The sequence below is a fragment of the Cohaesibacter celericrescens genome, from assembly GCF_002866925.1.
Classification (GTDB): Bacteria; Pseudomonadota; Alphaproteobacteria; order Rhizobiales; family Cohaesibacteraceae; genus Cohaesibacter; species Cohaesibacter celericrescens.
In genome coordinates this window covers 173,015-288,357 of record NZ_PKUQ01000055.1, presented here as the reverse complement: position 1 = coordinate 288,357, position 115,343 = coordinate 173,015, and the positions used below count along the sequence as shown (strand labels likewise).

Here is a 115,343-nt window from a genome sequence, read left to right as displayed (position 1 = left end):
GGAACTGGCGCGCCTCATCGCAGGCGTTTTTGCTGACTATGATCATTGCTTTTTTGACGATGATGAATTCCCCGAGTTGAAGCATCCCGCCAGCTATTATGCGGCGATGGGTGGTCAAATGTGGGTCGCAGAACAAGATGGCAATATTGTCGGCTCTCTTGCTATTGGCGAAACGCTGGACTCTGGTATTTTCGAACTGCACAAGGTTTATGTGGCAAAGGAAGCTCGTGGACAGGGCCTTGCCTGGTCTATGTATAATCTGGCCACGGATCTGGTTGACAGTCGGCAGGGTACATGTATCAAACTCTGGACTGACACACGCTTTGTAGAAGGTCATCAATTTTACGACAAAATCGGCTTTGAAAAAGTGCCCGTGATCCGGTATCTCGGCGACATCTCCCATACATGGGAATATTGTTATCGACTAGAGGCGCATTAGCGTACCCCTTGTGCTCTATCGGGCATTTGGTGGAGGCGCGCCTTGCCTTGCCCCGCATTTACCCACATCAGGCGCCAAACCAGTGTGCAGGCGATGATCCAATTTTGTCATCGACCTGAATAGGCAGGCCATTGATATTGGCCTCACACAAAAAGACCCCGCCGCCAAGAACTGACGACGGGGCTCTGCGGGGAGAGACTTAAAAGACTATTCGCTATTATGAGTTTGGCGCTTCTTCAGGCTCGGCCTGTGGAGCCGGTGCTGGTTGCTGCTGCATGTAACGACCACCCCGATTGCCTTGGCGGTTGCCCATACGACGCTTCATATCTGCTTGATCGACTTTGTCGTCGTTGTTGCGATCCATGCGTTCGAACATATTGACAGCTGGTGCTGTAATTTCTTCGGTAGTTACAGTGCCGCTGCCGTCACGATCCATTTTCTGGAAGGCGCGAACCATGCGCTGTTGGGTCATTTTGGCCCATTCCGCTTTGAATTCTTCCAGAGAAACAGCACCATCACCATCTTTGTCATTGTCGGTAATTTTCTTGGCAAGGCCAGTGGTCAGCTCTTCTTTGGTCAGTGCCTGATCTTTATTGGTGTCGAACTGCTGCATCATCATCATGCCGCCATTGCGTCCACCGTGACGCGCGCCTTTTTTCATATGACGATCACCACGCTGGCCACGCCAGCCTTGGTTTTGATCTTGATCTTGGCTATTGCCCCAACCGCGTGCAGATGCGTTGTCAACGGTCAATGCCGTTGCGGATACGCCGGTTACCAATGCGAGAGCCACTGCGATTTTGGTTACGTTTTTCATGACTATTTTCCTTTTGATATAATTTGCCAATTCCTCATTGGCTCGGGATCAAATTACCGGTTGCTCTTATGAGCCAAACAGAAGGACATACCCTGATCTGCCGGCGGTTCCTGTGACGGCTACGCTTGATTGCGCTCCGTCGATAAGTTGAATATAGGCGGTGAATGTCGCTGAAGTTTGATGAAAAAGAGTGATTTTGTCGCCCTCTGTATCAAGCAGTAGGCCTGATACATTCGGTTACAAAACTCTGGATTTTTTCGTCATAATTTTTGTTTTTGTTCTTCGGGTTGGCGATGCTTGTTTCCTGAATCCCGGAATGCAAGCAACCCCGCCGCCAAAAATTTGGCGACAGGGTTGAGGTCTGCGAGCGGTAAAATATGCCTGCTTCAATGATTAGCGAAGCTGCGCCACAGGCGGGACCGGATGACCGAATGGTGCGTCTGAATCATCTAGATCATATGAAGCCTGGATGGGCTGTGGACCTTGTGGGGGCTGACCATCAAAATCGGGGCCTGCATCGGCTGGGTCAAATTGGCTGGGTTGGAAATTGCCGCCCCGCTGTCCATTATCAGGGCTATTCTGAGAGCCGTTCCGGGCTCCGTCCTGCGCACCTTTCTGAGGACCAAATTCGCCGCGCATGCCTTTGCCGTTCCGGCCTTGGCGATCCGCACGATCTGAACGATTTGGGCGATCCGCTTTATCGAATATGCCGTCATCATTGCGGTCCATACGATCAAACATGGCTGTCGCAGGTTCGCTGAGTTCTTCCAGAGTTACCGAACCATTGCCGTCTCTATCCATTTTCTGATAGGCGCGAACCATACGGTCCTGGGTCAGTTTGGCCCATTCGGCTTTGAACTCTTCCAATGACACGGCGCCATCGCCATTTGTATCATTGTCTGTAATTTTTGCCGCCAGTCCAGTGGTCAGCTCCTCTTTGGTCAGCGTGCCGTCTTTGTCGGCGTCCAGCATTTTTATAATATCGCCGCCGCGTGCGCCACGGTCTCCATGACGGTCCGCTCCTTGGCGACCTTTGAACTGCTGGCCTTTCTCTGAGCCACTACCATTCCAACCGCGTGCTGACGCGCTATCAACGACCAAAGCCGTAGCTGATACGCCACCGATCAAAGCAACTGCCAGTGCAATTTTGGAAAAGTTTTTCATGTCTTCATTCCTCTATAGTGTGCCAATTCCTCATTGGCGGAGTGCCCGTCATGGGCTGATATGCTGAGATGCTCTCAGCCACCTCAAAGTCTTTGAGGTGGCTCGGTCAGAGGAGAGTGTTTGGATTCTCGTCCCTGCCGATGAGGTGAAGATAGGAACGAATTGTCGCTGTTCTATCGCGGAAAATTGCGATTTTGTCGCACTGTGTAACCTGCGCCAGCGTTGTTACACAAAGATACAATTTCCTTGCCTTGTCTTTGAAAATACGCGCTATTCTTGCTTTGCAACGTTGGATTTGTGGTGTTAATTGCACAATGACACGACACGGCAAAGTCTGGTGACCCTGACAAAACAATCGAATCCATCCATATAGAGGTGGACACTGGACTGACAACAGGAGAGAGCGACAATGGAACATTCTGCACATATTCTGGTGGTGGACGACCACCAAGATATTCGCGAACTGCTGTCGAAATATCTCTCACGCAATGGATATCGCGTTAGCGATGCAGATGGCGGCATCAAAATGCGGCAAGCATTGAAGACCTCGGCGATTGATTTGATCGTGCTTGATGTGATGATGCCGGGAGAGGATGGCTTGACCCTGTGTCGCTATGTTCGGGAAAATGAGAATATCCCGGTGATCCTGCTAACGGCGCTGGGGGAAGAAACAGATCGTATCGTCGGTCTGGAGATCGGGGCTGATGATTATGTTACCAAGCCTTTTAATCCCCGTGAACTGCTGGCCCGGATTAAGTCCGTGCTGCGCCGCAGTCAGTCTTTGCCGCCCGAGATACAAAAAACCGATGAGCCGGAATCCCTGAAATTCGATGATTGGGTCTTGCAAGTGCATCAACGCGAACTGCTCAGCCCGGACGGCGTAACCGTTCCGTTGAGCGCCGCTGATTATCGCCTGCTCGTCACCTTTCTCAAACGCCCAACTATGGTGTTGTCACGCGACCAATTGCTGGACCTGACATCCGGTAGGACGGCTCAGATTTTTGATCGTTCTATTGACAATCAGGTCTCGCGTTTGCGTAAGAAGATAGAGGAAGACCCCAAGAACCCTAAATTAATCAAAACCGTACGCGGTGGGGGCTATGTGTTCACTTGTAAGGTAACCGGCAAGGTTTCAGATGCGATGCTGGATGCTGCGGGTGATGAGGATGATCTTTGACCATGCCCAAGACAAACACCAACACATCCGGTACAGGCTCCCATTCGGACAAACCGTCTTTGTGGAGCAGGCTGCGTCTGTGGCCGCGGTCGCTTGCTGGCCAGCTTTTGGCTGCGCTGTTTCTGGCACTGTTGGTGGCACAGGGCATTACGATCCTATTGTTTGCCAGCGAACGCTCCAATATTGCGGTCAACACCACACGCGGGCAAGTGATGGAACGCATGGCGTCGGTGGTTCGTGTCCTCAACCAGACAGATGAAAGCCTGCATGATCGCGTCATCCGCGCGGCAGAAGGGCCAAGCATTCTCTATCGTCTTCAGGATAGAACCACTCTGCTGGTGCCAAGGGATGGCACACCGGAATCCTTTTTTACGCACAGGTTGGAGCGACGGGCTGGCCTTGAAAACGGCACCGTTCGTATTAGCAATCTTGACCGTAGCCTCTTTGGCCTAGGCCGATATTATGAGAAAAAATCCTCTGAAGCTCTCGACAACGATGGAGACTCAAACCGGGCACGCATTCGAATGAGTGATGCGCCACCGCACTTAAGCGAGAGCGAAAAAAGACACTGGGTTCGTCGTCAGCGTGAGAAGGATGAGGATGGTCAGCTACCGAGATTTTCCAATAAGAAGCGTCACAATCTGGCTGCGCTTGATATGACCATTGCCGTGCCTCTGGATAATGGAAAATGGCTACAGGTGCGCACCGGCGTGCCCTCCCCACCAGAGCAATGGGGCAGACCTTTCCTGATTTCCATGGGTGTTATGGCCACGTTGATCGCCTTGGTTGTCATCTTGGCTGTGCGTAAACTCACAGCGCCATTGCGTGAACTGGAAGGAGCGTCGCGCAAACTTGGACGGGGAGACACGGTTGAGCCCCTCCAAGAACAAGGCCCTGCAGAGGTGCGCAATACCATTGCTGCCTTTAATGCGATGCAAGATCGACTGATGCGTTTTGTGCAGGATCGAACGCGCATGCTCGCCGCTGTCAGCCACGATTTGCGCACGCCGATCACCACGCTACGCTTGCGCGTCGAATTCATTGACGATGATGAAATGCGGGATAAAATTCTGGCGACACTGGAAGAAATGCAGTCAATGACCGACGCCGTTCTGGCTTTCGCGCGGGAAGATGCCGCCAAGGAGGAAACCAAGAATGTCGATGTGGCCGCTCTGCTGTCCGCCACTGCGGAAGATTATGCCGATGTTGGCAAAGATGTTCGCTTTGATGGCCCGGACAGCCTGATCTATTCTTGCCGCGCAGTCAGCCTCAAGCGGGCTATTCGGAATTTGACAGACAATGCCCTGCGCTACGCAGGCAATGCCGCGATACACTTGCGTACCACGGCCAAGACGCTAGAAATTGAAATATCCGACACCGGCCCCGGCATCCCGCCTGATAAGCTTGATGATGTATTTGCTCCCTTCTTTCGCGTAGAGGGATCGCGCAATCTGGAAACAGGCGGAGTTGGTCTTGGCTTGTCCATCACTCGCACCATTGTGCGCGGTCATGGCGGCGACATCTTTCTGACCAACCGGCCAGAAGGCGGTCTGATGGCGACCATTTCTCTTCCCCGCTAGAGAAATGGTCTACTTGCACACAGTTTCTGCAAGACCCAGCAGCCTCCATCTGCGTTTGTCACAATCCTGTCACTGATTGGGTCGCATAACCGCGCCTGAACAGATGATTCAAAAAGACCGGCCATTGCCATGTCGGCCCGAATAAGCGGTGCCGAGTTTGATGGTAACTGGATGCATGAGCCGGTGTTGACAAGGATTTGACCATGACAGTCACCTTTCGCTTGGCTAAAGCCGAGCAATTGAGCGATATTCGTTCGCTTTTTCTATCTGCAATGGCACCCATCGCAAAACGTATGGGCTTTGACCAACCAGCAGATGCTTATTCCGATCTCGGTGCTTTTCTGGAAACCCGTAATCTTTACATCGCTCAAGAGGACGGTGTTTTGCTGGCGTCTGCTGCAATGCATGAGGTGGATAATTGCCTTTATCTTGATACCATTGCCGTCCTACCACAGCATCAAAACAAGGGGCTGGGTTCTCGCCTGCTGGCTGAGGTGGAACTGATTGCAGAATCGCGGGAGTTGCCTTGCTTGCGTTTGCACACGCCGGAAGTGATGCATGAATTGTTGGCCTATTATACCAAGCGCGGCTTTGGCGAGACCCATCGCAGCCTGCCCGCACACGAACGGGATCTGATCCTTCGTGTCACGTTTGAAAAGGCCATAGCCGGCAATGGCTTTCATATGGACCCATTCGACGAGCATGACCGGCAGTTTGCGTAGCAAAAACGTCAATTCCGTACCGAATGCGCATGAGTGCACTCAATTTGGCATGGAAGCTGTGTTCAATGCAGGGCTTGAGATGGCTATGCAGAGGGCGTATTGAGGGTTTTTATCTCAACAGTTTCAGATATATCCCATGCGCAAACCAAAATTACTTACCACAAGCCTAACCTACAGCTGGCCGCTGTTTCTCGCTGACATGATGGCTGGCGTCACTGTTGCCATGGTGGCACTGCCCCTTAGCATCGCCATTGCCATCGCTTCCGGGGCTGACCCGGCCAAGGGCCTCGTAACTGCCATCATCGGCGGTTTTTTTATATCGGCTCTTGGCGGAAGCCGCGTTCAGATTGGCGGTCCCACCGGCGCTTTCATCGTCGTGGTATTCGGCGTCATTGCCACTTATGGCTATGACGGTTTGGTCATGGCCACCTTTATGGCAGGCCTCATATTGATGTTGGCTGGCTATTTCCGTTTGGGTCGTTTGATTGCCTTTGTCCCAGATGCTGTGGTCAACGGGTTCACCATTGGTATCGGCATCATCATCGCCACCAGTCAGCTCAAAGATTTTTTCGGTCTCGAACTTGCCTCGGTTCCGGCAGATTTCATCGAAATACTCCCTGCTCTTTGGAACGCACGCGAGGGGCTCAACCTAGAGGCTTTTGGTATTGCGCTCGCGACACTGGTTATGATCGTTATTTTGCGGCGCAGCTTCCCCAAGTTTCCCGGCCTAGTCGTCGCCATTGGCGTCACCTCGGCAATGGTATTTTTGTTTACGCTGGATGTTGCGACACTGGGATCCAGATTTGGCGCCCTTCCGCATTCACTACCAACACCGCAATGGCCTGATTTTTCATGGTCTCGGTTTGTCGAGCTGTTCCCTTCCGCTTTGGTCATTGCCTTTCTGGCGGGTGTCGAGTCCCTTTTGTCGGCAATGGTGGCAGACCGAATGATCGATGGGCATCATCGCCCCAACGCAGAATTGACGGCGCAAGGGGTCGCAAACGTGGCCTCGGCGCTGTTCACTGGCCTGCCTGTCACCGGAGCGATCGCGCGGACTGCGACCAATGTCAAAGCGGGTGGCAAAACCCCTGTTGCCGGATTGGTCCATGCCGTGGTGATTTTAATCGTCATGCTGGTCGCTGCGCCTCTTGCGGATCATTTGGCGATGCCCGCACTGGCAGCTTTGTTGATGTTAACCGCGTGGAATATGACCGAGCCCCATAAATGGGCTGAGTATGCCCGTGGTCGTCACAGCGATGTGGCATTGCTGGTTTTGACGCTGGTTCTGACTGTTCTTGTGGATTTAACCGTAGCAATTGGAGTTGGTGTCTCGGTCGGACTTGCATTGCGGCTGTCACGTCGTAAATCGGTAGACAGTGATTGGCATACACCGGAGCACTGAACCCATTATGATTGCATCGGCTTTGCCGCGCCTTGTTTTGACCGGCCCTGAAAGCACGGGGAAGTCAGCTCTTGCCAATGCGCTGGTCGAGCATATGGACGGTATATTAGCACCGGAGTATCTGCGGGACTATTTTGCTCTTCATGGCAGTTTATCGCTTGAAGATGCCATTCCCATCGCACAGGGCCAATGGGCGCAGGAAGAACGAGCCGCTGCGCTGGCAGCAAAAGAAAACAAGCAACTTGTTTGTGACACCGATCTTATATCGTCTCTGGTCTATAGCGCGCATTATTATGCCAACGCAATAAACACGCCCCTGTGGGCACATTGGGAACGATGGTCAGAACGCCATAAAAAGAACCTATTGAAACGACCGCACGCACCACGCCTCTACATTTTGTGTGGCGTTGATTGGCCATGGGTGGATGATGGACAGCGCGATGCGCCTGATTTGCGAGAAATGTTCCACGCTCAATTCGAAGCTGAATTGAAGGCGCTCACATGCGATTATATATGCGTTTCGGGGCCTCTGGGTGAACGGCTAAACGCCATACTGACGCATCTGAAGTAAGCTGTTCTAGAAACGACCGAGTGGCTTGGTAGTTACACTGGCCAAAATACCCAAGACACCCGTTACCAATCCCCCCTCAAGCAATCTGAAATCAAAACCGCGATCTCCCCCACTCCCCAAGACAGGCCCAAGACAGGCCCAAGACGGCCTCTAGACTAAGCAGAAGCAATCATGCTATGCAACGGCACCCAAACCACACCCCTGCGTTGAACCGATCACTTCAGCGCACAGACGTAAGACATTGGTCTGTATTTGACCTTTATTTCGCATAAAGTCAGATTTTTTTTGGGGCACTTTCTTGACATCTCATGCGCGCCTGCCTAAATGAATGATCGTTGTTAGCACTCACCAAGCGAGAGTGCTAATGCACTTGTTTAACGAGGAGCAGACCGCTCGGATGCCGCTAATGATGGGGGCATTTGGTGCCCCACTTTGGGTCCGGGGGCTGCGTAACAGATTAGGGAACGCTTCAGAGATGAAATTCCGTCCTCTGCATGACCGCGTCGTTGTACGTCGCGTAGAATCCGAAGAGAAAACCGCTGGTGGCATCATTATTCCTGATACCGCCAAAGAAAAGCCAAGCGAAGGCGAAATCGTTGCTGTTGGCAACGGCGTTCGTGATGACGCTGGCAACTTGGTCGCGCTGGAAGTTAAAGCGGGCGACCGTGTTCTGTTCGGCAAATGGTCCGGTACCGAAGTCAAGATCGACGGTGAAGACCTGCTGATCATGAAAGAGTCCGACATCATGGGCATCTTGGGCTAAGGCATAGTCAAGGACAGTCGTTTTAACGGCTCCTTATATTGCTGCCCAGATTGGCCTGTCCCGGACAGACGATCGAACGGGACGATGGCGAACTGCCTCTTATTTACAAGTAATACAGATTTCAGGAAGAGCTAACATGGCTGCTAAAGAAGTCAAATTCGGTGCTGATGCACGCGAAAAAATGCTGCGTGGCGTTGATATTCTCGCAAACGCTGTAAAAACCACCCTTGGTCCTAAAGGCCGTAACGTGGTTATCGAAAAATCTTTTGGCGCTCCACGCATCACCAAAGATGGTGTGACCGTTGCCAAGGAAATCGAACTGGAAGATAAGTTCGAAAATATGGGCGCGCAGATGGTGCGTGAAGTGGCTTCCAAAACCAACGATATCGCTGGCGATGGCACCACCACAGCAACCGTTCTGGCTCAGTCCATCGTTCGTGAAGGCTGCAAATTCGTTGCTGCTGGCATGAACCCAATGGACCTGAAGCGCGGCATCGATATGGCCGTTGTTGAAGCCCATAAAGCATTGGAAGCTGCTTCCAAACCAATCAATTCTTCTGAAGAAGTTGCACAGGTTGGCACCATCTCCGCCAACGGCGAAGTTGAAATCGGCAAAATGATCGCCGATGCCATGCAGAAAGTCGGCAACGAAGGTGTGATCACCGTCGAAGAAGCCAAAACTGCAGAAACTGAGCTGGAAGTCGTTGAAGGCATGCAGTTCGACCGTGGTTACCTGTCTCCTTACTTCGTGACCAACACCGAAAAAATGATTGCAGATCTGGAAGATCCATACATCCTTCTGCATGAGAAAAAACTGACCAACCTGCAGCCAATGCTGCCGATCTTGGAAAGCGTTGTTCAGTCTTCCCGTCCTCTGCTCATCATTGCAGAAGACATCGAAGGCGAAGCACTGGCTACTTTGGTTGTCAACAAACTGCGCGGTGGCCTGAAAATTGCTGCTGTTAAAGCCCCTGGCTTCGGTGATCGTCGTAAAGCAATGCTTGAAGACATCGCAGTTCTGACCGGTGGTACCGTGATTTCTGAAGACGTTGGCATCAAACTCGAGTCCGTTACACTCGAAATGCTTGGCACTGCCAAGAAAGTCAACATTTCCAAAGAAACCACAACGGTTGTTGACGGTGCTGGCGAAAAATCCGGCATTGAAGCACGCGTTGCTCAGATCAAAGCTCAGATCGAAGAAACATCTTCTGACTATGACCGTGAAAAACTGCAAGAACGTCTGGCCAAATTGGCTGGTGGTGTTGCTGTTATCCGCGTCGGTGGTTCCACTGAAGTTGAAGTGAAAGAACGCAAAGACCGCGTTGACGATGCTTTGAACGCAACCCGCGCTGCTGTTGAAGCCGGTATCGTTCCTGGTGGTGGCACCGCGCTGCTGCGTGCTTCTAAAGCTGTCGAAAAAATTGTTTCCGACAATGTCGACATCGAAGCTGGCATCAAGATCGTTCTGCGCGCGCTGCAGGCTCCGATCCGTCAGATCGCTGAAAACGCTGGTGTTGAAGGCTCCATCGTGGTCAACAAAGTTCTGGAAGGCAACGATACTCTTGGTTTCGATGCTCAGACCGAACAGTATGTTGACATGATCGAAGCTGGCATCATCGACCCAACCAAAGTGGTTCGTACTGCACTGCAGGACGCTGCTTCCGTTGCTGGTCTGATGATCACCACTGAAGCAATGGTTGCTGATGCTCCTGCCAAAGATGGCGCTGCCGGTGGCGGTATGCCTGATATGGGCGGCATGGGCGGCATGGGTGGCATGGGCGGCATGATGTAATCATGACGCTTGGCACATCTTGCTAAGTTCTATGAGAAAGGCGCTCTTCGGAGCGCCTTTTTTATTGTCACATACCCTTCCTTTACCCATCCTTTTTTGCTCTGTGCGTATCGGGACATTTTTCATATTTGCGTGCATCCACGCATGCAAGCGGCATGATGGAAACATCCCTCACCAAACGCGCAGGGTCAGGCACGGCCTTTCCATAAAAAAAGCCGGATCATAGATCCGGCCTGTTGTTTGCTCTCCCATGAGAGCTGCATTCCCGCCTCACCGTGTCATGGCTTGTACGGCAAGGCAAGAAGAGAGGATGCAGCATGTGGCACACATCCTCTCTGGAACACTATTCTGACAAAGTGATTTTGGTGGCAAGTTTGTCTTCGCCAACTGTGTCATACTCAACGGTCACGACTGTGCCGGCTTGCAATTCAGGCATATCAACGTCTTCAGGCACAACAATTTCGATGTCCTGATCTAGGATGAGAATACCGGTTTCCATGTCAACCGTATCAACAACGCCGGTGTAAGTTTCGGCATACGCAGGCAGGGCAATCAGCATCATAGCTGCGGCCCAAAATGGCATCAAAACCTTACGCATAGTGAGTTTCTCCAAAAAAACAAACAGGCTATCGATGGTCGCCTTTGCGCCGATCGATCTGTTCCAACAACGGCATTTACACCTAATTTTCGAGGTCGCCAATCGGAAATTTCCGGCATTATAAAATGCCATGTATATGCCACAAATTCGGACGGATTTTGCCACACTGCATACGCTTTGGCAGGGATCCAAGATGAAATTCCAATGCTCAATTTTTGTTTTGATTTTGATTGCGATAGCCTTGTTCTGAGCGACGGTTATCGCCTTAGTTGCCATTCAACGTTATGCAGATTTATCAACGCTATTTTTTCAAATATTTATTCCAAGCAAGTTTTCAGAAAGACAAACCATATTCAGTTAGGTAAAACTCCGTATTTCTTTAACTTATTCTAAGCGAAAGCTGTGTATACTCTCTGAATTGGAGGCGATATGCGGCTGTATAAATACCTATTTACCATGACCAAATATCCGCGCACTTTTGTGTTTGGACTGTTCTCCAGCTTGTTCTTGGTAACATTGGTTATTGCAAGCTCAATCTCGATTTTTCAGGTGTTTCAAAGCCTGGAAACACAGCTATCTGAAGAGATCAAAGCTGCTGACCAATTGGACCCATCGTTCGACGCCACGATGGAAGCACTCACTCACAACATCGCTGCCCCTGCTTGTTCTTCAGACTATCTTTTTTGGTTGCGTAAAGTAGCCTTTCTGCCTGATGGCATCCACGAAATCCTTTATGCGGACGAGCATCAAAGCTGCTCTGTCAGTCGCGGCAAATTGTCTGATGGCTTTGAACTGGGGAAAGCAGACCTCGAACGCCTAGATATGGGCTATACATTTTGGTTTGACCGCGATCTTGCAGCCATCGGATACCCTGGCCTGAAGGGAACCTTCTTGCAAAAAGGCAACCTGACACTGGTTTTGCCGCCCATGAATGCTCAAGCCAGTTGGGTGCCTTGGCAAAATCAAGAATTCGTCTCTAAAAATGGTCTGGGAGACTGGGTCCATAGAACGGGGAAACTCGGGCTTAAAAAATCCTATCCCAATGTCAAAAACCAACAGGTGGGGTATTCCGTATCGCGATGGGCTTTTTGGGGCTTTCAATGCGACCCGTCCAATTTGGTATGCCTGTTTATAGAAGCACCTGTCACAGCTTTGATAGCCGCCAACAAGCTCTTTATCACCGTTGGTCTGATCCTGATGCTGGCGACTTCTCTGGTCCTAACCGAGGCCGCTCGGAACAAATTCTTGCGCATGATGTCCCTGTCATCTCGTTTTGCGCACACCATGTGCAAGGACAGTCTCGTTTGTCATTATCAACCGATATTACGTCTAGAGACCGGCGAGATAGAGGGTGTCGAGGTGCTTGTACGCTGGCGAGACCTTGATGGCAGCCTTGTCTATCCAAACGCATTTTTACCGGTTGTCGAAGCTCGCAATATGTCGCGTCTCCTGACCGAGCTAATCGTTAACAACACAGTGAAAGATCTCGCTGGTGTGCAGTTTGGGACCGAACGGCCAAAGGTCAATATCAACGTCTTCCCGCAAGATCTCGATGCCGATTGGCTGATTAGAATTTTATCTCCATTGCAAATTGCCCCGTGCGCATTCAGACCAGTTGTTGAAATTGTTGAGACTTCAGATCTTCCCCTGGAATCGACTCGCGAGGCCATCGCCTTGATGAGGGCCAACGGCATAGAAACCTACATTGATGATTTCGGGGTGGGATATTCCAGCATCCATTACCTCAGCGGCCTTGGTGCAGATGGGGTTAAGCTCGATCGCTTTTTTGCTATGGCACCAGAGGATACCCTGTCCTCCAAATTGCTCTTTAGTGCCATCGAAATGGTCAGCAAAACGGGGCAAATATTGGTGGTTGAGGGTGTTGAAACGCAGACAAAATTAATGAGCTTGCGCGCAACCAATAAAGTAGACCTCGTGCAAGGGTATTACATATCCCCTCCCCTGCCTGCTGCACGTTTAGCAACGTTCCTCAAGGGTTTCCAACAAAAAAGAGAACACACAGCGGAGGCCTACCCCAAAGCAGTCAGAGACAATATCATTGGCCTCTAACCCCTTTTTGTGGTTCACTTTCTGTCCATAGCTGGAATAACGCACCCATAGGACTTGCGCCTTTTCTGTTGCAACAGGATGCCGCAGGGCGGGAAAATGACCAGACCCTCAAGGCACCCCTAAATTCCCCTTACTTACCTTAAGGACAGCACAGGCCAAACGGACAGGGCCTCAGTGCTAAAAGCGCTGGCTTGCCTCTATCAAACCACCCTAGAGCCCCCCTGCTCAATGAGCTGAGCAGCACAAGCTTGTTGCAAGTACAGGATCTGATTTGTGGCAAGCAACGCCGGCCCTTCCCAGTATTGCTTGTTGTGTTTGGCTTTTACCTTTTGCACCCGTCGTTAAAGCGATTAGACATAAAAAAGGCCGGATCTAACAGACCCGACCTTACAGTATGCACCAATTGGCGTGGGAGGATTACGCCACCAGTACACGCTTGAGGAAAGCATCGACTTCACTTTGCAGCGAATGGCTTTGCTGGTTCATGTTTGTAATCATCGACTGCATGGCAGACGACATATCGCCAGTCTTACGAGCGCTGGCAGACATGGTAACCATAGCTTCGGTTACGCCCTGTGTGCTCACAGCTGCACCTGTGACATTTGATGCAATCTCTGACGTGGCCGCGTTTTGTTGATCGGCTGCAACCGCCATTTCAGCAACTTGCTCACTGATAACACGGACTTTCTGTGTGACAGACTGCGTCGCAGAAATGGAGCTTTTGGCAGCACTTTGCATGTTGACCACCTGGGTTTCAATCTGCTCGGTTGCTTTAGAGGTCTGACTGGCCAATTCTTTCACTTCAGCGGCGACAACCGCGAAACCGCGTCCAGCTTCACCGGCTCGCGCCGCTTCGATGGTTGCGTTCAGTGCGAGCAGATTGGTTTGCTCCGCGATGTCATTGATTAGGCGCGTTACGCTCCCGATCTCTTCCAGAACATTTTGCAAAGTCTCAACGGATTCACTGGCGCGTTCCCCTTCGCTCGATGCTTCACCGGACAGAGTGGCCGAGCTGGCGACTTGGTTCGAGATATGACTGATTGAGGCGGATAGTTCTTCGGTCGCCGACGCAACAGCCTGAACATTACCATTCACAACTTCTGCAGAACTGGAGACTGTTTCGGACTGCGCCACTGTATCTGTCGCAATGCCTGTCAGATCGTCAAAATTCACTTCCAACTCATTGCAGGATTCCACCAACATTGCCACGATCGTGCCGACAGTCTTTTCAAATCCATCAGCCAGCTTTTGCATTTCAGCTTGCTTTTCGGCTTGGTTGCGCAAGCGTTGTTCTTCGGTTCCCGCTTCCAACTCTTTAGTACGGATAAGGTTGTCACGGAACACGGCCAAAGCTTCATACATGTGGCCGATTTCGTCTCTGCGACCATTGCTGTTGATTTCGATATCAACAGAGCCTTCAGACAGACGCTGCGTCACATCAACCATACGGCTTAGAGGCTTGGAGACCATAAATTGGTTGAAGACACCAAGAAGCACCGTCGCAATCACAAGCAATATGACACCAATGAAGGCAGATGATCGCACCAGATCCATTTTCTCATTCTGCTGCTGGGTCAATTGACCTGAAAGCACATTCATTTCGCCGATCAGAGCTTTCATCGAAGCATTGATTCCATCAAGCTTGAGATTATTCTGCCCCGCAACTTCAATGGCACGTGCCATGTCGACACTCATAGGATCTCGCATCAAGGTAATCTGGCGCTGTGCATATTGGCTATACCAATCTTGCCACTCTTGCTTGAGAGCTGAAACACCGTCGAGAGACGCCAATGCGTCAAATTCCTGTGCAATTTTGGTCTCGGCCTTTTGAACCTGATCGCGCCATTTGAGATCACCAGTCAGCAAAAAGGTTTTTAAGGCAAGCGCTTGGCCATTAATGCCTGTATCCAGGTCCATTAGCTCAACTATGTGGTGTTCGATTTTCGAGCTTTCAAGAATCGCCTGGCTTGCCTTGCCCGATTGATTGAAACCGACGATACCAACCCCGATGCCAATGATGGCCAATAGAGCAAAGGATATAAGACTCTTATAGGTGAGTGAAAGGTTATTCAGCATGGGAGGAACCTCTTTTACTTACTATTGTGCCTGACGGCGTGCCAGTTCGGTGAGGTTAACCTCAATGGTGGCGGCCCCGATAAGCTGTTTATTCTGGGGATTGATCAGGCTTTTGTTGATCTGAACGCGCCAAATCTTGAGATCTGCATCCCATTCCGGCTCATCTACAAAAATGGCAGTCGGTCCAACCTGATAGGTTTTTTGATATTTGCCTTCGTCACCCTGCCAAAAATCAGAGGTGATCGAGGACTGACCCACGTTGAGGCCCTTGTCGTCCATTACAAAAACTTCAACAAACAATCCATAGGATTGCCCTTGCATCCGTGTCAGGTAAATCGATAGAGGACTGGACAAGGTGGCGGCAATCATCGGCTTGTCATCGCTCTCACGTTCAGCCCGCCATTTTTCATCCAGATTGATTATTTTCTCTTCGGACAATTTGCCATATTTGGCGTTCTGGCTTTCAACACTGAGGGTCACAATATCCCTATTCAACCACGTGTCGATTTGCTCATATAGCTTCTTGGTGTCCATATCTGCAAATCTTGGCACCGTTGATGCCGCGCCGGTCTGACATGATGCGAACAGGATGGAAGCCGAAAGTAGGAGTGTTTTTTTCATTTTTTTACCGCCCATAAGTATTTCGAAGATTGTCTCTGACTTCGGTAAATAAATGCTTAAATTACTATTCTTTCTAAGGATTTACGTTAAGAACCAGAGTAAATCTCAAAATATACAGGAGAATTCCCCGGCAAAAACATCAGTTTAAAACAGACATAACAAGCTCATCCTGAATTTCTTAAGGCATAAACAAACTAATATTAGACAGCAACAAGCAACCCCTAAAAACACAATCATTGATTGCAAATTTTATCCATCACGTTGTTTATTTTTCGCTTCATCATCGCTTTTAGAATCAAACTTGCAAATCAATGCCGGCACCCTAAATGCCCAGAGTTGTCTCAAACCCGAGCAACGATAAAACGGCTGCCTTTTTTCGCGGGATAGCTTGTCACCTCGACGATTTCAAAGCCTGCAGATTTGATTGCGTCCTCTAGCTGAGCGTCTGTCATCAGGTTCACAAAAGGTGCTTTTCCAAGCCAGCGCATGACCATGATCAAGGGGCCAAACACCCATTTGCGCCGGCCCAGACAGGCTGTTTTGGACACAAACACTCCTCCTGCTTTCAATCTCTGACGAATTTTTGCCAGTTCAGCAGGAAGATCATTCACCAAGTGAAGATAGTTGAACGCAAGCACCGCATCAAAGCTGTCGTCTGGATGCTGTTGTTCAAACACTTCGATCTGTTGGAAGGACAGATTACCATGTTCTTCAGCAACGGCCTTTTCCTTGGCTATCTCAATCATGCGTGTTGAGATGTCCGTTGCGGTCATATGTCCAACCGCGTCGATGAGCAACAAAGCAGTAGAGCCCGTTCCACAGCCCAGTTCCAGAACATGCCCCGTGTTGGACAAGTAACGCCGTGTATGGTCAAGCGTCCGGCGATAGGAGTCTTGGTCTTTGATGGAGCTTTTGGCATATTTATCGGCGGCTTTATTCCAGAATTCACAATCAGTTGGCATTGGCTGTTCCCATCTCTGCTTTAAAAACGTGGCACTTATAACAGTTAGTCCTTCATAGGTAGGAATAACTATCCAAGATAACAGAGGGAGCAATTAATAGTGTACGCAATTGAACGGAGATACTTGCCTTTCATGCTGGCACAGGGTCAAACTGAACCAAACAACGCCCTTCACGATTGGAGCCGATTATGCCTCTTTCCTTCTTGACTTCTGCCCACTGGTACAACGAACCGGACGACTGGTCTCTGAATGAAACCGCCCTTTCTGTGACGAGCAAAGATGCGACCGACTTTTGGCAACAGACCTACTATGGCTTTCATCCAGACAATGGTCATTTTCTGGGTGCCAGCGTGGATGGGGATTTTAGCGCAGAAGTGTTGTTCAGTGGCGACTATACCACTCAATATGATCAGGCCGGGCTGATGCTGCGCTTGGACGCGCAGCACTGGATCAAATGTGGTATTGAATATTCAGACGGAGTGACAAACTTTTCTTGCGTTGTCACAAAAGGACGGTCGGACTGGTCGATCATTCAGAAACCATTGGTCACCGGTCCGCACTCCGTGCGTTTAACGCGGGTTGGTGGAGCAATTCTGTTGCATTATCTGGATGAGCATAGCCACTGGCAGTTGATGCGTTTGGTCGATTTCTCTGTTGACGGCCCACTCCTGCTCGGCCCAATGGTCTGCTCGCCAAAGAGAGCCGGCTTTCGTACAATCTTTCATAAATTCAAACTTGGTGCTGTTACAAGCGACCCGCTTCATGGCGGATAACACGACCGCAGGGAGCTTACCCAAAAGGCAGACTGGCTAATGCTCGACCTGATGGGGCCAGTAAAAGGAACGTTTATTTCCTTATATGGCCAATTCCTGCGATTTGGTGTATAAATATGGCAACATTTTTCGGAAACCAATTTTCGACAAATGTTGCAGAGAATTTCAGTACCAGTTGATATTCAACTTCGAGCGCACCCGTGACAATTGTGCAATTGTCGGGCGCGCTCTTCTCTTGCTGAGCACGGCCATAGCGAGACTCTTTGCAGCCACGCCTCAGCCCTTCAATGCTTTTCGTTGTCCATACAGGTTCATTAGCCGGTCAATAATGCGGCGGCTTCTGATTGGCAGGAGGAGCCGCTGTGTCTTGGGGCTCGGCCAATGTGTCTTTCATGAGCTTCACCTGACGAGACAATCGATCGATGGTATCCCATTGGCGAGACACCATTTCAGAGAGATCCTCGATTGTAGTGGATTGGTGCGTGACCTGAATTTCCAGGTCAACGACACGTTCTTCAAGTTCTTGACTCACTTTGTAACTCCATTATCTCTTGGCTTGCGTGAGGATATAAAAAGCCGCTCAAACGCAATTCAATACCTAATATACAAGCTCAAGAGGAAATATCATACCAATGATGCTGTCGATTGACGCAGCTCAAAGCATTCCAGCCCGTAAATCAACAGGAATGCTCCGTCAACAGTGCGAGGACTGCGGAATGAGATTAGCCAAGGGCACGGATTATGCCTACCGAATTTTGATGATGGTGGCGATGAATGAAGACCGCAGCCTTACGGTGGAAACGGTTGCCACCAACTTGCGACTGTCCCGAACCCACTGCATGAAAATTATTGCCAACCTGTCCAGCCATGGATTCTTGGAAACCACCCGTGGACGTGGTGGCGGATTGAAACTGGGCAAGGATGCCCATGCCATTCGTATGGGCGATGTTGCCAAAGTCACCGAGTCCGATTTTGGTTTTGTCGAATGCCTATGCCCTCGCTGCGACAACGAACCCCAGCCGGACTGCCCGATGTTCGGCGGCTGTGAAATGTCCCGCGTCATGTCACGGGCGGTCAAGTCATTCATCGCAACTCTGAATGAAAACTCACTCGCAGATGTGGTTGCCAAGTCAAAGAATTCCGGCAATCTGGTTTTGCATGACCGCTCCTCAGATTAACGCGCAACCATAAAACCGATATGCCCCGCTTGGGGGTGTGATTTTCTCAAACCTATCGCCTCTCCCGTTAAGGTGTGATTTCATACCTATTTCCCCTTTCCCTATTTCACAGCCTTGTTATGGTTGCAGTGCAATGACAACTTCACGCAACCAATGCGACAAAGGCACGGCATGATCGACAATATTGCGACAAAGGATCGAGGCAAACATTTTTCGTTTCTTGTCAGGCAAGCGATTACAAACAGCGAGCGGCATCAAATTGCCACTGTCGCAGCAGGAACCGGCATGAGTTATCATGCTTTTTATCAAAGACTAGAAGGCAAAACACCCTTTTCTGCTGACGAGATTCGCCGGATTATCGCCTGTTTCCCGGAGCCCTCTTTGGTCAGCTATCTTCTCAAAGACACCGCCTATGTTGCTGCGGAGCGGATAGATGCAGAAAGATCGGACGAAGAAGAAGCGATCTATCAAGCCGCCCATCGCATTGTTTTTGAAGCGTCCGACGTTTTGAAAGTGGTCGATATCGCGCTGCGGGATCATCGCATAGATCACCGAGATATCACCTCGATCACCAAAGAAATAGAAGATGCAGAACGTAGCCTAATATCCCTGCGTGAATATGTCTCGACGTTAAAATAGCTATTAAAATTCAGGCTGTCAGCGCGGCAAACATTTTGCGCCCACGTAAGCAACGGCCCCTCCTCCTTAAAAATCCATAGGTGATTTTGATCGACAAAATCCCACCGCATCGCCATCTATTGTTTATCAAATCAACCATAGATGGAATAGTTTCGGGGTTCCATCCCAACTTGGAGATGCACCATGTTGACCAATCCTTTGTATAATGACAAGGCTTTGAACCGTCGCCCGCCGGTTTACCTAACAGCACCACCGATCGCACCGTCTGGTGTGGAATTGCAACATTTGATCAGCGCCCCTGAAACAGAATGCGATCTGGAAGCGCTTGCACGGGCCATTACCATTCAGGACATCATTTTTGAATGCGAGGGCGATGGACCAATGGCGCAACACCCGGGCTTTCCTGGCGCGATCAGGCAAGTGATCGGGTCAGAGTTGATGAAAACAGCATCGAAAGAAGCGCTGGGTGGTGTAGCTTGTCCATGGGGGCCCGCTTGCGGCTTGCATGTGTTTTTCAACGGCCAACGCAGCGGCAAGGGGCTAGATATCCCCCCCCCATGGATCATTCGCAGTGAAACAACCGGAGCGAACAGTTTGCGCATAACCTTGCGTTTGTTTGGTCTGGGCCTGCTTTGGAGCAGCGAACTGTCTGAAGCCTGCCACAGGGCAATTGAACGCGGCATTAGCCTTGCTGGCAAGGCACCGATCTGCCAATCGGTTTTGATCCGCTCGGTTGAGACGGTCTGGACTGGTTTGCAAGATGACGCCCCCACAGGCAGTCTCGCGCTGGTCTTCTTTGTTACTCCCTATGAGTCGGAAAGCAACACCACTCAAGCAGAGACAGGGGAGGATTTTATCAAAGGCCTCTTTGGTCGATGCGAAGCCGTCGCCCGTTGGCATGGCCTATCATTGGCTGAAGACTGGGCAACAATAGAAAACACTATGGATCACATCCGGTTTGAAGAAAAAGGCCTCGGAGAGATTGAGTGGAATCGCTGTCTGAGCCAGTCAGGCGGCGCCAATATGATGATGAAGGGACAGATGGGCCTGCTGCAAATTCATCCGGGCCAAGAAAACACATCCTACCTTGTCCGACTTCTACAAATCGGAGAGCTGCTTCATGCAGGCCAAAAGATCGCCTTTGGTCAAGGCCGCTATGATCTGTTTTTAACACCCCTAGCAGGTGACGCATAATCAGCAGCGTCACCTATTGCCCAGCAGGAAAAGATCAGGCTTCTTTATTGCTGTTTGGTCAAGTGTGCCTCAAGAGCGGCGACCACAAGAGCATGGTCGTCTTCTTCGGCTAAACCAGAGACAGTGACCACGCCGATGACACCGCCATCTCGCAACAAGATGGGGAAGCCACCACCTTGGGAGGCATAGGTACAAGGTGGCAGGTAGTATTTTTGGTCCAACTCCATGCCAATGGATTTGCAATAAGTGCCCATATACAAGGAGCTATGAGAAAATCGCAGCACCGTTCTACGCTTGCGCGCAACCCATTCGCCATTGTCAGCTTGTGACCGCGGCAGGGCGGCATGGAACAATTGTTGCCCATAGGCGAAGACATCAACGACCACAGGCAACTTGTCCAAACGAGCCCTGTCTAAAAGATCCAGACCGACTGAGACACCATCTTCGAATGAAAAACTCGAAAATTGCAGTTTGCTTTCCTGTGCCAGCAGCATATCGACTTGTGCGTCCAGAGCATCCATATGTGTCATCCTCCACGTTTATTGGCGACCATGGCAGCGTTCGCAACGCCTGTCCATAAACACCAAATCTACAGACAATACAGGCCATTTGAAAAGGCCATTTGCCTATCAAAAAACAAACGCGGACAGTTTCACACAGAGGTTGCAACCAAGCAGACGCGATGCAAAGAATTTTGGTGGAATCCAGCATCAATGGTTGGGTAGAGCACGCAAAGTCTGCCTGCCTAAGCAGGGCGGAAGGTTAGACTAACGCCATTCAAACAGTGGCGCTTGCCCGTTGGCTGAGGACCATCATCAAAAATATGACCGAGATGACTGCCACACCGACGGCAATGCACCTCTGTTCGTGTGCTAAACCAGCTGTTGTCCAGCTTCGTTCCGACTGCATTAGGCAGAGACTGATAGAAACTGGGCCAGCCGGTGCCGCTATCATATTTGGTCGCTGCATCATATAGGGGTAATTCACATCCCTTACAGTCATATATGCCAGCGCGTTTTTCCATGTTCAACGGGCTGGAGCCTGCTCTTTCGGTCTCCTCTTGCCGCATCACCTTAAACTCAAAGTCACTCAGCAAGCTTTGCCATTCGGCATCAGTGCGCGTGATTTCAAAGGCCCCTTCGTCGGCGAAGGCAGGTTTGGCCAACAATGCGGCTGCACCGGACATCAAAAACATACGACGGTTCATGGATCATCTCCCAAATTACAAAATATCTGTGCGGCCTCGCCTCAAAGCGATGAGCGCAGAGAAGAGACAATGATGATATTACCAGAACAGGTCTGCCTTCAAAGTCACAATACGGTGTGACCAAGAGAGCGGCGGCATTCCCCACGATGCTCTGATCTGAACATTTGTGTACTTATACGTTATTGGATTTTTTGATTAAATGGCTGTCAGCAAGCGCCTATTCAACAGTGAAGCAATGGGTAAAGGCCCCTCACGGGCACAACACAAAAAGTTTTCTGAAGCCGGAAAGAAAACAAAGAAAATGCATATCTGATGCCAAAATCACTAAGGATCACCTGATTATGCACACAAGGCGAGCCAATATGGATGGTGTGTTTATGGATCCGTGGTTAAAGCAAGGTGAGGCGGGCCGCTAGTCCCCCGAAAAGCAGCCCGCCTTATCGCATGCACAAGATTGCTCCGGCTGCGATATGTTCCTAAAGAGTGTTGTCAGTATAACTCAAAAACATTGCAAATGCATGTAAACACTCTCGTTAAGCTTAAACTCTCATTCTTTTCGCAACAGCGAAATAAATTCTGTCGTCATGACGCCATGCTCAAAAGCGTCGGCTGGGGCGATATGTCCTTGCAAGAAAACGGCCATTTGTAAACTTTTAGCAACCGTTTCAGCTCGATTGATATAAAGAGCAGCGGCATTTGGAGGGCAGATTTCCAATGCAGTTTGCCGAAACAGCCCCAACCAATGCCCGAAATCTTCTGGCTGCAGGTCCGCCATTTTCATATGGGCAGGAACCGGGCGACCGTCATATTCTCTTGTCTGCATCAACAAGGAGCGCCAAAAGCCCTTCATACGATCTAGATGATCGGGCCATTCTTGGCTCATGCCATCTGCAAACAAGACGGATAATCGAGGGTGTTTTTGCACTTTGGCATAAAAAGCGTCCACCAAATCCGAAACCTGAGCCTCAGTAATGGATGGATCAAGCGGCTTGCCAGCCCGTTCTCTGCGCACGAGCGGACGCCCAACCAAAGGCTCCGTAGGCTGAGCCTTGGCTTCAGCTTGCGCCTCTGTTAAGAGCCGCTCTTTTTCATCCCTCCCCAGGGATTTGTCCGCACCGAACGCAGATACCACCAGATTACCCCATAGACTATCAATTGCACGCAAAGATAGCGTTTTCTAGTCGGAACACAAGTATAATATGTTCCCCTATTGCATGAAACGCACGAACAGATTGCCTCCAAAGTGGTGGCTTTTATAAGAATGACGAGAATAGACAAACCATCTCAAGGTGCAGCAAACCAACCCAATTGCTCCGTGCGCCTCTCGGGATCTTGGTCAAAACGCGCCAACCTTTCATCATCATAAGCGGGACGGACCGCAGACCAACTTTGTCCATCAAGACGCCAACTGGCCTGCGGCGGCAACTGCTTCACGCTCTGCGGTTCAACCAATTGTCGGCGCTGCCATGGCTTGGACAAATGACATTGCGAACCCCAAAGCCATTTTTGTTTGACACGTTCAATCCAGCCGCGCGGTTTCGGCACAACAGGGCAGAGAAGGATCATGTCCTGAAACCCGAATTTTGCTAAGGTTGCAGATAGCGCTTTGGCAGCAGCTCCGAACAACAGCATTGTTTCGTCTAACACTATAAACTGTGGGCCATAGCCAGCATGCGCCGTAAAACGGCGCAATTGCGCGCGACATTCAGCCTCAATCAACTTGTCGTTCAATGCAAACCCACGCGCCGCCCTGGCAAAATCGTCCAAGTCAGGGAGGCTTCCAGTCCTTAGTGCATTCTCAGGCGCGAATCCGGCTGTTAGGGGAGAAAAAGCGCCAGTCAACCTTATGGACAGGCCTATTTTGAGGTCAGGAGGTCCTGATGATCGCAATTGTGACAGCATAGGTGCGGTTTGTGGCCATATGTCAGAAATCGTAAGACAAGAGACGGCCCCGACAACGCCCCTCTGCACCAGTTCTGCCGTGGCTCGGTTTACGCCGTCTGTCAAACCCAAATCCAGCGCACATAACAATGTGTCATCCTTAAAACTAAAGCCGACTATTCAAATATAGCCATACTACAGCGCCCTGCATGCACCCTTGACCGACGAATAGCAAGTGCCCTCCGATATTCTCGCATCGCGTGTCAGGACCACCGCTTTGGTGGATAAGAATCAAAAGAAATTGGACAACAAATATCTGCCAATTTGGACCCTCGTATTGCTTCTATTTAGAAGCAATAGAACCTTGTTCACACAGTGAATAATGGGTCTCATTGTTTACAATCGCACCTATTCACTCAGCTCACAAAATCTGCATTTTATGTTTTCGCAATAGTTTCCACAGAATTCTAATAAAATACAGTCTAGAGTAAACAAGATAATCACCATCAAATTATTGTATTATTATTTCAATAATCACCAAAACATTGAAATATAAATTTGGATAGGTATATTTACATCACCCCCTTCCTAACAACATAAGGAAGACTTGGAATGTTTTATTCAATAACCCAGATATATTTCCAACTATTGTCTAATTAGCTATAGCAATTTTTATTTCTCCTAATTATACTATTCAACAGGGCAAACACGGTTTGCTGCTTTGGTATTTGTCCCCCAAATTAATACCAGAGCGTTCGGTGACCATAGTGTTTTCCCAAACAGACGGTCCCCACAAATACCGTCTTTAGAGGTCGTCTGTGATGGCGACCTCTTCCTTTCATCAGGACATCCAAGTGCCCTTTCTTCATGTTGATTTCGATCGTCTCTGACCTATTGTTAACGAGACTACGGCGACCGCTATTCAAAACACTTGATATGAACATAAAATCGCCCTAACATACGCCCATCATCAAGAGAAGGGCTGGCGCCCTCGCCAACCTGCCAACCGCGGCAAGGTGGCTCCAATACGGGATGTGGCGGCATTTGCGTTTTGAACGTTGTGCCTGCAACCAAGCGGAGATTTTCTTCACCCGTTTTAGCCAGCCTTCCAAACCGTGATTCGGCTTGCCGGCCAACCCCGTGGCTTTGGCAATCCGGACATGAAGGAAGGATATATTATGTTTGATTCTATCGATCCGGGTCGTGACCGCCTCGTAGACGAGAGTTCCATCTCCCCGCGCAAGGGTAGAAAAACAAGCCGGCCGAGCCACCACCAGGCAAGTGAAGACGTTCTCGTGATATTGGAGACAGGCTTTCGCGCGCGCGTGATGTCTTGGCGTTCAGCCTATGAGCTGGGAGCCCGCAATGGTCTGCCCCTTGGCGCGTTGCGTCAACGCACAGAGCAATGCGCCCATTTGATCAGGGCAGGATTGGGCTGTGCTGTTGATGAGACTCTTTTTGCGGCATTGGTCTATCATTATGCAGATCTGGCCAAGGATCTGTCCCGAATTGACAGATAGCAAACAAACAGCAGTCTGGGTAAGATCGAATAGAGATCCGGCAGACTCTTGGCAACCTTTTCGGGAACGATCAGGCTGAGCGTGATCGTTGCACCCGCTCGGCTGACTGAAATATCTGGTTTTCCCGGATTCGTCCTTCCTGAATAGCAGACCGTATCCAGCCAATTGCTTCAGCTGGCAGATCTGGGTTAGGTTTGAGGCTATTAGACAGCAGCAAAATATCATAACCGGCCTCTACCGCACGCAGTACCGCCTCACGAGGCTCGGCCATTTTGCGGACAGCACCCATATCCAGATCATCCGTCATGGTGAGGCCACGAAACTGTAAGCCACCGCGCAAGACATCCTGAACGAGCGTGCGCGAGAAGGTGGTTAGTTCGCCATTGTCTCGCTCTGTGATGCGAACAAAGAGATGCCCGGTCATGACGATGTCTGCCAATCCCTGACGGATCAACATTGAGAAAGGTTGCAGTTCCTCGGGATCCCAGCTTTCACGAATATCAACAAATCCGTTGTGGCTATCCTTGTTGGACAGACCATGGCCGGGGAAATGCTTAAGTGATGTCTGAAGGCCATAGCGCCGGTGCGCCCGCACAAACGCCCCCGCATAAGCAACGACAGTGGTCGCATCCGCTGCATAGGCACGGCGATTTTTGCCAATCACAGGATTGAAACTACGGTGCAAATCTGCGACCGGCCCCAGATTCAGCGTAAACCCCGCATTGGCCAGTTCTTTGGCTGCGACTGCATACACTTTCTCAACACCGGCGACATCTTTGCTTTGCGCCAGCTCCAATGCAGAGGGAATTCTGGTGTATCCCTGTTTTTGTTTGAGGCGCTGTACAGCTCCACCTTCGTGGTCGATGGCTATATGCTTGATACCAGCGCCATGGAACAATTTATTAAGTCCCAAGACATCCCGGCCCGAACCGATATTGGAGCCCAGATAGACCACGGATGCAGCACGTCCTTTGGCAACATGGGCCGCAATTGTGCGCACGAAACGCCCTTGGGCACTTTTGCCAGAGAAGCCGACCATAATCAGTTGACCAATGGCGCGCTCAAGATCTGCCGCATTTGCAATGGTTGACTTGATCAAGACAGGAGCAGCCAATGCACCGGCTGCACATTTCATTGCGCTACGGCGTGACAAGAAGGGCGTTTGACTCATCGGGACATCCGCATGCAAGAGGAAACTAGGTGATTCTATATATCATAGATGCTCTGGTCTGAGACACCAGAGCAATGAGTCCAAATCATGACCTCTTGTTTTTGCTTATGCCTTATTGAGGCGAGCAATCATATGATCAAACAACGGATTGGATGCTTCGAAAACATAGTCAAGCCGGCCAACAGACACCGATGGAGCCCCCAGCTCACGCAGGCGGCTGGCGATGGCATAAACCCGTTTTTCCGATGCGTGCAACCGCAAAATATGATCTGTATGACCAAAGGGAGCATAAACGCCAAAGCCTTCAAATTCATCGCACATCTGCTGGCTGATGGCCGCCGCATCAAAATGGGTTGCGGTAATTTCACGGCGCGTGCGGGCCGCTTCTTCAGCCTGCACCCGATCTAAAATTTCCCCCAATGCTGTCTTGGCATTCTCGGACCAGTCTGCCGTAAGGGACGCCACCAAATTGGCCTGTGATCGCAGCATCACCCCGTCATCAATAATTTTGAGATTGTTGGCTTCCAGTGTTGAGCCCGTTGAGGTGATATCGACCACCACATCAGCCGAACCCGCAGCGGGGGCACCTTCTGTCGCCCCAAGGCTTTCGACAATCTTATAGTCAATGATGCCATGACCAGCAAAGAAGGCACGGGTTAAATTGATATATTTGGTTGCAACACGAAGGTGGTGACCATAACGAGCAGGCATGTCCATGGCGACATCGCCCAGGTCTTCCATGCTGCGCACATCAATCCAGGCTTTGGGCACGGCGATCACCACGTTGGCATGGCCGAAGCCCAACTGGATCAACAGTTCAATATAGGCGTCTGGTGTGGTCAGATGCTCGCGAATGAGATCTTCGCCAGTCACACCCAAATGCACCGACCCGGCTTTGAGCTCCTTGGCGATCTCTGACGCAGAAAGAAAGGCGATTTCGACATTGTCGACCCCTTCCAGATGTCCGCGATAATTGCGAGCTCCGCCCGGGCGTGCGATTTTCAAACCAGCGCGCGCAAAAAAATCATTGGTGTTGTCTTGCAAGCGGCCCTTGGAAGGAACCGCGATGATCAGAGGATTATTGCTCATTCTGGTCACTCCCTTTACGCGTTGGTCAGGCGATCAAGCCAAATTACAAACCCGATGGCTGGCACCGCTTGAATGTCGGCACCAAGGTCGGTTTTGGCTCTTGGGGCCAACAGGCCGAGCAATCGATCATAGCGCCCTCCTCCGGCAACAGGTTTGTCTTGACCGTCAAAATTGAGCTCGAAGTTAAAGCCCGAATAATAGTCGAGGCGTCGTCCAAAATCGGCTTTGAACTGCAGGGGTGTTCCTTGCGGTACTGCGTTGCGAATGGCCACGATACGGTCCGAGAATTGTTGCAAAGCGGCACCAAGAGGCCCGCCCTCCTGCGCGTTGAAAGCTGTCAAACGCTCCAAGCTGTCGTCTAGAGAACCGGAAATAGACAAATAGCGCGAAATCACGTCCAGCTTGTCTGCGTCCCAACCGGCTTTGGCAGCCAGCTCGGCCTTTTCCATATATCGTTCGGCGATATCGCCGACAGAGCGGCCGCCTACGGTGGTTAGACCGGCTATGGACAGCATTTCTTCGACGGCATCGCGCACATCGCTGGTCGCTTTGCCATCGAGTATTTTGGCCAGCCCTGCCGAAGCACCATGGTTTTCAGAACCGCCTTTTTCCAGACGGGCCAGCATGCGGTCGAGTACCTTGCGGTCACCAAAGGCGCCCTCTAGACGACGCTGCCACACGGCAGGCGCATCCAATGCAGTTAACAGAGACGAAAACAGCGCGAGATCTCCGATGGTGACGACCGGTTTTTGCGCCGAAAGACTTTCAACCAACAACACCGCACGGGCGACACTGTTGGCGTCAAACTCAACGCCGCCATCGGGATCAATTTGCTCGATACCGGCCTGATAAAATTCCCCCGGCGCGCCATCTTCACGCTGACGGAAAACAGGCCCGATGCAGGCATAACTGGCTGGTCTGTCTGCCGCACCGCCCGACAGGTGGTGTAGACATGCAGGAATGGTGAATTCGGGCCGCAGTGCCATGGCCTCACCATTGGAACCGGGGGCAACATAGAGTCGACGACGGATATCTTCACCGATCAAATCTACAAACAGATCCGCATGATAGAGAACCGGCAAATCAATCGGGCAGGCTCCTGCCTCGCTGAGCAGGAGGTCCAAACGCTTGCGCATTTCGTCGGTCAGATAGGTCATACCTTCTCCTCTCACCCTGATGGTCACATCGGGTGATCTTCACTGACAAGCTGCTCAGTTGGCCGCACGGTCAGTGGCCTGATCGGCCAGCATTTTTATTACGGTCGCGACCATCTCAGTGAGTGGCACTTCCACTTGTGCAGGGCGGCTTTCACGCCAAGCGGCATTGTCTTCAATCTCGGCGGACAGGCGTTTTCCCTCGATCAGATCCTTGATCTGAACGATGCCAGCTTCTTTCTCATCTGAGCCCTGAATGATGGCCAGCGGACAGCCGCGCTTGTCTGCATATTTCAGCTGATTGCCGAATTTCTTCCAGTTGCCCTGATAAAGCTCCGCACGAACACCAGCTGTGCGCAGCTCTTGTACCATTTTTTGATAATGGCCCAAGCTGTCTACATCGCCGTCCATCACAGTGACCAACACCGGGGCGACTACCGTTTCATTGCCCAACTTGCCGAGGTTTTTGAGTGCAGTCATCAGACGCGACACACCCATGGAAAAACCGGTTGCTGGCACTTCTCGGCCCACGTAACGCTTGACCAAACCGTCATAGCGGCCGCCACCACCGACCGAGCCGAACTGGACAACTTCCCCTTTTTCGTTGGTAACATCGAACAGCAATTCAGCTTCATAGACAGGGCCGGTGTAATATTCCAAACCACGCACAACAGACGGATCGATCTTGATGCGATCTGCGCCATACCCACACGCGTCAAAGATTGCCTGCATGGTGTCCAACTCGCGTTGACCATCATGGTCGAGATCCAGCTTCCCCTCGGTAAACGCAAGCACTTTTTGCGCATTTTCATCCGACAGGCCTGCGCCTTTGGTAAAATCGCCAGACTCATCCTTGCGGCCAGCACCGAGCAGCAATTTGACGCCTTCGGGGCCGAATTTATCGAGCTTGTCGACCGCGCGCAGCACCGTCAGCCGATCCTCCGCATGCTCGTCGCCACCAAAGCCAATTTCCTCCATGACACCGTCGAGCAGTTTGCGATTGTTGACGCGGATCACATAGTCGCCGCGCGCAATGCCCAAGGCTTCCATGGTATCGGCCATCATCATGCACATCTCGGCATCGGCCTGCACACCTGGCGCGCCGACCGTGTCTGCGTCGAACTGCATAAACTGACGAAAACGACCCGGTCCGGGTTTTTCATTGCGATAAACATAGCCCGCACGATAGGTCCGGAACGGCATTTGCACTTCGTTGATATTCTCGGCGACATGGCGGGCGAGCGGCGCGGTCAGATCATAGCGCAGGCTCATCCATTGCTCATCGTCATCCTGCAGAGAAAACACGCCAGCATTTGGCCGGTCTGTATCTGGCAGGAACTTACCAAGGCAATCGGTATATTCAAAAGCGGGTGTCTCAATCGGGTCAAAGCCATGATGCTCATAAACGGCCTTGATTTTGGCGATCATGTCATCAACTGCACGAATATCGTCGGCAGTCCGGTCTACAAATCCACGCGGCAGGCGGGCTTTGAGCTTTTGGGGCTTTTTCACTTTTGCCATGATTAGACGTCACTTCACTTTGGTAAAAACGGAATAGCCACCTCATGTGTGGCTTTGGCCTCTTCCCTACCCCATCAGGGCCTTATCGACAAGCTTGTAGCTTGGGTGTTTTGTGCCCCACCGCCACTTTTTCGCCAATGGATAACAATTTAGGGTTTAAACGCAAGAAGGCGACCAAACTGGTTGGTCGCCTCCTCTCAATAGATGTGCACACAGAAAAAGCGCCACCAAGAACCATTTTGGCATTAGCTCTGACGCTGGATCTCCACCTGATGGGGATAAGGGATCGAAATGCCCTTGGCATCAAAGGTTTCTTTCACTGCTTTAAGAAAAGCAAATTTCAGATCCCAATAGTCTTCACTGGCACACCACAGACGGACAGAGAGATCGACTGAAGAGTCGCCCAAATTGGTCACGCGGGTCCATGGTTCCGGATCTTTCATAACGCGGTCATCTGCATTGGCAAGGTCGAGAATAATGCCCATGGCTTTATCCATATCATCACCATAATCAATGCCAAAAACAAGATCGACTCGACGTGTCGCGTGGGCTGAATAGTTGGAGACGGTGGAGCCCCATGCCTTGGAGTTCGGCATGATGATCTGGACATTATCCGGCGTTGCCAATTCAGTTACAAACAAGTCGATATTCTTGACCGTACCTGCTGTGCCGGACACGTCAATATAATCTCCAAGCTTATAGGGCCGGAAGATGATCAACATAACACCGGAGGCAACATCACTGAGCGTGCCTTGCAAGGCAAGGCCAATGGCGAGGGAAGCTGCACCAAGAACGGCGACCAAACTGGTCGCTTGGAAACCAAACAATTGCAAAACGGCGATAAAGACAAAAACAAGGATCAACCAACGGGCAAGGGACGCGAAAAAATTGCCGATCGTCGGATCAACAGATTTGATGCGTGCCAAGCGTTTGCGCACGATACTTGACACCAAACCGGCTAGAATGTAGCCAACAACCAGAAAAATGACTGCCTTTACAACATTGATTATCAGAGGGGCATAAACGCCCAACTGTTCGATCATTGCATTCATAGAAAACTCTCTCATTTTGACAGTGGGCCAGTCGCATTCTCACCCGCTTATTGAAGCGGGAGCATTACCCATCTCCGTTCCAGATAGCAAGAGCTCAACCTGCACTCTTTAATGGGCGTATAAACGCCGCCCTTGCCTCTTCTATTTTTTCGCGACAAATGCAGCCCTCGACATGATCGTTGACCATGCCCATCGCCTGCATGAAAGCGTAAACAGTGGTTGGGCCGACAAAAGACCAACCACGCTTTTTGAGGTCCTTGGAAACACGGGTGGAAATCTCTGTCTTGCCTAAGACGCGCAAATCTTCAAAGGTGAAATTGGTTGGGCGATCTTCCGATTTGGGTTCATGCGCCCAGAAATAGGCTGCGAGCGATCCAAACTCGGAACGCATTTCTTGTGCTCGCTTGGCGTTGTTAATCGTGCTTTCGATTTTCTTTCGATGCCGCACAATGCCTTCATCAAGCAGACAGCGTTCAACGTCAGCCTCGGTAAAGGCTGCGACTTTATCGATGTCAAAATTAGCAAAAGCGGCACGGAAATTCTCACGTTTGCGCAGAATCGTGTACCAACTCAGACCGGATTGGAAACCTTCAAGACAGATTTTTTGAAACAAGATCTGGTCATCGGATATGGGGGTGCCCCACTCATTGTCGTGATAGGCCAAATAATCGGGTTTACCGCCATGCCACCAGCAGCGACTTTTGCCATCGTCACCGACAAGCAGTCCGTCTTTGGCTTCCTGATCTGGCATCTTTCTTCCCTCATAAATTTGTTCTATTTTTGTTCTTACTGCATTTTGCTAAGAAGAGTCAATCTAGCGCCGGTTTAACGAACAAAAAGCCCCGCTGTTATCCAGCAGGGCTTTAAAATTTGTTTTGAACTTCGACGGCTTTTGCCAAGCAAAAAGCCTAGCCAAACAATGCGTCGATGTCGTCTTGGCTTGCCACACCCTCTTCATCTTCAAGAGACGGGCCGTTGAGCAAGGCTGCATCGCCTGTTTTTTCCAACGGATTATCGACTTCAATTTCTTGGAAGTGATCGATGCCACCCCAAATATCCATCATTGAGACAATGCGCTCTTCGATGAACCGCAAAACATTGACAACTTTGGTAATGCGCTGTCCGGTCAGATCCTGAAAGTTACAGGCTTCGAACATCGATGTTACGCTTTCCTGTATCTCATGGGTCCACTGATCTTCTTCACCGGTCAAAACTTTTGACAGTTTCGTGGCATTTTCGTCCACTTTCTCGGCCGCAGCCAAGATTTGTTCCGTCGCCTGCTCAGTGCCATAAACGATAGCATCCAGCTCGTCGGTGACTCGGTTCATATCGGCCGAGTGTAGTCCATTGACGTGCAGGGTCGCGATCTCGCGCTTGGTCTCTGCGATGGCCTCGTATATTTCATCCATCTCTTTTTTCAGCAGCAGCGCTTCGTTCATCTCGGTGCGATAGTTTTCCACCAGAGTGGTGTTTAACTCTTGCGCGGGTTCAATCAAGCGACGCAAGGACGCCAGCTCGCTCATGATTTCCTTGTGCTGATCACCCGATATGGAGGTGTTGGCAACAGATGAATGCTGCGTTTGGGCGTTGCCCAAAATTTGCTCAATTCGAAATGGTTTGGTTGCCAGCGCCATTTCATCAATACTCCCGCACTTCAGATTTTTTTGGCCGATTCCCACGCCGACGTGCTTTGCACACAAAAAGTGCCATCGCATGCCGGAGAGTCGACTGATCTTGATTGAGAAAGATTATGCTCGCGTTCGTTAAGATTGAGTTGTTGAATTGATAAAAATCCTATTTTTCATCTATTTGGATTGATTACTATAAGAATAGACACAAGAATTTGTCGGGGGACCTTAGCTGGATACCCAAACGTGGAGCTCAAACGCAAGTCTTCAAAATGGTGTGAAGAGACACGAGGTGATTGACCTTGTCTTTGCAAATGCGCATTGTGTCGTCACGCTCAAAATCGGACGGCTCTCAGGGAAAGCCTTTATCGGTTTTAACAGCCAACGTGCAGGTATGGTAAAACTGACAAAGGTAACGGCGTCAACACCCTGCCCTGCTTAAGATAAGAGATCGAATGACACGCGTAGTTCAGCCTTTGTGGAAGGCTCTCGGTTCTTCCTTCAGCGCCCTTTTTGTGGCGTTCTTTGTATTGGCATCGAGTTGCCTTGCGCAGGCGGCCACCTATCGTGATGCGGATGTTGCAGAAGGGTTCTACAAAACAGTCTTCGGCGCCGAGATCAAAGCCCTGAGTTGGGGGTCACAAACCAATCGGGTGAAAAAGTATGTCACACCGGTTAAAGTGTGGATCGACAACAGAGCGCGCCTGAATCGGCTCAAAACCGTGCGTCAGTTTGTAAGTGATCTGCCGCGTTTCATACCCGGCCTTGAAATACGCATGGCACGAAATTCCAAAGACGCCAACTTTCGCATCTATATTGTCGACGCAGAAGATTATGCGACCACGGTTCAGACCGAAGTCTTCAACAACCAAAAAATGCGTGTCCCCGGTCAGTGCATCGTAAGAGTATTGTCTCGCCGCTCAGGTATTATGCGCTCGGACGCCGTTATTGTATCGGACCAAGGTTTGTCGCTGTTTCGCCGTTGCATGGTGGAAGAAATCCTTCAGGGCCTAGGTCCTGTCAATGACAACGAGAGCCTCACCTTCTCGGTATTCAACGACTTGACCACCTATGACCATTTTACCAAATATGACCGAATGATTCTGAATATGCTCTACAATCCATCGGTCAAACCGGGCATGACCCTGCGGCAAGTTAAGCCCCTGACGCCGGATTTGTTGCAATATGCTAGACAAATCATCGGCGAGAAATAGGCCCGAGCCTGATACAAAAGAGCATTTCTGTACACCAAACCAAAATTTCTCTAAAAATTAAGCATAACAAAAGTGCCAGTTACGTTTTTTTAACGCTGACTCCAATCAGTCGCGTTCGCAAGTTTTTATTAACCTTTCTTATTTGTTTAACACCTAGTATTGAAGTCGAGTTCAAGAGGATCTTCCTTTGCGATTAGAAGGCGATTTTCTTTTGTAATATAATTCTTCATTTTCAGGCCGTTTTGCCTGGATTGTCGTCGATTTTTTGTTGTGAGTATTTCGATGAAACGCCTTTTTCTTTCAGCCTGTGCCGTTGCACTGGGCCTGTCAGGGCTGACGATTGCCCCGGCAGACGCCAATTCTCTGCGCTACGCACCACCTCCGCCTGTTATGCTTAGCCCAGATCAGATTGACCCATGGGTTATGCAAGTTCGCCCCGGCAGCTTTCGCATCGAGCCACGGGATGCACGTCCACGCGTCACGTCTCGTCGAGTGGCGCCAGCACCGCAGCGCACGCGTCAAGCATCCATTGCTAAGACCAAGCAACGCGTCCGCTCGATTGATCCTCGCTTCCTGCCGACCGTCGTCGACTATGATGGCCCTCATAAACCGGGCACTATTATCGTGAACACCAATGAACGGTATCTCTATTTGATCAATAATGATGGTACCGCTCGCCGCTATGGTGTCGGCGTTGGTCGCCCCGGCTTCGAATGGGCAGGCCGCCACAAAGTCACGCGCAAGGCAGAATGGCCGTCTTGGCGTCCGCCAGCAGAGATGCGTCAGCGTCAACCGGGCTTGCCCGCATTTATGGAAGGTGGCCCACGCAATCCGCTTGGCGCGCGTGCTCTTTATCTGGGGTCGACCCTATACCGAATTCATGGCTCGAACGAACCTTGGTCCATTGGTCAAGCCGTTAGTTCTGGTTGCATCCGCATGCGCAATCAGGATGTCCAAGACCTCTACACCCGTGTGCGTGTTGGCACCAACGTGGTTGTAATCTAGATAGCTTCATATGCTATGAGCAGACTCGAGAGAGAGATCCGACATGGGATCGAATAACTTGGGCTCCCCTTTGGGGAGCCTTTTTTGTGTCTGCATGCGGGTCGCCACTCATCCCAATCCCTCAAATCGAATGGTTGGAATTCCCGGAGCAAATGGCCTCAAGCAGGCTGGACGAGAGAAGCCATCTCCAAACCGAACGCCTTATGCTTCGCAAACGCGGTCTCGGCATGTCGATGAAATGTTGATAAGAATGATAGGGAGCGCCCTAAACAAACGCGATGGAGCGCATGCGTTTGTCTTGATACATGCGGGCATCCGCCAACGCCATTAGGGATGCGAAGCTCCCCTCCCCTTCAAAGAAGTGGACCACACCCATGCTCAAACCAATATCATCAAATCCATGACCACTCATTTCGCGTTCAATGATGTTGATATGCTGACGCAAGTCATCGGCTTCAAGGTCACCGGCACGCGGGAAAACCTGCACAAGTTCATCACCACCGATGCGATAAACGCGACTGTCGGAATTGATCTCGCAAAGCGCTTCAGCAACCAGCCGCAATGCCCTGTCGCCCTCGTCGTGCCCTGCCAGATCATTGACACGCTTGAAACCATCAAAATCGATCAGCATCATCAAGGAATTACGCAGAGACTTCGGATCAAACATCGCCTCGACTTCCGACTCTTCCAGCTCATTGCGCATGTCTTCCAAGCATTCATGCATAAAACTCTCAAACGCCCGGCGGTTGCCTTGCCCTGTGACAACATCAGTATGAGCATCCGCAACAGCTTTGCGCGTTTTTTTCTCAGCAGACCCAACTTCAAAATATGGGCCATAGAGAACAGCGAGTTCCTGAAGGAACGTTACCGTTTCTTTGAGATTTTCCGGCTCATGATCATCTGCAATGAGGGCATAGCCGATACATTCATTTCGATGGTTTTTAAGGGCCAAACCGACAATGTGTGCCACCCCCATATCTGTATGAGGCTCGGTTTGATTGAAGAACCCGGTCAGATTTTTTGTGACCACCATTGATCCGCACATATTGAAGCCAACATTGCGATAAAGCGGTGGAATGCCGTCTTGGCGCAGGCGGTCGTGATCATAACAAAGGTCAAATATGATGCGTTCGTTTGGCCAGTCCATGCGACCAATGGTGATCCATCGGGATGCTATCCTATCACGCAAGACTTGCATTGCAGCGATAGAAGGAAGAATGCCACTGGCAATTTGCTTGGCAAAATCGTCCCTTAGGGATTGGATGCGTTCGCCCAGATAATCGTCATATTTGACGATTATCAGTCTATTCTCACCGAGAGCATAGCAAGATACGCCCCATCCTTCCATCATTGCTCGTTCAACCAACTGCAGGTCATCGTCAGCCCCACAGCAGCAGTGCTGAGTAGCACAGAGCGACAGAACTCTCTCTTCTAAATGCGTTGGAAACCCTTCGAGTGCTGCATTACGGTATAGGATCTCCGCCGCCGGACTCACAATTAGAATCCCGTCGCTGATATTCTCAAAAACCGAACAAAGATCCCGTTGAGGGATGCTCCAAGTCGCAGCCATTGTGCTGGTCCTATCCTGCAATTCATCTTTAAGTATCGCAATAAATTGATAAAATCTCCTTAAGCCACCTAAAGAACATGAAATTCTCAGTCACAACCCAAGCCGAATTCGTGCTTTCGACAATGATTGACTCGCCTTGAACTCCCCAAATATGCAACTTTTACCGAATAGCATTATTCACAAGGCAGGATGTGGATAACTACCTAGGCATACACATAACCGCATGCACTTCCGTCCCAAGAAAGCCTCTGAAAGATCGCAATTTTGTGATTTTTGGACAGGAAAAACTTTGGAATTACGATGGCCTGCGACCATTTGGCTCAGCAATTCTATCAAAAACTTGTCCAAATAATAGGCAAAATCCGGTAAGTGTTTTTAAAGTTCACGATGAAATTCAACTTTAAAGATGCTTGTCATTAACTGGATGGCTGTTATCTTGGCCCATGGAAGCAGTGCGGCTGGCGAGGACCTGTTTAAGCTTGCGCTGCAAATTTTGAGAAGGACCGCAAATATGAAACGTTTTGTTGCTGTTGCTGGAATGGTAATTTTGGCGTCTGCTGGTGCAGCCCTGGCTGAAGGCGATGCTGAAAAAGGCGAAAAAGTTTTTAAAAAATGCAAAGCCTGCCATCAGGTTGGTGATAAAGCCAAAAACAAGGTCGGCCCTGAGCTGAATGAAATCGTAGGCCGCAAAATTGCTTCCGTTGAAGGTTTTAAATACTCGAAAGCCTTCATTGCAAAAGCCGAAGAAGAGCCTGATTTTGTTTGGGATGAAGCCAACATTGACACTTATCTGACAAAACCAAAGGATTTCATCAAGAAAAATAAGATGGCATTTGCTGGTCTGAAGAAAGAAAAAGACCGTGAAAATGTGATTGCTTATTTGAAAACCTTCTCAAAACCTGCCGAATAAGTAAGCAAGTTTGCAGAACAGCAATTGTCCTGCGTTTGAAAATCGCTACACCCCGTCAGCGCCGCTGTTGGGGTGTTTTGCTGTTTGCCCTTCTTATACAGTCCGAAGCGTCAAACGCGCCTGCACTTGTTTGAGGTCACGCCAGCACCAGGCCTTCTCGCGGTATGCTATACGGCCATTGCGTATGTCCACGCGCTTCCCCACTTCCAAGCCTCCCATCTTTTCAAAAAAATGCTCGGCCTTGTGATTGCCACCCATCATCCATGATCCAGCGGATTGATAGTACGCACCAACCAGCCGTTCTACCATGGCCATGAACAGATGACGCCCATGCCCTTGCCGTTGATAAGCGGGATGAATATAGAGCGCATAGAGCTCAGAGTCGGCTTGAATTTCATTGTCCGGCCTGTCACCCAAACGCATGGGGCCGGCCAAACCGTAACCGATTAGGCCCTCTGCATTCTCCAAAAGACATGCAATGAGCCCCGCTTTTTCATCGGCCAGCCATGACCGCCAATGCGGCGTCTCGCTTGTTGCATCAAGGGCGTCGAGTGTCGCTTTGGACATCAAACCTTGATAGGCATGATGCCAACACAACAGCTTGAGCTTTGCCAGTTCGGATGCATCTTGGGGACTAGCAGACCGCAGTCGGCAGGATAGGGGATTTGATTGGGTCATTGGCTTCACATGATTCAGAATGATCGGTAATGGCCTCAAAAGCCTTGCCCGAATGCTCGACTTTTGGCTCTGCTCATGGAGTATGTTAGCCGATGAGCAGAGAAGGCAACCAGAGCACCACCTGAGGCACAATAATCGCAGCTGTCAAACCAATCAATTGAAGTAAGACAAATAGGCCCATACTTATTCGATTATCCAACGACGCCCCTTTTCCATAAACAAGGGTTTTGGCAACAATTTCACCGCTTTGCCGACTGTAGGTCACCAAGGCGGTGATGAGTGCCAACCAGACGAGGGCCGCCAACCATAGCTTTGATTGCATTATGAGCCCCTGTATTTCGAGTATCTTGGCGGCCTCAATCGACGCAAGCTGACTAGTCACCCCCGCCCAAATAGGAACCAAAAGACTGTTGAAATTCATATTGGAAAAGACGGGCATAAGCATTGGGAGTACTACAAGAGTAAGAATGATCCAGTCAAAAAACAATCCCAAAAAGGCGAGACCGATGAGAAGCAGGATCAATGGTAGCCAAGGCAAATGATTGGAAGGCATCACCAAATTGCTAAATTGATCCATCACGGCTACGCCGCCAAGGGCAAGGAAGACAGAATGGAAACAAAAGGCAGCAAGCAACATCGCGCCTAAATTGGCAGTTGCGACGGCGGCCCGATTGGCAACCCCTAGAAACCGCATTGGCCTCAATTGGCCTTGCAAAAGAGCCAAACAGCACAACGCCAAAGACAATGCTGCCAATGTCGCAAAGAGGGAAACCTTGTAGTGCAGCACCATTGTCAGCGCCAAAACTACCAGCAACACCGGCGGAAACAGGTATCTCAAAAATCGACCCCAATTGCGCGAAAGCGGTGGCGGCTGCCCCTGACCCGGCCAATCTGCATATCTTTGGGCCTGACGTCGATTAGCAAGCACCCACAACTCCAACAGCCAGTTGATCATATAAAAAGAAAACAAAACGGTCGTTGGTACAAAAAGTGCGACGGAAAGATATTCAGGCGGCAAATCAAATAGCCGCGCGACAAAAATCGAGACAACGGCACCCGGCAAAAATATGGACATAAAAATAGACCGCTCACCGCACACCTCTCGGTTACCTGCACGGGACTTGATCTGGATGCCGACTTTGCGCTTCTTGGTCGCTTCACGCTCGGGTTTAAGCGGGTCCATTATGCCTTTAATGGCAAAAGACGCCCGTTCCATTTGACCGCTTTCGACCAATAACTCGGTGAAGAACAAAAGCAAAGGCAAGCAAAGCAAAGCCGGATCAAACAAAATATGCGAGAAGATGCCATCCGGAATGGAGGATAAAACGGTGGTTTCAATGAGGCCTGTTTCTAGGCCTGCCCAGCCAAAAAGCAATGACAAAGCACCAAGAGAAAACGCAATAGGATATCCCGTCACAAACAGAAACAAGAATGCAACGAGCAACCACAGTGGCGCATTATCAAACCACAAAACAGGCAGAATATCGGACCAGTTTGTCATGCCTGTATCTGATCCCCCCAATTGCGCTGTAGGTTTTCAGATCTCGATGTGTGTTGTTCCGTTGCCAAATCCAAATGTGTGGCAGCGCGTTTTCGCAAATAATTTGGACCAAACAAATAGACCAGCGAACGCAAAATCACGCTGATGGCGGCGCAGGCAAGCAAGGCAAAGGCAAAAGGCAAGACAGCATAAAGCCCCCAAGCAGGAACGTGCCCGGCGGCCATCAGCTGTTTGATATGGACGCTGGCTGCAGGATGGAACTGGATCTGGTGACTATAGGCCCATCCCAAATCCATCATTATCCAGCAAACGGGCAAAAGCAGGACAGCCGCGCCCATAAGTTCCAACACCGCTCGGGGGCCAGAGCCAGCTTTTGCCCGCCAGCCCAAATACCGATGGTGCGCATTGCGCATATAGGCCGACGCCAGTCCGCCTAGCATAAGAAGAATAAACAGCCAGCTGAATATCTGTATTTGGGGATGCTCTACCAGAGCGGCTTGTCTGCTCCACGATAGTAAATCCAGATCATTTGTCCCCACCTGTGATGACTGAGTGAAAGCCAAATAGAGAGGCAAACAAAATAGGGGAATATAAAGGAGGCCTGTTGCCCGCCCGACAAAGCACACAAGTTTTTCCAGATCTTCACTCGCTTCTTGCGCACTCAAGGGCACGCCACCGCTTTGTCGCCGACAACTAAGGGCAAATAGGATCCCAACAAAAGCCGTGCCGGTCAGAACAATCGTGATTTGATGCTGTATAGTAAACTGGCTGGGATCAATATCATTCAAGCGCAGGAGGGCATAAAGTCCTTGCGGCAAGCTGGCGAAGGACACCATTGACAGAATATATGCGGCAAGTAGCAAGACGGGACGTCCACGCCGCCACGCTGCATAGAGCGCCAGAAGAAAGGCTGCTACCATAGCAAAAGCTACAGTCGGTTCCTGAACAAAATAGCATGCAATGGAAGCCAGACAGCTCACCAATGCCAGAACCGTACCTTTCATATGTGCGTTCCCCTATCGCGCAAACATCCCGTTAACTCAGTGCCCCAAACAAACAATAACCGTCATTGTGTAGCGAGCCGAAAAGAACCCCACTTTTCGGTGACAGCTCCCACCTCACGCCCTGATAGAGGACCATTGATGGGCTATTGCTTTAAAGGTGATCTTAGACATGCCACACTCTAAGCAAACATGCATAGGGTTTCGATGTATTTGATCGCTTAGCTCAGCATTTTATTCATATATTGTTAACATAAAACAGATTGCATGGAATCTATAAATACTCTTTTTACGTGTATTTATATATTTTTGGGGGTTGGTAAAATTAATTTACCAGCTTAGAGCGATCCCTTTTTGTAATCCGAACACATTGGTGTAATAGTCATTTTATCGCTGAGACAGACAATTTATCAACTTGCACAGCGATCACTTTCGGCTATTGGACCAACCAGCAAATGCGAATTAGAAACGCATGATTTTCAATATCATCAGCCACAGTCGCACATCGAATGCGGTGATTGACCGCAATGAACGCCTATTCCTCAAAGGTGGTTTAAGTACGAGCGACAAATTGGCTGCTGAGCGAGGGTTAGTGACGCAACGGAATTTTTTCCAAATTATGTCTCGAACTGCTTTGAAAATTCTAAAAGCTCAAAAGCGGTTGCGGTCTCATCATAGAGGTGGCACCTTGGTTGCTGATGTGGCTGGAAACATTTTCTCCGACGAGATTGTCGAGTTTGTACCCCCAAAATTGGAGTGCCAATGGCACTCGTCATTGATTGAACGCCGGGTGCTCCTTACCGGATGTGCCGTTTCGCAGCTCTTTTCAAACAGGGCGCAATAAAAGACCAACCAGACAGATGACATGGACCCAAACATGGACCAGATAGAATTGAATTTCACCACGGACCAAAAGCACCAGACCAAAGGCAAACGCGTTGGTTTGTTTGTGACTTGTCTTGTTGACCTTTTCCGCCCGACCGTTGGTTTTGCTGCCGTCAAACTAATTGAAAATGCCGGTTTCACGCTTGAGGTTCCCAAAGACCAAACCTGTTGTGGTCAGCCCGCCTACAATTCCGGCGACAAGGAAGATGCAAAAGCATTGGCCAAGCAAGTCATCAAGGCTTTTGAAGACTATGACTATATTGTTGCCCCTTCCGGGTCTTGCGCGGCCATGATTGCCAAACACTATCCCTCGATGCTGGCCGATGATCCCGATTGGGCAAACCGTGCCGAGGCTGTGGCAGGCAAAACCCACGAGCTGGTCAGCTTTTTGGTCGACGTGGCTGGGGTGAACGAAATTGCGTCCCATTATCAAGGCTCAGTTACCTATCATGACAGTTGCTCGGGCCTACGCGAATTGAACGTCAGTGAGCAACCGCGCGCCTTGCTCAAATCCATCGAAGGGGTCGAGCTTAAAGAAATGCAAGACAGTGATGTCTGTTGCGGTTTTGGTGGGACATTTTGCGTCAAATATCCCGATATATCAGACGCCATCGTTGGCAAAAAAACGAAGACCATCGCCGCTTCAGGGGCCGGAACATTGCTGGCTGGAGACCTCGGGTGCCTGATGAATATGGCTGGCAAGTTGAAACGTGAAGGCTCTGCGGTTGAAGTGCGTCACGTCGCCGAAGTCCTCGCTGATATGGCTGATGGACCAGCCATTGGCGAGAAACCGGGCAGATAGGCAGCATTTAGACGCACATTCCTTGGTCTGGGTCAAACCCGCCAAAGGCAATGTCCGTCAGGAGGACGATATGGAAATCAAGTCACCTACCTTCAAACAAAATTCCCGCGAAGCGCTGGCTGATGTCACCCTGCAAAAAGCACTAAAAAATGTCGAAAAGGGCTTCATTGGCAAACGACAGGATGCGGTTGATGCTCTGCCGGAATTTGAAGACTTGCGAAATCGCGGCCGCGCCATCAAGACCCATACCCTCAAGCATCTGGATCTTTATCTGGAAGAATATGAGAAAAAGGTTGTCGCCACAGGTGGCCATGTTCACTGGGCCGAAACAGGGGGAGATGCCTGCGAAATCGTCAAGCAGATTTGCCAAACGGTGAATGCAAAGACCGTTACCAAAGGCAAGTCGATGATTTCGGAAGAAATGCAGCTCAATGCCTTTCTTGAAAAAGACGGCATGGATGTCATCGAGACCGATCTGGGAGAATATATCATCCAGCTGCGCGGAGAAATCCCCAGCCACATCATAGCCCCTGCCGTGCATGTGACCAAAGAGCAGGTGGAAGCTGATTTCCGGCGTGCCCACACCCATCTCGATAGCGACCGCAATCTGGACGATCCGACCTCCCTGTTAGGCGAAGCGCGTGAGGTGTTGCGCGAGAAATATTTTGCAGCCGACGTAGGCATTACCGGTGCCAATTTCCTGATCGCGGAAACCGGGTCATCTGTGATTGTCACCAATGAGGGCAATGGCGACCTGACACAAACCCTATCACGGGTGCATATTGTGTTGGCCTCTATCGAAAAACTGGTCCCCACAATGAATGATGCAGACCAGTTGCTGCGGCTGTTGGCCCGCTCGGCCACGGGTCAGGAACAAAGCGTTTACACCACCTTCTCTACGGGTGCGCGCCGCGAAGAAGACCCCGACGGGCCGGAAGAATATCATGTCATCTTGTTGGACAATGGCCGCTCCTCAATGCTCGGCACCGAGTTTGAAGAAATGCTGCGCTGTATTCGCTGCGCGGCCTGCATGAACCACTGCCCTGTTTATCACGCTGTTGGCGGCCATGCTTATGGCTGGGTCTATCCCGGTCCTATGGGGTCCGTACTGACACCATCCCTGATCGGTGTCGACAAAGCAGGCCACCTGCCCAATGCATCAACATTATGCGGACGCTGCGAGAGTGTTTGCCCGATGAAAATCCCTCTGCCCAAAATGATGCGCCACTGGCGAGAGAAGGAATATGAACGCCATCTCAATCCTTCGACCCAGCGCTGGGGTTTGAAAGGCTGGGCCTTTTTGGCCACCCGTCCTCGCCTTTATCACTGGGCGATGGGTCTGGGTATGGGCGTTATGAAACATTTGGCCCCGAAAACCGGCCTTATGCAAAAACTACCGATGACCGGTGCATGGACCAAACATCGCGAATTGCCAGCTCCGGAAGGCAAGACCTTCCAGCAAATGTGGGCGGACAAAGAAAAAAAGAGGAAAGCGGCATGAGCGACATTCGAGACAGCAGCGCTGCAAAATCGGCCATCCTGAATAAAATCCGTCGTTCATTGGGCGGCTCGGCCAGCAATGGGGACCGTTCCATTGAGCGCGAAGAGGTGACCCATCGCCTTGAACGCAAAGAACGCGGCATCCTTCCCGCGCGTGGTCAGGTCGGTCGTGAAGAACGGATCAAACTGTTCTTGGACTATGCAGAAAAAGTGTCTTCAACCACCAACCGCGTAGCATCCTATGATGCTCTGCCCAGTGAGATCGCAAACTATTTGCGGGGCCGCAATTTGCCGCAAAAAATCCGTACGGGCCAAGACCAACGCCTCGCGGGCATAGACTGGAGCACAGAGCCGCAACTGGAGCGGTTGATCGGCCCATCGGACGGCACCGATCTGGTTGGTGTCAGTCATGCTTTGGGTGGCGTTGCGGAAACCGGCACAGCGCTCTTTGCTTCCGGACCGGACAATCCGACAACGTTGAACTTTTTGCCAGAAACACACATCATTGTCGTCCATGCCGACGACATCCATGCGGACTATGAAAGTGTGCAGGATAAATTACGCGGCGAGGATGGAGAAGCTGTGATGCCACGTGTCGTCAATATGATTACGGGGCCTTCCCGCTCAGGCGACATTGAGCAAACAATCCTTCTTGGTGCTCATGGTCCGCGGGATGTGCATGTAATCGTTGTGGGCTAACCCCTTCATCGCGGCACCGCTTTGCTTGACGCTCCCCTCAATGAAGGGCATGCTTTGATTTGATCGGAGGCTTGGGCTGTTAATGCACGCCATATTGGTCTTTAGCAGCCCTTCAGATGGATTGCTTGTTGGTGAGCGACCATACATGCGAGCTCTGGGTACAGAGTTGGTGGAATTGGGGTGGATGATGGCAGATTCGAATAGTTTTCTGGGCTTTTTGGAAGGCCTCTATGGCCGTAGCGCCATAGAGCAGATAGCTCAAGTCTCGGGCGTGGATCGCAAAGATCTGGAAGCTGCCGGGGACGTGTTGATGCCAGTTTTCCTTGAAGGTCTGCAGAAGGCACGCAGTCAGTCACACAAATCCCCATCCTTTGGTGCGCAGTCCGGTCTGGATCAAACGCCATCCTTTGATAGTTTTTGGCCAGCCGAGATGGTCGATGCCATGCAGGAGTTTACGTCTCAAAGCGCCCAAGCGGCCAAAGCATTCAGCGCATCGCCCCCTGCCGACAACAGCGCCTTTCCCTTTAGCATTCTGGGCGGACAGACGGTCCCTATGGAAAAGCTTTATCAAGCATTCCTTGGCCAAATCGCACAGGAACAATTGATACGTGAAGCCAGTAAAAAGACGGGAATTCCGGGCAGTCAGCTCAAGACCCTGTTTCCAATGTTGACGACCTATGGCCTGATGCCACTCATGCCGCAGTTTGCCGTTCCGGCCGCGGATGATCCAGCGGGATGGATTGATTATTTAGGAGATATGGGGCGGCGTAGTTTTCGGCAAACCAATCGAGAACTGGAAGCTTTGCCAAGCCCGTTCGCAGCGGCCTTTGATGGTCTGTTGGCCGGTTTTTTCCCTAAAGCGGCCGCGCCGACCCCTCCAGAACCGGACCACGCCCAAAAGGTGCGGGATGCCAACCTTGACCTGCAAGCCACTTATATAAAGGGTCTCAACAGCCTGTTTGAAACCTATCAGGCGGGATTTTCGGACAAAACCAAAGACAGTTCAGACTAAGCCCTTCTCAGCCTCTGGGTAGGCCGGACGTTTCGAAATCCAAACAAAAAAAGGCCCGCCAAGAGTGACGGGCCAAGGGGTGAGGATCTCAAGGAAGATCCCCGGCTGCTAAGACAAAAACTTTTGAGCATGCGGAATCATTGTGCAATACCGCCGACGCCCTCTTACTATTCCGCAGGCGTCGCAGAACAAATCACGGGTTTAACACAATAGGTTTGCTCGGAGACTTGTCGCGGCAAGCGTGCCAATGTGTTGAGATCATTGGCATGAATCCGACGACGTGCAGCAAATGGATCAACCAACAGCGGATCGCTGTATAAGGGGCGCGCACTTGCGGTGATCAAATCACTGCGTGTCAATCCAATGTCCGCAAGGGTTCTATCGTCCAATTCACTCATATGCTTGAGAGCTGCGCGATTGCGGAGGATGATCGCAAAGGGGGATGCAAGGCGACGGATGCCGCCTGCGGTGAAGGACAGTGCATTATAAAGAGCAGCTATCAGCATGGGTCGTCTCCTAATTCGTTGTGGTCAGACCCGATTGTCGGGCTAATCCTTTGCGTTTGGGTGATTGTTTCTTGGCGCCCAGAGTTTAAGACAAAGCCATCAAAACGATCATCCGCCTGCCCTTCTATTTGTGTGCTGCACCGTCGTGGAATCAGCAACAAAACAAGGACGAAAACACCGCTCCCTGCCCTGTTTGGCAAGTTGAAATTGAGAGCCATATCGGCCGCTTTTCAGTGTTGAGGTGACTATCGCCAATTGTTTGAAATAAATCCAACGAATGTTTTTTATAGAATTCATCGAAATTTGTGATAGATTGCCATAACACCTAAAGCGTCGCTGATGATTTTCAAAAAGCAGCGTATTTCGACCATCGTCTGGCAATTGGAGGCCAACCTATGAACGCTCTTTTGGATCTTGATCAGCTGCGCAGCTTTATCGCCATTGCCGAAACCGGCAGTTTCACAAAAGCAGCCGAGCAAGTGAACAAAACCCAGTCAGCTGTCTCGATGCAGATGCGCCGGTTGGAAGAACGGGTCGGTCAGACCATATTCGTGCGCGATGGAAGACAAAGTCGTGTGACTGACACTGGCGTTCGGCTGCTTGACTATGCGCGACGCATGCTGTCGCTCAATGCCGAAACAATTGCGGCTTTTTCCACCGACGCGATGGCAGGTACGGTCCGCCTAGGGCTTCCTGACGATTATGCGCCCCGCCTTTTGCCCACGGTTCTTGCCAGCTTTGCGACCACTCACCCCAATATTGAGATTGAAGTGGTCTGCGAGCAAAGTTCTTGCATTCACCGCCGTATACAAGAAGGGCGTCTGGATCTTGGTATCGTGACACATGGTGACAGCACACATGAAAAGAATGGCCGTATCATTCGCTCTGAACCTTTGCTTTGGGTTTCATCCGCCCATCATTCGGTTCATTGCCAATCAACAGTTCCTCTGGCTCTGGGCACCAAGTCATGTTGCTGGCGGTCCAGTGCGACCACGGCTCTTTCTAAAGCAGGAAAAAACTATCGCATTGCTTATGTGAGTTCATCCGCAGCAGCGGCATCGGGCGCGGTGGTTGCAGGGCTGGCGGTTGCGGTGTTGCCAGAAAGTGCCCTGATGTCGGATATGCGGGTTCTGAGCCACCGCGAGGGGTTCCCCGAATTGCCCCATTGCAACATCGCTTTGATACGTTCAGATGCAGCTCAGGACAGAATTCACAACGCGCTTGCTGCCCATATTGTCAATGCGCTGGACAATGTGAGCGGTATTATGGCGGCGGAATAGCTGCACGGTGCCTGCCGCCGCAAAGCCGCAGGTCGTGCAACGGTATTGTAAATCCACTCAGCTGTTCTTGCCCCGCATCACCAGAATATTACCCGCGATGATAGCCCCAAGGCCAACGAGGCCGGGCAGTGTCCAGTGATAGCCCTCGAAAAGGGTCGAGAGAAGCAAAGCGACAATCGGGAACAGCACGGTCAAATAGCCAGCGCGGGCTGGACCGATGGTATTGAGCAGCGTCATATAGCCCCAGAAAGCAACGACAGATGCAACAATAGACAGCCATACCATGGCGATCCAGTATTTAGCGCTCCAGTCCATCACAAACTCGACATCAAGAACCAGCGCAATGAAGATCATCCAGAGCAAACCATAGAACATACCCCACGCGTTGGAGCTGACGAGCGGCAGATTGTGTTTTTTGTTGGCAACCGACACCATGTTGCCCATGCAAAAGCACAATGTCCCAGCCATGCCCAGACCAAGCCCGATCAGAATGTCGTCACCACCGGCATGAACCGATATTTCGGGCCAGAAGATCAAGCCGATCCCAGAAAATCCCATCAGTGCCCCGATAATACCAACGCGGCTTGGCTTTTGTCCAAAGAACAGCGCGGTCAGTGCGATGTTTACCAAACTGGTGAGTGAGAAAATCACTGCCATAAGGCCGGATGCCATGTAGCCAGCCGCGTAATAAAACAGCACGAAATTTGACGAGAAAATAAATACACCCAGCAGCGCAAACCGCAAATGTATCCGCAACGGAAACTGCAACGGATACTTGCCAAGATAGGCCCATAGGAACATGGCACTGGTAGCGATGAAAAAACGGTAGATGCCGGTGATCACAGGGGGCACAACACCGATTTGGCTCGCCATGGCAATCCAGCTGGTGCCCCAGACAAATATCATTAAGCCATAAAGCCCAATATCCTTGCCAGACAGGACGCCAAAGCGACTCGATGGCTCGGCAGAAGGGGCGGTGACAGATACGTCGCTCATTGGAATGTTCCTTGTAGGCTATTGGCTAAATAGCGCACCTGCGTTTTGTCTCACGCGCTAACAGCGCCAATAATTTGCTCGTCACATTATCAAGGGCAATTAATCAAATCCAATGACTAATTAAACTCAACTGATCAGCAGAACTTATGATTGAGTATTCCAATTGACCATCTAATCTTATTATGGATGGGCCTGGACCTGTTCCCGATACGGGGCAGCCTTTTGTCGATTGTGATCAGGAGATAGAGCACAGGTTTGCGAACCTTGCGTATATCGGTTTGGCTGGGTGTTTTGATCGCGGCTAAAATCAGACAAGAAGGATCTAGAACGCACTGTTCTGAGCAATTCGGTTCTCTTGGCCCGATAAACGACCTGCGTTGAACTCCTCGACAAAGGCGCAACAAGCATTTTCCGACATGATAGATAGAAATGGATTTTGTTGATTTTTCTTGTTACTTGTTGGCTCTGTTTTTCAGAAATTTTTAAATTGGTCAGAACGATCCCATGACAGCTCACTGTGTTTCGTCACTCGACGTAGAAAACTGGCGTGAAAACCGCCTGCCCGATCTTTCTGGCAAAGTCTTTGTCATCACCGGAGGCAACTCAGGCATCGGGTTTGAAGCCGCGCGCATGTTGGGTGAGGCTGGTGCGGATCTTATTTTGGCCTGCCGATCCCCCAAACACGCAAAAGCGGCAAAAACCAATCTAGAAAGAACCATCGAAAGCGATATTGCGCTGGTTCATCTGGATTTGGTTGATCAGTCCACCATCAGAGCCTGTGCCAGTACAATACGCAGCATGACAGATCGGATTGACGGCTTGATCAACAATGCGGGTATCATGCGGACACCCCGGACAATAACCGCCGATGGCTTTGAACTGCAATTTGCGACAAACCATCTTGGCCATTTCCTTTTGACCAGCTTGCTGCTCGATCTTGTGGAAGCTGCCGCGGGCCGCGTTGTCACGGTCGCTTCGATTGCGCACAATCGTGGCCAAATTGCCTTTGACAACCTTATGCTGACATCAGGCTACAGCCCGTCAAAGGCCTACAATCAGAGCAAATTGGCCAATTTGCTTTTTTCCTTCGAGCTGGATCGCCGTTTGCAGTTGGCCCACAGCCCCGCCATTGCCATCGCCTGTCACCCCGGATATGCGGCCACAAATGCTCAAAGCACAGGCCCAACGGGGTTTTGGAAGCTGGCGTATAAACCGCTCAATGCGATACTGGCGCAATCCCAGTCACTTGGTGCTGTTTCACTCGTGTTGGCCGCTGCCGGAGCTGAGGCAAAACGCGGCGCCTATTATGGGCCGACCGGTTTTCTGCAAATGCGCGGGCCTGTTACCGATGCACCTGTTGCGGCCCACGCGCTGGCAAAAGACGACTGGAAGCGACTTTGGGAGGCGTCAGAAGAACTGCTTGGGATTACCTTCAGGGTCGGAGCATAAGAAACGTCTCTTGCAAACAGAAAACCCGGCATTTAGCCGGGTTTTGTTGGTCGAGCATTGTGATTGAAACAGCTCAATAAGCGAAATCTTCAAAGACGCGATTGATATTGCCACCCCATTCGTTGTTGTAGCGCATCAACAGCTGATCAGACGGGGTAAGACCCAATGTGACGGTCTCTTCCAATGCTGCCAAATATTGGGTTTCATCAAAACTGGCACCATTCAACCGATCACGCGCCGCCAAACCTTGACGGGACAGAGCGACCACTTTCTTGGCAATTTCAAGCACATTGGTGTCGCGGAAAGGCGTCCTGAGGCCATGGGTTGCAACGGCGACCCGCAGGTCTTCGCGTTCCTGTTCGGTCCAGTCCTTAACCAGATCCCACGCTGCATCCAATGATGGTTGATGATAGAGCAGACCGGTCCAAAGCGCAGGCAATGCGCAAATGCGGCGCCACGGGCCACCGTCAGCACCGCGCATTTCGATATAGCGTTTGAGGCGCACTTCAGGGAATACCGTTGTCAGATGATCTTCCCAATCCTGCAATGTGGGCATGGTGTCGGGAGTGTCATCTTTGCGTTTGCCGCCGAGATAGTCGCGGAAGGTTAACCCCGTCATGTCATAATAGGTGTCATCGCGGGTGATGAAATACATCGGCACGTCAAGCGCCCAATCGACATATTGCTCATAGCCGAAGCCCTCTTCAAAGACAAACGGCATCATCCCGGTCCGGTCAGCATCCGTATCGTGCCAAATGGCACCGCGCATCGATTGAAAACCATTTTTATGGCCATCAATAAAGGGAGAGTTGGCAAACAAGGCCGTCGCAATGGGCTGAAGTGCCACGCCGACACGCATTTTCTGCACCATATCCGTTTCGGTCGCAAAATCCAGATTAACCTGAATAGTGCAAGATCGGAACATCATATCCAGCCCACGGCTACCAACCTTGGGCATATAGTTCATCATGATGGCATAACGGCTCTTTGGCATGACGGGAATTTCGTCCAGATGCCATTTGGGTGAAACACCCAGACCGAGGAAGCCAATGCCTAGAGGGTCGGCCACTTCGCGCAACTGAGCCAGATGGCTGTGCACTTCTCGGCAGGTCTGGTGGAGATTGTCGAGTGGCGCACCTGACAATTCAAACTGCCCGCCGGGTTCCAACGAAATGGCAGCACCGTCAATGGGATCCACAAGGCCGATAATCTTGCCCTTATCCTCCATGCGTTTCCAGCCGAGGAGGCCTTCCATGCCCAACAACAGGCGCTCGATGCCGCGATCTCCTTCATAAGGCACAGGCTCGAAGCTGTCCTTGTAGAAGGTGAATTTTTCATGCTCTGTGCCGATGCGCCAGTTTTCCTTCGGCTTTTCACCCGAGGAAAGGCTTTCGATAAGAGTGGCGCGATTGTCCAGAGTTAACGGAACAGCGGATTTTGCGGATGCGGCCATGAAACCGGGCTCCTTGCAGAATTGGCAGGGCGCGCACAGGGCAAAATGCCAAAGCGCGTTCTGACAAGTTAGGGACTCACCCTTGTTGTTACAATGGGTGAGTGTCCATATCTGCAAAAACCCTTGTGAACAAAATCAAAGATTTGTGACCAACCGGCACTTGCCTGCTGTGAGACAGTTTTGCCCAGATTTATACCTTTTATGCCCTCCCCCGTTGGAAAAGAATAATACCAACAGCAACCAGCAAGGCGGAAATGGCCAGATTGGGCGGCATGGCTTCGCCCAATCCGAATGCAGCGATAGCGCCTCCCACAACAGCCGCGACAGACCCGATTTGGCTGAGATAAACAGGCCCCGCTACTTTTTGCAATATGAAATAGAGCAAATAAAGCAAGCTGAATGTTGCCAGTTGACCCGCAAGAATAGGCATCACGCCTCGGCTCATGGCGGTATATACGGCTTGCGTGCCCTCAAAGGACAAAGCAAAAGGCAACAAAAGAATGCCAGCGCCGAACAGCATTTGGCTAGCAAGAAACACCGGTGATATGCCGTGGGGCCAACGCAGTGTGCGATAAAGGTTGGCCACAGCAATAATGAGCGGGGCAGACATGGTAAGCAAAATCCAGATAAGAGGCGCATCACCCAGATTGGCTTTTGAGACAGCAAGTAACAACCCACCAGCCAGCCCAAACAACAACGCAATGGCCCGCATCATGGCAAACCGTTCAACCCGAATGATCAATGCCAAACAATAGGTAATCAGCAACGGAAAGAGCATTGTCAACGCTAGGAAGCCCGCTCCGACGTGGCGCACGGCCAGAATACCCACGGCATTAGGCAGCAAAAACAACAATCCGGCAACCAGACCATATTCGAGCACGCGGCCCTTGACCGGCGCAGCCTGACCTCTGACAAAACTGACAGCCCACAAGAACAACCCAGATCCGAGCATAGACAGGCTCAGGAAGGTCAAGGGGCTTGCACCTGCGCCAATGGCAATTTTTCCCAAAATCAAGGATAGGGCCAATAGACTACCGACGATCAACACCAAAAAAATGGGCAACATAGCGAGAAAGCGAGAGTGTAATGCAGACTGCGGCTCGGTGATTGGCAATCCGTCAACCTCACCGATTGATGCGCACTCAAGCGCTGGGGCGTTTTCTTGGGTCATTGAGTATCTCATTTGGTTGGTGCAAGGCACCGGCCGGGGACATCAACACCGATGTCCAGAACATGCGATAAGAGATTTTTATCTTTTCATAAAGTATCTTAATGTCAATATACTTTATGAAAAGATAAATTGATCTATGTTAACATTGCTTATAAACTCAAGGAAATCAGACCATTGCTCCGCGGAATGCTTTTGAAGATTTGAAGGATAACAGGGACATGCAAGAAAAACGAGTCGACCGAGCAACCTTTGCCACCAGTCAGTGGCGGCGCGAAAAACCGGAGCTGGATTTTTTGGCTATGGAATTGATCGGGCGGATTGGTGAGGCGAGCAAAGTGATTCGAACCGGCCATATCGAACCGCTTTTTGCGCACTATGGTCTGCAAACCGGTGCGTTTGATGTGTTAGCGACCCTGCGTCGTGCCGGGCGCAATGAACAAGGGCTTTATGCCCTCACTCCCTCACAAATGTATGACGCAACCATGGTGTCATCCGGTGGCATGACCAATCGATTGGACAGACTGGAAAAGGCGAAGCTGATCGCGCGCCACCCCAACCCCGACGACAGGCGTGGCACCATCGTGGCACTGACCGACAAGGGACTCACTCTCATCGAAGAGGTTGTCGACGCCCATTTGGCCAACGAACAAAGGATTGTTTCCCCCCTCAGTCGCAATGAGCAAGAACAACTGAGCAGCCTTATCGCCAAATTGCTCTCAGGCGTGGAGGCTATGGACCCACCAGAAAAAGGCAGCCCTAAACCCTAATCCGTCCCTTGGCCGCTGATATTCTGTGCCCTTTGCTCGCGATAGATCATATAGAGACCCGAAGCAATAGTGACAGCAATGCCGATGGCAGCAAGCTGATTGGGGAAGTCTGAGAATACCAGCCAGCCAATGAAGGTCGCAAAAGGTATCTCGAGATATTGCATCGGAGCCAAAGTGGCAGAAGGCGCATAGCTAATGGCAGACGTCATCAACAGGTGACCAACAGTGCCGAAGACACCGGACCCGATAAGCATCCACCATTCAATGGCAGATGGCCATCCCAAATCAAAAAAGGCAAACGACTCGCCATTGAGCAGCAACACCGGTATCAGCAGCATAATCAGAGCCATTACCCCAGACACCACCTGTATCGAAACCGCATCAATGCCTCGGCTCATTTGGCGCGTGACTAGAATAAAGACCACAAAGGTGCAGGCCGTTCCAATGGGCCAAAGCACATTTGCGCCGACTTCCACAAAGTTGGGCTGGACGACCAGAAGCGTGCCAATAAAACCAACAATCGCAGCAGTTATGCGATGCGGCCCGACAAACTCTTTGAGGAAAAAATGGCTCGCAAACAGCATCAGAATAGGAAAGATGAATGCGATCGCGGTTGTGTCTGCCAATGGCAAATGCTGAAGCCCAAAATACATGCCAGAAATACCAGCAATATGCATGACCGTTCGCCAGAATAGCCGCCACCAGATCTGACTTGGAAGTCTGACAATGTGCGCAATTCCCCTTTTTTGCCACAACATCACTGGCCCCAACAACAAGACTTGCATGACATAACGTGCAATGAGCAGCGTCATTACCGGGACGGACTGACCAAGAAGCTTGAGCAGGGCATCTCCGAATGGGATTACCATGCAAAAAGCCAGCATCAAGGCGATGCCAAGCATAGGATTGTCCCCGCGGGCCATGTCGCGGGATGCGGCCGTCGTTTTACTCATGGCCAGACGCTAGTTGAGAGCCGCAACGGGAACAAGTGAAAGTTTTTGATCAAATGGCCAAGCGCGTTGATCAGTTCTGATAAGGGTCTTGCCTCTTAGTCACTAATACTGTGGCATAGTGATCAAGTGAGATCAAAATGGTTCTGATGGCAATGGCACATGATGCAACCAGCATAAACAGATCACTGCAATGTGATACGGGGACGGTTAATTTTGGCATATTGTAAGTAGAAAACCATATTAATCGCACAATGCCTCCTTATCCTAAATCAGGATGTAACCCGTTGGTATCGGCGCCCTTTCGCATAATTCAGTGCATGCGAAAGTTGCCTTACACCATCGCCTTGAATAGGGAATTCTGACATGAAAAGAATGAATGCAAGTGATTTTCACCCGCGTTTGCTAGAGCTTTATGACGGCTATGTGCACGGAAAAATGAGCAAACGTGCCTTTTTGACCGGAGCCACCCGCTATGTTGCCGCTGGCGTGACCGCAATGGCCGTTTTGGAAAGCTTGCAGCCCAATTATGCGTTGGCCAGTCAAGTGGCAGAAGACGATGCTGACATCACGGTTTCCGGTATCACTTACGAGAGCCCTGACGGGCATGGCAAAATAAATGGTTATATGGCTGCTCCTGCCGGCGCTGCAGGGCCATTGCCTGCTGTTTTGGTGGTGCATGAGAACCGTGGCCTCAACCCTTATATCAAGGATGTCGTCCGGCGCGCCGCCAAGGCAGGATTTTTAGCCATGGGTCCCGACGGGCTAACCCCATTGGGCGGTTATCCTGGCAACGACGATGATGGCCGGACGATGCAAAAGAAGCTCGATAGCACCAAGCTGATGGAAGATTTTTTTGCCGGTTTTGAATATTTGGTCGGGCATAAAAATTCGACTGGCAAAGTCGGGGCTGTTGGATTTTGTTATGGCGGCGGTGTCTGTAACGCGCTGGCCGTGGCCTATCCCAATATGGCTGCGTCCGTGCCCTTCTATGGTCGCCAACCAGAAGCCAGCGACGTGCCCAACATCAAGGCGCCGTTGCTGCTGCATTATGGCGCGCTGGATGAGCGGGTCAACGCAGGCTGGCCCGCTTATAAAGCAGCGCTGGAGAAAAACGGCAAAGCCTTTGAAGCCCATATCTATGAAGGAGCCAACCACGGGTTCCACAATGACACCACACCGCGCTTTGACGAGGCCGCCGCCAAATTGGCGTGGGATCGCACAATAGCTTTCTTCAAGGCCAATCTGGTCTGATCGGCTTCGGTCTCAATGGAACAGGACTTTCTGGGGCGGCTGAACAGTCGCCCCTTTTCTATTGATCGCTCGACGCCAATTTGGCACCCAGAAAGACCAGCATTCCACCGAAGCTGCGATCTAACCACAAAGCAATTTTGGGATTGCTGCGCAAATATGCCCCCAAAGGTGCGGCGGTGAGGATTAAGGCCGTCTCGACAACAAACCCCACAGCAATAACAATAAAGCCCAAAATGACGGTCTGAATAAAAATCTGCGCTGAGCTTTGGCTGGCGTCATGGGCTATGAATTGGGGCAAGAAGGCGAGGAAAAACAGCGCGACTTTTGGGTTTAAAACATCAATCAGCACACCTTGGCGAAAAACAGTCCACGGATTTACTTGTTTGGTATCAGTGCCATTGCGCAATATTGTTCCTTCTCGGCTGAAAATCGCCTTTAGCCCCAGCGAGACAAGATAGGCGGCACCGATATATTTGACCATGACAAAAGCAGTTGCCGATGTTGCCAGAATGACGGACACGCCAAAAGCGGCGGCAAAAACATGCACTAACGCCCCCGACCCGACCCCAAGAGACGCGACAAAGCCAATCTTTTTGCCGTGGCTCATCGTGCGCGAGAAGACAAAGACCAAATCCGGTCCCGGCGCAATATTGAGCATCAGGCACGCAAGCAAGAACAGGCTCCAAGCGTCCGTTGACATAATCATTGCATCGTCTCATTTCTAAATATTTGTCCGCAAAGGCTCGGCTGCCCATGTCGGGACAGCTGGCAAGCTGTGACCTTTATTCACCAGTCCAATCGCCCAGCACCGCTTGCACAATGGCCATAGCGGCAACTGCGGCGGTATCGGCCCTCAAAATTCGGGGACCGAGCGGAATGGGTGTCACAAAAGTGGCCGCACGCAATTGTTCGCGTTCTGGTTCGGAGAAGCCGCCTTCTGGGCCAACCAACAGGGCGAGCGGAGGCACTGACCGCCCTTCCCCACGCAAGCTATCCAGAATGGCCAACGGGTTCTTCCCCAACTCGCCCTCATCGCAAAAAATGATGTGGCGACCGTCTTCACCGTCTTCCCAGCTTTCCAACAATTTGCTCAGGGTCACAGGCTCGGTCACATCAGGAATCGCGAGAATGCCGCATTGTTCTGCGGCCTCAATGACATTAGAGCGCATCTTGTCTAGTTTTGGACGGCGCTCTTGGGTGTGCTGGGTGAAGACAGGACGCAATTGGCTTGCACCCATCTCCACGGCTTTTTGTGCCATATAGTCAATGCGGGCGGATTTTAGCGGTGCAAAGAGATAGTGCAAATCGCTCGCATTGGGTACGGGCTGTGAGCGGAGTTGCTCTATCGGCACAAGCACACATTTCTTGCGGCCTAGCGGGCGAACCTCGACCTTCCATTCGCCATCACGGCCATTGAAGATCAGCATTTCATCGCCTTCATCCATGCGCAACACGTTGAGCAAATAGTTGGATTGAGCGCGATCACAGGGAATCGCGATCTTTTCTGCGATATCCTGTTCGACCCACAGGCGCTGGCTTTTGAAATCATAGTGCGACATGGTAAACTACTCTCATTTTTATCAAGGCGATTTTTGCGCTGTTTGTTTTCTCTACGCAACCCCAATCCGGCCTTTGTTGATGTCTTAGCTCTAGCAGATTAACAAAACACCGCCTGCCCTTTTTTAAGACAATGAAGGAGACTGTCGATAGTGATGGCAGTACCGGCTCTGGCTGACACGTATTTTGCCCCTTAGCCGCTCTTGCTATTGACCGAGGCAAAAAAGGGAGGCACCTATGGAGACTAGGTCTTTATGTCCGAATCTTCGTTAAATAGGCACCGGGAGCCACCATGGCCGACGCATCACCAAGCAATGCAACTGAATTCACCGTCTCGGAAATTTCTTATGCGGTGAAGTCCTCCATCGAGGACCAGTTCGGCTATGTGCGTGTGCGTGGTGAGTTGGGGCGCGTGTCCCGTCCCGCATCCGGTCATATTTATCTCGACCTGAAGGACGAAAAATCTGTTTTGAGCGGTATTATCTGGCGTGGGGCAGCCAGCAAACTGGCGGTCAAACCAGAACAGGGACTGGAAGTGATTGCCACTGGCAAGCTGACCACTTTTCCAGGCCAATCCAAATATCAAATGGTCATCGACCGTATGGAGCCTGCGGGTGCCGGCGCTTTGATGGCACTTTTGGAAGAACGCAAGAAAAAGCTCGCGGCTGAGGGATTGTTCGAACAAGACCGCAAAAAACCTTTGCCCTTCCTGCCACGGGTTATTGGTGTTGTGACCTCCCCGACAGGGGCTGTGATACGTGATATTTTGCATCGGGTCCAAGACCGTTTTCCGGTGCATGTGCTGGTTTGGCCCGTGCGTGTACAAGGGGAAAATTGCGCAGATGAAGTCGCGAACGGAGTACGCGGGTTTAATGCGCTACCCGAAGGTGGTGCCATTCCGCGCCCTGATCTCATCATTGTTGCCCGCGGAGGCGGCAGTCTTGAGGATCTATGGGGCTTTAACGAAGAAGCCCCTGCTCGTGCCGTATCCGAGAGTGTCATTCCCGTGATATCCGCGGTTGGACATGAAACAGATGTGACTTTGATCGATTATGTTGCCGACTTGCGCGCGCCGACACCAACCGGAGCTGCCGAGATCGCCTTGCCCATTCGCTCTGAGCTTCTCTCCACACTGGGTGATCTGCATCTGCGCCAATATGGTGCGGTTTCGCGCATGATGGATCGCCGCCGCGTTGATTTGCGGTCTGCTGCGCGCGCGCTCCCCCAGCCAAGAGATATTTTGGCGCTTGCACGACAACGCTTTGACATGGCTTCAGGTCGTCTTGGCCTCAGCCTGACAACGGCAACGCAAAGCCGCCGCTCGCAGTTGACGATGGCAAATGGTCGTTTGCGCCCTGCTTTGGTCTCGGACCGCATTGTCATCCAAAAAGAAAAGCTGGCCGATCGCCGGGAAAGACTGCAACGCAGTATCGCTTTATTGACACTGCCGCAAAAGCGTAAACAGTTGGAGGCGTCAGCCCGATTGCTAGAAAGCCTATCGCACAAAGGCGTATTGGCAAGAGGCTTTGCTTTGGTGCGGGATCGGAATGGTCGCCCCATGCGCCGCGCCGAGCAAATTGGTGCCGGACAATCCCTGTGCCTTGAATTCGCCGATGGGTCCATCAACGCAACCAGTGCCTTGATTGATTCCTTTGAACCAGGACCAAGCGAAAAAGACCCTTCCGGATCAGGTGATCAAATTCTTAAATCGGCGACAAAATCGGATGTGGAGACGGAGGCAACCGGTATTATGAGCGCGGCTGCGATTTCGGCCTCTGACATTGAAGCCAATTTGCGCAGCATGACAGGCAAGCCGGTGCGGCGACGTGTGGTCCGCTCCAAGCAAGATGGCAAAGAAACCGAAACAAGTGTGGAAAGTGTCGACGCGCCAGCACCGACGGAAGAAATTTCAGCTCAACGCCTAGAACAAGCAACCGAGAAGCTGACCAAGGCCATTGAGAAAGAAATTCTGGAGCGGATCAAGGAACAATCCAAACCCGCGCGCACGCGCAAGAAAAGTGACGATGATGAAGCGCAAGGGACCTTGTTCTAATCATAGCTCCCACAATGGAACCACCAATGTTTGGTGTGTTATACGCAGGAGAGATGACCGGGGCTATTGCGCCCTTTTGCTATCGTCCATCAAAACAATCTCCGCCATCAAGCCAAAATGATTGGAGCCGTAATTATCCGGCAGGCGCTCAAGGCCCTTAATCGCCAAGGGTTTGGATGTCATCACGTGGTCAATGGGCAACCCCAAAACGGTACCGATCACAGGCCATGTATTGGGTTCGAAGGGCACTGTATTCAGATTTAGGGCGGTCATGAATGACTGGATATTGGTGGCAAGGACGCTGGAATTGAAGTCGCCCGCCAACAACAGCGGTTTGTCGACCTTGTTCAAGCTGTAATAGATTTTACGCAATTCAGCAGCTTGGGTATAACCAAAATAGGGTTTGACGATATGAACTGCGGCAAGTTGGATCGACTGCCCTGCGAGATCGATTTCGGCCTTGATGAAGCGATCTGGACGAAAGCCACTGAGGGTCTGGACTGCGATATTGTTGAGCGGCCGTTTTGACAGGATCATCAGATCGCAGCTTGGCGTTTTTGCACCGCATCCAACGCGGTGGCCATAGGTGAGCGACAACCGGTCCAAATGCTTTGCCAATGGCTTGGATTCGAGCAAGATGGCAACATCAGCTCCTGATGTCTCGATCAACTCAACCACATCTTTGCTTTTTTTGTTGTTCTCCAGAATATTGAAAGACAGCACCGCTATAGAGGGGCGACCCTGCGTCATTTGAGAGGCTGGCTGGAATCCATTGCTGTGCAACACATAAATGCATTGGCCCAACACCATCAACCCAAGCACCACAAACACACTGTGAAACCGATCCCGTTGTATCGCCCAGCCCAACAGTGCAGAGAGCAGCATCCAAACAGCAAGATGAAACCGCATGCCGGCAAGGAAGGATGCAATCCAGAAATCCGGCATATAGGAGACTACAATCAACATTGCTGCCAAAAGAGGTCCGACGCCAGGCACACACAAAATATGCTTCACTAAAATAGTCTTTCAATCGATATAGTAGCGGCGCCACAGAGCGCGCACCCAAAATTCATAAATCAAAAATACAGAGTGACCGTCATCCCGTTTTAGGCACGGCTGGTCCAGACTAGTCAATTCGGCGGCAAGAAGGAAGGGTACGCACAAGCAAGTGCATCCCCTTAATTGGGGATCTTATTGATTGGTATCCTATATAACATGGAGAGTTCGGCACCACTTAGAGCCGCGCCGAACCCGCCTTTACAAGTCACCTGACCCAGAATGTCAGGCCTTTAATTGCTCGATAATTGCTACAGCACCGGATTTTTCAGCCACACCGGGATTATCCTCCAGGTTGAAGTGGGTAATTGTCCCATCATCGACAATCATGGAGAACCTTGTGCAACGCACCCCCATGCCACCAGCGGACAAGTCGATGTCCAAACCTGTAGCGCGTGCGAATTCTGCGTTGCCATCGGACAAAAAGGCAATCTGCCCCTTGCCGCCACTGGCTTTGGCCCATGCATCCATGACAAATACATCATTGACCGCAACCACAGCAACCTCATCGATACCAAGGGCATGAATGCCATCAATGGAATTGATGTATCCGGGCAAATGATTGCGATGGCAGGTGGGTGTGAATGCGCCGGGCAGACCGAACAGCACAACTTTGCGGCCAGAAAATATCTCAGATACTGTTCGGACTTCTTTTCCATCATCGCCCATTACAAAGAAATTTACTTCAGGGAGTTTGTCACCGATTTTGATCATATATGCCTCTTATTGATATGCTGCACGACGTGCCAGGGGATCTATTTTTCAAGTATGATGGATTGTTCGACTGCTTCTTCACCATTTGTAAGCGTGAATGTCAGCTTTATGCCTTTGCTTTGCCCGCCTTTTGGCAGGCCGTCAAGAATCAATTCAAATACCTGCAGGCCACCATCCTCGTTTAGCAGCGGCTTTGACAATGGAAGAAACCAGTTTTCCGGCCCCTCTACAAACAAATCTTTTGTGCCATAGCCATCCGGTATCTTTGTCGCAATAGTCAATTTATCCGGCTGCCCATCACGCTCTTGGTGCTTGATATTTGTGATGCCAAAAGCTTCACTCGCGGCTGTTGGGGCCAATGCCAAGTCTCGATCAATCAACATTTCGGTTACCAAATCTCGATCACCACCCGGCGGAATTTGCAAGCTGATGTCTGCAGATAGCGGCACACAAAGGTCGGAACAAAGACCAATCTGCGTGTTCAGATCCAAAGTGACTGACTGAGTGGGGTCTTTGGGCGTGATCAAAAGCGGGAAAATAATCGCGTCTTTATATCCAAGAATGTAGGTCCCTCCAACGGCTATTCGGCTTGGTACAGGCCAAAGGATTTCCATCTTTGCGACATTCACAGAGCGTGTTCCGTCGAGGGTGGGGGGGATACCAGAATCACCGGGAATCTTCCAATAGGTTTTCCACCCTTCATCCAGCACAATTTCAAGTCCGGCCTTATAGTGCGCTCCTTTGCTCCCACCCGCTATGAGGCGCATTTTTCCTCCCAGTGTTTCTTGCCATGGTGAGGTTGCCGCTTGGGCATTGGAGAAAGGACCGATGCTCGCCAATAGGGCTGCGGCTGACAACCACAGACACAGACGACAAAGTAAATTACCGAATATATTCAAATGCTTCATAGCTTTCTCGCTTTTGTCAGGCATCCGGAGACACAAACAGGCCATTCCGGTAAGAAGGGCATTGACGCAATATTTGCCCCTCAAAGAACAAGGTCTTTCTGCCACGCAAACACGGTGGTAGCATGGCAAGTCTTGATATCGACAGTAAATCCAACAGGCATTGCTTTCATATTTTTGTGATGAACAGGCCTTGCTCAGCGCTTAGGGGCTGAAGATGTCTTTACAGCAACATGCTCACGCAGGTACCCTTGGATTATGGTTGATTTGGCAAAAAATGTGAAACGGTCGGTGTTTCCCTCCTCTCTGGAAGGACAGTTTCTTGTTGCCATGCCCGCTGTGAAAGGACCACATTTTGAGAGGTCTGTGATTTATCTCTGCTCCCACTCAGAAGATGGTGCGATGGGGCTTGTGGTCAATCAGCTATCCTCGCAAATCACGCTTCCTGACTTGCTCCGTCAAATAGATATTCTTGACGACGATGAAGATATGATCGACCTGCCAGAATCTGCGCGTGGCATGGATGTGCTCGATGGTGGCCCAGTTGATCAAGGGCGTGGATTTGTGTTGCACAGCCCCGATTACAAACTGGAAAGTTCTACTCTTGAAGTCTCTGATGACGTTTGCCTGACTGCAACTGTTGAGATTTTACGTGCCTTGAGCGAAGGACGCGGGCCGCGTTCGGCCTTGTTAACACTCGGCTACGCAGGCTGGTCTGCAGGACAATTGGAAGACGAATTACAAAGCAACAGTTGGTTGACTTGCCAAGCGGATGCCTCGCTGCTGTTTGAATGCCCGCCCAAAGACCGATATGATCGCAGCCTTGCGCTGATGGGTGTCGATCTGTCTATGCTGTCAAGCGAAGCAGGACACGCCTAGGACTAGGACTTAGCGTCTGTGGGACGAACCCAATCCTGCCCCCTGATTGCGTGGAATGACAGTCATGCACCCCGCCTCATTCGGCTTATTCTCAGACATGTTTAACGATGCCGGTGTCTGTTCTCTCCTGACTTGAAGTCAGTTCTTTTTCCCAGCCATCATCGCCTGCTTAATGGCTGCGGCAATGTCTTGATCGATGTCCGACATATCAGGCATCGAGAAGGGAAGATTGCTGTCAACTTCCTCATTCTCACCACGCTTCGCAGCATAGGCGCGCCCGGGCAGAGGTTGTACCAAAGCCCCATCTCGCAACGGCCTGTCGGTACCAATTGGGACTTGTGCAGGCCGCGGCTGAACAATGGGCAAGTCAGGCCCCTGACGCGAGGCGCTATCGATCGGTTCCGGAGCCGTTGGAGCAGGACGACTGATTTGCTCTGGCTTTGGCATGTTAGTTTGCTCTGGGCGCTGCTCTCTTTGCGGCTCTTGTGGGCTTGGCTGCAAAGGGGGGACCGAGCCTTGAGACCCGCTTGAGGAAGCCGAATAGACGGGCGGCTTCATTGCGGCAACCTGAGGCATAGCCGGTATTTTTGATCCGGTATTGGAGGTCACCGGACGTTGCCCCAAAAGAGGGCCCTGAGGCTGACGTGCCCCCTGCAAGAGATCTGGATCTGGCCTGCTATGCGTTGCCTGGGCCTGTGGCAACGAGGAAGGATGCCGGACGGCGGGCTGAGGTGCTGTCGGTTGCGGAGCGCGAGCAGGTGGATGGGCCGGTGGCGCACTTGCAGGATCGCGTGTTTGAGCAGGATTTTGCGCCGTTATGCCGGAAAGCTTTTTCAAAAACTTGTTCGGAGCCTTTTTATTCTTGAATGAATTCAAAAAGAGGCCAGATGCCGTTCCGACTTTGTCACGCAGGCTTGCTTTTGGTGCGCTTTGTTTAGCGCTGCCTCCAGCGGGCAATCGCTGAGGGGGAATGTTGCTGGCACCGTGATTTTGTGGGGCGCGTGATACAGGTGCTTCTGCATTGGTCAAGTCACGCACGAAGCCCTCTTTGGTAGGTGTTGTTTCAGCAATGGCTTCGGCAGCAGCTGCACCAATGGCGTTTTCAAGTGCCATGTCGAGATCTGCCAGAAGATCTCCCCCATCAGTCTCGTCATCGTTGGTTTGAACAGCAGCGTGGAATTTGCCGTTCCCTTGATTTGAGACGGACATTACGTCCGGTTTGGCGGATGCATGGTCAGAAGAAGGAACGTTTTCATCACCCAAGTCCAATGCGAGGCCGGCCGCCAATTGCGCTTCGAGCGTATCTTGTTTCGGATCCTGTTTTACCGCTTCCGCCCTTTGAGCTAACGGTTTCTTTACTTCAGGTGTCGACAAAGGTTGCGCGGCGACTTCACGGGCATGCGATTGAGCGCGTTCGAGTTCAGCAGCTTCTTTGCGACGTTGTTCTTCCTTTATCTTACGTTGTTCATCTGCTTTACGCGCAGCCGCTTCCATTTCCGCCAGTTGACGGCGAGCCTGCGCCTCGTCCTGCATTCTTTGAGATTGTTCCAATTGTTTGGTGAGCATCGCGTGGGCCTCTTCAGGCACCAGTGGCTTACCAAACAAATATCCCTGCCCCATCGGGCAACCCATCGCGGTCAATTGATTGACAGCATCTTCGCTTTCAATGCCTTCAGCGACAAGATTGAGCTGGAGATCCTGTGCCAATTTTACAATCGATTGCAAGATGATCGGGGTTGCACCCTGCTCGTGTCCAACAAAAGACCTGTCGATCTTCAGCGTATCGAACGGGAAGTGCTGCAAATAGGACAGTGACGAATAACCGGTGCCAAAATCATCCAATGACAAACCAGCGCCAAGCGCTCGCAATTTATCGAGCACCTGAGAGGCATATTCAGGATTCGCCATCACTAGGCTCTCGGTCAATTCCAGCTTAAGTGTGCCCGGGTTGACGTCACAGCGAGACAGGATTGTTTTAACATCGTGGATCAAATCATGACGCAGCAATTGTTGCGAAGACACATTCACACTCATAAAGAGAGTGCTCGTGCCTTTCAGTTTCTGTTGCCATTGGTTGAGCTGACGTGCTGCTTGTTCCATGATGTGCAGGCCCAAGGGCACAATAAGGCCAGTGCGTTCAGCAGCAGGAATGAAATCAGACGGCGGTACGGCGCCGCGCTGAGGGTGGTTCCAACGCGCCAGCGCTTCAAATCCCTTGATCATACGGCTGTTCAGATCAACAATCGGCTGGAACACCACTTCAATTTCATTGCGATCCAATGCCGCAACCAGATCCTTATCAAGAGAGCTGCGACCTCTGCCTTGTTGACGTAAAGACGGACGGAACGGTTCGATACGATCGCCACCCATTCGCTTGGAATGATAAAGTGCCAATTCGGAATCATTGATCACATCAGCGGCGGTTTTGTGTGCCTGAATGTCCTGAATAGCGATGCCGATGGAGACCGACAGCGACAATTCACGATCACCAAAAACAATAGGAATCTTCAACGCCTTGCGCACACTATCAGCAAACACGGCAATGCGTTCTGGCTGTTGTTCCGAGATCAAAATAATGGCGAACTGATCCCCATAGAAACGCGCGATTGAATCCTGCGGTTTCAGCAAACGCGACAGACGCCGCGCGACCGTCAGGAGGATGGAGTCTCCGATAGACAGGCCAAAGGTGTCATTGATATTTCGGAAATTGTCGATATCCACCAACAAAATTGCGGGTTTGGCTGCACCTTCGACAATGGTACGAACCATCGCAGCATCCAAGCGATCCTGCAGCAACTCACGATTGGCCAGACCGGTTAGATTGTCATGGACGGCGTCATGAAGCAGACGGGCTTCGGCTGTACGTTGCTCGGTAATATCAAGCAATGTACCCACACAACGAACGACTTCACCATCGGTGCCAACAACGGGGCGAGCACGCAGCTTGAACCAGCGATAGTGACCGTCTTCGGCGCGCAGACGAAAATCCTGATTCACCCGGCCCCTACGCTGTTCGATGATTGCGTCAAGCATAGACGAAAAACGGTCTTTATCCTGGGTGTGTAAAAACTCCACCCAATCGCGGGCGTGACCATCAAGCGCCCCGCGCTTCAATCCCAACACCCGCTCGGTATCTCTTGATGTGTGGATCCTGTCGCGCGGCACGTCCCAGTCCCACACCATGTCTCCCGATCCGACGATCGCAAGCGCACGGCGTTCGCTGTCCGATACGATGCCTTGCGCCAGGATACCGCCTGAGAAGGCATGCTGCATAATAGTGAAGCAAAACAGCAAGACCAATAGCACCAAGCCGCCACTAAGGGCTGGCTGCACCAAATCATTGTCCAACAATCCCGCCACAGCGCTGCCCGAGGCCAACAGCCAAAGCAGTAGCAGTATCCAGGTCGGGATCAGCATGATCGCACGATCAAAACCGGTAAATGCCAGATAGAGAATGACGCCAAAACCGGCCACTGACGTCACAACCATCGACAAACGTGCGATACCGGCGCCTAACGATGGGTCATACAGTGCGACGCCCAACACAGCGAACAAGAAGATCAACCAGATGCCCGAGGCATGCAAGTAACGCACATGCCACCGATGAAGCGTCAGGTAGGTGAAGAGCAAGATAAGGATCGAGGCCGAAAAAACCACCTCGGCAACAGCGCGCCAAATTGGTTCGTATGTTGTGGGGATATCGAAAAGGCGCCCCATGAAACCAAAATCAATTGCCAGATAGGCGAGCACGGACCACGCAAGCAAAGCAGCCGCAGGGAACATTGCTGCGCCCTTGACCACAAACAAAATAACAAGAAACAGAGCTAACAGTCCGGCGATACCAAGAACAATGCCACGAAAGAAGGTGTAACTGTTGACATAGTCTTTATAGGCTTCAGGTTCCCACAGGCTCAAGCGAGGCAGGCTCTTATGGCTTTGCTCGCCGACAAATGTGACCACGTTGCCAGGGTCAAGTGTCACGCGGAAAACATCGGCTTCTGTATCAGGCACCCGCTCGGGCGCAAATCCTTGTGACGTGGAGATAGCAAATACGCGTTGCGCACCCAAATCGGGTTTGAGCAAGCCCGAGCCAGACATCCGGAAATGGGGCACAACAAGATAGCGGTCAATTTGGCGATCGGTGTTATTTGCCAGCGCAAAAACGAACCATCCGGGAATAACGCCTTGTTGGCGCGCGCGCACTTCGATTCGCCGGACAATGCCGTCAGGGCCAGGTGCCGTGGAGACTTGGATCCGGTCTCCGTCGCCCTCATAGCTCTCAACAACAGCACTCAGATCCAGTACTTTAATATCCGCTTTGACATCAACAGCTTCCACCGCCCAAGCAGCATTAAAAGATGCGAGCCCGAGCAGCGTTGCAAGTAACAAGGATATCAAGACGGATACGCGATTCACCAGTGGCCCTCATTTTCCAATATCTGCATTCTGGAGGATCGCAGACAGGTTCATCATAGTTAAAATTTTGCACCCTTTCGCACAAGGCGAAATTAGCAACTTTTGCCTTTTTCAAGCGGAAAGGCCGATCATTTCGGTGCAGACATGGTAAAGGTGCTGTATTGACGCCCAATTCACACCCTGCAAACACCTTCTCATGCAGATTTGTTGGAATTGTGCTGACCGAGCAATCGACCATATGATTCCCATAGTCTCCGCAAAAGCCTAGTCTGTCCAAAGGCTAATCAGAGACTGGTAAGATCTGATCGTAAAGCTGAGAAAAGCAGATGATCTTCCCACCGGCCATTGATGCATAAATAGCTACGCGCTTTGCCTTCTAACTGAAACCCTTGCTTCTTCAGCACCGCAATCGAGGCTTGATTGCTTGGCAAACAAGCAGCCTCCACGCGGTGAAGGCCCTGATAATCAACTAAATAGGGCAATAACAAGGCCAACGCACGGCTCATTTCGCCACGTCCGGCATGATCTTCCCCCATCCAATAGCCAATAGAGCCAGATTGGCAAATGCCACGGCGAATATTGGAGACATTCACGCCGCCAATCAGGCGATTGTCTTGGCGCCGAAAAATAAGATAAGGCAAGGCGCGACCGGTTCTGCGATCTTTCTGATATTGCTCCAGGCGCCGGCGATATCCCAGAGGGGTTAAATCATCCGCCGGCCAGATTGGCTCCCATGGGCGCAAGAAGTCGGCACTGGCCGCACGCAAATGTGCCCACTGGTGAAAATCACCCTTGGTTGGATGACGCAAATATAGATGGTGATCAGTGAGCGGGTCATGAAGTGCCGGGATAGAAGGTGCCCCGCTTAGCATGGAGCCAAGGGACGCTGACAATCGGCCAGAGGGGCTACTCGCTCCAAAGGAGCTGTATACGGCTGCTCTAGGGCGCATGACTTTGCCTTTCATAGCATGCAGCTTATTGAAAACCCAAGATTTGCCGGTTCTGTCATGGTTGCCAGCCATTTTCATAATTCCAGCTTCGTCCAGACCAACGGCCCGTATCTCAGACAGGTTGGTCATGAACCCGATTGCACATGTCGCGAAACCGCCCGGGTTAGCTGCTCATACCCGGGATGAACCCGAATAATTGCTGTTGGATTGAGACTTGCAGCTTTTGCCTTGGCCTTACCAATCAAACACTTAAAAGGACGCGCTTTTCGAGCCGAGCTCTTCGCTGGCAAATCATAACGCGAACCGCTTGAATAGCAAACATCAGATAACAATGCTGCTGAAGCAGTTTTAGCCGGGACTGAATAGTTTATCTACAGGACAATTACGTGGTTTGAATGCTTATCCGCAGATGTTCGTAGACCTGTTGGATGCACTTCCCAGACGAGCGGCGATGTCGTCGACTGGCATAAGCGCACCAACCGGCCCTACCGATGCCAATGAAGGCGCGGACCCCGTGATAATATCACCAGCAAGCTTTCTCACATCTTGAACGCTGATATGGGAGATCGAGTCGATCATTTCCTCAAACGAACGGGGCTTTCCAAACAGCATTTTCTGGCGGGCCAATTGGCCTGCGCGTGACGACGGACTTTCCATCCCCATCAACAATCCCGCTTTGATTTGAGCCCGAGACCGGCCAAGCTCTGCTTCGGTCAGATCTTCGGCTGCCCGTGCAAGCTCTCCGAGGATCACAGGCATCAGCTCTTCAAGATTATCGGCACCTGTCGCGGCATGCACTCCAAACAGGCCCGTATCAGCAAAACCCCAATGGAACGCATAGACGGAATAACAAAGCCCGCGCTTTTCGCGCACTTCCTGAAACAATCGGGACGACATGCCACCGCCTAGCATGGAGGCCAGAATTTGTGCCGTGTAAAAGTCGTCGTCCTTGTAGGACCGGCCCTCAAAACCCAAAACAACCTGTGCTTCCATCAATTCTTTTTGCACATCTCGTCGTTCCCCCCCCGCATATTGCGCGGAGCTCGGTACGCTGCAGGGCCTGTTCTCAATACTGGCAAAAGCTTCTTCACCAAGCGCAACCAACTCCTCGTGACGGACAGCGCCTGCGGCTGATAGAATCATCGATGGACCACGGTAATGGCTTGCCATATAGTTTATAATATCAGGAGAGGAAAATCCCTGCACGGTTTCTGATGTGCCCAGGATAGTGCGGCCCAGTGGCTGATCGGGGAAAGCCAGTTCCTGAATATGATCAAAGACCCTATCCTCAGGCATATCATGCACAGCACCGATCTCTTGCAAAATGACTTGCTTTTCGCGCCGCAATTCCTCGGCCTCGAATGCCGAATTGGTCAGAATATCGCCTAGGATATCCACGGCCAACGGCAAATCTTCTTCTAGAATGCGCGCATAATAAGAGGTATTTTCAATTCCTGTTGAGGCGTTGACGTCGCCTCCCACAGCCTCGATTTGCTCGACAATATCAGTCGCAGAGCGTTTTTTTGTGCCTTTGAAGGCCATATGTTCAAGAAGGTGCGAAATACCATGTTGATTGTCCTGCTCCAAGCGGGAGCCCGCAGCGACCCAGACTCCGACGGCGGATGATTTCAAATGCGGCATTTCATCGGAAAGAACTGTCATGCCATTGGCAAGCTGGGTCATATTTACGGTCAAACTTATACTCCCTTTCCCCGCCCATTGTCGGGGAGACTAATAAATCAAAATCAAGGCCGCGCCCGGAGTGGGCTGCGGCCTTGATTTGGCTATTTTTTATCGCTTGCAGCCCGTGCATGGGCAAGAATAAAGGCTTCTACCTTTTCCAACGAATTATCGATGACTGTCAGGCGCTCGTCACGCTCCAATAGATCGGATAGCCACACTGGCAAAGCCGGGTATTGCCCCGACGCCTCGACAACAGCCGCCGGGAATTTGGCCGGGTGTGCCGTTGACAGGACAATCATTGGAGCCTCTGGCATTTCCGCATCTTTTTCCACGGCGCGTATTTTGCGCGCAACGTGAACACCAACGGCAGAATGCGGATCCAGTAGATAGCCGCTATCCGCAAGAACAGATTTGATCGTTGCCGCTGTCTCCGCTTCACTGGCGCGTTCGGCAGCAAATACTTGTCGCAACCTCTCCATTGGTTTGTCTGCAATGGAGAAGCATCCCGATTGTTTGAGCCCTGACATCATGCGCACGACGGCTTCGCTGTCTCTGTCGTGGACCTCAAACAATAGGCGTTCAAAGTTTGAGGAGACCTGAATATCCATACTTGGCGACACTGACGGGGTCACTCCGAGCACATCATAGCTACCGGTTTCAAGCGTCCGAGCCAAAATATCATTTTGGTTGGTCGCAATCACCAGTTTTTCGATGGGCAAGCCCATCTGTTTGGCAACAAAGCCTGCGAAAATGTCACCAAAATTGCCGGTTGGAACAGTGAAGGATATCGCACGGCCGGGGGCCCCGAGCGACACAGCAGACGAGAAATAATATACAACCTGAGCCATGATACGACCCCAGTTGATGGAATTGACCCCGGACATTGCGACGGTGTCGCGAAAGCTCTCATGAGCGAACATATCCTTGAGCAGGCCCTGACAATCGTCAAAATTGCCTTCTAGCGCGATGCAATGCACATTGTCATCCAGCACAGATGTCATCTGGCGCTGTTGTACCGGCGATACTTTGCCATGTGGGAACATAATGAAAATATCGGTGTTGGCGCGGCCTCGGAAGGCTTCGATCGCGGCACCGCCAGTATCCCCAGAGGTTGCGCCAATAATAGTGGCGCGCGCTCCGCGCTGGTCCAAGACAAAGTCCATCACACGCGCCAGCAGTTGCATAGCAACATCTTTGAAGGCCAACGTTGGTCCATGAAACAACTCCAACACAAATTCGTTGGAGCCGGTTTGCACCAAAGGAGCCACCGCATCATGCCGGAAAGTGGCATAAGCTTCGTTGATCATGGTTTGAAAGATGTCTTTGGGAATGTCGCCTTCGACATAAGGCCACATCACTGCAAAGGCTATATCGGCATAGCTCTTGCCGGAGAGAGCTGCAATTTCCTCGTCGCTCAGCGTCGGCCAGATTTTGGGTACATAGAGGCCTCCATCATTGGCCAACCCCGCCAGAATTGCGTCACAAAAGCCAAGTTCGGGCGCATTGCCCCGTGTGCTGACATATTTCACGTCTCAATAAGCCTTTTAATTATGCGCTTAAATTGTGCGCCAGACTAAGCCGGCAGGCGCTGTATTACTCGCGCGGCACCCTACATGCTCCGCATTTTCAGGGCAAGAGTCGAATAGGCCCCGCCCACTCGTCTATAACCGCTAAACCAAATAAACAAAAAGCAGCGCAGAAATTTCTGCGCTGCTTTTTTCGAAAGGCATCTGGGTAGATCAACGATTTTATCTAAGATCGTCTATTCAGCTGCAATCTGGGACCGTAACAAGCCTTTGGTGGCCGGTATCGCCGGAATCGCCCGTGACCGTTCGCTTATAGATGTGTCCATCGCCTGTACGGCAACGTTCAGTATCTGCGAAACGTCACTGACTGATCCTTCAAGATTGCTTGCGGACAGAGTGTCTTTGCCGTCCAGCTCTGACTTCTTCAAATGAAAACGAAGTTGTTGTTCTTCCAACAAACGCAGCCCTGCCTGCAAAACATCCGCTTTGCTAGCAAACCGCCCTGTTGCAACTTGTTCGGTGATCAGTTTTTCGAAATAAGAGCCTATTTCAACCGCATTTTCTTCGTTATCCACGCCTGTCTTGCCTTTCCTTGGTTCGCCTTGCCATCCTTTATCAAGCCATGAGAAATTGATGTGCCGCATCACTCTCAAAGCTTGATATTCGATACAAACAAGAAGGCCCTACGCGAAACGCTTTTGCTCTGCCCCGTCGCGTATGACCTTGTTTGCGACCTGCCTCTTTCGGGTTTCTGTTCAGATTTTATTCTGCTTCAGACACCGGACAATACCGCCTCACTCATATCGTGGTCCAAGTTTCGCAACCTGCGCAGCAATTGAAAATGATTCTTTGCATCTTTTGGTAACTATGATGACAAGCGCTTTTTTGACTTTCCACAAATCCGTTGGGTTAATTTGTGTAAGCCTCTGACAAGTTTGCCTTCCCGAGCTGTCAATAATGTTTGATGCAATAATGTTGTTATTTTTTGCAGTGGATTTATTGCTTCACTTATCCCCAGTCGTACCCTTTTCGTTCCCACTGTAACCATGTCTCTCTTCGCCCTGCCGTTAACGCTTGGGGATGCGTCCTGCTGCTGAGTTTGCAGGTGGGGGATATATTCAACGGTGGGTTAATACGTAATAACGGCTCATGGGCGTCAAACCAGAAAAACACCTAACCAATTGATATGTATTATATATTCATCTATTTCAGACATTACATATCTGTCATTTACGTTTGATTAACCTCCGAATCAGTTCTCCCGTGCAGTTTCTTGATAAAATTGTTAAAATTGGATTCAAATATCGACCTCGGCCAGCCGGCCAGCCCATCCATGTATGATTTTCAATCCTCATGCTTGGTACAAAAGGAATAAAGTCGTGACCCATCAACCGGAACGTCGCCAAGCCGATAGACAGCGCGTCCTCAAGGGCGGCAAAGTATTTTACAAGAATTATTCGATCTCCATGGACTGCACCATCAAAGATGAGAGCAGCACGGGCATGAAGATTAAAATGGATGCCAACTGTGCTTTACCAAGTGATGTTGCTTTGCTCAACCGTAAGGATGGAAAGCTGGCAGACGCTCACATCGTCTGGAAACACGGGGATCTATTGGGTGTGAAATTTTCATCCAAAATGGAAGATGTCCGCAGCTTTGCCAAAGCCGATATTCGCCGCATGTCGATCATCGCCACGCGCGGTTGATCATGCCTGACAAGTAAGACAGCTTCATCTCGCACGGATGATGGGCGTGGACCTAGCACAAGGTCTGCGCCCTTTGCTTTTTTGGCAGAGGGCCGCTCACTTTTTAAAGGGAGCCATGCCGCGACGGGCCAGTTCATCGGCGCGTTCATTGCCATCTTGGCCCGCATGTCCCTTCACCCAATGCCATTCAACTTTGTGTCGTTTGAGGGCTTCATCGAGTTGTTGCCACAGTTCAGCATTTTTGACCGGCTTTTTGGCTGCGGTTTTCCAACCATTTTTCTTCCAGCCATGGATCCAGCCTGTGATACCGCCTTTAACATATTGACTGTCTGTATACAGGTCGATCTCGCACGGTCGCTTCATTGCTTCTAGCGCCGAGATTGCGGCTTGAAGCTCCATTCGGTTATTTGTTGTGTCTGCCGCGCCGCCACAAAGCTCTTTTTCATGCTCGCCAAACAACAACAAAGCGCCCCAGCCGCCTGGTCCCGGATTTCCGGAGCATGCTCCGTCGGTATAGATGGTAATTCTGCTCATTGATCTGTTCCGTGTCTGATTGGCGCGAATCTTAAATGCGTTGGCTCTGTCTAGCCACTGCCCCATAGGATGGCAAGTGGAGGACAACAGGATCGGCAAGTCGCTTGCCTGATGAAGGCAGCCAGTGTAGTGCTTGGCCCACAGACAAGACGAGCAGGACTGACAGCATGACCGATTTAGATAAAGACGCTTTGGCCGAGGCCTACAACACCGCCCTGACACTGGAAAAAGAAGGCCGGTTTGATGAAGCCGCACAGGCTTACAAACAGGTTTTAAGCCTTGATCCTGATGATCATGCCGGTGCGTCGGTGCGGATGGCTGCAATGTCCCGCGGTCCTGTGCCAGACAAGGCCCCTGTCGCCTATGTTGCGACCCTGTTTGATCAACATGCCGCAGCGTTTGAAAAAATACTGGTGGATGATCTTGGGTACGCGGTCCCGATGATGGTGCGCGACATGATCATCAATTTTCAGCCTGAACGTCAGTTTGCCCGCATGCTTGACCTTGGCTGCGGCACCGGTCTGACCGGCATCGCCATGAAGGGCAAAGCGGATGAGATGATCGGCGTTGATATTTCCACCGGCATGCTCGACGAAGCCTATGACAAAGAAGTTTACAACGACCTCTACGCCGGTGATGTGGTGGATTTTTTACGCGACATTGAAGACGATGGCGGCGATGATGCATCAGGCTGGGATTTGATCGTGTCCACCGACGTGTTGCCTTATCTTGGGGATTTGACCGAAAAATTCCAACATGTTGGTCGCTGTCTTGACGCAGGTGGTCTGTTCGCATTCTCCTCGGAAACATTGCCAGAAGCAGACTTTGGCGGCCTGGAGTATAAGGTTGGAGTCAAGCAACGGTTTGCCCACTCCGAAATCTACATTCGCCGTCTTCTGGCTGAAAACAAGATGGATGTGAAGCATTTTCAGGCGATTGTCGTGCGCATGGATGAGGGCAATCCAATCTATGGCCATTTGGTTCTGGCAGAAAAACAGAGCGGTTAGAAAGCTCCCTATCCCAGATACTGTCGCTCCAGCTCAATCAATCTTTGTTTGCGCCAAAGTCCACCGCCATACCCCGTAAGGCTGCCGTCTGCACCAAGGACCCTATGGCAGGGAATGACAATGGCTATTTGATTGGCCCCGTTGGCGCGTGCCACAGCACGGGTGGCTTGGGGTCTTCCTAGATCACAAGCAAGAGCACCGTAGGATCGGGTTTGTCCTGCAGGAATATCCCTAAGGGCCCGCCAGACATCCTTGGTAAAGGCACTGCCATGCAGGGCCAATGGTGTTTGAAAGCGGGCGTCGGTCCCCTCAAAATAGGCTTGCAGCTCACGCTCGATTTGGTCGGTCGGGGCAAAACGTCCAAAACCCAAACTGCCATTGGCCCCTTGCCAAAGCTTTTTCAACTCGCCCGGCAGCGCCTTGCGACCGACAAATTCCAACAAATGCAAATTGGACGCATCACAGACCGCGATCATAGAACCGAGCGGCGTTTCGATCCAGTCAGCGCGCAGCAAAGCTTGTTTGCTAAAGGCAGCGGGGGCCAGCCCCAGCAGGCGCGCGAACGCCTCGCGGAAAGCAGAAGCCGATGCAAAACCGGCATCCTGTTGTGCATCAATCACGCGGGCCCCCTCAGACAGGCTGTCAAAACTGTCTCGCAAGCGTGAATGGCGGGCCATTTCTAAAAAGGTCATACCGTAGCGACGTTTGAAAGATCGGCGCACGGTAGAGGGATCAAATCCCATCTTTGAAAGATCGGCTTCCCGCCACACTCGGGATGTATCGGCCTCCAGTTGGGTGAGCAAGGTTTGAACCATTGGATCAACCTCCCCTCCTGCAGCCATAGGGTGGCAGCGTTTGCAAGGACGAAACCCTGCCTCCAGACAGGCACCGACGGTGTCGTGAAAGCTGCAATTCTCGCGTTTGGGCTTGCGGGCAGGACAGGTCAATCGACAGAAAATCCCGGTTGTTCGCACTGTCACATATGCCCGACCATCCCACTGAGGATCGCGTTTGAGCAAAGCATCATAAAGAATGTCATCATTTGGCAGAAAATATAACATGATGCCTTTATAGCGCGTGTGCGTGACAGGTGCGCCGAAAAACGGGCAGCTATTGATTAATTCATCCTCGGGAGAGAGTAAATATCGTCTTGACTTTGTGCGCCGTGCCCCGCAGTTTGCTTGCAAGGGGATAAATGTCGCATCCTCTTTTAGTGCTTTTCAACATCCCGGTGATGAAAGGTACAAGGTCAGCGGGAGAGCGTATCCAGCTTTCATGCAAAGATACCGCCGAAGGAGCAACCGCCTCGGAAACTCTCAGGCACAAGGGACCGCCCGACCAGCGACGCTCTGGAAAGCAGCAGCGAGCGATATTTTCGCCCGTTTGCTCACCGAAGGAAGCAACTGCATCTCTGTGCGTTCAGAAATGCGGGAAATCTCTCAGGTTTCTGTGACAGAGGAGGCACCGATGCAATCAGACGCCCTGTTTTAAGGGTGATCTTAACGCACCCGTGCAACCCCGAGCCCGCTTGATGCGCCGCTCCAGACAGAAGAGAGAAGCCATGGTAGATTTAAGCACGGCAATAAAAACACCTTTATATGATTTACACGTTGCCCTTGGCGGCACTCTTGTTGACTTTGCCGGCTACGCCCTGCCCGTACGTTATCCCGCGGGCATCATGGCCGAGCATGTGCACTGTCGCGACAGCGCTGCCTTGTTTGATGTCTCCCACATGGGGCAAGCGTTGCTTGTCGGACCAGACCATGAAACAACAGCCCGCGCTCTGGAAGCACTGACGCCCTCCGCTTTTATCAAGCTTGGTCTTGGGCGCATGCGCTATAGTGTTTTGCTGAATGATGAGGGCGGCATTATTGATGATTTCATCGTCACACGCCCTGAAGATGCCAATCTGGATGGCACGTTGATGCTGGTGGTCAATGGCGCTTGCAAAGAGGGTGACTATGCGCACCTGAATGCCAAGTTGCCCGCCAATGTGAAATTGACCCCACTTGACGACAAAGCTCTGATCGCACTGCAAGGCCCCAAAGCCATTGATGCGCTGGCGCGGCATTCGTCCAAAGCCGATGCATTGACCTTCATGTCGTACACCATTGACGTAGTCGACGGTATTGAAGTGGTGATCTCGCGGTGTGGCTACACCGGCGAAGATGGCTTTGAATTGTCCTGTGCGGCTTCTGATGCCGAGCAGTTGGCCAAGATTTTGTTGGCTGAGCCCGAAGTAGAACCAACAGGTTTGGGCGCGCGCGACAGCTTGCGGTTGGAAAGCGGTTTATGTCTTTATGGGCATGACCTGACAAGCGACATTGACCCCGCAGAGGCCGATTTGGGATGGGCCATCCAGAAACGCCGCCGCGAAGAAGGTGGGTTCCCCGGTGAAGCACGCATTCTGGCCGGGTTGCAAGACGGGCCTGCCCGTATCCGCGTTGGCTTGCGCTTGCTAGGCAAAGCACCTGCGCGCGAAGGAACAGAAATTCAAGATCTGGATGGCAATGCCATCGGCACCGTGACATCGGGTGGCTTTGCGCCAACCTTGCAGTCTCCCATTGCGATGGGCTATGTGACGCCGGACTTTGCCAAGCCGGGCAGCAAAGTCAAACTGCTGGTGCGTAAACGGGTATTGGACGCGGAAGTCGCCTCCATGCCGTTTGTGCCGCAACGCTATGTCCGCAAGCTTTGAACGACTGATCCGAAATGAGGTGCTGATCTGCCCCATTTCCTCTCACAACCTCAATATGACGATTGATAAGGGACCTAACCCATGAGCACATATTTTACCGACGATCATGAGTGGATTACCGTCGAAGGCGACGTGGCCACCATCGGGATCACAGATTTTGCACAAAGCCAGCTGGGTGATATCGTATTTATCGAATTGCCGGACATTGGCAAAACGCTGGAAAAAGGCGATGAAGCCGCTGTCGTGGAGAGCGTAAAGGCCGCTTCAGAAGTCTTTGCACCGATTGATGGAGACGTTTTGGAAGTCAATTCCGGTCTGGAAGAGGATCCTGCTCTGGTCAACAGCGAAGCCGAAGGCAAAGCCTGGTTTATCAAAGTGAAAATTGCAGATGCCAGCCAATTTGAAGATTTGATGGATGCCGATGCCTACAAAGCCCATGTCGCCGAACAGGGCTAATTAACACTCAAAAACCAAGCCAGCCCGGTATATCCGTTTATCGGGCTGGCTCGTTTTCTCTTGGCTTGCCACCTAATTAGGCTTCCAGCAACACGATCGCGGGATGTAGTTTTTCATATTGTTGATTGAGAATTTTCAACATACCCAGCTTATGCATGGGGCGCCCGAACAGATATCCTTGCCCATACTCGCAGTTTTGACTGCGTAAAAACTCGGCCTGTTCTTCGGTTTCCACCCCTTCTGCGACAATTTTCAGCCCCATGCCTTGAGCAAGGTTGATAATGCCCCGCACTAATTTTCGTTCTGCCTCATTGTCGGTAATCTGCATAACAAACGACCGATCAATCTTGAGCGTATTGAGTGGTAAGCTGTTTAAATATCCGAGATTGGAGTAGCCGGTACCAAAATCATCCATCGCCAGAGAGATGCCCTTGTCGGCGAATTTTGACAGCATTTTGGCGGCCGCTACAGTGTCTGTAACATCGGCGCTTTCTGTGATTTCTAGGGTGAGATATTGCGGATCAAAACCGCAACGATCCAGATGCGTCAGCAATTCCTTTGGAAGATCGGGATTGTTTAGCTGTAAGGGTGACAGGTTGACCGAAAGATTGAGCATAAAGCCTGCCTTATGCCAGGCAACCACATCTTGACAAGCCTGACGGACGATCCAATCGGATAACTCATCAATGATGCCGGACGCCTCGGCAATCTCGATGAACTCCATTGTAGGGATCTGTCCCTGTTCTGGGTGAAACCAGCGGACCAAGGCTTCAACGCCAGTAATCATGCGCTGATCGGACGTATCATCTAACATAACCTGCGGTTGATAATAGACTTCCAACCCGCCATTATCATGCGACAACGCATGCCTTAAATCGGTCTCCAATTTCATGCGATGATATAGAGCTACGCTCATTTCAGGCTCATAGAGCGTGTATGTTCGACGACCACGATTCTTCGCCGCATAAAGTGCCAAATCAGCATCGCGCAACAACTCATCCAAAGAGCTTGACAGTTCAGGGTAGCAGGAGATTCCTACCGAGGTTGAAATGCAGATTTCATTGTCATTCAACTGGAAGCTCGATGATAAGGATGCAATAATTCGTTCAGCGGCATATTTTACGATTGGCCAGTCCAGTTTGATCAAAATAGCAAACTCATCTCCACCCAAACGGGCGACAACCGCGTCCGTATCAGCGACAATACCAACCAAACGTCCAGCTGCTTGCTTCAAAAGGAGATCGCCCATTGGATGGCCAAAGGTGTCGTTCACATCCTTGAACTTATCCAGATCAAGCAACAGGAAATAGAAACGCTCGCCATTCTCATCCGCTTCACGAATGAACTGTGCCATTTTTTCATTCAGATAGGCGCGGTTGCCCAAACCTGTCAGCGAGTCATGTTCCGCCAGAAAACGAACCTGTGCCTCACGCGCCTTGGTTTTTTGCTCTTGCCGTCTGGATCGGTAGACTTCCGCACCGAGCAAAGCGAGAATAAGCCCTCCCCCTGCCGCAGATGTCAGCAGAAGGGCATCCAATGATTTGAGCGCACCATTGAGTTTTTCCTGCAGCAAGGAGGCTCTGTCTTGACGATCCTGAGCGATATGTGTTGCCACCCGTGCCAGAGAGCCATCAAAATTGTCTAGCCGCTGCTGGATAGCTTCATAGGCTTCCAAATCCCCGGGAGTTAGCTTTTGAATCAAGGGATCAACTTCGTGCAATGACTTTTTCAGATTAACAATAAAGTTTTTCAGATCGCTGGTTGCGGCCTCAGGCATCTCACTATCGGTGATCCGCATAGAAAAGACACGGCTCCAGAAAATATCGAACCAAGTGATCACTTCTTGATGACCGACTTTGATGCTTTCAAGGGGTTGATCGGATTGAGAAGCAACAGGCCGATCATTCTGGTGAACATAGGCCGACAGTTTCGCACTCAAGCGCCGAAACTCCAGTTCAAGACGCAACCCTTCGTCCCGCCCCGAGATAAGTTGATACCCTTCAGCAATTTGCGTGCGCAGCCCGTCGACCTTTTTAAATTGTGAAAATTCAATGAGCAGCAGCAGCGCGACGGCAGCCAAATAGATGAGCGCCAATAATTTGAAATGCTTTTTCATTTCACAACAATATCTTTGATTTGCCAGACATATCGAGCGGCGTATCTTTTATCATCCAACTCTTCATTGCCATCCAGGGGATAAATGATGCGTGTTGGGCCGCGGGTTCGCATTGATAGTTTTTTGCCGTTTTTCTCCATTGCCAGCAAAACGTCATATTCAAAATATTCTTTGAATGGTATGACTGCGCGGTAATCGTCATGTGCAGTAAATTCGATTTTTTCGCCTTTAGCCCCAACACGAGTCAAAAGATCCCTCATTAAGATTCCACACCAATCAGATTCATTCGAGGAATAAATGGTACGGGTATGGAGTGTTCTCATACCCAACGCTTCCAGCATCCTTCGATCGAAACGCGCTTTGCCGGAGCCATTATGCTCTGAGATATTACCCGAAATGGTGAGAACAACTGCACCGGAAGGCTTTGGTAATCCCTCAGCCAGTGCGCATGAGGCAGCGCCAAAAAGCGAGAACAACACCAAGACAGCTGCGCCTATTGAATAGACAGATCTTACAATCCAATTGGCCTTGTTGCTTGACTGCACCATTGTATTCCCTCGAACTCCACTTCGGAGTTGAGAAGATCATAGCGGTATTCACAAATGGTAAAGGATAGCAAAAGCCGCCAAATCGCGACTATATCGAGTTGTGTTTCGGCCACTATGGTTACCAAAAGGTAACCAGCTGCCGCAGGCCCTTGTCAAAACAGCCTAGTGGTGAGCAGCATCCGTTGCAAAACCGCTGATGATTGTTTGATGGTTCGAATTATCAATCACTTGAGCGGCTAGTCACTCAGGTCTAGGAAAGCGTAAAAGATCTCAATATTTAGGTTTCTGCGCTAATGCTCTTGCCAGTCTTTGAGTGCTTCCAATGTGGCAGGCACATCAGCAAGGCGCCGAACAACCGTCTCGGCACCACCACCCATCAGATGCTCTCCATGTCCGGGGTAGCTGTGGCTGGCACCGGTGAAACCGATAACACGCATGCCAGCTTGCACCGCGGCCTGAACACCGTGGACGCTATCTTCAATCACAAAACAAACTTTGGGGTCAACGTCTAGAACCGTTGCCGCATGCAAGAAGACGTTTGGATCTGGTTTGGGGGCTTTGGTGCCCACTTCCTGTGCCGAATAGACATAGGGGCGAAAACGATCCCACAAGCCTGTACGGCGCATGTTGGCCTCCAGCTTGTCAGAGTTGGTGTTGGAACAAACACACCGTGCGTAGTCGAGCTGGTCGAGCATTTCATGAGCGCCGTCGATCACCTGCAGTTTCTCCAAGCGCTTTTCTGCACGTTCTTCAATGCGCTGGATAATGTCAAACGGCAGATTACGTTCGAGTTGTTCTTCGATCTTGGCAATGATCTCGACATTGGTCATGCCGGCATAAGTGCTGGAGATATCTTCAACACTCATTTCAAGATCTTCTTCCTGAAAAACCTCAACAGTCGCTTTTGACCACAAGATTTCTGAATCGACCAACGTTCCATCGCAGTCAAAGATCACCAGCATAATTTTTATCCTTAATCAAAGTGTCAGATGCGCTTTTCAAAAGCTGAGCTTTGCCGTGTCTGCGCGCGGAAAGACATGAACCGTTCTGGCCACGAGGTCAATGCCGTCTTTGATCAAAATTGCCTTCTATTCTTTATTCAACGGGCTCTTGGGGCGATCGAATGGCCTTGAATAACCAAACAGCAAATACCAGAACCAAAACGATGGCAAGACCAAACCAAGTCAGCGCATATTGCAAATGGGTATTGGTAAAGGTGATGCGCGTCTCTCCCCCCTGCGGCAATCCGTTAACACCCTGCCCTTGGGTCAGATCGATCCAGTAGGGCGCTGTCTTGGCAGGATCGAGTTTAAGATAGTCAGCCATTTCGTTAACCTGCCTCACGATCCAGACATTTTTGATCTTGTCGGCGGCTGGGCTGTTCCAGTTTTTGGGCTCATCAAAGCGCATCAGTCCCGTCAGTGTTTGTTCGCCTTCGACCAATGTTTCGGGGCGGCTTTGCGGCTCTTTCATTGCATCTGGGACAAAACCACGGTTGACGATCACATCCCAACCCTGCGATGTGATAAACCGGCTGAGAATAAGATATCCAGGGCCACCATAAGCCCCCCCCTGCGGTCTCCCCAACGCAAACCAGACATGCACTTCGCTGGCGTGATCATAAGTACCGGTAACGGTGACGGGGGTGTAGACATGGGTGTCACGAGAAACCGAGGCCCATTGATCCGGCCCCGGCGCTTCGATGGGAGCAGAGGCAACACGGCTGTCCACATCTGAAATCAATTGCTCTTTCCATGCCAACCGCGCCACTTGCCAGTTGCCAAGAGAAATCAGGATGCCCAACGCGGCAAGCGCGCCCAAACAAAAGAGCCAAAATGTCGGTTTATAAATGGATTTCGACACGAAAGTTGCTCCGCTCCGTGATAGGAATGTGTTTCAGTTGCCATTGGACAAGAATGTAAAATGAAACTCAAGACAGATAGCTATGCTTTTCGCTTTTTTGCGCTGAATTTTTTTGTGCCGTTAGCCGTACATGTGCTGGTTGCCATACTCGCAACATTGGGGCCCGATCTGCGCCAATTGTTCGTTGCGTTGGCTGTGATTGCGGCAATCAACGCGTCAAACCTTGCCTTGGCAGTTTATTATAAAGGCTGGCCACGCATCAGTTTTCTGGCAATCACCGCCTTCAACATTTTGTCTCTATTCGCGATGGGGGCTTTGTCATTCTTTACGTCGCTGTTTGGTTGGGTGGATATCGTACCCGACTTGGTTAAATTGCTTCATTCGGTCTGATCATCCTTTGCCGCATTGTCTTGCGAACCGATGGTTTGCCCCTGCATTGCATTGGTGAAGAATTGTTGTGCGATCAGCGCCCCTTTGAGCCAATATAAGAATGCCAGACAAAGTCCTATGGTCAAAGGCAACCAAATGAGCAAAAGCAGCCATAAGGGTGGTTCATAGCTGAATTCAGTGTAGAGAACGCCACCCATAGCCAGAAAACCGACAATCATCATTACAAAAACCGCCGGGCCATCACCACTGTCTGCAAAGGAATAGTCAAGGTCACAGGTCTCGCACCGATCTGCAATTTTCAAAAACCCTTTATAGAGCTTGCCTTGACCGCAACGAGGGCACTTGCCCGCAAATGCGGATTTGAACAAGGTTCCTTTGATTGACTGATCCATCTTGCCTATACTCCTCAAATGCGGTCTTATATTGGTACAATACTCTGTCAAATTTGTACCGAAATCCGGTGGCACAAATCAAAAAGGGTGGTCCGTTTGAACCACCCTTCTAAACTTGCAATCAGAAAACCACTAGTGTCCAGCGACTACGCCGCCTGCATTGCCCCAGAGATAGATAGAAACAAACAGGAACAGCCACACCACGTCAACGAAGTGCCAATACCATGCAGCGGCTTCGAAACCAAAATGCTTGTCTTGGGTAAAATCGCCTTTGTAGGCACGGACCAAACAGACAATCAAAAAGATTGTTCCGACAAAGACGTGAAAACCATGAAAACCGGTCGCCATAAAGAAGGTAGCACCATAGATGCTTTCCTTGAAGGCAAATGGTGCTTCCGCATATTCGTAAATCTGTACACCGGTAAAGATAGACCCTAAAATAACAGTTAGGACCAGCCCCCATTTCAGACCGTCACGATCGCCTTCGATCAGCGCATGATGCGCCCATGTGACCGTCGTGCCGGATGTCAGCAACAAAAGCGTATTGAACAGGGGCAAATGCCAAGCGTCAATCACTTCAATACCGACCGGAGGCCACTGACCACCAGTGAATTCAGCGCGAGCATATTGCTGGACTTCACCTGCAAACAAGCTGGCATCAAAATATGCCCAGAACCACGCCACAAAGAACATGACTTCGGACGCAATGAACATAATCATGCCATAACGCAAGTGCAGCTGCACCACAGGGGTATGATGCCCCTCATGGGATTCCTTGATTACATCGCCCCACCAGCCCATCATGGTGTAGAGCACACCCAACAGACCAATCAGCATGAACCAAATCGGCCCATCATGGAAATAAGTGATCGCGCCAACTGCCATAACAAAGGCCGAAACGGAGCCAATGAACGGCCACGGGCTAGGATCTATAATGTGGTAGTCGTGGTTTTTGGTATGAGCCTCAGCCATAGTTGGGTCCTCCCAAGTTCCTAAAATTGTTCGGCACGTTTACCGCACCAGAATTTTGATTAACTGCCTGCGCTTACACTTTTGGGGCCCACGCCTGTAACGGTCGATATCGTTTCAGGTTGTGGGGCATCAAAGCTTGCCGCTTCTTCTTCCTCTTTTTTGGGAAAGAAGGTGTAAGACAGGGTGATTGTTTTGATGGATGCCATGTTAGGGTCTTTGTCGATGTCAGGGTCGACAAAGAATATCACAGGCATGTCCACAGTTTCTCCAGACTTGACCGTTTGCTCGGTAAAGCAGAAGCATTCCAGTTTGTTGAAATAGATGCCTGCCGCTTGAGGCGTGACATTGAAAGTAGCCGTGCCAGTCGATGGCGATGCCCCAAGATTGACGACCTGATAAGACGCCTGCCCTGTCTCGCCAACTTTAAGCGTGATGGGTGCGTCAGAAGGTTTGAACCTCCAATTGAGGTCACCGGAAACGTTAGCATCAAAGCGAACTGTAACATTGCGATCAATAATATCGACCGGTGCGGCATCAGCTTCTTGCGTGGTGCCACCGTAGCCAGTCACCTGACAGAAAAGCTGATAGAGAGGCACCGAGGCATATGCCATACCAACCATGCAACCAACAAATATGACGAGGCCATAAGCCAAGCGCTGATTGGCGCGGCTTGGGTCCTGTTTGTCATTCTTTGCTGATATAGTTGTCTTGTCGGTCATGCGATCAAGGTGTCTTTCTTCAAGCTAGACTGGCTTAGATGTTAAACCGGTTCAGTAGCATTGCTATGGGTCTGACTTACATCGTGCGATTGAGAACGTCCGGCCCCATTTTAACGATGGTGATGGCGTAGAACATGACCACAAGCAGACCAAGCGTCACTGCAATGGCAACAGAGCGATTGCGTTGGCGTTTTTTCTGTTCGTCGGTCAATTGAATTTTACCAACAATCTCAGTCATTCTAGTCTCCTTTAGGGGCTGGTGCTGCGCAGCCGTTAAACAAGCGCAGGCAGCATGGTCAGTCCCAACATATGCTCGGCCAGAAGTGTGGCGTAGAGCGCAAACAAATAGAGGATCGAAAAGGCAAACATCTGTCCGGCAGCTTTTTTGGCTGCTTCACCCTCGCGGATCGTATAGACGCGGACAGCGGCGCTCAGGAACACCAAGCCAAGCAAGCCGGACAAAATTGCGTAAGTGACGCCTGCAAAGCCCAATGCAGCAGGCACCATGCCAAGAGGCACAACAATCACGGTGTAAAGCAAGATTTGCGACCGTGTCACAGCTTCGCCAGCCACAACGGGCAACATCGGGATGCCTGCCTTTTTGTAATCGTCACTCTTGATCAAAGCCAGCGCCCAGAAGTGAGGCGGTGTCCACATAAAGATGATGAGGAACAGCACAATGGATTCGACAGTAACCGTACCGGTGACAGCCGCCCAACCGATCATTGGAGGCAAGGCCCCTGCCGCGCCACCAATAACTATATTCTGGGGCGTCGAACGCTTGAGCCACATGGTATAAACCACGGCATAAAAGAAAATCGTAAAGGCCAGAAGGCCGGCAGCCAGCCAATTAATCAGCAAACCCAACACCAACACGGATGCAACGGACAGTGTCAATCCAAAGCCTAGCGCTTCGCCGCGCGTGATGCGACCGGCAGGAATAGGACGATTGGCGGTACGCTTCATGATCGCGTCGATATCGGAATCGTACCACATATTCAAAGCGCCTGATGCTCCGCCGCCGACAGCGATGCAGAGTATGGCGATGAACCCCTCAAGAGGATGCAGCGTGCCCGGTGCGATAACCAGACCAACAAGCGCAGTGAAGACCACCAGAGACATCACCCGTGGCTTTAGCAGCGCGATATAATCGCTCACATCGGCTCCGCCAAAATCCACACGTGCGATGTCTGCACCTGTCAATGTGGCAGCGGGATCTGTTTGGTCCATAATGGTCATTTTGCACTCGTTTGTTTGTTCAGACTATCCAGATAGAATCTGCGGAGGGTTTGGTCATTCCCGCCAGAATGTGTTCTTTATCTAGCTGTCCTTGAAAGGATCGCCGGCAGATCGGCGATCCCTGATATTTTAGGCCCATTCAAGCTTTACTTGATTTTGGGTAGCTCTTCCCACTGGTGGAACGGAGGAGGAGAAGGCAACTGCCATTCCAAAGTGTCCGCACCTTCACCCCACGGGTTATCCGCCGCTTTTCGTTTTTTGGCAAAAGCCTCAAAAACGCCATACAGGAAGATAACGACAGCACACAGAGTGATGTAATAGCCGTAGGAAGATACCGCATTCCAGCCTGCATACGCGTCTGGATAGTCGACATAACGACGGGGCATACCCTGAAGGCCGAGGAAATGCTGTGGCATGAAGATCAGGTTCACGCCGATAAACATGATCCAGAAATGTAGGCTACCGATTTTCTCGTTATACATGATGCCGAACATTTTCGGGAACCAGTAGTACCAAGCCGCAAAGATGGCAAACACAGCACCCAAAGACAGCACATAGTGGAAGTGAGCCACCACATAGTAGGTGTCATGCAAGGCCCGATCGAGACCGGCGTTTGCCAGCTGCACACCCGTCACACCACCAACGGTGAACAGAAAGATGAAACCGATGGCCCAGAGCATAGGTGTGCGGAAAGAAATCGATCCGCCCCACATTGTGGCGATCCACGAAAAGATCTTCACACCCGTCGGCACCGCAATCACCATTGTGGCAAACAGGAAGTAGGCTTGTGTATCGACATCCAGCCCAACGGTAAACATGTGGTGCGCCCACACGATAAAGCCAACCACACCAATGGCGACCATGGCATAAGCCATACCGAGATAGCCAAAGATAGGCTTGCGAGAGAAAGTTGAAATGATGTGCGAGACCACGCCAAAACCTGGCAATATGAGAATATACACTTCTGGATGACCGAAGAACCAGAACAGATGCTGATACAGGATCGGGTCGCCACCGCCTTCAGGTTTAAAGAAGGACGTATCAAAGTTGCGATCTGTCAGCAGCATGGTGATGGCACCAGCAAAAACCGGCAGCGACAACAACAGCAAGAAAGCAGTAACCAACACGGACCAGGCAAACAGCGGCATTTTATGCAGGGTCATTCCCGGTGCACGCATATTGAAAATGGTCGTAATGAAGTTGATCGCTCCCAAGATAGAAGCCGCACCAGACAGGTGCAACGACAGAATGGCAAAATCCATAGCAGGACCAGGGTGACCACCAGGACCAGAGCTGGATAAAGGCGGATATGCCGTCCAACCGCCACCAAAGCCGTTGGAGCCACTGGGGCCTTCTACAAACAGCGAAATGATCAGCAGAGCAAAGGATGGTGGCAACAGCCAGAAGGAGATGTTGTTCATCCGCGGGAAGGCCATGTCCGGCGCACCAATCATAATGGGTACGAACCAGTTACCAAAGCCACCAATCAGCGCAGGCATCACCATGAAGAAGATCATGATCAGGCCGTGGCCTGTGGTAAAGACGTTGAACATGTGTGGATTAGAGAAAAATTGCATCCCCGGCTCATGCAGCTCAAGGCGCATGGCTCCGGAGAGCAAACCACCGATAATACCGGCACAAATCGCAAAGATAAGATACATCGTACCAATATCTTTGTGGTTGGTTGAATAGACCCAGCGCTTCCAGCCTGTTGGCGTGTGGTGCGCATCATGGGTAGCAGATGATGACATTGTTTGCTCCCTTAGCTCTTGGTGCCTACTGCGCAGCCAGTTGCAGTTTGGATTTGATTTCGATTGACGCCATAAGTGCCTTATTGGCTTCCTCGACATCGTCCGCAGCGGCGACCAGCCATGCGTCATATTGCTCTTGTGTTACGACACGCACAGCCAGAGGCATAAAGGCGTGATCTTTGCCGCACAATTCTGAGCATTGGCCGTAATAAATGCCTTCACGATCAGCGTTGAACCAGCTTTCATTAAGACGACCGGGCACAGCATCCATTTTCACGCCAAAAGAGGGCATGGCATAGGAATGAATAACGTCAGCCGATGTGATTTGCAGCCGGACAATCTTGCCAACAGGAACAACCATTTCGTTGTCAACCGCCAGAAGGCGCGGCTCGTTGGTACCCTTGGCAGCCCGCTCTTCTTCAGTCAGCATGATGGAATCGAAGGACACATCCGGATTGTCAGGATATTCATATCCCCAATACCACTGTTTGCCAGTCACCTTCACAGTGAGGTCAGCTGCGGGGATTTCCATTTGCTTATAAAGCAACCGAAAGGATGGCACAGCCAGAACCAGCAGGATCAGGATTGGCACCACTGTCCAGACAATTTCGATCATCGTATTGTGCGATGTTTTGGTCGGGGTCGGATTGGCTTTGGCGTTAAATTTCAAAGCAACAACCGCCAGCAAGATGGCCACGAAGACCACGATAATACCGATTATCCAAAAGGTAAAATTGTTGAACCAGTGAATATCATCCATCACGGTGCTGTTTGATGGCTGAAGATTCATACCCCAGCTGGTCGGCTGGGCTGCGTGAGCCAAACCACCCGCAAAAAGCGAGGCAGACGCCAGAACGCCGATGGCAGCTGTAATCATCAGGCCATATCGACAGGCCTTTTGGATGGCCAGATTTAAAAGTTTGCCGATCAACACGTTCTTGATCCTCCTTTTTGAACTCGTATCATGCAGGTGCATAGAAGAGCTCGCTCACTCTGTTAGGCAACATATCGACCCCATATATCTATGCGACAATATGTCTAAACCGACGACAAACCGCACGTGTTAACTCCCGCAGGGCTTGATCATCGGCTGCCTTGGTCCTTTTAATCAGCCCATTTCCGAAGCGTTTTTTGTTGCCAAGTCGGGCAATATGTTTCGGAGTGAGCTTTGGCTTCTTCCTCTGCATCAAACCCCAGCGCCAACAAGACCCGATAAGATAGGATATGTTGGTCAGCAGGACTGCCTCTTCATTCGAGACAAGGATTGATCCAGATCAAATTTTCCCTATACAGACATATGCGACGGTCTGTCGCAACCTCTTGAAGCACAAAAATGCTGCGACAATCTGACACAGTTTACATAGGTTGAAGCGGATTTCTACGCTTTTTCTATCCGTAGTTCTCCGATTTTGCAGGTAGAAATAATCATTATCCCCAGTGTTTTGTTGCCACATTTGGTGGTTACGTCTGGGATCTCGTGTAAATATGCGACAAAGAGAGGACGAATCAGGCAATTAGTCTGATATGTCCGTTTTTCAACACGCTATCAGCCCATTTTCTGAGCATTAATTCATGGTGACACGTCCAATGAGACCCAAGCGCGAACAGGATCCACTTGCCTGCAAGCCGGCTTTTCCAGCCTTTTTGACCTCGTCCAGCTTCGTCATGGCATCTCTTTTTGCAATGCTCCTGACCGTTGGATTCGGCAGCAACATGGCACATGCACAGGGTGCTGTGCGTTCGGTACATGGCGAATGGGAGATCCGCTGTGACACGCCTCCCGGTGCGCCGTCAGAGCAATGCGCTTTGATGCAATATGTAACAGCGGCAGACCGAGATAATGTTGGCCTGACGGTGATCATTCTCAAGACCGCGGACAAATCTGCTCGCATCTTGCGGGTATTGACGCCACTGGGAGTACTGCTACCCCATGGTCTGGGCCTGAAGGTGGATGCCACAGACGTTGGTCGAGCCGGTTTTGTACGCTGCTTGCCACAGGGCTGTATCGCGGAAGTCATTATGGATGACAAGCTTATCGAGCTGCTGAACACCGGACAGACCGCGACTTTCATTGTATTCCAGACCCCTGAAGAAGGCATAGGCATCCCCATTCCGCTGAATGGCTTCAAGGCTGGTTTTGGCGAGCTGAAGTAAAACTTAACTTTAGAAATCAGAAATAGCAAAGGCCCCAAAACGGGGCCTTTTTATTGGCAACCCAGCCCGTGATCGGATCAATCCAGATCAGTGCAGCCGCTGCGATGTCACTTGTGGCCGGTCGGGACCGCAGGAACCACTTGACCCTTTATTGGGATGGGCTGTCATACTCAGCTTAAGGGCTTTAATCTCTGCGCCGGTCCAGTGCTGTGGCAGGCCATCCAGACCATTGGGGCGATGCCCCATCAGAGCTTTGATCTTTTCAGCTTCGTCTTTGGAGGGGAACGCACCAAAAGCGGGCAAACTGTCACCATTTTCAAGCACAGGATAGAGAGAAAAGACGGTCTCGTCGGTTGCCCAATGGGGCTGCCGCATATCCAGAATAGCGATATCAATAAAGGGAGTACAAATGATGCGGCGACGCAAGAGCCAGTCCCGAGAACTTTGCACCAATTGTTGACAAGACATGTCCAGCCGTGTTTCGCGTGCCTCTCCCAGAATGGCCGAGAGCAAAAATGAAGTGCCACCGATCGCCCCAAGCAAGCCCAAGATCCCATAAGGAATCAAAAGCCAGGAGAAATGGTTCCAACCAGGCGCAATGAGAAGAGCATAAGGCAACAGCCAAAGCACGCCACCGAACAAGCCAATCATCACTCGGACTGGCAACGGGTAGTGATTGCGAAACACAAACGGATCGTCTTTGGTCTTGGTCCCGTTGCCACAGCTCATGTTATCTCCCGCTTTTTTCTGCAGTTCAACGCTTATGCATCTCCTACAGCCCAAGGCGTGCGCCAGTTATTCTGCCTCACTCTTCAATACCATAATCCGCGGCGGACCGGATAGAGCGATGGAAACGGAGTTTCTTAATATATTCGCCAGGATCTTTCGGCGTAACCAAAGCCCCTTCGGGCACGGTCAACCAGTCATATAAGCGCGTTAACAAAAACCGCAAGGCCGCGCCACGGGCCAACAAAGGCAAGGCGTCATACTCGGCTTGGGTCAGTGGTCGCACCGATTGATAGCCTTTAAGCAAGGCACGGGTCTTGGTGACATTGAACATATCGTCAGGTTCAAAACACCATGCGTTGATACAAATGGCGATGTCATAGGCGAGCAAGTCATTGCAGGCAAAGTAAAAATCAATGATGCCCGACAGTTCATTTCGCAAGAAGAACACATTGTCAGGAAAAAGATCTGCGTGGATGACGCCTTTTGGTAGATCGCTGGGCCAATTGGCTTCAAAATAATCCAGTTCGGCCTCGATTTCTGCCTGCAATCCTTTTTGCACGGTGTCTGCGCGATTGGCGCACATAGCGAACAATGGACGCCAGCCAGACACTGACAGGGCATTTTCGCGCGTCAATTCAAAGTCTTGCGCCGCTGCATGCATTTGCGCCATAGCCACGCCCAATTGCTCACAATGGCTCACTGTCGGGCGGCGCACCCACATGCCTTCAAGAAATGTGACCATAGCTGCGGGCCGACCTGCAAGATGGCCAAGGGATTGGCCCTGTTTGTTTTTGAGAGGTGTCGGACAATTCATCCCTCCCTCAGACAAATGCTCTTTCAACCCTAAAAAGAAGGGCAAGTCATTGGGATTGACGCGCTTTTCATACAGGGTGAGGATATAGGGGCCGGTTTCGGTCTGGACAAGAAAGTTGGTATTTTCCACCCCTTCTGCAATGCCCTTATAGGAGGTCAACGCGCCGATATCATAAGTGTTTATGAAGGCACCCAGCTCTTCGTCGCTGACTTCGGTATAGACCGCCATATCGGGTCCCTTTCGTGTTTTTTCTCATGATTGCCATCACCGGTCTGCACGCATTTGCGTGTCGATCAGCTGAGGCCCATTCAGTTTACGGCTTCAGCCTTGGGACCTTCAGCCAGAACACCAGCGGCGACGGCCGCTTCGCGCAATTCACGCGGGATGTTGAAAATGATGTCTTCTTTAGCGGTCACCACCACCTCGACCTTGACCTCATAGCGATCTGAGAAAGCGGCGATTACCTCTTCCACCAAAATTTCCGGAGCTGATGCCCCTGCCGTGATAGCCACAGACGAGATGGTCCCCAAGCTGTCCCAGTCAATTTCCGATGCCCGCTGCAAGAGCAAAGAGTGTCGACATCCGGACCGCTCGCCGACTTCGCGCAAGCGCTTGGAATTGGAACTGTTGGGCGCTCCGACGACAATCATCACATCCGCACGCGGGGCAACTATTTTCACCGCTTCCTGACGGTTGGTCGTGGCGTAGCAGATATCGTCCTTGTTGGGACCTCTAATAGCAGGGAAGCGGCGCTTCAACGCAGCGATGATATCGGCTGTATCATCCAATGACAGGGTGGTTTGGGTGATCCACGCCAGATTATCCGGATCTTGCGGCTCAAAGGCTTCCACATCGGCGACGGTTTCAATCAGCTTGACCACATTGTCAGCCAGTTGACCCATGGTGCCGATGACTTCCGGATGGCCTTCATGTCCGATCAACACGATCTCATGGCCACGTTTATCGTGTAGCATGGCTTCTTTGTGGACTTTTGAAACCAATGGGCAAGTCGCATCGAGATAAAAGAAATTCAGATTTTGAGCCGCTGCAGGCACCGACTTGGGTACCCCATGGGCGGAAAAAATCACGGGCTGCGTCGTGGCAGGAATTTCATCCAGTTCTTCCACAAAAATCGCACCCTTGGCTTTCAGACCTTCCACAACAAATTTGTTGTGCACGATTTCGTGGCGGACATACACAGGTGCACCATAGGTCTGCAACGCCAGATCAACGATCTGGATTGCCCGATCGACACCGGCGCAAAACCCACGCGGGGCGCAGAGAAAAACATCGAGTGGCGGCTTTGTTTCGCTCATGTGTGCGACCGTCCTTGTTCAAGCTGATTTGATCTGTTGGGATAACAAGGCCATAGTGCAAGCAGATGTCAAGGCAGGCAGAATGGGAAAAGGCCAAGAAGTTTATCGAAATACTCGCCATTTGCCACAATTATGCTATAAGTCTGGCCAAGTTTGGGTCGTTGCAAACGGTGTTTCCAGTTAACTATCGGCGCGAATGCTGCGACGCTCGCGTTTCCGGCAGTGGTTTTGAGTATAGGAAGAGTTTTAAGATGTCGGTGTCCCTCCCTTCAATTCGTGATTTGTTTGCTGTTGCCGTTGTTGGCATTTCGTTGTCAGGGTGCGCCAATGGTGTGGGCGGGCTAAACCTGCCGGGCAGCAACTCGAACGCGCCGACAGTTCAGTCGAGTGCCAGCGATGTTGCCAATGCAGGCACCATCATGGACGACACCACAAGGCTGGTCCTTTCCAACCCCAAGAAGATTACCGGCTATTGTCCGAGCGTCAGCATTCTTGGGGATACCAATATTTTCCAAAGCTATGCGAAGGGCGGTGATGGCAACGCGCAAATGCTGATCCATCAAGCCTCTATCACCCAGACCGCGCGCGAATGCACCACTCTGGGCGCGGAGATGTTCATCAAGGTGGGCGTTGCCGGTCGTGTGCTGGGCGGCCCTAAATCTTCTGATTCGAGCAAAGCCGTTTTGCCGCTGCGCATCGTCGTGAAACAACAAGATGATGTGCTTTATACCAAACTGCATAAGGTCACTGTTACTTTGACACCGCCAGATCGATCTGCCTTATTTGCCAAGGTGGATGAAGGAATCGCGATTCCCACTCCATCCCAGAAAAATGTGCAGATTTTGGTTGGCTTTGATACCAGCGGAGCCAAGCGTTAAACGCAACGGTCCGGCATAGAGACAGACACCAAATTGAGACAGCCAACGCTGAAATGCGTTGGCTCTTTTTTTCGAACTAGGACTTTCCTTTCTTATGGGCCATCGTCAAGGCCTTACCAATGCGGGAGACAATGGCGTCAGCATCAGAGCGTGTATCGAACATGCCCGCCCTAATCATGGTGCGCCCATTGCCGTCTTGCAATTCGATCATCGCTTCGTCTTCCAACCCGCCTTCGCCCGCAACGGGACCGACTTTGACTTCGAAGTTGGCAATTTTATTGAAGGGCACCACAAATGGCTTGGAACGGCCAAAGATCGAGGCCGATGTTTGCCGCACTTCGTTTTTGTCAAAGTCAAAATCGACCTGACGCGACCAGCCCATAACACCTTGAGACAGGCCAACCCAGCCAAAACCAAAGGCGATAAACGCCACAGCGAGTAACAGCATGGTTAGGGCCATATTGTCCCCTTCCAAGCGCGGGCCGAACAACAAAAACAGTGCCAGTCCCATTAAGGCAGCACTGATAACGCCTTTACGAACACGTACAATGGGTGACAAGTGATTGCGGACCGAGGGCATCGGGACATTGGATTTGGTCATTTTGGTATGGGTCTCTAAAGATTTATATAGACTGCATAAAGGCTATAAAGGCTCATCATGGTCAAGCCACAAAAGACGGCAAAAGAACCGAGATCCTTGGCCTGCCGAGCAAATTCGGCAGTATCAGACGTCAAGTGGTCGACCAGAACCTCGACCGCCGTGTTAAGGGCTTCCAGGGAAAAGGTGATCAGAAACAAAAATGTGATGATCATAATCTGCTCAAAACTTGCTCCCATCAAACCATAAATCACCAGTAAAAGAAGGTAAAACAGCAGTTCGGCCTGTGCAGCTGTCTCTTGCAACAGCCGCCTGAACCCTGCCAATGAATAGTGTGCGGCTGCGAGGGTATGTAGGATATGTTTCATCTGTGATTTCCCTGATAGGCTCAACGCCCCTCTTTCACCTGATCCATGTGACAGGCAAATGACGACGAGCTGATCCAAGGCGGGGACTTATTGGGTAGGGCTGGCAGGAAAGGACTGAGAAGGCGCTCGAATATCCTTGTGTATATTGGCAAGTCGCAAGGCGCCCTGTCGAGGCAAACGATGCCTCGTTTTTGCCAGTGAATCCATAAGGACACTATGTCAGCACGTCCTAGCTGCGCCCGAAAAGCCTTTCAATATCGGTGAGCTTAAGCTCCACATAAGTCGGGCGACCGTGATTGCATTGACCGGAGTGAGGGGTGGCTTCCATATCGCGCAGCAGGGCATCCATTTCTTCGGCCCGCAGGCGACGGCCAGAGCGCACAGAGCCGTGGCACGCCATGGTGGCGGCGATATGGAGAATTTTTTCCTCGATGCGCGTCGCCTTTTCCCATTCGGCCAGATCATCAGCGATGTCGCGTACCAGACGATCCAGATTGGGTTTGCCCAAAATGGCAGGGGTTTCGCGCACGGCAACGGCACCGGGGCCGAAAGCTTCCAGCGTCAGGCCCAATTTGGAAAGCTCTTCCTTCGCCTCAAGCAGACAGGCGACCTCGTCCTCTTCCATTTCAACCACATGCGGGATCAACATGCCCTGCCGTGCGATGCCTTTGGTTGCAAGGGATGTCTTGAGCTTTTCATAGACAAGACGCTCGTGGGCGGCATGTTGATCGACGATAACCAAGCCGTCTTCGGTCTGGGCGAGAATGTAATTTTCAAAAATTTGCGCTCGCGCGGCCCCCAGCGGTTTGGCCAACAGACTGGCATCGGGGGGGGTGTCATTGGCGCGGGCATCAGCCGAAGGCTGTGTTACATCGACCATGCGTCCCTGAAACGCGTCCTGAAACGCGCCTTGGGGCTGCGCTGAGTGCGCGGACGGAATAAACCCGTCTTGAGGCCGCTCCTGCAAAGCGCCTTGCGGGCTGGAAGCCCCCGCCTCGGCAGGCGCATAGGGGCTTTGGCGCCAATCCCAATCCATCGGTTTGGCCGGTTGATAGCTTCCTGCCGGATGGGATGGTGATTGCCCGCTTTGAGACACACCATTGTTAAAGCCAGCTGCGGCATGGGTGGAGCGAACCCCGTCAGGGCGCAGAGCAGCCAACGTAGCGGAACCGCCGGTGGACGTGGCGCGATGCCCTGCCCCCATCAGCGCCTGCCGAATCGCACCGACAGTGAGGCCACGGATATGGCCCGGATCACGAAACCGCACATCGGCCTTTGTGGGATGCACATTGACGTCCACTTCGTGCGGGTCCAAATCAATGAACAACACCACGCAAGGGTAGCGACCGCCAGCCAGAAAATCGGAATAGGCGCCACGAATGGCTCCGAGCATCATTTTGTCGCGCACCGGACGACCGTTGACAAAAACAAACTGCTGCATGCTGTTGGCGCGATTGAGTGTTGGCAGGCCCGCAAAGCCAGTCAGACGCACGGTGTCGCGCAGTGCGTCAATTTCCACCGCATTGTCGCGAAAGGCCTTGCCCATCACCTGCCCCATGCGCACCAAATGGGCATCCGGTCCATTGACTGCGGCATAGTCCAGCCGCGAACGATCTGCGCCGGTAAGGCTGAAACGAATGGTCGGATTGGCCAAGGCCACGCGTTTGATGATTTCAGAAATTGCGGTATTCTCGGCCCGATCCGATTTGAGAAATTTAAGCCGTGCGGGCGTAGAGAAAAACAGATCCTCGACTTCGATACGGGTGCCGATGTTGAACGCCGCCGGTTTGGGGGCGCTCTCCTTGCCACCAGCGACTGTGATCTCCCAGGCATGGGCCTCGGACTTGTGGCGTGTTGCGATGGTCAACCGTGCGATGGAGCCGATGGACGGCAGGGCTTCGCCCCGAAAGCCCAATTTGCGGATATCCATCAGATCGTCAGGATCGAGCTTGGAGGTGCAATGGCGGCGAATGGCCAGCTTTAAATCGGCATGGGTCATGCCATCACCATTGTCAGACACGCGAATAAGGTTTTTCCCCCCACCCGCTGTGACAATCTCGATGCGGTCCGCCCCCGCGTCGATGGCATTTTCAACCAGTTCCTTGACCACACTTGCCGGACGCTCCACCACTTCGCCCGCAGCGATCTTGTTGATGGTGGCTTCGTCAAGCTGAAGAATGTTGGACGTCGTTTCGCTCATGGGCTATCGGAATCTCGTTTGCCACGGGGCTGGAAAAGAATCAGCGCCGCTGGAATGAAGGATGATTGAGAATGCCACAAGCGCCACAGTCGCCGCAATCACGCAGAGCTGCATTCACCTACGCATCAGTCAGCGCACGCCTGAAGTCTGGTCAGCACATGCAGGCAAGTCGGTCAAGCTTTTGCCCGATGTTTGTTGCGCCAAATCGACGTTGCGAACAAGGGGAATAAAGGGCTCCTTCGGGCTAATTTTTAAATATATGGTCACCAGGGGACGGCTTTGTGTCGGTGACGTGGTTGAATGCAAACGGCACCCTTTCACATTAACGGATAGATAGCTGTGGCTATCCCCATAGACTTTCTTGAGATGGCGGATTTTATTCTTGGTTTCATACAGGCGAGGCAGGTCCTGAGGGGCTATTCGTAAAAGCGCCATATGCTGTGAAATCGCCACTTCATTCGCCAACTCGGCAGGTAGAGGCAGGTCAGGACTTTCAATAAGCTGAAAGGTTTCATCAAGATTCTCCTTGGGTTTGTTTGGTAGATCTGTACCCAAATGCAAAACAGCCCCTTTGTGCGCGATGCGCAGCCAATCGGGGCTGCGCATCGCCACCCGCATATGAGCGGGGTCCGATTGCATGGGGTCCAGTTGGGAGAGTTTGACCATGCTCATAATGGGGACATGGGAGCAGCCACCCAGCAAAATCAGTATGGCTAGAATGGAACCAAACAAACTGAATTTGCAAAGCCAATCAAGACTTTTAAGCAAGCAATTTTCCCATCGCATGATCATTATCTCGCGCCCTTTTGATTAAAAGCTGTAGCTGACACCAAGCATCAAACGATGGCTTGCTGCTTCGCTTTTGACTTGCGTGCCTGCAAAATTCTTTTTCATGGCATTCAAACCATTCAGAGAATAGTCGGCCCGCAAATGGACTTGATCGGACAGGGCATATTCGACACCGGCACCCAGATTGATCGAGGCATTTGTAGTGGTTTTGCTCACGCCGTTGGCCGTCAGCTTATAATCAGCAGCAGTCACCCCTGCGGACAGATAAGGCATAAAACGATCAATAGGCAGACCGACCCGCCCCTTAAGGCTGGTGGACCAATTGTTCTGGGCTTTTACCGTACCAAGCGTTGCATGGCTGAAAGACTTTTTGTTGCCCATATAGGTCAGGTCGGCTTCAAGGCCGAGCACAAAATTTGAGACTTGCCAGTTGTGACCGGCATAAAGCCCACCGGCAAAACCGCCCTTATCAAATTCGGTTTTTGTCGTGCTGGTGATTTCGCCACCCATTTGGCCGGCGCCAATCTGCAGCCCCATATAGCTGCCCTCCCATGTCAGTCTCGGAGCCGGTCCGGCGTCACTATAGAGCCCCGGCATAGAGGGCATATCAGCCGAGATTGCTGAGGCGGGAATGATTGCCGCGATCAGACATCCGCTCAGCGTGGTGATGGGTAGGAAAGAAATGCTGGTCAAAGCCATGTTGGTCATCGCATCGGATGGATGCGCCCTTCTCGGTTGCTTAAATTTCAAACTGTTGTTTGATCTGTTGATACTGGCGCTCATCACAGCCAGAACATTAACATATATAAATCACTGTTTATTTCTGATTTATTATTGTTTGACGATAATTTCTAAATCATATATATTGAATTTCAAGTCAAGCGTTATTTTTAAGAAATTTGCCTATCACCCTCTCCGTTCGCGGGTTACAAACGCAGGCATAGCATTAGGAAAAGAGAAACAGACATGCAGGTCATATTGGAAAAAGAAGCGCAGCATCAGGAAGATCACGCCCTGCGGGTGCAGCGGATCACCCGCATAAGCGGCGTCATGAAGTGGGTATTGACCGCCTTCATGGTGTTGGTAATTGTTGTGGGAATATTGGTCTTGGCTGTGCTGTCTGTGCCCGACTTGTTGGAAGTGGCCAAAGACACCATGGAATTTGGTGGTGCCGAGCGCGTGTTTGGTGATGTTCCGGCTTGGCAACGCCTGTTGCTGGCGCTGTTTTACGAGCTTTGCATCGGGTCTTTTTTGATGACGCTCTGGTTTATGCACCGACTGTTTTCCAGCTTTCAGATCAAAGAGTTTTTTTCCAGCCGAGCGCTGTCATCCATGGTCTGGTGTGGTATCTGGTTTGTGATTTTCGGTGTGTTTGATTTTCTTGAAGAGCCGGTCTCATCCGTGCTCACCACCCTTGATCTGGGCGAGAACCAGCGGCAATTGGAAATCGGACTTGAAGGTGGCGAGATCTTCTTCATCATCTTTGGTGTGCTGTTCATTACCCTTGGCTGGGTGATGCGTGAGGCTGCGAGTCTGCATGAAGAAAATCAGCAATTCATTTAAAGGGGCTAACAAATGGCCATTATTGTTGAACTGGATGTGATGTTGGCCCGTCGCAAAATGAAATCCAAGGCCCTGTCAGAATTGATCGGTATTTCCGAGCAGAATGTTTCTTTGCTGAAATCAGGCAAGGTCAAGGGTGTGCGGTTTGAAACGCTGAATAAAATCTGTGAAGTGCTGGAGTGCCAGCCCGGCGATATTTTGATCTATCAGGCAGATGATGACCCAAGCTGAAGGCCATGGGGTGCGTTCAGTCTCTGCGTTGTTTGAAAAAGTCCGTCAACAATGCAGCGCATTCGGTTTCGGCAAAACCGGAATAGACTTCCGGTGCGTGGTGACAGATGGGTAGATGATAGAGGCAAGGGCCGTTGTCGACCGCGCCGCCCTTGATATCGCCCGCGCCATAATAAAGCCTGCGGATGCGCGCGAAAGAAATCGCTGCAGCACACATCGGACACGGTTCCAAGGTCACATAGAGATCGCAATCAGGCAGGCGTTGACTCTGAAGCTGTTCGCAGGCCTGCCGGATGACCAATATTTCCGCGTGGGCAGTGGGATCGTTGAGTTCAACGGTGCGATTGCCAGCTTTGGCAATGGGTTTTCCACCATTCACCAACACGGCTCCGATGGGCACTTCACCGCGCAACGCGGCTTTGTGGGCTTCAGCGAGTGCCATCTCCATGAAGCTTTTGTGCGGTTTTGCAACAGCCAAACCTTGATTTAAGGGGCTGTTTGTTGGCCGTGATGGACGATTGTCACTGTTGTGCATGAAAGTCTGTCAATTTTTCTCGCTTTTTACCTGATGTTTGTGATAGAGGCTTTCGTCATGGAACGCAAATCTACTCAGAAAGGGTCCCCTTCTGCCGACGCGACGTCGCCAGATGGATCCGAAAATGCGCGTCGCGACGGCGCCCATAAAGACAAACCCGCATCTTTCTCTGACAAAAAGTCAGGCAAAAAAGAAGGCATGCGCAAAAGCGGCTCTTTTAACAAGAAGGGTCCTGGCGATAAAAAATCCGGCGGTAGCCGCAAACCCGGTGGTGGCGGATGGTCGCCTAGCTCGGATGCGCGTGCAGAGACCGACGAAGAGCGCGTGATCATACGCGGCAGCGAGCGCGGTGATCGTAGCAAGTTCGACGAGCGCAGCCCGCGTGGAGCCACAGGCCCCCGTGATCGGAGCGACACTGGTAAACCAAGCCGCGACCGCGATTCTAAAAGCGATAGCCCGCGCAAAGACCGGCCCGCCGTTGCGCGTCCTTCTCTCAAAAAATTCGCAAAACCAGCAGAACCAGAAAAGCCCAAAGGGCCAGCCTATACTGCGCCGACACGTGCCTTGGAAGAAGGCGAACGCATTGCCAAAATCATGGCCCGTGCGGGCTTGTGCTCGCGCCGTGATGCAGAGACATGGATCAAGAATGGCCGTGTCAGTGTGAATGGCAAAGTTTTGCTCACACCGGCTGTTAACATCCTCACCAAAGACAAGGTGATGGTGGACGACGCGCCGCTTCCCGTACGCGAACGCACCCGTTTGTGGCTGTATAACAAGCCCAAAGGTCTGGTCACCACGACGTCTGATCCGGAAGGCCGGACCACGGTTTTTGAAAAACTACCGCAGGGCCTGCCGCGCGTGATCACCGTGGGGCGCTTGGACATCAACACCGAAGGTCTGTTGTTGTTGACCAATGATGGTGGGCTTGCTCGAGTGCTGGAATTGCCATCAACCGGTTGGTTGCGTCGTTATCGTGTGCGGGCCTATGGCCGCATCACACAAGAAAAGCTAGACACATTGGCCGAAGGCATCGCGCTGGAAGGCGTGTTGTATGGCTCTATTGACGCGCAGCTGGAACGTGAAGTGGGCGACAATGTCTGGATCACAGTTGCCCTGCGCGAAGGCAAAAACCGCGAAGTGAAAAAGGTTCTGGGGCATCTCGGCCTTGATGTGAACCGCCTTATCCGTGTGTCTTACGGCCCCTTCCAGCTGCTAGAGCAGGAAGAAGGCAAGGTCATGGAAGTGCGTGGCCGCGTGTTGCGCGACCAGCTTGGTGAACGTTTGGTCGAAGAATCCGGTGCCGATTTTGATGCTCCGATTTTGACTGAAATGCCAAAAGAAGAGCCCAAGAAACCCAAAAGAGACGACCGCAAGTCATCTGGTGGTGCCAAAGGCAGCTATATGACCGCCAAAGAAGGCGCGCGGGCTTTTGCCGGAAGCAAAGACGGCAAAAAACGCTCTGATGACCGTGGAGATCGCGGGGACAGAAGTGATCGCGGGGATCGCAGTGATCGTCCGGCACGCGGCAAACCTTTCGGGGATCGCCCGTCTGGAGATCGTAACGACCGTGGTTTCGCTGATCGCAAGGGCAGAGATGATCGCGGTTCGGGTGAGCGTCGCGGTGGCGGTGATCGGGATAAAGATAAGGATCGCGGCAACGCTATTCCTTATGCTGAACGCAAACCGTTTGATCCGACTGCGCCACGCCGCACCAACTTTGTCTTCCGCGAAGAAGGTGCTGATGGCAAAAAGACCCAAGGTAGCACTGCGCGCAAAGTGGGTGGTCGTCCGCAGAAATCAGATCTGGCCGATCCCAATGCACGCATCAAGAAACGCCCTATGAGCGGCGGTCGTCCGGATAGTGCGGGTGGTCGTGGTGGCAAACCAAGCGGTGGTCGCCCCACTGGCGGCAAACCAAGCGGCGGCAAACCCGGTGGAGGCCGTCCAAGCGGCGGAGGTCGTCCATCTGGTGGTGGCCGCCCGACCGGTGGCAAACCCAGCGGTGGTCGTGGGGGGCCCCGAGGCGGATCCGGCCGGGGTTAATCTGCAAAACTACACAATACAAAAGAAAGGGCGGCCCTCCGCCCTTTCGCAATTAGTGAACCCAATTTGATTGAAAAGGCACGCACCCATGCGCATTGTCGGCGGTCGCTTAAAGGGCAAAACACTGGCCAGCCCCAAAAGCCAAAGCATCCGTCCCACCACGGATCGGGTGCGGGAAACGCTTTTTAATATTTTAGCCCACGGGTACGACCATGTGGTGCAGGACGCCCGTGTGCTGGATCTGTTTGCCGGTACCGGTGCGCTGGGCTGTGAGGCTTTGTCTCGCGGCGCCTCATCGGCATTATTTGTGGAAGACGGCATAGAAGGGCGCGGCTTGATCCGCACCAACATGGAAGCGTTCGGTTTGAATGGTGTCGCCAAAATTTTCCGCCGCGATGCCACCAAACTCGGTGATGCAGGCACGGTGGAGCCTTTCTCCCTTGTTTTCATGGACCCGCCCTATAACAAAAGCTTGGGCGAGCAAGCGCTGGCGAGTGCCGTGGCGGGCGGTTGGCTATTGCCTCAAGCCCTGATCGTCTGGGAAGAAAACGCCAAGGCGGATCTGGCCATCCCCGACCGGTTCGAGACACTGGAAGTGCGCCCTTATGGCGAAACCAAACTCACCTTTCTGCGCTTTCTGGGTTAAATCAAAGCCCTTAAAGCTATTTTTGCTTAGTCTTCTTTTGCCTGCCAAAAGGGAGAAGAATGCTCATGCCTGCGGCCACCAACAAAGATGACTTGATCGCGACCACGTGCAAAGAGTTTGACAAACTTGACCTCTTGTTGAGCGCATTGAGCCAAGAAGATGCCACTTGGGTGCCCCCTGAAGAAGAAATATCAATCCGTGACTTGGTCGCTCACCGGTCTCACTGGATTGGCCTGTATTTTCGTTGGTATGAAGAGGGAAAGGCTGGCAAAGATGTTCAGACCCCTGCTCCAGGCTACAAGTGGAACCAGCTTAAATCCTACAACGCACAAATATACCAAGCAGCCAGCAGTGTTGATTGGGGTGAGACCCTTGTTCATTTTCGCCAACAGCATCAAGTTCTACTTGCGCATTTACAGGCGCTGGATGATGCAACGCTATACACCAAACACCTGTTTCCCTGGATGAATGAGTGGACTTTGGGCCGATGGGCCGAGGCATCCGGATCATCCCACTACCGCTCGGCGGCCAAATATGTGCGCAAGTTGAACAAGATTAGACACAATAAATAGATCTTTAGTCTAAGGTAACTTCAGTTTAACTGGCCATATTTCATCAAAAAGGCCTTCTTACACTTCAATTTTACGCCCTGTTAACATTAAAGAGCCCAATCTGAGAGATAGGATATCTTCATGGTTTCACATGGCCATGACGTTTCAAACCAGTTGCACAGAGACGTGGCGAACAATGGATCAACAGCGAAGCGCAGGACACTATGGCCTATTGGGCCTTTTTTTCCTGATGATGACAATCAGTGTGTTTTTGTTCGCGGTCGGGCCCAGAACCACCGGTGGCAAAGTGGTTGTGTTTGTTGCACCCTGGTCCACACCCCATCGGGTGATGGATGTGATTGCGAATGCAGACGGATCTTTTGTCGGCATGGGCACAAACCCATGGATCGCGATTGGCATTTCACAAAGTTCTGACTTCGTGTCCCGACTTTATCAAGCAGGGGCCTTCTATGTGGGAAGCGCAGAGGTTTTTTCTGCCTGCTTACCCAGTTCGTTCCTTCGAGCCAATCGATCCTAGTTCCTAACTCCTTGTCAAACGCCACAGCGGATGACGTGCAAATTTACAACCAGTAAGAGCCAAAAGTGTCATGATTGATCTTAATATTCTCAGATCTCAATTTCTGAAATTTATCTTGGGCCTGTTGTGGTTCAACGCCGCCTTGGCTACATTTTTTGCGTTTACTCTTCCAACCGGAGGCGGTTGGGTCGCAGCAGCGATTGCCGTGGTCGCAGCCGGCATCACCAGTGTGTCCGCCATGCAATCCAAGGCATCTGTGCTGACGCAAGATCTTAGCGCAATCGCTTTGTCGTCTCAGGTTGCGCTCATCGTATTTGTGTTTTCGGACCATCCCTATCAAATCGATTGGCATATGTATTTCTTTGCCACACTTTCCGTGCTGGCCGGTTGGTGTAATTGGCGCACAATTGTGGTTGGAGCCGCTGTCGTTGCGGTTCATCATCTGGTGTTGAACTTTGCTTATCCTGCGGCTGTCTTTCCGGACGGTGCTGATATCGTACGCGTTCTGATGCATGCGGGCGTATTGGTGTTGCAGGCTGGGGTCTTGATTTGGATTACCGCCAATCTTTCCAATGCCCTTTCGACAGCCAAATCTGCCATAAACGAAGCCCATGACAACAAAAACAAGGCTAATTCCTTAATTGAGGAAAACACAGCCAATCAACAGCGCGACAATGAACGTAGCCGCAAGATTGATGGTTTGATTGCAGACTTCCAAACCACCGTGGCAAGTGCAATTGACCAAGTGACAAAACATGGCACGACAATGCAGTCTACTTCTGAGGCGCTGTGCCACAAGGCTGATACAACTCTGGGACAATCACGGGATGTTGCGGTCGCGTCAACAGACGCGACCAAAAATGTCGGTATGGTCGCCGCTGCAGCAGAGGAACTCGCACGATCGATCGAACAGATTTCCAGTCAAGTAGGCGAGACCCAACGCGTGGTGACAGAAACATCCATCGCGGCCCAAACGACCAATGAAAAGGTTTCTAGTCTGGACACTGCCGCACAACGGATCGGTCAGGTTGTCACGCTTATCCGCGACATTGCAGAACAAACCAACCTCTTGGCGCTGAATGCGACCATAGAGGCGGCACGTGCCGGTGAAATGGGCAAAGGCTTCGCGGTGGTGGCTTCCGAGGTGAAAGAATTGGCTAATCAGACCTCCAAAGCGACAGAAGAGATCTCCTCGCAAATCAACGATATTCAGAACTCTACCAAGGATGCGGTTTCGGCAATTGAGCATATCGCTAACACCATGCAGGAAGTGAATAATTTCACCACTTCTATTGCAACCGCAGTTGAACAGCAGGGGTCTGCCACGTTGGAAATCAGTTCCAGCGTACAGAGAGCAGCCGAGGGTACCACGTCGGTTGATGCCAACCTTGATCAAGTGACAGAGTCTGTCTCTAGCACATCCCAAAGCGCACAGCAGGTCCTGCAGAGTTCAAAAGAGATGGTGCAAGAAACATCAGACTTGCGCGGGAAGATCACCTCGTTCCTGGAGGCGGTCCGCGCGGCCTAAAGGATAGAGCCACCCAAAAGCATATGCGGTACAAATGAATTCTTGCGTCACCTAGCCGGAGGCTGAAGGCCAACAAATTCAAGGGGCATCACTGCGATGCCCCTTTTTTTGTCAAAACGCTCACGATTTAAAATTCACACTGTTGCGCTCCCCCAAGATTGTTCAACTGGGGTCTGGTCTCCTCTACGGGATAAAATTACGCCAATATAGCTGTATCGATAAGAAACGCGGGAATGAGGCCGACACCAGCGGTGCGCAATTTACCGTATGGCCTTGATCCCTATCAAAGCATGGTTGTAAAATCATAGGCCATAGTTCATTCAGGAGCTTGGTCCGCAGCTCTTAACCGAACAATCCATTCTGGATGACAAGAAGGCGGAAAAAGCCTGCGGACAAACGGGGTCCAACGTTCAATCGGACCAAATTTGGAGAGGAGGCCACATTATGGCCATTAAAGATATTGTTTGCCTGTTGGATATTGAGACGGATCTAACAACCGCCCCAGTACAAATCGCGGCTGAGCTGGCGATCAAACTGAACGCCCACCTCACGGGTATTTCACCATTGATTGAGCCAATCGTGCCTGCTCTGATGGTGCAACCGGTGCCAGACCAGTTCATCTCTGACGCGCGCAATCGGGCAGAAGAAAAAGCCCAGTCCTCTTTGCAACGCTTTGCCGATTATGCTGATCGTAGTGCGGTGACCTATGAAACGCGCCTGTTGGATGTGACACCGGGCGGGTTAGACACCTTCGTCAATCATACCCGCATGTGTGACCTGATTGTGGTGGGGCAGGACAATCCCGATCGCCCAGAGCCTCTGCGCACGGATCTGATCGAAGCAGCCCTGTTCGATTCCGGCCGCCCCATACTTGTGGTTCCTTACGTCGGAATAGAAGCTTTCTCGTGCAAGAAAGTTATGGTGGCTTGGGACGGGTCCAAAACATCGGCCCGAGCGATCCATGCAGCAATGCCTATTCTTGAACTGGCTGATGAAGTGCAGGTCGTAATGGTCGAAGCCCAAAAGCTGCATTTGCCCGGAGACCCCGGTGCTGATCTGGCTGTCTATTTGTCCCGCCATGGCGTCAAAGTATCGGTGGAGAAAATCCCGGCGCCAGCATCCGGTGTCTCCGATGCTTTGCTCAACCATATCCATGACAATCAGATTGATCTGGTGGTTATGGGTGGTTATGGCCACAGCCGAGTGCGTGAGTTCATTCTGGGTGGAGCCACGCGCGGCATGCTGACTGCGATGACGGTTCCCTGCATTATGGCCCACTAGGACATCGGTCCAAGCGCGCACGTCTATTTCGGCGCATCGTCCTTGGCCAGCTTGGCTAGACTTGAGAGACAATAGTATCAACCCGGCGCGAGACTTCGTGTCGGGTTTTCTATTGCAAGCCACATGAAACAAGAAAGTCCCACTGGCTCAGGTTGTAAAACGACCGACTGTCGAGGTTTTGACGCTTTCTCTTCAAAGTCTTTCTTGATTGAAACATCGCAATAGAGCTGACTTGCTGCATTTCGTCTCACTGCTTCTTATTTAATTGACAAGACGCGTGCCAAATTAGTTGTTAATTGGGGTAGAAGCGTTTGCCTATTCTGTGCGGGATCAATGACAGAGTGTTGTTTGCTCCTTACTGAATCAAAGCAACCGCCCTGTCATGCGCGTAACAGACAAATGGCAGGCACTTGGTAGCCACTGGATAGAGAGCCAAAACCCCGAGGATATTATGAGCAGCTATAATCTCGACGTGTTTTTCAGACCTCGCAATGTCACAGTCGTCGGTGCCTCCACCCGCAAAGGCAGCATTGGCTGTGCTCTGGTGGACAACCTGCTCGAAGGGGACTATAGCGAAAAGCTGTTCCTTGTTAATCCCAAAGGGGGCAGTCTCAAAGGGCTCCCTCTATACCCGTCAGTTGCTGAAATCGACGGCAAACCAGACTTGGCAATCGTTGCTGTGTCACCTTCAGCCGTTTTGGGGGAAATTGAAGCGCTGGGCAAGAAGGGCTGCCGTGGCGTGGTAGTTATCACGTCAGGATTGGGCACAGGAGATGGCTCGCTCAAACGCCAACTGGCAGCCATCGCTGCCCGATATAAAATGCGTATCATCGGCCCGAACTGCATTGGCATTCTGTCCCCCAGAGTCGGGTTAAATGCATCCTTCAGTCATGTCCCAGGGTTGGCTGGTGACTTGGCCCTGATTTCGCAATCCGGCGCTATTGTTACCTCGGTTGCCGATTGGGCAACCCAAAAACATATCGGCTTTTCCGGCCTTGTATCATTGGGCGACAAAGCGGATGTTGATTTTGGCGATATGCTCGACCATTTTGCCATGGATCCGCATACCCGTGCAATCTTGCTTTATGTCGAATCCATCAAGGACGCTCGTAAATTCATGTCATCGGCCCGAGCCGCAGCACGCACCAAGCCGGTTGTCCTTATGAAAGCCGGACGTCATGCAGAAGGCGCTTCTATTGCTGCTTCGCGCAACGGCTCTATGGTTGGCTCCGATGCGGTTTATGACGCAGCCTTTACCCGCGCCGGTTTGTTGCGAGTGCATGATCTGGACGAGTTTTTTGACGCAGTCGAAACCCTGACCCACATACGCAAACTCAAAGGTCCGGATTTAACGGTTCTGACCAACAGCACCGGCATTGGTGTGTTGGCTGTTGATGACCATATTGATCTGGGGGGGAAACTCTCCACTCTGGAAGAGACAACCACCGAACGGCTGAATGCCCTGTTACCCGATGCATCGTCCCATTCCAATCCCGTGCATATCGCAAACGATGCGGGACCAGAGCGGTATAGTAAAGCCCTTGATATCTTGATGGATGACAAACACACCAACGCAATTCTGGTGATGGCCTGTCCTTCCGCCTTGGCGTCACCGATCGAGACCGCTGGCGCCGTGATCGAGCTGCTTGAAGCGCGAAAGAAAAGCCGCAAACGGCATATCCCGGTGTTTGTTGCTTGGCTGGGCGGGGGAGCCCCTGTTGCGAAGATGTTTGAGGATGCAGACATTGCCCATTTTTCGACCCCAGCGGATGCCATTCGCGGGTTTTCCTATGTGGTCAAGCATATGGAAGCGCAGAATGAACTGATGCGTATGCCTCCGGCGCTTTCTGATTTTCAACCTGATCTGGAAGCCGCACGCACTGTCATCGACAATGCTTTGGTTTCGGGCAATCAATGGCTCGATGCGGTGGATGTTTCTCGATTGCTGCAAGCCTATAACCTGCCAATCGCCGCTTCATTTGCGGCGGCAACGGCCGTGGAAGCTGCGCAATTGGCCGCCCCCTTGATTGCCAAGCACGGCGCAGCGGTGGTCAAAATCGACAGCCCTGACATTCAGTACAAGTCTGATATAGGTGGCGTGGCACTCAATCTGTCCAATAGCGGAGCGGTTGCAACGGCAGCCCAACAGATTTTGACCCGCGCCCACGAAGCCTATCCCAATGCCGACATCCGGGGAGTGACGGTGCATCCCATGATGCGGCGCCATCACGCTGTTGAACTGCTCGCAGGCATGACAGTCGACGATATATTCGGTCCTATCATGGTATTCGGACGGGGGGGTACTGCGGTTGAGGTCATTCGCGACAAGGCTCTGGCCCTCCCTCCCCTCGACATGTTGTCAGCGCGGGATATGATTGAAAAAACGCGCGTCAACCGCCGGCTTGAAGGCTATCGCGACACGCCTGCAAGCAACAAAGAGGCCATCGCCGAAATTCTGGTCAAGATAAGTCAGATGGTGGCAGATTTTCCTGAATTGCAGGAGTTGGACTTCAACCCGTTGTTGGCGCACGCGGATGGTAATATGATTGCTGACGCGCGTGTCCGTATTGCTCCAACACCGCAGAAGAGCCATCCACACAAGCGCTTTGCCATCAAACCCTATCCGCAAGAATGGGAACAGGAACGAGAGCTGAAAGATGGACGCACAGTCACCATCAGGCCCATGCGACCAGAGGATGAAGCGCTTTTTGCGGACTTTTTTGACCATGTCACCGATGATGATATGCGTCTGCGGTTTTTCTCGGCGGCGCGCAGCATGTCCCACGCCTTTATCGCCAAGCTGACCCAGATCGACTATGCTCGCTCTATGGCGTTCATTGCGGTGGACCAAAAGACGGGTGAAATGCTCGGATCAGTACGCTTGATGGGCGATGCCAACCATGAGAAGGGCGAGTATGCCGTGATGGTGCGCTCTGACCTGAAGGGGCTCGGGCTGGGCTGGAAATTGATGAAGTTGATTTTGCAATTTGCTGAAAAGGATGGTTTCAGGGAAGTTGATGGCGAAGTGCTACGCTCCAACCGGACGATGCGTCAGATGTGCGAAGCCCTCGGCTTTGAAACACGCATGGACCCCGATGACCCGGATCTCGTCCATATGGTTTTTACCATCAAGGACATCAGCAAGAAGATTGCCGACTTGATCTGATCATAACAAGACCGGCTTGAGTCGAGACGGGTTGGATGCGAACAGGCAAGGAGAACAGCCTTGTTCGTCCCTTTAAGGCGCATTCTGCCAAAATTTTGGTGAGTGGGCACAGAAAAGGGAGCGCAATGTGGGGACATGCACTCCCATTCTATTACATTTTGCCATCCGAACTCTCGTTATAAGCATAGCTCAGATGCCAAACGCATTTCAGTTGCAGCGATTGTGGGGCGCTTTGCTGCAACCGGATCTAGGATGTGCCCTTTTGTTGTTATTTTCTTTGACTTTGCTCAATAAAATGCATCATTACATGCTAATTTTAATAAGCTGCATTGACAATTTTGCCAGTATCAAGCGTTTTACTGGTTATACCGGTTCAATCGTAACCACTTGGAAGGTGAAGAGATCTCCGTCTTCATCCTTAATGGATACATATTCACCAATCTTGAATGCGTGCACGCCGAAGCGATAGCCTGCTTCAACATCATCCTCGCCGTCAATATCATAGGTGAAAGCCCAGCTTCCCCCAGGACGATGGATCAGATGGCCATGTTCGGCATTTTCACCCTGCCAGAAACGTCGCACGCGGCATTCAGACCGGCGCGCTCTCCAGACCTCGGCATCAATATGGCCCTCTTCATCTAGAGGTGCCACAAATTCGTACCCGTGTTGGGCACTGCCATATGGATGATCATGAGTACGCGCCAAATTGAGACGCACCTTTTTCATAATGGCTTGGGACATTGCTTCCTCCATTCCAACTTTAAGACTGGGACCCTGCCTCAATTCAGATCATGCGCTTTAACCGTTGCGGTGTCACCTATCATTTACAATCTGGATCAATTGATTTGATCAACATCCGGTTGTTAGGAACATGACAACATCTTACTGCACTATCCAAAGTCCCGCCGATTATACTAATTAATATTCAAATATGAGCAATTAAAAGTCAAATGCTTGAAATTAATTGCTTTTTTTGAACTTTTATAGTCACCCTCATGGGTAAAGTGTCGCATATGGGTGGCTACTTACCTTGATTTCTATCAATGCAATTGGCGCTTTTGACCGCCAAACTCGCCGTCAATTCTAAAACGAAAATTCGTTTTTCATCTCGGTAGATTTGAGGAACAATCCCCTTGTATCTACTATGTCCGGAAGCGGAAAAATGGACACTCTACGTTCCCAAGTTTCGACAGCCACCGCCAGTGCGCCCCCGGATACAGATGGACAGCTTCAGTCAGGCCAAGCCGCAGAAGCTTCTTTTTCGCACATGTCACAGAACGCTGTTTTAGCCTTTTTAGCGGACGCCAATAGTTATGGCAGCAAAGAGCCGGTGGACCGGATTGACTCGGCACAACATATCCTTTTTTTGTCAGGTCCGTTTTGTTACAAATTGCACCGACAATTGCCTCTGGGGCAGACTGACCCTCTCAGTCTGGAGAGACGCTACCATTTGGCGCAACTGGAAATGCGATTGGGTAAAATGTTCGCGCCAGATCTATATCTTGATCTGGTGCCTGTTCGGGTTGATACAAAGGGACAATTTTTACAATTGCCTAAACCCGCAAGCGAGGGATCTGAGGCAGGCACATATTCTGCATTCTCGGCGGTGTGTCAAAACACGCAGATTGTCGACTGGCTCGTCAGGCTCCGCAGATATGATTTTTCTAAAAGCTATGACAAGCAGGTCGAGCTATACCAGCCCAATTTTGCAGAGTGCCAACGTCTCAGCCATTTGATTGCCAAAAAGGGCACGAACACCAATTGTCATACCCCGGGACAATCGTGGCAATTGCATCTGAATGAAATGCTTGATGGGTTTGCGGCTGTTGTGCGACAACTGGACCGTTATGCCAAACAAACAACATTAAGGGCCTGTCTTAATCGGGCCAGAGATCAGTTTGAGCGCGCGCGATCGGTGTTTGAAACGCGAGGTCGGCGCGGCCTAATTGGTCAAATCCATGGCAATGTCGGGCTTGGCAATGTCGTTGAGCTGCCAGACGGGCTGCGGCTGGTGAACCCACAAGTGAGCTGTAATAACGTCGATGTGCGGGAATGGGTGGGCGATCCATTATATGACCTTGGCTCCCTGATTGGAGAATTCTGGTCACGCGGTCTCAATCGCCAGGCAAACTGGGTTTTTTCAAATTATTGCAATCAACTGCTGGATAGCCATTCTCTTGACGGGCTTGAGGTGTTGGATCTGTATCTGTTCGTCCGCGCTATGGAACAGGCGCGCATGCTGGCTGCTGATGTGGTCCATCAAGATAGCACTTTCGGCCGTAAAGATGAAGCCTGCGGCAAGACGGCCGCACTGAGGGGCTATATCAAGACCGCGCGCGAAAGCCTGCTTCAGGACGAAGCTATACTCATTGTGATTGGCGGCAGTAGCCATTCCAATCGATCTCACTTAGCACGCCTGTTGGCCCCGGAAACGGGTCGCATGCCAGGGGCTCTTTACCTATCCGTCTATCAAGAAATATTAGCCCTGCACGAAGTATCAAAGGAGGCTGACCTGACACCGTCGGCCAATCGGCCATCAATTTGGAGGCTCGCCTACCGCAGAATTGCCGACAAAGCCAGAATGGCCATCGCTGCGGGTTATTCGGTCGTGTTAGAAGGTCGCTTCGATAGCCCGATCAGTCGCCAAAACCTGACCCAGCTTGCCCAAGAAGAAGGCTCGACACTCCGCGTTGTTGCGTTTCATTTGTATGATCCCCTCCATGACAATCGCCCCGTTGATAGAAGCCCTGCGCGATCAGATCACCTCGATCTGGAGTTGCAAGCAGAGCTTCCTATGGATCGCAGCAAGCGCGCAATCCAAACGCACCGGACAATAGACCCGATCTTGGGTTCTCAAGGAATAGACAGGGATTGGACCAACTGGATCGAGTTGGATGCTTCCCGCTCTGTTGGCGATCTGCTCGGGCAGACACTGGGTCACATCAACCCTGCGTGGGTGCCCAATTCAAAAGAAACCTTGCACTAGCGACTAGGCAAAATCAAATGCTGTGAAGCATGCGGAAACGACATTGCAACATGGTTCCCAATCCATGTTCGCTGGACAGAGACAATTCCCCCCCGATTGCATCGACCAGTCGGGCGACAAGCATCAAAGGCAAGATCTGCGGCAGCCCCAACTCTTCCAAGGCATGATTTTCTGTTGTGGGGTCAATGATGGCCCGTATTTGTCTGGCCGTTAGCGCGCTGCCTGTATCAAGGCATTCAAATACAATATGTCGGCCAGACGTGTGTTCCCGCAATTCAATACGAACCGGTTTGCCATCTTTGCTCAGCAAACGATTGAGTGCCCCTTCTGCCGACAATGTTAGAATGCGTTTGAAAGCATTGGCATCCCCAGCCACAATCAAGCCAGCATCAACAGGACAATCTATTTGAATGGGGCTGTTGTGTATGTCAGCCAAGGTTTGAAGCAGCGTTGATTGCTCCTGAAGCAATGCCGCCAGATCGCATTTATGATCGCGCGAGAAAAATCCCTGCTTTTGGGAATCGGACAAATCACCCAGCAAGTCCACCTGATGGGCACATCGTTCTACCGTGTCTGCAGCGGCAAGAATAATATTCTCCAGCTCTTCAAGTTCAGCCTGTAGTGGCAGGTGGCGAGTGAATTGTTCGAGGTCTCGAAGAGCCGGTTCCATGAGGATTTCCAGCACGTTCTTTGCCCACCGTAAAAATCCGGCACCGTTGACGGCCATTTTATCGCAGTCAAGCGCTCCTCCCAATAGCAGTAGAATGTCCTCGGATTTTACCCTTAAGGTGTTTTCTGCCAACCGAATGCGCGCTGCCATGGCTACACCATGCTTTGCATCCGGGCTCATCGATAAAATGCGTTCCGTCGCCCGATGGGTTTCCGTGCGCAAATCCACGATGGACTGGCTGAAGATGATTGCAAGTCTGGATAATTGACCTTTGCCAGCTTGCTCATGCCCACTTTGGGTATGAGCATTGTCCATGAATTGGGTCAAAAAGAAATCCGGTTCGCTTTGCATATCGAAATGCACCCGCGACAGACCGCGGGCTTCATCTCCCTCTGATACCCTCAAGCCAGCAAAACGGAATAACAGTTGAGCGACAAGAAACGTTACGCCAAAGGACCATGCGGAAATTGCTATGATACCTGTCAACTGCATGACCAGCTGGTTGAGAAGTCCCTGGCCACCACCTAACCACAGAACCGGGGCCAAAAGGCCACTGATCAAACCACCCGATAGGAACATAGCAATCAAATCGCCGGGATCATCAATTTCCACGGCGCTAAGAATCCGCCTTAGGCCAATTGCGAAGGATCCGGCAAATATACCTGTCAAAGCGGCACTTGCCGGTGCTGTATGAGGCGCAAAAGCCGTTAAGGCAATCCCACCGGCCACCCCGGCAGTGACCAGATCCATTGCGATGTCTTTGCTCTTGCGCAGGATCAACAGCAGCATGGCAGAAACAAAAGCAAAGCAAGAACCAAGCAAAACCTTGAATATAACTGCAGGCATGGCACGAACCTGCTCGGCCTGCCCCGCACAGACAAATGCCAGGCTCAACACCATGACAATTGCACCCAAAACATGAAATGTGGGGCTGTGCCCCTGCGGATGTTTCGAATTCAATGGAAAACGGCCACTTCTGGGTCCAATGGTCAAACTTGCAGCGAGCGCCACAAAACCAGCGGATGCAAAGATTACAACGGCGCCGCCTTCATCCTCGAACCCCTTTCCTGCAACCCAACCTGTTATAGCGGAAGAGTCCGTCCACCCCCAATGGGCAGACAAAGGCACCACAAACAAAGCAACCACTGCAACGAGCACACTTCCAACCACAAAATTTCCTCGTTCTGCCATCGCTGCGGTAACGAGGATCGGCGGGACAGAAAACATAAATAGTGTTTGCAGGTCATGAGGCGAGCTGATTTGCTCGATACGTGCCCCAACACTTTGCCCCATGCCAATGAGGCCGACATAAGAAAAACCGCTAAACAAGCCAAACCCGACGAGCCAGGAACACACCATGGACAAGCAAAAAGCAGATAGAATCCGGATCAATGTGTCGAGTTCATTACGGATTTTCACGCGGCCAGACATCAACAACAAAATGCCCAGAGGCAATCCAAAACCGGCGGTGGACATTAATAATTGGGCCAGTTCAAGCATGATTGTCTCGTGTATATTCAAGAGGATGCCATCGCAAAGCCATTTGGACAGGGCGTTAGGCTGTGATCACCAAGGTTAACCAAAGATGGTTAGCTCATAGTTAATTTAGGATTGGTTATAGACCACTCATCGTCTTGATTTGATCTGTTTCCCAGTCTCGTCAGCAAGGCCAGATAGCAGGTGGTCACCGTTGCGATGCAAGCGCATCAGACCAAATTTTGCGCTTTGAAACGCGCTCCCGTGGCCCTCTTGGAAAAAGAAGGAATCTGGGTATATTTGGATGTCCGGGCTGCCCCAGCGCTCTCGATAGCGAAACGAAATGCGTCTCTCATTTGCCGCGAGCTTGTCACGGCCTGTATCAAAACGGACAAATTGCGCGATGCTTTTATCATCCAGAGCAAGCACGAGATAAGCCGTTTCTGGCGCTTGCCAAGACTTGCCTATTTGCTTTTTGTCTTGCTTTAACCTTTCTGCAGCATCGATCGCGGCTTGGTAGCGCAAGCGCATATAGTCCCCTTGCATAAGAGAGCGTGGATCGGCCGGAGCCAATGCCACCAATATCAACTCGCCATCTCGCAGCAAGGTTTCTTTTTCAAAAATTCCATAGTTAAAGACCGCAAGGATCGGAATGAGCGCAAGCAGAACCAGGCTTTTACGCATTGTTCGTCTCCCTTGGGTTTGTTCTAGCTTTTTGTGGCACATGCCAACGGCGCCACCGAATGTATCCGGCTGCCGCCAAAAAAAGCAGACCGGAGGCTATTAAAA

The 115,343-nt window shown here is 51.3% G+C and carries 107 protein-coding genes, 1 pseudogene and 2 riboswitches (2 of these 110 running past the window's edge); of the genes and pseudogenes, 45 read left to right on the top strand and 63 right to left on the bottom strand.

Features of this window, described 5'->3' with window-relative positions; genetic code table 11:
- Positions 1-439, top strand: the 3' portion of a protein-coding gene (locus C0081_RS22310; RefSeq protein WP_101535935.1) for a GNAT family N-acetyltransferase. The gene continues 44 nt to the left of window position 1, outside the view; only the last 439 of its 483 coding nucleotides appear in the window; its start codon lies beyond the left edge, outside the window; it ends in the stop codon at positions 437-439.
- A 217-nt stretch (positions 440-656) separates the two neighbouring features.
- Here the strand turns inward: C0081_RS22310 and C0081_RS22305 are convergent, their stop codons facing one another.
- On the bottom strand, positions 657-1,256 hold the full coding sequence (locus C0081_RS22305; protein ID WP_101535934.1) for an EF-hand domain-containing protein: 600 nt from the start codon (positions 1,254-1,256) through the stop codon (positions 657-659).
- 393 nt (positions 1,257-1,649) lie between these two features.
- On the bottom strand, positions 1,650-2,420 hold the full coding sequence (locus tag C0081_RS22300) for an EF-hand domain-containing protein (RefSeq protein WP_101535933.1): 771 nt from the start codon (positions 2,418-2,420) through the stop codon (positions 1,650-1,652).
- A gap of 409 nt (positions 2,421-2,829) precedes the next feature.
- On the opposite strand from C0081_RS22300, the gene C0081_RS22295 reads away from it, so the two are divergent.
- From C0081_RS22295 to groL, 7 genes are all read left to right on the top strand, one after another.
- Positions 2,830-3,597 (top strand): response regulator, encoded by a 768-nt coding sequence (locus tag C0081_RS22295; protein ID WP_101535932.1) that lies wholly within the window; start codon positions 2,830-2,832, stop codon positions 3,595-3,597.
- Between the two features lie 2 nt (positions 3,598-3,599).
- Complete coding sequence (locus C0081_RS22290) at positions 3,600-5,177, top strand: ATP-binding protein (RefSeq protein ID WP_101535931.1); 1,578 nt, start codon at positions 3,600-3,602, stop codon at positions 5,175-5,177.
- Positions 5,178-5,380: 203 nt separating this feature from the next.
- On the top strand, positions 5,381-5,899 hold the full coding sequence (locus C0081_RS22285) for a GNAT family N-acetyltransferase (protein ID WP_101535930.1): 519 nt from the start codon (positions 5,381-5,383) through the stop codon (positions 5,897-5,899).
- A 136-nt stretch (positions 5,900-6,035) separates the two neighbouring features.
- The gene (locus C0081_RS22280) at positions 6,036-7,301 is read left to right on the top strand and encodes a SulP family inorganic anion transporter (protein WP_101535929.1); all 1,266 of its coding nucleotides are present in this window, start codon (positions 6,036-6,038) and stop codon (positions 7,299-7,301) included.
- Between the two features lie 7 nt (positions 7,302-7,308).
- On the top strand, positions 7,309-7,872 hold the full coding sequence (locus tag C0081_RS22275; protein ID WP_101535928.1) for an AAA family ATPase: 564 nt from the start codon (positions 7,309-7,311) through the stop codon (positions 7,870-7,872).
- Positions 7,873-8,347: 475 nt separating this feature from the next.
- Positions 8,348-8,635 carry a co-chaperone GroES gene (gene groES / locus C0081_RS22270; protein WP_101535927.1) on the top strand — a complete coding sequence of 96 codons (288 nt, stop codon included), beginning with the start codon at positions 8,348-8,350 and terminating at the stop codon, positions 8,633-8,635.
- Between the two features lie 136 nt (positions 8,636-8,771).
- Complete coding sequence (gene groL, locus C0081_RS22265; protein WP_101535926.1) at positions 8,772-10,427, top strand: chaperonin GroEL; 1,656 nt, start codon at positions 8,772-8,774, stop codon at positions 10,425-10,427.
- 343 nt (positions 10,428-10,770) lie between these two features.
- On the opposite strand, the gene C0081_RS23130 is transcribed toward groL, so the two are convergent.
- Complete coding sequence (locus C0081_RS23130; protein WP_146006520.1) at positions 10,771-11,025, bottom strand: hypothetical protein; 255 nt, start codon at positions 11,023-11,025, stop codon at positions 10,771-10,773.
- Between the two features lie 429 nt (positions 11,026-11,454).
- Between C0081_RS23130 and C0081_RS22255 the strand changes: the two genes are divergently transcribed.
- Complete coding sequence (locus C0081_RS22255) at positions 11,455-13,095, top strand: EAL domain-containing protein (RefSeq protein ID WP_101535924.1); 1,641 nt, start codon at positions 11,455-11,457, stop codon at positions 13,093-13,095.
- 417 nt (positions 13,096-13,512) lie between these two features.
- On the opposite strand, the gene C0081_RS22250 is transcribed toward C0081_RS22255, so the two are convergent.
- The 3 genes from C0081_RS22250 to C0081_RS22240 form a co-directional block, all read right to left on the bottom strand.
- The gene (locus C0081_RS22250) at positions 13,513-15,171 is read right to left on the bottom strand and encodes a methyl-accepting chemotaxis protein (RefSeq protein WP_101535923.1); all 1,659 of its coding nucleotides are present in this window, start codon (positions 15,169-15,171) and stop codon (positions 13,513-13,515) included.
- Between the two features lie 21 nt (positions 15,172-15,192).
- On the bottom strand, positions 15,193-15,792 hold the full coding sequence (locus C0081_RS22245; RefSeq protein ID WP_101536063.1) for a hypothetical protein: 600 nt from the start codon (positions 15,790-15,792) through the stop codon (positions 15,193-15,195).
- 341 nt (positions 15,793-16,133) lie between these two features.
- Complete coding sequence (locus C0081_RS22240) at positions 16,134-16,754, bottom strand: class I SAM-dependent methyltransferase (RefSeq protein WP_101535922.1); 621 nt, start codon at positions 16,752-16,754, stop codon at positions 16,134-16,136.
- Between the two features lie 188 nt (positions 16,755-16,942).
- Between C0081_RS22240 and C0081_RS22235 the strand changes: the two genes are divergently transcribed.
- Positions 16,943-17,527: a DUF1349 domain-containing protein gene (locus tag C0081_RS22235; RefSeq protein WP_101535921.1), complete on the top strand. Its 585-nt coding sequence runs from the start codon at positions 16,943-16,945 to the stop codon at positions 17,525-17,527.
- A gap of 322 nt (positions 17,528-17,849) precedes the next feature.
- Here the strand turns inward: C0081_RS22235 and C0081_RS22230 are convergent, their stop codons facing one another.
- Entirely contained in the window at positions 17,850-18,059 is a 210-nt protein-coding gene (locus C0081_RS22230) for a SlyX family protein (RefSeq protein ID WP_101535920.1), read from the bottom strand.
- 184 nt (positions 18,060-18,243) lie between these two features.
- Here C0081_RS22230 and C0081_RS22225 point away from each other — a divergent pair, with 184 nt between their 5' ends.
- The 3 genes from C0081_RS22225 to C0081_RS22215 all read left to right on the top strand — a co-directional run bounded on the left by C0081_RS22225 (position 18,244) and on the right by C0081_RS22215 (position 20,538).
- The gene (locus C0081_RS22225; RefSeq protein WP_180967020.1) at positions 18,244-18,705 is read left to right on the top strand and encodes an Rrf2 family transcriptional regulator; all 462 of its coding nucleotides are present in this window, start codon (positions 18,244-18,246) and stop codon (positions 18,703-18,705) included.
- A 171-nt stretch (positions 18,706-18,876) separates the two neighbouring features.
- The gene (locus C0081_RS22220) at positions 18,877-19,344 is read left to right on the top strand and encodes a phage regulatory CII family protein (protein WP_101535918.1); all 468 of its coding nucleotides are present in this window, start codon (positions 18,877-18,879) and stop codon (positions 19,342-19,344) included.
- Positions 19,345-19,527: 183 nt separating this feature from the next.
- Entirely contained in the window at positions 19,528-20,538 is a 1,011-nt protein-coding gene (locus C0081_RS22215; protein ID WP_101535917.1) for a hypothetical protein, read from the top strand.
- 44 nt (positions 20,539-20,582) lie between these two features.
- On the opposite strand, the gene C0081_RS22210 is transcribed toward C0081_RS22215, so the two are convergent.
- The 4 genes from C0081_RS22210 to C0081_RS22195 all read right to left on the bottom strand — a co-directional run bounded on the left by C0081_RS22210 (position 20,583) and on the right by C0081_RS22195 (position 23,776).
- Positions 20,583-21,059, bottom strand: coding sequence for a heme-degrading domain-containing protein (locus C0081_RS22210; RefSeq protein WP_210200595.1), 477 nt, complete (start codon positions 21,057-21,059; stop codon positions 20,583-20,585).
- Between the two features lie 224 nt (positions 21,060-21,283).
- A complete protein-coding gene (msrB, locus tag C0081_RS22205; RefSeq protein WP_101535916.1) occupies positions 21,284-21,745 on the bottom strand; it encodes a peptide-methionine (R)-S-oxide reductase MsrB in 462 nt (153 codons plus the stop codon).
- A gap of 547 nt (positions 21,746-22,292) precedes the next feature.
- The gene (locus C0081_RS22200; RefSeq protein ID WP_101535915.1) at positions 22,293-22,910 is read right to left on the bottom strand and encodes a group III truncated hemoglobin; all 618 of its coding nucleotides are present in this window, start codon (positions 22,908-22,910) and stop codon (positions 22,293-22,295) included.
- Positions 22,911-23,029: 119 nt separating this feature from the next.
- Positions 23,030-23,776: a ChbG/HpnK family deacetylase gene (locus C0081_RS22195; protein ID WP_280952905.1), complete on the bottom strand. Its 747-nt coding sequence runs from the start codon at positions 23,774-23,776 to the stop codon at positions 23,030-23,032.
- Positions 23,777-24,588: 812 nt separating this feature from the next.
- A riboswitch (SAM-I-IV-variant riboswitch) is annotated at positions 24,589-24,710 on the top strand.
- A gap of 94 nt (positions 24,711-24,804) precedes the next feature.
- Here C0081_RS22195 and C0081_RS22190 point away from each other — a divergent pair.
- Positions 24,805-25,146 carry a hypothetical protein gene (locus C0081_RS22190; protein WP_146006519.1) on the top strand — a complete coding sequence of 114 codons (342 nt, stop codon included), beginning with the start codon at positions 24,805-24,807 and terminating at the stop codon, positions 25,144-25,146.
- 70 nt (positions 25,147-25,216) lie between these two features.
- Here C0081_RS22190 and C0081_RS22185 read toward each other — a convergent pair whose 3' ends face one another.
- The 7 genes from C0081_RS22185 to C0081_RS22155 all read right to left on the bottom strand — a co-directional run bounded on the left by C0081_RS22185 (position 25,217) and on the right by C0081_RS22155 (position 32,767).
- The gene (locus C0081_RS22185; protein WP_101535912.1) at positions 25,217-26,317 is read right to left on the bottom strand and encodes a glycoside hydrolase family 3 N-terminal domain-containing protein; all 1,101 of its coding nucleotides are present in this window, start codon (positions 26,315-26,317) and stop codon (positions 25,217-25,219) included.
- Between the two features lie 105 nt (positions 26,318-26,422).
- On the bottom strand, positions 26,423-27,406 hold the full coding sequence (hisG, locus tag C0081_RS22180; protein WP_101535911.1) for an ATP phosphoribosyltransferase: 984 nt from the start codon (positions 27,404-27,406) through the stop codon (positions 26,423-26,425).
- A 14-nt stretch (positions 27,407-27,420) separates the two neighbouring features.
- Entirely contained in the window at positions 27,421-28,563 is a 1,143-nt protein-coding gene (locus C0081_RS22175; RefSeq protein ID WP_101535910.1) for an ATP phosphoribosyltransferase regulatory subunit, read from the bottom strand.
- 54 nt (positions 28,564-28,617) lie between these two features.
- Complete coding sequence (gene hisS / locus C0081_RS22170; RefSeq protein WP_101535909.1) at positions 28,618-30,084, bottom strand: histidine--tRNA ligase; 1,467 nt, start codon at positions 30,082-30,084, stop codon at positions 28,618-28,620.
- A gap of 242 nt (positions 30,085-30,326) precedes the next feature.
- Positions 30,327-31,133, bottom strand: a complete 807-nt coding sequence (locus C0081_RS22165) for a mechanosensitive ion channel family protein (RefSeq protein WP_101535908.1) — start codon at positions 31,131-31,133, stop codon at positions 30,327-30,329.
- 94 nt (positions 31,134-31,227) lie between these two features.
- Positions 31,228-31,884: a DNA-3-methyladenine glycosylase I gene (locus C0081_RS22160; protein WP_101535907.1), complete on the bottom strand. Its 657-nt coding sequence runs from the start codon at positions 31,882-31,884 to the stop codon at positions 31,228-31,230.
- A 157-nt stretch (positions 31,885-32,041) separates the two neighbouring features.
- Entirely contained in the window at positions 32,042-32,767 is a 726-nt protein-coding gene (locus C0081_RS22155) for a protein phosphatase CheZ (protein WP_101536061.1), read from the bottom strand.
- Between the two features lie 449 nt (positions 32,768-33,216).
- On the opposite strand from C0081_RS22155, the gene C0081_RS22150 reads away from it, so the two are divergent.
- On the top strand, positions 33,217-33,975 hold the full coding sequence (locus C0081_RS22150) for a DUF2927 domain-containing protein (protein WP_101535906.1): 759 nt from the start codon (positions 33,217-33,219) through the stop codon (positions 33,973-33,975).
- A gap of 282 nt (positions 33,976-34,257) precedes the next feature.
- Complete coding sequence (locus C0081_RS22145) at positions 34,258-34,980, top strand: L,D-transpeptidase (protein WP_101535905.1); 723 nt, start codon at positions 34,258-34,260, stop codon at positions 34,978-34,980.
- A 265-nt stretch (positions 34,981-35,245) separates the two neighbouring features.
- Here the strand turns inward: C0081_RS22145 and C0081_RS22140 are convergent, their stop codons facing one another.
- The gene (locus tag C0081_RS22140) at positions 35,246-36,550 is read right to left on the bottom strand and encodes a GGDEF domain-containing protein (protein WP_101535904.1); all 1,305 of its coding nucleotides are present in this window, start codon (positions 36,548-36,550) and stop codon (positions 35,246-35,248) included.
- Between the two features lie 511 nt (positions 36,551-37,061).
- Between C0081_RS22140 and C0081_RS22135 the strand changes: the two genes are divergently transcribed.
- Positions 37,062-37,460, top strand: coding sequence for a c-type cytochrome (locus tag C0081_RS22135; protein ID WP_101536060.1), 399 nt, complete (start codon positions 37,062-37,064; stop codon positions 37,458-37,460).
- A gap of 93 nt (positions 37,461-37,553) precedes the next feature.
- Here the strand turns inward: C0081_RS22135 and C0081_RS22130 are convergent, their stop codons facing one another.
- From C0081_RS22130 to C0081_RS22120, 3 genes are all read right to left on the bottom strand, one after another.
- Positions 37,554-38,138, bottom strand: coding sequence for a GNAT family N-acetyltransferase (locus tag C0081_RS22130; RefSeq protein ID WP_101535903.1), 585 nt, complete (start codon positions 38,136-38,138; stop codon positions 37,554-37,556).
- An 85-nt stretch (positions 38,139-38,223) separates the two neighbouring features.
- The gene (locus C0081_RS22125) at positions 38,224-39,639 is read right to left on the bottom strand and encodes a TRAP transporter large permease subunit (protein WP_101535902.1); all 1,416 of its coding nucleotides are present in this window, start codon (positions 39,637-39,639) and stop codon (positions 38,224-38,226) included.
- A complete protein-coding gene (locus C0081_RS22120) occupies positions 39,636-40,643 on the bottom strand; it encodes a hypothetical protein (protein WP_101535901.1) in 1,008 nt (335 codons plus the stop codon). The genes C0081_RS22125 and C0081_RS22120 overlap by 4 nt, the downstream gene beginning before the upstream one ends.
- A 469-nt stretch (positions 40,644-41,112) precedes the next feature.
- Between C0081_RS22120 and C0081_RS22115 the strand changes: the two genes are divergently transcribed.
- The 5 genes from C0081_RS22115 to C0081_RS22095 all read left to right on the top strand — a co-directional run bounded on the left by C0081_RS22115 (position 41,113) and on the right by C0081_RS22095 (position 45,538).
- Positions 41,113-41,484 (top strand): hypothetical protein, encoded by a 372-nt coding sequence (locus C0081_RS22115; RefSeq protein WP_101535900.1) that lies wholly within the window; start codon positions 41,113-41,115, stop codon positions 41,482-41,484.
- 33 nt (positions 41,485-41,517) lie between these two features.
- Positions 41,518-42,327 (top strand): (Fe-S)-binding protein, encoded by an 810-nt coding sequence (locus C0081_RS22110; protein ID WP_101535899.1) that lies wholly within the window; start codon positions 41,518-41,520, stop codon positions 42,325-42,327.
- 70 nt (positions 42,328-42,397) lie between these two features.
- Positions 42,398-43,828: a LutB/LldF family L-lactate oxidation iron-sulfur protein gene (locus C0081_RS22105; protein WP_101535898.1), complete on the top strand. Its 1,431-nt coding sequence runs from the start codon at positions 42,398-42,400 to the stop codon at positions 43,826-43,828.
- On the top strand, positions 43,825-44,526 hold the full coding sequence (locus tag C0081_RS22100) for a LutC/YkgG family protein (protein ID WP_101535897.1): 702 nt from the start codon (positions 43,825-43,827) through the stop codon (positions 44,524-44,526). Before C0081_RS22105 ends, C0081_RS22100 begins: the two co-directional genes overlap by 4 nt.
- Positions 44,527-44,608: 82 nt before the next feature.
- Positions 44,609-45,538 carry a hypothetical protein gene (locus C0081_RS22095; protein WP_101535896.1) on the top strand — a complete coding sequence of 310 codons (930 nt, stop codon included), beginning with the start codon at positions 44,609-44,611 and terminating at the stop codon, positions 45,536-45,538.
- 167 nt (positions 45,539-45,705) lie between these two features.
- Here C0081_RS22095 and C0081_RS22090 read toward each other — a convergent pair whose 3' ends face one another.
- The gene (locus tag C0081_RS22090) at positions 45,706-46,044 is read right to left on the bottom strand and encodes a DUF1127 domain-containing protein (RefSeq protein WP_101535895.1); all 339 of its coding nucleotides are present in this window, start codon (positions 46,042-46,044) and stop codon (positions 45,706-45,708) included.
- 395 nt (positions 46,045-46,439) lie between these two features.
- Here C0081_RS22090 and C0081_RS22080 point away from each other — a divergent pair, with 395 nt between their 5' ends.
- The gene (locus C0081_RS22080; RefSeq protein WP_101535893.1) at positions 46,440-47,324 is read left to right on the top strand and encodes a LysR substrate-binding domain-containing protein; all 885 of its coding nucleotides are present in this window, start codon (positions 46,440-46,442) and stop codon (positions 47,322-47,324) included.
- Between the two features lie 57 nt (positions 47,325-47,381).
- Here the strand turns inward: C0081_RS22080 and C0081_RS22075 are convergent, their stop codons facing one another.
- The gene (locus tag C0081_RS22075) at positions 47,382-48,320 is read right to left on the bottom strand and encodes a DMT family transporter (RefSeq protein WP_101535892.1); all 939 of its coding nucleotides are present in this window, start codon (positions 48,318-48,320) and stop codon (positions 47,382-47,384) included.
- A gap of 504 nt (positions 48,321-48,824) precedes the next feature.
- Between C0081_RS22075 and C0081_RS22070 the strand changes: the two genes are divergently transcribed.
- A complete protein-coding gene (locus C0081_RS22070; protein ID WP_101535891.1) occupies positions 48,825-49,769 on the top strand; it encodes an oxidoreductase in 945 nt (314 codons plus the stop codon).
- Between the two features lie 73 nt (positions 49,770-49,842).
- Here C0081_RS22070 and C0081_RS22065 read toward each other — a convergent pair whose 3' ends face one another.
- Both C0081_RS22065 and C0081_RS22060 read right to left on the bottom strand, forming a co-directional pair.
- Positions 49,843-51,222: a glutamate--cysteine ligase gene (locus C0081_RS22065; protein WP_101535890.1), complete on the bottom strand. Its 1,380-nt coding sequence runs from the start codon at positions 51,220-51,222 to the stop codon at positions 49,843-49,845.
- 199 nt (positions 51,223-51,421) lie between these two features.
- On the bottom strand, positions 51,422-52,393 hold the full coding sequence (locus C0081_RS22060) for a DMT family transporter (protein WP_101535889.1): 972 nt from the start codon (positions 52,391-52,393) through the stop codon (positions 51,422-51,424).
- A 218-nt stretch (positions 52,394-52,611) separates the two neighbouring features.
- Between C0081_RS22060 and C0081_RS22055 the strand changes: the two genes are divergently transcribed.
- Positions 52,612-53,160, top strand: coding sequence for a MarR family winged helix-turn-helix transcriptional regulator (locus C0081_RS22055; RefSeq protein ID WP_101535888.1), 549 nt, complete (start codon positions 52,612-52,614; stop codon positions 53,158-53,160).
- Here the strand turns inward: C0081_RS22055 and C0081_RS22050 are convergent.
- Positions 53,157-54,113 carry a DMT family transporter gene (locus tag C0081_RS22050; protein ID WP_101535887.1) on the bottom strand — a complete coding sequence of 319 codons (957 nt, stop codon included), beginning with the start codon at positions 54,111-54,113 and terminating at the stop codon, positions 53,157-53,159. The two genes, C0081_RS22055 and C0081_RS22050, sit on opposite strands and share 4 nt — an antisense overlap.
- Before the next feature lie 363 nt (positions 54,114-54,476).
- On the opposite strand from C0081_RS22050, the gene yghX reads away from it, so the two are divergent.
- Positions 54,477-55,364: a YghX family hydrolase gene (yghX, locus tag C0081_RS22045; RefSeq protein ID WP_101535886.1), complete on the top strand. Its 888-nt coding sequence runs from the start codon at positions 54,477-54,479 to the stop codon at positions 55,362-55,364.
- A 58-nt stretch (positions 55,365-55,422) separates the two neighbouring features.
- On the opposite strand, the gene C0081_RS22040 is transcribed toward yghX, so the two are convergent.
- Together C0081_RS22040 and C0081_RS22035 are read right to left on the bottom strand one after the other, a co-directional pair.
- Positions 55,423-56,070, bottom strand: a complete 648-nt coding sequence (locus tag C0081_RS22040; protein ID WP_210200593.1) for a LysE family translocator — start codon at positions 56,068-56,070, stop codon at positions 55,423-55,425.
- 76 nt (positions 56,071-56,146) lie between these two features.
- Entirely contained in the window at positions 56,147-56,923 is a 777-nt protein-coding gene (locus C0081_RS22035; RefSeq protein ID WP_101535885.1) for a 16S rRNA (uracil(1498)-N(3))-methyltransferase, read from the bottom strand.
- Positions 56,924-57,213: 290 nt separating this feature from the next.
- On the opposite strand from C0081_RS22035, the gene xseA reads away from it, so the two are divergent.
- Positions 57,214-58,974, top strand: a complete 1,761-nt coding sequence (gene xseA, locus C0081_RS22030; protein ID WP_101535884.1) for an exodeoxyribonuclease VII large subunit — start codon at positions 57,214-57,216, stop codon at positions 58,972-58,974.
- Between the two features lie 63 nt (positions 58,975-59,037).
- Here xseA and C0081_RS22025 read toward each other — a convergent pair whose 3' ends face one another.
- The 3 genes from C0081_RS22025 to C0081_RS22015 all read right to left on the bottom strand — a co-directional run bounded on the left by C0081_RS22025 (position 59,038) and on the right by C0081_RS22015 (position 61,652).
- On the bottom strand, positions 59,038-59,988 hold the full coding sequence (locus tag C0081_RS22025; RefSeq protein ID WP_101535883.1) for an endonuclease/exonuclease/phosphatase family protein: 951 nt from the start codon (positions 59,986-59,988) through the stop codon (positions 59,038-59,040).
- A 267-nt stretch (positions 59,989-60,255) separates the two neighbouring features.
- The gene (locus tag C0081_RS22020; protein WP_101535882.1) at positions 60,256-60,744 is read right to left on the bottom strand and encodes a peroxiredoxin; all 489 of its coding nucleotides are present in this window, start codon (positions 60,742-60,744) and stop codon (positions 60,256-60,258) included.
- Between the two features lie 41 nt (positions 60,745-60,785).
- On the bottom strand, positions 60,786-61,652 hold the full coding sequence (locus C0081_RS22015) for a protein-disulfide reductase DsbD domain-containing protein (protein WP_180967018.1): 867 nt from the start codon (positions 61,650-61,652) through the stop codon (positions 60,786-60,788).
- Positions 61,653-61,907: 255 nt separating this feature from the next.
- Between C0081_RS22015 and C0081_RS22010 the strand changes: the two genes are divergently transcribed.
- On the top strand, positions 61,908-62,528 hold the full coding sequence (locus C0081_RS22010) for a YqgE/AlgH family protein (RefSeq protein WP_101535880.1): 621 nt from the start codon (positions 61,908-61,910) through the stop codon (positions 62,526-62,528).
- Between the two features lie 1,536 nt (positions 62,529-64,064).
- On the opposite strand, the pseudogene C0081_RS22005 reads toward C0081_RS22010, so the two are convergent.
- From C0081_RS22005 to C0081_RS21985, 5 genes and pseudogenes are all read right to left on the bottom strand, one after another.
- Positions 64,065-66,926 (bottom strand): annotated as a pseudogene (locus C0081_RS22005) (EAL domain-containing protein); the annotation flags it as partial.
- 302 nt (positions 66,927-67,228) lie between these two features.
- The gene (locus tag C0081_RS22000) at positions 67,229-67,816 is read right to left on the bottom strand and encodes a GNAT family N-acetyltransferase (protein ID WP_101536058.1); all 588 of its coding nucleotides are present in this window, start codon (positions 67,814-67,816) and stop codon (positions 67,229-67,231) included.
- Between the two features lie 477 nt (positions 67,817-68,293).
- Positions 68,294-69,577: a M16 family metallopeptidase gene (locus tag C0081_RS21995; RefSeq protein WP_245418044.1), complete on the bottom strand. Its 1,284-nt coding sequence runs from the start codon at positions 69,575-69,577 to the stop codon at positions 68,294-68,296.
- A gap of 101 nt (positions 69,578-69,678) precedes the next feature.
- Positions 69,679-71,106 carry a threonine synthase gene (gene thrC / locus C0081_RS21990; RefSeq protein ID WP_101535877.1) on the bottom strand — a complete coding sequence of 476 codons (1,428 nt, stop codon included), beginning with the start codon at positions 71,104-71,106 and terminating at the stop codon, positions 69,679-69,681.
- Between the two features lie 233 nt (positions 71,107-71,339).
- The gene (locus C0081_RS21985) at positions 71,340-71,678 is read right to left on the bottom strand and encodes a ribbon-helix-helix domain-containing protein (RefSeq protein ID WP_180967017.1); all 339 of its coding nucleotides are present in this window, start codon (positions 71,676-71,678) and stop codon (positions 71,340-71,342) included.
- A gap of 804 nt (positions 71,679-72,482) precedes the next feature.
- On the opposite strand from C0081_RS21985, the gene C0081_RS21980 reads away from it, so the two are divergent.
- Complete coding sequence (locus tag C0081_RS21980) at positions 72,483-72,809, top strand: PilZ domain-containing protein (RefSeq protein WP_180967016.1); 327 nt, start codon at positions 72,483-72,485, stop codon at positions 72,807-72,809.
- Positions 72,810-72,905: 96 nt separating this feature from the next.
- On the opposite strand, the gene rnhA is transcribed toward C0081_RS21980, so the two are convergent.
- Entirely contained in the window at positions 72,906-73,343 is a 438-nt protein-coding gene (rnhA, locus tag C0081_RS21975; protein WP_101535874.1) for a ribonuclease HI, read from the bottom strand.
- Between the two features lie 167 nt (positions 73,344-73,510).
- On the opposite strand from rnhA, the gene C0081_RS21970 reads away from it, so the two are divergent.
- Positions 73,511-74,350 (top strand): class I SAM-dependent methyltransferase, encoded by an 840-nt coding sequence (locus tag C0081_RS21970; RefSeq protein WP_101535873.1) that lies wholly within the window; start codon positions 73,511-73,513, stop codon positions 74,348-74,350.
- 8 nt (positions 74,351-74,358) lie between these two features.
- Here the strand turns inward: C0081_RS21970 and C0081_RS21965 are convergent, their stop codons facing one another.
- Positions 74,359-75,411: a bifunctional transcriptional activator/DNA repair enzyme AdaA gene (locus tag C0081_RS21965; protein ID WP_101535872.1), complete on the bottom strand. Its 1,053-nt coding sequence runs from the start codon at positions 75,409-75,411 to the stop codon at positions 74,359-74,361.
- A gap of 182 nt (positions 75,412-75,593) precedes the next feature.
- A riboswitch (glycine riboswitch) is annotated at positions 75,594-75,694 on the top strand.
- A gap of 217 nt (positions 75,695-75,911) precedes the next feature.
- Here C0081_RS21965 and gcvT point away from each other — a divergent pair.
- Both gcvT and gcvH read left to right on the top strand, forming a co-directional pair.
- Positions 75,912-77,048, top strand: a complete 1,137-nt coding sequence (gene gcvT / locus C0081_RS21960) for a glycine cleavage system aminomethyltransferase GcvT (protein ID WP_101535871.1) — start codon at positions 75,912-75,914, stop codon at positions 77,046-77,048.
- 81 nt (positions 77,049-77,129) lie between these two features.
- On the top strand, positions 77,130-77,504 hold the full coding sequence (gene gcvH, locus C0081_RS21955) for a glycine cleavage system protein GcvH (RefSeq protein ID WP_101535870.1): 375 nt from the start codon (positions 77,130-77,132) through the stop codon (positions 77,502-77,504).
- Positions 77,505-77,580: 76 nt separating this feature from the next.
- Here gcvH and C0081_RS21950 read toward each other — a convergent pair whose 3' ends face one another.
- From C0081_RS21950 to C0081_RS21935, 4 genes are all read right to left on the bottom strand, one after another.
- Positions 77,581-79,620 (bottom strand): putative bifunctional diguanylate cyclase/phosphodiesterase, encoded by a 2,040-nt coding sequence (locus C0081_RS21950; protein WP_101535869.1) that lies wholly within the window; start codon positions 79,618-79,620, stop codon positions 77,581-77,583.
- Positions 79,617-80,099: a putative pterin-binding protein gene (locus C0081_RS21945; RefSeq protein WP_245418043.1), complete on the bottom strand. Its 483-nt coding sequence runs from the start codon at positions 80,097-80,099 to the stop codon at positions 79,617-79,619. Before C0081_RS21945 ends, C0081_RS21950 begins: the two co-directional genes overlap by 4 nt.
- Before the next feature lie 359 nt (positions 80,100-80,458).
- A complete protein-coding gene (locus C0081_RS21940) occupies positions 80,459-81,130 on the bottom strand; it encodes an HAD family hydrolase (protein WP_101535867.1) in 672 nt (223 codons plus the stop codon).
- Between the two features lie 133 nt (positions 81,131-81,263).
- Entirely contained in the window at positions 81,264-82,031 is a 768-nt protein-coding gene (locus C0081_RS21935) for an SURF1 family protein (RefSeq protein WP_101535866.1), read from the bottom strand.
- A 60-nt stretch (positions 82,032-82,091) separates the two neighbouring features.
- Here C0081_RS21935 and C0081_RS21930 point away from each other — a divergent pair, with 60 nt between their 5' ends.
- Positions 82,092-82,421, top strand: a complete 330-nt coding sequence (locus C0081_RS21930) for a hypothetical protein (protein WP_101535865.1) — start codon at positions 82,092-82,094, stop codon at positions 82,419-82,421.
- Here the strand turns inward: C0081_RS21930 and C0081_RS21925 are convergent.
- From C0081_RS21925 to coxB, 7 genes are all read right to left on the bottom strand, one after another.
- Positions 82,409-82,813, bottom strand: coding sequence for a DUF983 domain-containing protein (locus tag C0081_RS21925; protein ID WP_101535864.1), 405 nt, complete (start codon positions 82,811-82,813; stop codon positions 82,409-82,411). The genes C0081_RS21930 and C0081_RS21925 overlap by 13 nt on opposite strands.
- Positions 82,814-82,945: 132 nt before the next feature.
- Positions 82,946-83,785 (bottom strand): cytochrome c oxidase subunit 3, encoded by an 840-nt coding sequence (locus C0081_RS21920; RefSeq protein ID WP_101535863.1) that lies wholly within the window; start codon positions 83,783-83,785, stop codon positions 82,946-82,948.
- A 59-nt stretch (positions 83,786-83,844) separates the two neighbouring features.
- Complete coding sequence (locus tag C0081_RS21915) at positions 83,845-84,504, bottom strand: cytochrome c oxidase assembly protein (RefSeq protein WP_101535862.1); 660 nt, start codon at positions 84,502-84,504, stop codon at positions 83,845-83,847.
- A gap of 76 nt (positions 84,505-84,580) precedes the next feature.
- On the bottom strand, positions 84,581-84,742 hold the full coding sequence (locus tag C0081_RS23330) for a hypothetical protein (protein WP_180967014.1): 162 nt from the start codon (positions 84,740-84,742) through the stop codon (positions 84,581-84,583).
- A gap of 35 nt (positions 84,743-84,777) precedes the next feature.
- Positions 84,778-85,743, bottom strand: a complete 966-nt coding sequence (locus C0081_RS21910) for a heme o synthase (protein ID WP_245418024.1) — start codon at positions 85,741-85,743, stop codon at positions 84,778-84,780.
- 146 nt (positions 85,744-85,889) lie between these two features.
- On the bottom strand, positions 85,890-87,494 hold the full coding sequence (gene ctaD / locus C0081_RS21905; protein WP_101535860.1) for a cytochrome c oxidase subunit I: 1,605 nt from the start codon (positions 87,492-87,494) through the stop codon (positions 85,890-85,892).
- A 25-nt stretch (positions 87,495-87,519) separates the two neighbouring features.
- A complete protein-coding gene (gene coxB, locus C0081_RS21900) occupies positions 87,520-88,371 on the bottom strand; it encodes a cytochrome c oxidase subunit II (protein WP_101536057.1) in 852 nt (283 codons plus the stop codon).
- A gap of 788 nt (positions 88,372-89,159) precedes the next feature.
- On the opposite strand from coxB, the gene C0081_RS21895 reads away from it, so the two are divergent.
- The gene (locus tag C0081_RS21895) at positions 89,160-89,648 is read left to right on the top strand and encodes an invasion associated locus B family protein (protein WP_245418042.1); all 489 of its coding nucleotides are present in this window, start codon (positions 89,160-89,162) and stop codon (positions 89,646-89,648) included.
- Between the two features lie 87 nt (positions 89,649-89,735).
- On the opposite strand, the gene C0081_RS21890 is transcribed toward C0081_RS21895, so the two are convergent.
- The 3 genes from C0081_RS21890 to ispH form a co-directional block, all read right to left on the bottom strand.
- Positions 89,736-90,377 (bottom strand): hypothetical protein, encoded by a 642-nt coding sequence (locus C0081_RS21890; RefSeq protein WP_101535858.1) that lies wholly within the window; start codon positions 90,375-90,377, stop codon positions 89,736-89,738.
- A 76-nt stretch (positions 90,378-90,453) separates the two neighbouring features.
- Positions 90,454-91,419, bottom strand: a complete 966-nt coding sequence (locus C0081_RS21885) for a homoserine kinase (RefSeq protein ID WP_101535857.1) — start codon at positions 91,417-91,419, stop codon at positions 90,454-90,456.
- A gap of 80 nt (positions 91,420-91,499) precedes the next feature.
- Positions 91,500-92,507: a 4-hydroxy-3-methylbut-2-enyl diphosphate reductase gene (gene ispH, locus C0081_RS21880; RefSeq protein WP_101535856.1), complete on the bottom strand. Its 1,008-nt coding sequence runs from the start codon at positions 92,505-92,507 to the stop codon at positions 91,500-91,502.
- A 251-nt stretch (positions 92,508-92,758) separates the two neighbouring features.
- Between ispH and C0081_RS21870 the strand changes: the two genes are divergently transcribed.
- Positions 92,759-93,385: a hypothetical protein gene (locus tag C0081_RS21870; RefSeq protein WP_101535854.1), complete on the top strand. Its 627-nt coding sequence runs from the start codon at positions 92,759-92,761 to the stop codon at positions 93,383-93,385.
- Positions 93,386-93,461: 76 nt separating this feature from the next.
- Here C0081_RS21870 and C0081_RS21865 read toward each other — a convergent pair whose 3' ends face one another.
- The 5 genes from C0081_RS21865 to C0081_RS21845 all read right to left on the bottom strand — a co-directional run bounded on the left by C0081_RS21865 (position 93,462) and on the right by C0081_RS21845 (position 98,039).
- On the bottom strand, positions 93,462-93,986 hold the full coding sequence (locus C0081_RS21865; RefSeq protein ID WP_101535853.1) for a hypothetical protein: 525 nt from the start codon (positions 93,984-93,986) through the stop codon (positions 93,462-93,464).
- Positions 93,987-94,000: 14 nt separating this feature from the next.
- Positions 94,001-94,351, bottom strand: coding sequence for a diacylglycerol kinase (locus C0081_RS21860; RefSeq protein ID WP_101535852.1), 351 nt, complete (start codon positions 94,349-94,351; stop codon positions 94,001-94,003).
- 229 nt (positions 94,352-94,580) lie between these two features.
- Positions 94,581-96,551, bottom strand: a complete 1,971-nt coding sequence (gene mutL / locus C0081_RS21855) for a DNA mismatch repair endonuclease MutL (RefSeq protein ID WP_101535851.1) — start codon at positions 96,549-96,551, stop codon at positions 94,581-94,583.
- A 129-nt stretch (positions 96,552-96,680) separates the two neighbouring features.
- Positions 96,681-97,319: a hypothetical protein gene (locus tag C0081_RS21850; protein WP_146006517.1), complete on the bottom strand. Its 639-nt coding sequence runs from the start codon at positions 97,317-97,319 to the stop codon at positions 96,681-96,683.
- A gap of 42 nt (positions 97,320-97,361) precedes the next feature.
- The gene (locus C0081_RS21845; protein WP_180967012.1) at positions 97,362-98,039 is read right to left on the bottom strand and encodes an outer membrane protein; all 678 of its coding nucleotides are present in this window, start codon (positions 98,037-98,039) and stop codon (positions 97,362-97,364) included.
- 267 nt (positions 98,040-98,306) lie between these two features.
- On the opposite strand from C0081_RS21845, the gene C0081_RS21840 reads away from it, so the two are divergent.
- Together C0081_RS21840 and C0081_RS21835 are read left to right on the top strand one after the other, a co-directional pair.
- Complete coding sequence (locus C0081_RS21840) at positions 98,307-98,903, top strand: hypothetical protein (protein WP_101535848.1); 597 nt, start codon at positions 98,307-98,309, stop codon at positions 98,901-98,903.
- Between the two features lie 12 nt (positions 98,904-98,915).
- Complete coding sequence (locus tag C0081_RS21835) at positions 98,916-99,134, top strand: helix-turn-helix domain-containing protein (protein WP_101535847.1); 219 nt, start codon at positions 98,916-98,918, stop codon at positions 99,132-99,134.
- A 16-nt stretch (positions 99,135-99,150) separates the two neighbouring features.
- Here C0081_RS21835 and C0081_RS21830 read toward each other — a convergent pair whose 3' ends face one another.
- Positions 99,151-99,669, bottom strand: a complete 519-nt coding sequence (locus C0081_RS21830) for a nucleoside deaminase (protein WP_210200592.1) — start codon at positions 99,667-99,669, stop codon at positions 99,151-99,153.
- Positions 99,670-99,726: 57 nt separating this feature from the next.
- Here C0081_RS21830 and C0081_RS21825 point away from each other — a divergent pair, with 57 nt between their 5' ends.
- From C0081_RS21825 to C0081_RS21795, 7 genes are all read left to right on the top strand, one after another.
- Positions 99,727-101,712, top strand: coding sequence for a pseudouridine synthase (locus C0081_RS21825; protein WP_245418023.1), 1,986 nt, complete (start codon positions 99,727-99,729; stop codon positions 101,710-101,712).
- Positions 101,713-101,800: 88 nt separating this feature from the next.
- Positions 101,801-102,358 carry a 16S rRNA (guanine(966)-N(2))-methyltransferase RsmD gene (gene rsmD, locus C0081_RS21820; RefSeq protein WP_101535846.1) on the top strand — a complete coding sequence of 186 codons (558 nt, stop codon included), beginning with the start codon at positions 101,801-101,803 and terminating at the stop codon, positions 102,356-102,358.
- A gap of 65 nt (positions 102,359-102,423) precedes the next feature.
- A complete protein-coding gene (locus C0081_RS21815) occupies positions 102,424-102,930 on the top strand; it encodes a ClbS/DfsB family four-helix bundle protein (RefSeq protein ID WP_180967011.1) in 507 nt (168 codons plus the stop codon).
- Between the two features lie 175 nt (positions 102,931-103,105).
- Positions 103,106-103,447: a hypothetical protein gene (locus C0081_RS21810; protein ID WP_101535844.1), complete on the top strand. Its 342-nt coding sequence runs from the start codon at positions 103,106-103,108 to the stop codon at positions 103,445-103,447.
- Positions 103,448-103,517: 70 nt separating this feature from the next.
- The gene (locus C0081_RS21805; RefSeq protein ID WP_101535843.1) at positions 103,518-104,975 is read left to right on the top strand and encodes a methyl-accepting chemotaxis protein; all 1,458 of its coding nucleotides are present in this window, start codon (positions 103,518-103,520) and stop codon (positions 104,973-104,975) included.
- A gap of 444 nt (positions 104,976-105,419) precedes the next feature.
- Positions 105,420-106,256, top strand: a complete 837-nt coding sequence (locus C0081_RS21800) for a universal stress protein (protein ID WP_101535842.1) — start codon at positions 105,420-105,422, stop codon at positions 106,254-106,256.
- A 382-nt stretch (positions 106,257-106,638) separates the two neighbouring features.
- Entirely contained in the window at positions 106,639-109,422 is a 2,784-nt protein-coding gene (locus tag C0081_RS21795) for a bifunctional acetate--CoA ligase family protein/GNAT family N-acetyltransferase (protein WP_245418022.1), read from the top strand.
- A 363-nt stretch (positions 109,423-109,785) separates the two neighbouring features.
- Here the strand turns inward: C0081_RS21795 and C0081_RS21790 are convergent, their stop codons facing one another.
- Positions 109,786-110,163, bottom strand: a complete 378-nt coding sequence (locus C0081_RS21790; protein WP_101536053.1) for a hypothetical protein — start codon at positions 110,161-110,163, stop codon at positions 109,786-109,788.
- Positions 110,164-110,584: 421 nt separating this feature from the next.
- Between C0081_RS21790 and C0081_RS21785 the strand changes: the two genes are divergently transcribed.
- Positions 110,585-112,408, top strand: coding sequence for a P-loop nucleotide/nucleoside kinase family protein (locus C0081_RS21785; protein ID WP_101535841.1), 1,824 nt, complete (start codon positions 110,585-110,587; stop codon positions 112,406-112,408).
- Between the two features lie 13 nt (positions 112,409-112,421).
- Here the strand turns inward: C0081_RS21785 and C0081_RS21780 are convergent, their stop codons facing one another.
- The 3 genes from C0081_RS21780 to C0081_RS21770 all read right to left on the bottom strand — a co-directional run.
- Positions 112,422-114,578 carry a hypothetical protein gene (locus C0081_RS21780; RefSeq protein WP_101535840.1) on the bottom strand — a complete coding sequence of 719 codons (2,157 nt, stop codon included), beginning with the start codon at positions 114,576-114,578 and terminating at the stop codon, positions 112,422-112,424.
- 126 nt (positions 114,579-114,704) lie between these two features.
- Positions 114,705-115,238 carry a GDYXXLXY domain-containing protein gene (locus tag C0081_RS21775; RefSeq protein ID WP_180967010.1) on the bottom strand — a complete coding sequence of 178 codons (534 nt, stop codon included), beginning with the start codon at positions 115,236-115,238 and terminating at the stop codon, positions 114,705-114,707.
- Positions 115,231-115,343 carry the 3' end of a DUF4401 domain-containing protein gene (locus tag C0081_RS21770; RefSeq protein WP_101535838.1) on the bottom strand. 1,096 nt of this gene lie beyond the right edge of the window, so only the last 113 of its 1,209 coding nucleotides appear in the window; its start codon lies off the right edge, out of view; the stop codon is at positions 115,231-115,233. Before C0081_RS21770 ends, C0081_RS21775 begins: the two co-directional genes overlap by 8 nt.

Coding starts and splice junctions, on each gene's coding strand:
- C0081_RS22305 (WP_101535934.1), bottom strand. CDS start 1,256: ATGAAAAACGTAACCAAAATCGCAGTGGCTCTCGCATTGGTAACCGGC.
- C0081_RS22300 (WP_101535933.1), bottom strand. CDS start 2,420: ATGAAAAACTTTTCCAAAATTGCACTGGCAGTTGCTTTGATCGGTGGC.
- C0081_RS22295 (WP_101535932.1), top strand. CDS start 2,830: ATGGAACATTCTGCACATATTCTGGTGGTGGACGACCACCAAGATATT.
- C0081_RS22290 (WP_101535931.1), top strand. CDS start 3,600: ATGCCCAAGACAAACACCAACACATCCGGTACAGGCTCCCATTCGGAC.
- C0081_RS22285 (WP_101535930.1), top strand. CDS start 5,381: ATGACAGTCACCTTTCGCTTGGCTAAAGCCGAGCAATTGAGCGATATT.
- C0081_RS22280 (WP_101535929.1), top strand. CDS start 6,036: ATGCGCAAACCAAAATTACTTACCACAAGCCTAACCTACAGCTGGCCG.
- C0081_RS22275 (WP_101535928.1), top strand. CDS start 7,309: ATGATTGCATCGGCTTTGCCGCGCCTTGTTTTGACCGGCCCTGAAAGC.
- groES (WP_101535927.1), top strand. CDS start 8,348: ATGAAATTCCGTCCTCTGCATGACCGCGTCGTTGTACGTCGCGTAGAA.
- groL (WP_101535926.1), top strand. CDS start 8,772: ATGGCTGCTAAAGAAGTCAAATTCGGTGCTGATGCACGCGAAAAAATG.
- C0081_RS23130 (WP_146006520.1), bottom strand. CDS start 11,025: ATGCGTAAGGTTTTGATGCCATTTTGGGCCGCAGCTATGATGCTGATT.
- C0081_RS22255 (WP_101535924.1), top strand. CDS start 11,455: ATGCGGCTGTATAAATACCTATTTACCATGACCAAATATCCGCGCACT.
- C0081_RS22250 (WP_101535923.1), bottom strand. CDS start 15,171: ATGCTGAATAACCTTTCACTCACCTATAAGAGTCTTATATCCTTTGCT.
- C0081_RS22245 (WP_101536063.1), bottom strand. CDS start 15,792: ATGAAAAAAACACTCCTACTTTCGGCTTCCATCCTGTTCGCATCATGT.
- C0081_RS22240 (WP_101535922.1), bottom strand. CDS start 16,754: ATGCCAACTGATTGTGAATTCTGGAATAAAGCCGCCGATAAATATGCC.
- C0081_RS22235 (WP_101535921.1), top strand. CDS start 16,943: ATGCCTCTTTCCTTCTTGACTTCTGCCCACTGGTACAACGAACCGGAC.
- C0081_RS22225 (WP_180967020.1), top strand. CDS start 18,244: ATGAGATTAGCCAAGGGCACGGATTATGCCTACCGAATTTTGATGATG.
- C0081_RS22220 (WP_101535918.1), top strand. CDS start 18,877: ATGATCGACAATATTGCGACAAAGGATCGAGGCAAACATTTTTCGTTT.
- C0081_RS22215 (WP_101535917.1), top strand. CDS start 19,528: ATGTTGACCAATCCTTTGTATAATGACAAGGCTTTGAACCGTCGCCCG.
- C0081_RS22210 (WP_210200595.1), bottom strand. CDS start 21,059: ATGGATGCTCTGGACGCACAAGTCGATATGCTGCTGGCACAGGAAAGC.
- msrB (WP_101535916.1), bottom strand. CDS start 21,745: ATGAACCGTCGTATGTTTTTGATGTCCGGTGCAGCCGCATTGTTGGCC.
- C0081_RS22190 (WP_146006519.1), top strand. CDS start 24,805: ATGTTTGATTCTATCGATCCGGGTCGTGACCGCCTCGTAGACGAGAGT.
- C0081_RS22185 (WP_101535912.1), bottom strand. CDS start 26,317: ATGAGTCAAACGCCCTTCTTGTCACGCCGTAGCGCAATGAAATGTGCA.
- hisG (WP_101535911.1), bottom strand. CDS start 27,406: ATGAGCAATAATCCTCTGATCATCGCGGTTCCTTCCAAGGGCCGCTTG.
- C0081_RS22175 (WP_101535910.1), bottom strand. CDS start 28,563: ATGACCTATCTGACCGACGAAATGCGCAAGCGTTTGGACCTCCTGCTC.
- C0081_RS22165 (WP_101535908.1), bottom strand. CDS start 31,133: ATGAATGCAATGATCGAACAGTTGGGCGTTTATGCCCCTCTGATAATC.
- C0081_RS22160 (WP_101535907.1), bottom strand. CDS start 31,884: ATGCCAGATCAGGAAGCCAAAGACGGACTGCTTGTCGGTGACGATGGC.
- C0081_RS22155 (WP_101536061.1), bottom strand. CDS start 32,767: ATGGCGCTGGCAACCAAACCATTTCGAATTGAGCAAATTTTGGGCAAC.
- C0081_RS22150 (WP_101535906.1), top strand. CDS start 33,217: ATGACACGCGTAGTTCAGCCTTTGTGGAAGGCTCTCGGTTCTTCCTTC.
- C0081_RS22145 (WP_101535905.1), top strand. CDS start 34,258: ATGAAACGCCTTTTTCTTTCAGCCTGTGCCGTTGCACTGGGCCTGTCA.
- C0081_RS22140 (WP_101535904.1), bottom strand. CDS start 36,550: ATGGCTGCGACTTGGAGCATCCCTCAACGGGATCTTTGTTCGGTTTTT.
- C0081_RS22135 (WP_101536060.1), top strand. CDS start 37,062: ATGAAACGTTTTGTTGCTGTTGCTGGAATGGTAATTTTGGCGTCTGCT.
- C0081_RS22130 (WP_101535903.1), bottom strand. CDS start 38,138: ATGACCCAATCAAATCCCCTATCCTGCCGACTGCGGTCTGCTAGTCCC.
- C0081_RS22125 (WP_101535902.1), bottom strand. CDS start 39,639: ATGACAAACTGGTCCGATATTCTGCCTGTTTTGTGGTTTGATAATGCG.
- C0081_RS22120 (WP_101535901.1), bottom strand. CDS start 40,643: ATGAAAGGTACGGTTCTGGCATTGGTGAGCTGTCTGGCTTCCATTGCA.
- C0081_RS22115 (WP_101535900.1), top strand. CDS start 41,113: ATGATTTTCAATATCATCAGCCACAGTCGCACATCGAATGCGGTGATT.
- C0081_RS22110 (WP_101535899.1), top strand. CDS start 41,518: ATGGACCAGATAGAATTGAATTTCACCACGGACCAAAAGCACCAGACC.
- C0081_RS22105 (WP_101535898.1), top strand. CDS start 42,398: ATGGAAATCAAGTCACCTACCTTCAAACAAAATTCCCGCGAAGCGCTG.
- C0081_RS22100 (WP_101535897.1), top strand. CDS start 43,825: ATGAGCGACATTCGAGACAGCAGCGCTGCAAAATCGGCCATCCTGAAT.
- C0081_RS22095 (WP_101535896.1), top strand. CDS start 44,609: ATGCACGCCATATTGGTCTTTAGCAGCCCTTCAGATGGATTGCTTGTT.
- C0081_RS22090 (WP_101535895.1), bottom strand. CDS start 46,044: ATGCTGATAGCTGCTCTTTATAATGCACTGTCCTTCACCGCAGGCGGC.
- C0081_RS22080 (WP_101535893.1), top strand. CDS start 46,440: ATGAACGCTCTTTTGGATCTTGATCAGCTGCGCAGCTTTATCGCCATT.
- C0081_RS22075 (WP_101535892.1), bottom strand. CDS start 48,320: ATGAGCGACGTATCTGTCACCGCCCCTTCTGCCGAGCCATCGAGTCGC.
- C0081_RS22070 (WP_101535891.1), top strand. CDS start 48,825: ATGACAGCTCACTGTGTTTCGTCACTCGACGTAGAAAACTGGCGTGAA.
- C0081_RS22065 (WP_101535890.1), bottom strand. CDS start 51,222: ATGGCCGCATCCGCAAAATCCGCTGTTCCGTTAACTCTGGACAATCGC.
- C0081_RS22060 (WP_101535889.1), bottom strand. CDS start 52,393: ATGACCCAAGAAAACGCCCCAGCGCTTGAGTGCGCATCAATCGGTGAG.
- C0081_RS22055 (WP_101535888.1), top strand. CDS start 52,612: ATGCAAGAAAAACGAGTCGACCGAGCAACCTTTGCCACCAGTCAGTGG.
- C0081_RS22050 (WP_101535887.1), bottom strand. CDS start 54,113: ATGAGTAAAACGACGGCCGCATCCCGCGACATGGCCCGCGGGGACAAT.
- yghX (WP_101535886.1), top strand. CDS start 54,477: ATGAAAAGAATGAATGCAAGTGATTTTCACCCGCGTTTGCTAGAGCTT.
- C0081_RS22040 (WP_210200593.1), bottom strand. CDS start 56,070: ATGATTATGTCAACGGACGCTTGGAGCCTGTTCTTGCTTGCGTGCCTG.
- C0081_RS22035 (WP_101535885.1), bottom strand. CDS start 56,923: ATGTCGCACTATGATTTCAAAAGCCAGCGCCTGTGGGTCGAACAGGAT.
- xseA (WP_101535884.1), top strand. CDS start 57,214: ATGGCCGACGCATCACCAAGCAATGCAACTGAATTCACCGTCTCGGAA.
- C0081_RS22020 (WP_101535882.1), bottom strand. CDS start 60,744: ATGATCAAAATCGGTGACAAACTCCCTGAAGTAAATTTCTTTGTAATG.
- C0081_RS22015 (WP_180967018.1), bottom strand. CDS start 61,652: ATGAAGCATTTGAATATATTCGGTAATTTACTTTGTCGTCTGTGTCTG.
- C0081_RS22010 (WP_101535880.1), top strand. CDS start 61,908: ATGGTTGATTTGGCAAAAAATGTGAAACGGTCGGTGTTTCCCTCCTCT.
- C0081_RS22000 (WP_101536058.1), bottom strand. CDS start 67,816: ATGCTAAGCGGGGCACCTTCTATCCCGGCACTTCATGACCCGCTCACT.
- C0081_RS21995 (WP_245418044.1), bottom strand. CDS start 69,577: ATGACCCAGCTTGCCAATGGCATGACAGTTCTTTCCGATGAAATGCCG.
- rnhA (WP_101535874.1), bottom strand. CDS start 73,343: ATGAGCAGAATTACCATCTATACCGACGGAGCATGCTCCGGAAATCCG.
- C0081_RS21970 (WP_101535873.1), top strand. CDS start 73,511: ATGACCGATTTAGATAAAGACGCTTTGGCCGAGGCCTACAACACCGCC.
- C0081_RS21965 (WP_101535872.1), bottom strand. CDS start 75,411: ATGTTATATTTTCTGCCAAATGATGACATTCTTTATGATGCTTTGCTC.
- gcvT (WP_101535871.1), top strand. CDS start 75,912: ATGGTAGATTTAAGCACGGCAATAAAAACACCTTTATATGATTTACAC.
- gcvH (WP_101535870.1), top strand. CDS start 77,130: ATGAGCACATATTTTACCGACGATCATGAGTGGATTACCGTCGAAGGC.
- C0081_RS21950 (WP_101535869.1), bottom strand. CDS start 79,620: ATGAAAAAGCATTTCAAATTATTGGCGCTCATCTATTTGGCTGCCGTC.
- C0081_RS21940 (WP_101535867.1), bottom strand. CDS start 81,130: ATGCTGGTGATCTTTGACTGCGATGGAACGTTGGTCGATTCAGAAATC.
- C0081_RS21930 (WP_101535865.1), top strand. CDS start 82,092: ATGAAACTCAAGACAGATAGCTATGCTTTTCGCTTTTTTGCGCTGAAT.
- C0081_RS21925 (WP_101535864.1), bottom strand. CDS start 82,813: ATGGATCAGTCAATCAAAGGAACCTTGTTCAAATCCGCATTTGCGGGC.
- C0081_RS21920 (WP_101535863.1), bottom strand. CDS start 83,785: ATGGCTGAGGCTCATACCAAAAACCACGACTACCACATTATAGATCCT.
- C0081_RS21915 (WP_101535862.1), bottom strand. CDS start 84,504: ATGACCGACAAGACAACTATATCAGCAAAGAATGACAAACAGGACCCA.
- C0081_RS23330 (WP_180967014.1), bottom strand. CDS start 84,742: ATGACTGAGATTGTTGGTAAAATTCAATTGACCGACGAACAGAAAAAA.
- C0081_RS21910 (WP_245418024.1), bottom strand. CDS start 85,743: ATGACCATTATGGACCAAACAGATCCCGCTGCCACATTGACAGGTGCA.
- ctaD (WP_101535860.1), bottom strand. CDS start 87,494: ATGTCATCATCTGCTACCCATGATGCGCACCACACGCCAACAGGCTGG.
- coxB (WP_101536057.1), bottom strand. CDS start 88,371: ATGATTACAGCTGCCATCGGCGTTCTGGCGTCTGCCTCGCTTTTTGCG.
- C0081_RS21895 (WP_245418042.1), top strand. CDS start 89,160: ATGGCATCTCTTTTTGCAATGCTCCTGACCGTTGGATTCGGCAGCAAC.
- C0081_RS21890 (WP_101535858.1), bottom strand. CDS start 90,377: ATGAGCTGTGGCAACGGGACCAAGACCAAAGACGATCCGTTTGTGTTT.
- C0081_RS21885 (WP_101535857.1), bottom strand. CDS start 91,419: ATGGCGGTCTATACCGAAGTCAGCGACGAAGAGCTGGGTGCCTTCATA.
- ispH (WP_101535856.1), bottom strand. CDS start 92,507: ATGAGCGAAACAAAGCCGCCACTCGATGTTTTTCTCTGCGCCCCGCGT.
- C0081_RS21870 (WP_101535854.1), top strand. CDS start 92,759: ATGTCGGTGTCCCTCCCTTCAATTCGTGATTTGTTTGCTGTTGCCGTT.
- C0081_RS21865 (WP_101535853.1), bottom strand. CDS start 93,986: ATGACCAAATCCAATGTCCCGATGCCCTCGGTCCGCAATCACTTGTCA.
- C0081_RS21860 (WP_101535852.1), bottom strand. CDS start 94,351: ATGAAACATATCCTACATACCCTCGCAGCCGCACACTATTCATTGGCA.
- mutL (WP_101535851.1), bottom strand. CDS start 96,551: ATGAGCGAAACGACGTCCAACATTCTTCAGCTTGACGAAGCCACCATC.
- C0081_RS21845 (WP_180967012.1), bottom strand. CDS start 98,039: ATGGCTTTGACCAGCATTTCTTTCCTACCCATCACCACGCTGAGCGGA.
- C0081_RS21840 (WP_101535848.1), top strand. CDS start 98,307: ATGCAGGTCATATTGGAAAAAGAAGCGCAGCATCAGGAAGATCACGCC.
- C0081_RS21835 (WP_101535847.1), top strand. CDS start 98,916: ATGGCCATTATTGTTGAACTGGATGTGATGTTGGCCCGTCGCAAAATG.
- C0081_RS21830 (WP_210200592.1), bottom strand. CDS start 99,669: ATGCACAACAGTGACAATCGTCCATCACGGCCAACAAACAGCCCCTTA.
- C0081_RS21825 (WP_245418023.1), top strand. CDS start 99,727: ATGGAACGCAAATCTACTCAGAAAGGGTCCCCTTCTGCCGACGCGACG.
- rsmD (WP_101535846.1), top strand. CDS start 101,801: ATGCGCATTGTCGGCGGTCGCTTAAAGGGCAAAACACTGGCCAGCCCC.
- C0081_RS21815 (WP_180967011.1), top strand. CDS start 102,424: ATGCCTGCGGCCACCAACAAAGATGACTTGATCGCGACCACGTGCAAA.
- C0081_RS21810 (WP_101535844.1), top strand. CDS start 103,106: ATGGATCAACAGCGAAGCGCAGGACACTATGGCCTATTGGGCCTTTTT.
- C0081_RS21805 (WP_101535843.1), top strand. CDS start 103,518: ATGATTGATCTTAATATTCTCAGATCTCAATTTCTGAAATTTATCTTG.
- C0081_RS21800 (WP_101535842.1), top strand. CDS start 105,420: ATGGCCATTAAAGATATTGTTTGCCTGTTGGATATTGAGACGGATCTA.
- C0081_RS21795 (WP_245418022.1), top strand. CDS start 106,639: ATGCGCGTAACAGACAAATGGCAGGCACTTGGTAGCCACTGGATAGAG.
- C0081_RS21790 (WP_101536053.1), bottom strand. CDS start 110,163: ATGTCCCAAGCCATTATGAAAAAGGTGCGTCTCAATTTGGCGCGTACT.
- C0081_RS21785 (WP_101535841.1), top strand. CDS start 110,585: ATGGACACTCTACGTTCCCAAGTTTCGACAGCCACCGCCAGTGCGCCC.
- C0081_RS21780 (WP_101535840.1), bottom strand. CDS start 114,578: ATGCTTGAACTGGCCCAATTATTAATGTCCACCGCCGGTTTTGGATTG.
- C0081_RS21775 (WP_180967010.1), bottom strand. CDS start 115,238: ATGCGTAAAAGCCTGGTTCTGCTTGCGCTCATTCCGATCCTTGCGGTC.